Raw genomic sequence first — 115,343 nt, forward strand, 5'->3', positions numbered from 1 at the left:
TGTCATGTATACCTCCGGTTTAGGTTTATAATCTTTTAATTGTTCACCTTTAGTATACATTGTAACCCAATTCGCAACAGTTCGGAATGATGGAACAGCATATCTAACTGCTAAATCACGATATGATAATCCTTTACTAAAATATTCATTTATTACTTGCTCTTTAAATTCTTTTGAATAGTGATTATTCCGTTCTCTTGTTTCAAAAATCGATGGTCCATTTTGTTTATACATACGAACCCACTCTAAGACTTTTTTATTTCCATATTTTGTCATCTTTAGATTTAAAGCAATTTCTTTTGCACTGTACTTGCCACTTATATAATCCTCACATGCTTGAACTTTTTCTTGAAATGAATACTTATTTTTTCTTCCCATAATAAAACCCCCTTAGGTTAAAAGTGCTTTATTTATTTGCACTGTCTACCTAAGGGGGATAATATCATAAAGTAGTGCATAGGTTTATTTTGTTTCTAAAACTTTTCCTTGCCAAGTGTTACGTGCGACCATGGCTTTATCAATATCATTAAGTACAATGGTTTTCTTAAACATCCATTCAGAACCAATTTGTTCGCCACGCATTCCATCTCCGGTTAAACGCTGAATGATAATATGTTTAGGCAGTACCTCTAATTGAGAAATAACTACATCGATATAATCATCCTTATCTAACATTGGAAATGAGTGTTGAAGATATGATTTACCAAGCACCGTATCCTTTAGTATATATAGCATATGAATTTTGATTGCATGAATAGGAAGCTGACCAACTTTATATGCATTTTGAATCATATCTTCTTTGCTTTCTCCAGGTAATGAATTCATTAAATGCACACAAATCTTGAGATTTGTTTTTGATAATCTTTCTACAGTTTCAAGAAAACATTGATAATCGTGTCCACGATTTAATGATTTAGCAATTGCATCATTTGTTGTTTGTAGACCAAGTTCGATCCAAATGTCTTTCTTTCTACTTACAAAATCTAAGTATTCAATCATTTCATCACTTAAACAATCTGCTCTAGTTGCTAAGGAAATCGCGACAATTTCGTCTTTAAATAGAAAAGGCTTTAGCATTTCACTAACTTGTTTCACACTGCCATATGTATTGGTATAAGCTTGAAAATAGGCGATTGCTTTTCCTTGAGGCCATTTGTGTTGCATAATTTTTAAATTACTTACATATTGAACATCTAATGGTTCAAATTTATCTTCGATGGTATCACCACTACCGTAGCTACTACAAAACGTACAACCTCCAACACCACATGTACCATCACGGTTAGGGCATGTGAAGTTTGCATTTAAAGCGACTTTAAATACTTTATTTTTATATTTCGTTTTTAAATAGTGACTCCAAGTATAATATCGCTTGTTATCTTCACTATATGGAAATGGATTATTCATGTTAATTATCTTAACACAAATCTAGTTTTGTGTTAATGTTTATAGCGTATGATAGAAACAAAACAAATCCTAATTGATGGATATCGAATTACATATCAATTGGAACGAAAGAAAATGAAGAATATGGTTATGCGAATTCAAGAAGATGGTTCTTTAAAAGTAAGTGCGAATCCGTATATTCCACAAAATAAAATTGATGCATTCTTACAAGAGAGAGTGTCTTGGATTCTTACAAAACAAGAAAAACAACATGCAATATTTGAACGAATTTTTACTTCAATACAGAAAAACCGTTCGTTATATATCTTTGATGAAGAATATACGATTATTTGTGTGCAATCCAATAAGAAAGGCATTCAATTTCTAGGCAGTGAAGTATACGCATATTACGTGAATGATAAAGCAGAATGTGATACGCTATTGAATAAGTGGATACGTCAAGAGTGTGAAAAGAGATTTATTGAAGTTATTCATGAATTTGATCATATGTTAGATGATTATCGGCTTTCATTTCCAGAACTAAAAGTACGAAAGATGAAATCTAGATGGGGAAGTTGTGCAACTAGATCTAACCAAATCACATTAAATACAAACTTACTACATTTGCCAAAGTCATTTTGTGAATATGTAGTACTACACGAGCTAGCACACTTTGTACAACCAAATCACAGCAAGCATTTCTATCAAATCATAGAAAACTATATGCAAGATTATAAGGCGCGTACAAAGTTGATACAACATTTATAGGAGGTCATATGCAAAAAAATGTAAATTGGATATTATTTCGTTCCTTTGTAATTGCTGGAACATTTACTTTTGCAGGTGGTCTTGCAATGTTACCTTTGCTGCAAAAGGAAATTGTTGATAAACATAAATTAATGAATAAAGATGAGTTTTTAGAAGATGCAATCATGGCACAAACGCTCCCAGGAATCATAGCTTTAAATAGTGCATGTTTCTTTGGAAAAAAAAGTAATGGGATTCCTGGTATGCTTGCTGCTGCTTTAGGTAGTATATTACCTGCGTTTGTTTTTATGTTACTAGCAACAATACTCTATGAATATATACCACAAGAAGGGCCTTTACAAATGGCATTTGTTGGAATTCGTGCATCAGCAGTTGCATTTATTTTTGCGGCTGCAATTTCGATTGGTCAACATAGTTTAGATAAGACGATTAACTGGATTATGATGATCACAAGCTTTCTAGTAATTACGGTTTTTAATTTCCAAGCACCTTACGTTATATTGTTTGCAGGTATATTTGGGATTGTATACTACAGTTATATAAAAAAGGATGGAGGTAAGAGTTCATGTTAATACAAATCTTACTTGCCTTTTTAAAAATCGGATTTTTGGGTTTTGGGGGAGGATATGCCATGTTATCCATGGTACTTGACGAATCCTTAAAACTTGGTTTAACACTTCATCAGTTTGCTGATTTAAATGCACTTGATATGTTGATTCCTGGCCCAATAGCAATTAATGCAGCAACCTATGTTGGATATTTAGTGGATGGATTTGCTGGTGCAACAGTAGCTACTGCAGCAGTTTGTGTGCCTTCATTTGTTTTAGTTCCATTATTTATTAAGTTCAAACGCACCTTTGCCCATAATCCAAAAGTGAATCAGTTTCTTGATATGGTAAAACCAGCAGCAGTTGGTTTAGTTGCAAGTGCAGGTTTTACATTACTACTTGGTGTTGTGTTTGGTGTAGATACTCTTTCACAACTGATCGCGAACCCACATGCACCAGATATATTTGCCTTGTTGGTTGTTGCTGTATGCAGTTATTTGCATATTAAAAAGAATGTAAACCCAATATTACTTACTGTTGTTTCCGGTGTTGTTGGTTTTGCGTTGTATTATGTCATATAAAAAAACGATGATTTAGTTCATCGTTTTTCTTTCAATTATATCTATATCTGTACCAACATCACTTGGTTTATGGGCATCACTTGCAGTAATCATCTTTACTCCATGTTTTTTTAATGTTTCAAGTAACTGTTCATTATCTCCAATATCTTCGTGGTGATAACGATAATGAATTCCGGTATTGTTTTCAGCTTTCATGTGATGTTTGTTTAATGCAATCGCAAGTGCATCATAGATTTCTTGTAAATCATATGTAGGGTAGTGATTAAATAGTTTTAATTGGTCTGGGTGTGCAAGTTGCGTAAATAAATCACTTTCAATAAGTTGCATAACAAGTTGATAGTAACGTTTATAAATATCATTTACTTCATATACATCCCACAATAACTCTTTTGAGAAGTTCATATCATAGAGAACTCCGTCAATAGAATGGATTGCACCAACGACAAAATCAAAATCATATTTTGCGAGTTCTTCTCTTAAGAAATCCTCATACTCTGGAGCATAGCAAACTTCTAAACCGTAACGTACTTCAATCTCCGTTTCTTCTTGTTGGATTTCTTTCATTAAATTAATAAAATCGAATACGCTATCACAGAATTTTGTTTTGCCTTGAAGCCAAGTATCTTGTATTTCATGCACACGTAAATTTTCATAGATCGGTTTGAATTCTACAAAGCGATGGGTGTGATCTAATATTTGAATCGTATCAAACCCTTTTCTTTTTGCTTCATTAATAAATTCGTATACATATGCTTTACTAAGCTCTCCAAATTCCAAATGCATGTGTCCATCAATCATATAAATCCCTCATTTCTTTTGGATATTATAGCATATCCTCACATTTGGAAAAATCGGTTTTATATCTGGTAGGAATGACATTGTCGAATTTCGCATTCTAATTTATAATACAAGTACAAGGTAGAGATACCTAGAAAGATGTCTCCCGAGGAGTGAGGGTGACAAAAATCCCAAATATCGCTCATTAAAGAACTATCCTGAAAAAGAGTTGAACAGGATACAAAAAATGAAAGGCAACTCTAGATAAAAGGATTCTCTTACAATTGAAAAGAGAATCCTTTTTAATTGTCTAAAAGCTAAATATGTAACAAAATGAAAATAAGAAATTACAAAAGTTACATTTCTTACAAAAAAATTACATTTATTTCAATTTTTTGAAAATTTTGTGTTACAATAGGATACAATATTATAAAGGAGATTGAAATTATGAACAGAGTGATTAACTTTAGTGCAGGACCATCACAAATGAGTGATAAGGTTCTAAAGAAAGCAAGCGAACAAATGCTTAACTACAACCAAACAGGACAATCAATTATGGAGATGTCTCATCGTTCGGCTGAGTTTGTAGAGGTTTTCAACTCCTGTAAGTCCAAGCTAATGAAACTGATGAACATTCCTGAGAATTACGAAGTGTTATTCTTACAAGGGGGAGCAAGTACACAGTTTACAATGGTGCCAATGAATCTTTTAGGAAAACATAAAAAGGCAGCATTTATTAATACAGGAGCTTGGTCAAAAAAAGCAATTGGTGAAATGAAGAAATTTGGAGAAGCAGTCGTTGTTGCTAGTAGTGAAGATGACACATTCTCATATATCCCAAAAGACTATGAAGTACCAGAAGATGTGGACTACTTCTATATTTGTGAAAACAATACAATCTATGGAACAAAATATAAAGAACTACCTGATACAAAAGGACTTCCTTTAGTCGCAGATTTATCAAGTTGTATTCTTTCTGAAGCAATTGATGTAAGTAAATATGGAATTATCTTTGCAGGTGCGCAAAAAAATATGGGTATGGCAGGACTGACTGTTGTAATTGTGCGTAAAGACTTAATTAAAGATGATACAACACTACCTTCAATGCTTTCATACAAGGTGCAAGCGGATAACGATTCGATGTTTAATACGCCACCTACATATGCAATTTACATTTTAGGGCTTGTGCTTGAATGGATTGAAGAAGAATTTGGCAGTCTAGAAAACCTTGGTAAATATAACCAAGAAAAAGCACAAATCTTATACGATTATTTAGATCAATCAAAACTATTTAAAGGAACTGTCGCAAAAGAAGACCGTTCATTAATGAATGTGCCATTTGTTACTGGTGATGCAGAATTAGATGCAAAATTTGTAAAAGAAGCGAAAGCTAAAGGAATGGTGAATTTAAAAGGACATAGAAGTGTTGGTGGAATGCGTGCAAGCATTTACAATGCGATGTCTAAAGAAGGTGTAGAAACACTAGTTGCGTTTATGAAAGAATTTGAAGAGGAAAATACAAAATGAATATAAAACTATATAATAAAATCTCACCAAAGGGTTTAGCACTCTTTGATGATGAAACATACCGTTTCGGTGAAGATGTAGTAAATCCGGATGGGATTTTAGTACGTAGTGCTAAATTAAACGATATGGAGTTTAACGATGAACTTCGTGCCATTGTTCGTGCTGGAGCAGGAGTTAACAATTTACCAATCGATCGTTGTAGTGAAGCAGGAATTGTATGTTTTAATACACCTGGAGCAAATGCGAATGCAGTTAAAGAATTGGTATTTGCTGGTATGCTATTATCCGCACGTCCTGTATATAATGCGATGAACTGGGTAAGTACATTAGCAGAAAACGATGATGTATCAACTATTGTCGAAAAAGAAAAAAGTAACTTTGTTGGAAATGAGTTACGTGGTAAAAAGCTAGGAATTATCGGTCTAGGTGCCATTGGTATCAAAGTAGCAAACTTAGCATTGCACTTTGGTATGGAAGTGTATGGATACGATCCATATATTTCAATTGATGCTGCTTGGCAGTTATCACGCAAAGTACATTATGCGAAAACATTAGAAGAACTATATGAGAAATGTGATTACATTTCAGTGCATGTTCCATTAAGCGATAAAACAAAAAACATGATCAATAGTGAAGCGATTGCAAAAATGAAAGATAACGTATGTATTCTTAACTTTGCACGTGGTGGACTCGTTGATGAAAAAGCTGTTGTAGATGCAATTGAAGCAGGGAAAGTAAAAAATTATGTTACCGATTTCCCAAATGGAGATATCTTACATGCGAAAGGTGTAATTTGTATTCCACATTTAGGTGCGTCAACACCAGAATCAGAAGAAAACTGTGCAATTATGGCAGTGGATCAAATTCAAGATTTCTTAGAAAATGGAAACATTTTACATTCGGTGAACTTACCAAATGTACATATGGATCGTAGTGGAGAAGCAAGAATTACAATTTTCCACCGTAATGCACCAAATATGATTGCCCAAATTACGCAAACGATTTCTGATAAAGGAATTAATATTGAAAACTTAATCAATAAAAGTAAAAATGATTATGCGTATACAATGGTCGATGTGAATAGCAAAGATGTTGATGATGTAGTAAAAGAATTATCTTTAATCGATGCAATTTTAAAGGTTGTTGCTCTATAAAAGAATTGTAAAGTTCTTTAGTTGAAGATAGGTAGTAAATCACCTATAATACATTTATGTATATGACCCACTTGGGTTACAGGGAGATACTATGAACACAACATATCTTAAATACGTTATTGAAATTGAGAAACGCCGCTCCATAACGCATGCAGCTGAAAAACTGTTTATGGCGCAACCAAACTTGAGTAAAGTTATTAAGGAATTTGAAGAAACCCTTGGCTTTACCATTTTTGAACGCGGACCAAAAGGAACTGTACCTACACCAGAAGGTGCACAGTTAATTAAGTATGCCAAAGAAGTGTTGGCACAAATTGAAAAAATCGAACAAATTCGTTTGGATGATTTTAAAGATGTGCAACGTTTCAATGTAGCCATACCTAGAGGAAGTTATATTTCTTATGCCGTTGTAAAGTTAATTGAAGAGTTGGATTTAAATAAATCCATTCGTGTCAATATTCAAGAGACAAACTCAATGCAAGCCATTACCAATGTAGCAGAAGGACTATTTAATCTAGGTGTAATTCGTTATGATATGGCACATGAAAACTATTTCCGTGACTATTTAAAGAATAAGAAGGTGATTTTTGAACCAATTTGGGAATTTAAGCACCTTGTGACACTTGCAAAAGATTCTCCACTACATGATAAAGAAGAACTCGAATTATCAGATTTAGATGATTTTGTGGAAATCTCACATGGTGATAACTTCGTCCCTTACTTGAAACAAATGAACAATCAAGAGCATTCATGTAGCAAACAAATCTTTGTTTATGAAAGACAAACACAATTTGCAATTATGTTGCATGTTCCTAAAACTTATATTTGGGGATCTGCAATTCCACAAGAATTATTAGATTTATATAATCTCGAGCAAAAACCTTGTAAGGGAATAAGAAAGAAATATCGCGATGGATTTATATATCGAGAAGGATATAACTTAACGAATTTAGATCAACGCTTTATGGTGAAACTAGAAGAAGTGAAAAATGAAGTTTCACAACGTATAGAAAAATACTAAGGGGTCTATTATGTATAAAATTGTTGAAAAAGAACGATTAAATCCAACGGTTACGAAAATGGTAGTAGAAGCACCAGCAATTGCTAAAAAGGCAAAAGCAGGACAATTTATTATCCTTCGTTCACATGAAATGGGAGAGAGAATTCCCTTAACTGTTGCAGATTATGATCGTGAAAAAGGACTTGTTACGATTATTTACCAATTGGTAGGTCGTAGTACGATGTTACTAGATAATCTAGAAGTGGGAGATGCCATTCTTGACTTTGTAGGACCACTAGGTGTACCAAGTCATGTAGAAGGTATGAAACGTGTCTGTGTAGTTGGTGGAGGAGTTGGTTGTGCAATTGCCTACCCAACAGCCAAAGCTTTATATGAAAATGGTACTGAGGTAACGGTAATCACAGGATTTAGAAATAAAGATTTAGAAATCTTACGTGATGAATTTGAAGCAGTTAGTCATCATATGTATACGATGAGTGATGATGGAACTGTAGGAGAAAAAGGATTAGTCACAAATAAACTACAAGAACTACTTGATGCAGGTGAAGTGTTTGATGAAGTCATCGCAATTGGACCACTAGTTATGATGAAGTTTGTCTGCCAACTCACAAAACAATATGATGTGAAAACAACGGTCAGCATGAATCCAATTATGATTGATGGAACAGGAATGTGTGGATGCTGTAGACTAAGTGTAAACAATGAAATGAAATTTGCTTGTGTAGATGGACCTGATTTTGATGGACATCAAGTCGACTTCGATGAAGCGATCGCAAGATCTAGACAGTATGCAGACTTTGAAGCCAAAGCACGTGAAAAAGACTGTCACTTATTTCACAAGGAGGTGCGCTAGTTATGCCAAACATGAGTCCAAATAAAGTACCAATGCCACATCAAGAGCCAAATGTACGAAATAAAAACGTTGCAGAAGTAGCAACAGGATATACCTTAGAAATGGCACAAGAAGAAGCGGATCGTTGTCTACAATGTAAACACAAACCTTGTGTAAATGGATGTCCAGTAGGTGTGCAAATTCCTGAATTTATCGCCTTAATTAAAGAAGGAGATATCGAAGGAGCCTACGATAAGATTAAAGAAACCAATGCTTTACCAGCAGTATGTGGACGTGTATGTCCACAAGAAGATCAATGTGAAAAGCTATGTGTAAGAGCCATTAAACATGAAGCAGTCGGAATTGGAAGGCTGGAGAGATTTGTCGCTGATTATCATATGGCAAATGGAGAAAATAAGATTCCAAATATTGAGAAAAACGGACATAAAGTAGCTGTAGTAGGAGCTGGACCTGCAGGATTAACTTGTGCAGGAGATTTAGCGAAAAAAGGATATGAAGTTACAGTCTATGAAGCATTACATAAAGCAGGAGGAGTACTTGAATATGGAATTCCAGAATTCAGACTACCAAAAGCGATTGTAAGTAAAGAAGTACAAGCACTCAAAGACTTAGGTGTTCACATGGAAACCAATATGGTTATTGGAAAAGTGTTTGATATTGATGAACTATTTGAAGATGGAAATGAAGCTGTATTCATCGGTAGTGGAGCAGGACTTCCAAACTTTATGAAAATACCTGGAGAAAACTTAAATGGAGTATTCTCTGCAAATGAATTTCTGACACGTTTTAACTTAATGAAAGCTTATGATGTAGAAGCTGATACACCAATTTTCAAAGGTAAGAAAGTAGCAGTTGTCGGTGGAGGAAATGTTGCAATGGATGCTGCCAGATGTGCAAAACGTCTAGGAGCAGAAGTATACATTGTGTACCGTCGAGGAACTGAAGAATTACCAGCAAGAAAAGAAGAAGTGGAACATGCAATGGAAGAAGGAATTATCTTTAAGACATTGAATAATCCAGTCCAAGTACTTGGTGATGACAAAGGAAATGTAAGAGCGATTGAATGTGTACAAATGGAATTAGGAGAACCTGATGAGAGTGGAAGAAGACGACCAGTAGTCAAAGAAGGAAGTAATTTCACACTAGATATCGATTGTATGATTATGTCGATAGGAACAAGTCCCAACCCATTAATTCACAGAACCACAGAAGGATTAGACACCAATAAGTGGGGATGTTTAATCGCAGATCCAAAAACAGGAGCAACAACACGAGAAGGTGTATTTGCTGGAGGAGATGCAGTAACTGGAGCTGCAACGGTAATCCTAGCAATGGGAGCAGGAAAAGAAGCTGCACAAGCGATGGATGAGTACATTCAAAATAAATAATACGAACCATTTTCTTACGTTTATAAATTGATAGAATATGATATACTGAAAAAGTAAATGATATAAGAAATCAAGAAGAGGAATGTAAATGAAAAAGTTAACGTATTTGTTAGTGATAAGTCTACTTATTATAAGTGGATGTCAATCAAAAAAAGAAGAAACAACAACTGTCTGTACAATTGAACAAGAAGAAACAAAAGCAACTTTAACGCTGGAAGCTGATGATGATACAATCACAAAGCTTACACAACATGTTGCTACGGATTTAACAAGCGCATTTGATCAAGGTTTAATTACTGAAGATGATGTAAATAAAAATGCAAAAGAAGTTAAAGAGAAAATGGAAGCTACAAAAGGTGTAACATATACCTATACATTGAAAGATCATGTACTTACAGAAGATAGCGTATTTGACTTAGAAGAAGCATCGGTTGAAGATTTAATCGAAGCAAATTTACTAGAAGTTGAAGGTAGTACCAAAAAAGGCTTAAGTTTAAAGAAAACTGTAGCTAATTATGAAAATCTAGAGTTTACTTGTAAAAGTAAATAATTGTGATAAAATAAGTAACAATATAGCTTAGATTTGGAGTAGTAATCTTAAAGTTTATGATAGAGAGCAAGTGGTTGGTGAAAACTTGTATAAACGCTAAGGTGAACTCGCCAAGGAGCTAATCGTAATACATAAGCGATTCGTGGATCGAGCGATAATCGATAATGAAGGTGCATATAGATTTTTTCTATATGAACTAAGGTGGTACCGCGTTTATAACGTCCTTAGATGAATTTCTAAGGACGTTTTTATTTTAGGTAAAAGGAGAAAAATATGGTATTTGATTACAAAGCAATTGAAACAAAATGGCGTAAGTATTGGAAAGATAACGATACGTTTAAAACAGATGTATGGGATTTTAGTAAACCTAAATTCTATGCATTAGATATGTTTCCATATCCATCAGGACAAGGACTTCATGTTGGTCACCCAGAAGGATATACAGCAACAGATGTAGTAAGTCGATTAAAACGTATGCAAGGATATAATGTATTACACCCAATGGGATTTGATTCATTTGGACTTCCAGCAGAGCAATATGCGATTTCTACAGGAAATCATCCAAATGGATTTACAGAAGCAAACATTAAAATCTTCTCTGAACAATTACAGTTATTAGGTTTCTCATATGATTGGGATAAATCCTTTTCGACAAGTGATCCATCATACTATAAATGGACACAATGGATTTTTGAACAGTTATATAAAGATGGATTGGTAAAATATATCGATATGCCAGTTAACTGGTGTGAAGAATTAGGAACTGTACTTGCAAATGATGAAGTTATTGATGGAAAAAGTGAGCGTGGAGGATATCCAGTCGTTCGTATCAATATGAAACAATGGGCAATTGATATTCCTGCATATGCAGAAAAACTACTTGATGGTTTGGATGATCTTGATTGGCCAAAATCAACAAAAGAAATGCAACGTAACTGGATTGGAAAAAGCGTTGGTGCACATGTTGATTTCAAAGTTGCTGGCTATGATGAAACATTCACCGTGTTTACAACACGTCCAGATACATTATTTGGAGCTACGTATTGTGTATTATCACCTGAACATGTACTTGTTGATATGATTACAAGTGACGCGCAAAAACAGGCAGTGAGTGACTATAAAAAAGTATGTGCAAGTAAGTCGGATTTAGAACGTACAGAGTTAAATAAAGAAAAAACTGGTGTGTTTACTGGAGCATATGCAATAAATCCTGTAAATGGTGCAGAAGTGCCAATTTGGATTGCAGATTACGTGCTTGCAGGATATGGAACTGGTGCAATTATGGCAGTCCCTGCACATGATGAGCGTGACTATGATTTTGCAAAAAAATATGGAATTGATATTATCGCTGTTTTAGAAGGTGGAAATATTGAAGAAGCTGCATATGTAGAAGATGGTTTACATATCAATTCAGGATTCCTTGATGGAATGAATAAAGCAGATGCAATTGCAACAATGATTGCATGGCTTGAAGAACACCATGTAGGAACAAAACATGTGAACTATCGTTTACGTGAATGGATCTTTGCACGTCAACGTTACTGGGGAGAACCAATTCCAGTCATTCATATGGAAGATGGAACTGAACAGTTAGTTGCAGAAAGTGAATTACCACTTGTGTTACCTGAACTTGAAGACTATAGCCCTAGTTCGAGTGGATCTTCGCCATTAGAAAAAGCAACGGATTGGGTTCATGTAGAAGTAGAAGGTAAAAAAGGAAAACGTGAGACAAGTACTATGCCAGGAAGTGCTGGTTCAAGTTGGTATTTCTTACGTTATATTGATCCACATAACGACAAAGCCATAGGAGATCCAGAGTTATTAAAACACTGGATGCCAGTTGATTTATATGTTGGTGGACCAGAACATGCTGTTGGACATTTATTATATGCAAGAATGTGGAACCGTTACTTGTTTGATAAAGGAATTGCACCAACAAGTGAACCGTTTAAGAAACTTGTTCACCAAGGAATGATTCTAGGTGAAAACAATATGAAAATGGGAAAACGTTACCCTGAGTATGTTGTAAACCCAAATGATATCGTTGAAGATTATGGAGCAGATACACTTCGTTTATATGAAATGTTTATGGGTCCATTAGAAGCCGATAAACCTTGGAGTACAAGTGGAGTAGAAGGTGCACATCGTTTCTTAGTACGTGTGTATCGTCTATTTACTGAAGAAGGTAAAATTAGTGATGTAGCAAATCCAAACTTAGATAAGGTATATCACCAAACAGTTAAGAAAGTTACAGATGATTATGAAAGTCTGAACTTCAATACTGCAATCTCGCAAATGATGATATTCGTGAATGCGGTATATAAAGAGAAAAACTTCCCGAAAGCATATGCAGAAGGATTTACAAAAATGCTATATCCAATTGCACCACACTTAGGTGAAGAATTATGGAACGTAATTTTAGGACATAACGATACGATTACATATGAAGCTTGGCCAACATATGATGAAGCGATGTTAGTTGAAGATGAATTAGAAATTATCGTACAAGTAAACGGAAAATTACGTGGTAAGTTTATGATAGCTAATGGTTCAAGTGATGATGAAATTAAAGAAAAAGCATTGGCATTAGAAGCTATCCAAAGTTTTATTGAGGGGAAAGAATTACGTAAAGTAATTGTAATTAAGAATAAATTAGTGAATATTGTTGTGTAATAGGAGGTAAAGTTTATGAACTTTAATAAGTACAAGCGTGGTTATTTCATGCCACCAGAGCCTTGTTTTGACTGGGTAAAAAAAGAATATATCGATACAGCACCAACATGGTGTTCTGTCGATTTACGTGATGGAAATCAAAGTTTGATTATTCCGATGAGTTTAGATGAGAAGTTAAAATTCTTTGATTTACTCGTAAAGGTTGGATTCAAAGAAATTGAAGTTGGGTTTCCAGCAGCTAGTGAAACAGAATATCAATTCTTACGTACACTGATCGAACAAGATTTAATTCCTGATGATGTAACTGTGCAAGTACTTACACAAGCTCGTGAACATATCATCAAAAAGACATTTGATGCGCTTGATGGATGTAAAAAGGCAGTGGTGCATGTTTACAATTCAACAAGTGTTGCGCAACGTGAACAAGTCTTTAGAAAATCAAAGGAAGAAATTCTTACGATTGCCACAAATGGAGCAAAGTTATTAAAAGAATTGGCAAAAGATGCAAAAGGGGATATTCGTTTTGAATATTCACCAGAAAGTTTTACAGGAACGGAAATGGAATATGCACTTGAAGTGTGTAATGCTGTACTTGATATATGGCAACCAACACCAGATAAGAAAGCGATCATCAACTTACCGGTAACTGTAGAAATGAGTATGCCACATGTCTATGCTTCACAAATTGAATATATGCATAAACATTTGAAACACCGTGATGCAGTTGAAATTAGCTTGCATCCACATAACGATCGTGGATGTGGTGTAGCGGATAGTGAACTTGGTTTACTTGCTGGTGCTGACCGTATTGAAGGAACATTATTTGGTAATGGAGAGCGTACAGGAAATGTGGATATTGTGACTCTTGCATTAAATATGTTTACGCATGGTGTAAATCCAAAATTAGACTTCAGCAACATTCAAGAAATTGTACGTGTATATGAAGAAGTAACACGTATGCGTGTTTATGACCGTCAACCATATGCAGGAAAACTTGTATTTGCGGCATTCTCTGGTAGTCACCAAGACGCGATTGCAAAAGGGTTGAAATATCGTGAAGAAATTGGTAGTGATTTATGGAATGTTCCATATTTACCAATTGATCCAAAAGATGTTGGTCGTGAATATGAAAGTGATGTAATTCGAATCAACTCACAATCTGGAAAAGGTGGAATTGGATACTTGATGGAAGAGTATTACGGATTTGATTTACCTAAACGCTTCCGTGAAGGATTTGGCTACTACATCAAAGATATTTCGGATAAGAAACATGCAGAACTAATGCCAAATGAAATTAAAGATATATTCGAAAAGGACTTTGTGAATTTACAAGCTCCATTAGAATTAATCGATTATCACTTTACTAGAAATGGAGATATTTCTGTAGAAGTTGAAGTGAACTTTAAAGGGGAACATAAAATGTGCAAAGGTAATGGTAATGGTCGTTTAGATGCAGTTGCTAATGCCTTTAGAGAACACTTAGGCTTAACTTTTGATGTCATTGATTACAATGAACACTCACTTGGAAAAAGTAGTGCATCAAAGGCTTGTGCCTATGTGGAAATAAATGATTGTGTCAATGTAGATCGTTTTGGTGTAGGAATACACGATGATATTATCGCTGCTAGTATTCAAGCGATGGTTAGTGCCTTAAATCGAGCGATCAATGAAAAAGCAAAAATAGAGGGGGAATAAACAATGGGAATGACAATGTCACAAAAGATCTTAGCAGCACATGCAGGTCTTGATAACGTACAACCAGGACAACTTATTATGGCAAATTTGGATATGGTATTAGGAAATGATATTACAACTCCAGTTGCAATTAATGAGTTTGAAAAACATGATTTTGATAAGGTGTTTCATAAAGATAAGATCTCAATCGTACTCGATCACTTTACACCAAATAAAGATATTAAAGCAGCAACACAAAGTAAACAATGTCGTTGTTTTGCAAAACATCAAGAGATCACAAATTTCTATGATGTAGGGCAAATGGGAGTAGAACACTCATTATTGCCTGAAAAAGGAATTGTGACTTGTGGTGATTTAGTTATCGGTGCTGATTCACACACATGTACATATGGAGCACTTGGTGCATTTTCAACTGGTGTTGGTAGTACAGATATGGCTGCTGGTATGGCAACTGGACGTGCTTGGTTTAAAGTGCCTAGTGCAATTAAATTTAATATTACAGGTAAATTAAACAAAGATATTAGTGGTAAAGATGTTATTCTTCATATTATTTCAAAAATTGGCGTTGATGGTGCCTTATACCGTTCAATGGAATTTGTTGGTGATGGAATTAAAAATTTGAGCATGGATGATCGATTCTGTATTGCGAATATGGCAATTGAAGCTGGAGCAAAAAATGGAATCTTCCCAGTTGATGAACAAACATTAGCTTATGTAGAAGGACGTGGGCAACGTACTCCAACCATCTTTGAAGCAGATGCAGATGCTATCTATGATGAAGTATATGATATTGATTTATCAACAATTGAACATACAGTTGCATTCCCACACTTACCTGAAAATGGGAAAACGCCTAGTGAATGGGGAGATATTGCAATTGATCAAGTATATATTGGTTCATGTACGAATGGACGTTATTCAGATATGGAAGCAGCTGCAACCATTCTAAAAGGACGTCATATTGCCGAGGGAATTCGTTGTATTGTAATTCCTGCAACCCAACAAATCTATAAGGACTGTATTAAAAATGGTCTTGTTGATATCTTTATTGATGCAGGATGTATTTTCTCAACACCTACATGTGGACCATGTTTAGGTGGTCACATGGGAATTCTTGCAGAAGGTGAACGTTGTGTAGGAACAAGTAACCGTAACTTCGTTGGTCGTATGGGACATCCAAAAAGTGAAGTATATTTAGCTTCACCACAAGTTGCAGCAGCAAGCGCAATTGCTGGTAAACTAGCAACACCAGAAAGTGTTAAGGGGGAATAATCATGATCGCAAAAGGAACTGTACATAAGTATGGAGATAACGTTGATACAGATGTTATCATTCCAGCTCGTCATTTGAATACACAAGATGAAAAAGAATTGGCAAGTCACTGTATGGAAGATATCGATGCTGATTTCATCCATAAAGTAAAAGCAGGTGATATCATGGTTGGTGAAGCAAACTTCGGTTGTGGATCCAGTCGTGAACATGCACCAATCGCAATTAAAGCAAGTGGAATCTCATGTGTAATCGCTTCTAGTTTTGCACGTATTTTCTACCGTAATTCAATTAATATTGGATTAGCGATCATTGAATGCCCTGAAGCAGCTAAAGAAATCAAAGATGGAGACATCGTAAATGTTGATTTTGATAAAGGAATTATCGTAAATGAAAGTCAAAACAAAGAATATACATTCCCTCCATTTCCTGAATTTATTCAAAAGATTATTTCAAGTAATGGATATCTAAATGCAATCAAGGAGGGAAAATTCAATGATTAAGAATATTGCAGTAATTAAAGGGGACGGAATTGGTCCAGAAATCGTAGATGAAGCAATCAAAGTTTTAAAAAAAGTAGAAGAAGTATATGAACATACATTTAATTTAAATTATGTAAAAGCTGGTGGGGAAGCAATTGATGCATATGGTGAATGCTTACCAGAAGCAACGGTAGAAGCTTGTTTAGCAAGTGATTCAGTTTTATTAGGTGCAGTTGGTGGTCCAAAATACGATGTACAACCACCAAACAATCGTCCAGAAAAAGCACTTCTAGGAATTCGTAGTCGTTTAGGCTTGTATTCAAACTTGCGACCAGCAAAGTTATTTACTGAATTAAAAGATGCGTCTCCTTTAAAACCAGAAATTGTTGAAGCGGGAATTGATTTTATGGTCGTTCGTGAACTGACTGGTGGAGTGTACTTCGGTGATCATGTTACAACAAGTGAAAATGATGTAGAAGTAGCTTACGATGTGATGAAGTATTCAGCTCCTGAAGTTATTCGTATTGCAAAAGTAGCTTTCGAAACTGCAATGGTACGTAATAAGAAGTTATGTTCTGTAGATAAGGCAAATGTTCTTGATTCATCAAAATTATGGCGTAAATACGTGCTTGAAGTAGCTAAGGACTACCCAGAAGTAGAACTTACACATATGTATGTAGATAATGCTGCGATGCAAATTTGTAAGGATCCAGCACAATTTGATGTAATCTTAACTGAAAATATGTTTGGTGATATCTTAAGTGATGAAGCAAGTATGATTACAGGAACCATTGGAACGATTCCATCAAGTTCATTAGGTGAAGGAACTCGTGGTATGTATGAACCTATTCACGGTTCTGCCCCTGATATTGCAGGTCAAAACAAAGCAAATCCAATTGGAACGATCTTATCTGTTGCTATGATGCTTAAATATTCATTCTTTATGGAAAAAGAAGCACAGGCAATTGAAACTGCAGTTCAAAAAGTGTTAGATGATGGATATCGTACAGGAGATATGATGGACAAACATACAACGCTAGTAGGCTGTAAAGAGATGGGAGATCTTATTGTAGCTGCAATAGCATAGATGTATGGAAAAAGTAAAAAAGGTTGAGCGTAGATTTGCAGAAGGATACTGCTTTAAGAAAATATTCTTTCTGTTTCTTATCGGATGCATTGTCGGAACGTATTATGAAGAAATTCTAATGCTGTTTGAAATGCATAAATGGGTGAATCGCAGTGGTTTGATTTATGGACCATTCAATCCAGTATATGGACTTGGATTTATCTTATTTGTTGTGTTGTTAGGGAAAAACTATAAAACACGCCCCTGGTATGTAAATTATCTACTTAGTTGTTTAGTTGGAGGTATTACAGAGTTTGGATTATCTTGGTTTGAAGAAGTAGCATTTCATGCAGAAAGTTGGGATTATACAGGGTATTTTCTAAATATTGGTGGACGAACAACCATTCCATTTATGTTGGTATGGGGACTTGGGGGTATGTTGATTTTGTATGTCATCTATCCGTGGTTATCTTCTTGGATTGAACGAATTCCAGTTCGTATAGGAAATCGTTTGTATCCGATTATCTTAATTTTTATGATTTTGAATATGTGTATATCTTATAGTGCACTATTTCGTTTAGGAATGCGCAATCAAGGAAAACCACCAATGACAATTGTTGGAGAAATGCTTGATACAGTATATCCAGATGAGTTTTTGCATAAAGCATATCCAAACCTTGTTGTAGAAAAGTAAATATAGTAAAGACATCATGTAGCGTGATGTCTTTTTATATGAGAAATTGTTGATATCAATTGTGAAGCGCAAAAAAAGAAGTATTCATCAATACAAATACTTCTTCTTATAAATCTTTATTTTTTTGCATGTGCTAAGCGATACATTACAATTTGAGGGTTAGCAAATACACGCATATCTACATTGCTTGTACCTAAACCGTTAGAAACATGAATCGTTGTTGTACCACGTGTGTGTTTACCTCTTTCATAAGTTTCTGCCCCTTCAATGCTTTTAAATGCACCAAGAATTGGAATTGAGATTTGACCACCATGTGAGTGTCCTGCAAATGCGATACTTACAACATTATCAGGTAACTGGGTATAAATATCTGGTGCATGTGTAAAGCTAACAACAAAACTATCTGCACTCACATTTGTAAATGCTGCTTGGATATTTGGTGAACCACCAAGTAATGAATCGATACCTACTAGGGTAATGCTACTAGTTGAACCATTATGAATCCGAGTGTTTCGATTTGTCATATCTTCAAAGCCAGCATCAAATAGTAAGTTTTGCACCATCGTTTTGGCATCTGTACGATCTAAAGGCATATCTGCTTCACCAAGTACATAAAACTTTCCAAGTGGTGCATCTAGTGAAGATAACAGTTCTTTTACTTTTGCAGTTTGTTCAGGTTGATCAATAAATGAAGAAGGATCACTAAATAAATCTCCACCAAATAAGATGACATCTGGTGCTGCTTTATTAATCTTGTCTATCATATCTTGTAGACGCTCTTCATCAACAAATTCACCATAATGGATATCACTAATGTAAGCTATATTTATTTCGTCCATATCTTCAGGTATCTTAGTAGATGTAATGCTTTCATGCTGCACTTGATAGTTTTCAGGTGCAAAATACATGGAATAAAATAACACTCCTGCAAAAGCAATTACAATCACTAATAGGACGATTAGTACTTTTAATAAACGTTCTTTCATATGCATTATTTTATCACACCGACACTCGAAGTGGAACTATTTATATTGAGATTGACCTAAGATTTGGTATAATGAGTTAGATGAAACTTAAAAGAGGTGTATTGGTACTCGTTTTATGTGCAATGTTTCTAGTGTGTTTTAGCTTATTGGATGATCATTATGACCCGTTTGCTAGATACAAAAGTTACTTTACAAAAGAAAACGAAGATATCATTCGACAAACAATCACAGATACAAATGATATTGATTATATTGTCCAACAAAAAATAAAACCAGAACAGTATATGGAATTCATTCAAGTTCCAGGATTTACTGTTAAAAATATATTGTGTTATGAAGCCGCTAAAAATGTACAGCCAGCAGATCCAACAGCGATTGTGAATTTTGTGAATACATATCGTCAAGATTATAGCGTACGTGAATTTGAATTATTAGTCACGAACTATAGCTATGAAAGTTTAGCAAGTTATTTTGACAATGGATATTTATATTTCAAAGATAGCAATCTTGTATTAGATGCAGCAGATCCTATGCTTCTGTTGAAAGACAAACATATTGTGATTAACTATGTACCAAAGAATTTAGTTGGTGTTGATTTCTCAATTATTGGTTCAGCAAGTATTGTAGCTGGGGAAGAACAAGTTAAAGTACGTGATGAAGTTATTGAACCCTTACGTGAAATGATGGCTGCATTTGTTAAAGCGGAACCAAGCAATGCAGGAAAACTATTACTTACAAGTGGATATGTATCGTATACAGATCAAATTGAGTTATGGAAAAATGCACAAATCCAATATGGAACAGTTGATTTTAAAAGATATAGTGATTATCCAGGTCAAAGTGAAAGTCAATTAGGATTTACAATTACATTAAAGATTGTTGGAAAAGATAAATTAGAAGATATTGAAAATTCTGAGGAATATAAATGGTTAGTTGAACATGCACACGAGTATGGATTTACTTTCCGTTATCCAAAGGATAAAGAAAGCATGACAGGCAAAACATATCAACCCTTAACATTACGTTATGTTGGAAAAAGCAATGCTGAAGATCTTCATGATGCAAAAAAAGTCTTAGAAGAAATCAAAACAAAAGAGCTTGATTAGTCTTTTGTTTTTTCTTTGCCAAAAATCAAAAGAAAACGAAGTATTATCGGAATTGTTTTTATAACGAGTCGAGCGAGTTTGTGGTATGATTAACAAGTATGGAGCGTGATATATATGAGCTGTGAAATTTTATTAATTGATGGAAATTCAATGTTATTTAGAGCCTACTATGCAACTTTGTATAGTGGAGCAAGAATGAGCACATCTAGTGGGGTCTCAACAAATGCAGTGTATGGTTTTGTAAACATGATCAATAAAGCAATTGCAACAATTGAACCGGACTATGTAATGGTTGCTTGGGATAGTGGGAAACCGACATTTAGACATGAAGCATATGAAGCATATAAAGGTACACGAAAAGAATTGGATCCTGAATTAAAGGTGCAATTTCCAATTGTTCGTGAGTTTTTGGATGCATACGGAATTTTTCGTTATGAAGAAGATGGAATTGAAGCAGACGATATCATTGGTTCACTAGCAAAACATTATAAGGATCATAAAGTTGTAATTCTTACAAGTGATCAAGATTTACTACAATGTATTGATGATACAACATCTGTAATGCTCATGAAAAAAGGAATTACAGAGATGGAAGAAGTTGATACCAAAAAACTAGAAGAACTAAAACAAGTACGTCCAAAGCAAATCATCGATTTAAAAGGATTGATGGGGGATAGTGCAGATAATATTCCTGGAGTAAAAGGGGTTGGAGAAAAAACAGCAACAAAACTATTACTAGAATATGATTCACTTGAAGGTGTATACGATAATATTGATAAGATTAAGGGAAAACTAAAAGAAAAGCTAGAAATGGACAAAGATAATGCTTTTATGTCAAAACAACTAGCTACAATTAAAACAGATTGTACAGTACCTGTTGAACTGGACCAATTGAAGTATGAAGCAAATGTGCCAGCATTAAATGATTTCTACACGAAATATGAAATGCGCTCATTTATGAAAAACATTACAGTGAAACCAACAAAAACAAATATCGAAGTAAAAGAAGTTGAAGCATTACCAAAAGTACTAATAAATGAAAAAGAGATTTACATGGTGTTTGATTATGACAATCAACCATTTTATGATGCACAATTATATGGAGTGCTTGTTGCTAGTGATACAACAGCATATTATCTAGCCAAAGAATATATGTTAATGGATAGTGTACTTGCAACTTTGTTGAATAGTGATATCACTAAAATTACCAACAACGCAAAAGAAGCGTATCATTTACTAGATCATGCAGGTTTATCCTACACAGATTTTAGTTTTGATGTACAAATTGCTGCATTTTTATGCGACAACTATATCAATGATGAAAAGCAGTTAGCTTTTAAATACAATTATCAATTTGAAAAGACAAAAGATGATGTATATGGGAAATCAACATCACCCAAACTTGCAGATCCTGACCAACGTTTAACATATGTTGGAGATCAAATGTATATCATACAAGACTTATATCCAAAACTAACTGAAGAATTAAAAGAAAAAGAGATGGACCGTCTATTTATCGAAATGGAAATGCCATTGACACGTATTTTGTTTAACATGGAAAAGCAAGGTGTGCGCACATCACAAGATGTACTTGAAGAAATTCATGGAAAGACACAAGTGATTTTACAAGCATTAGAAAAAGAAATTCATACACTTGCAGGTGTCGTATTTAATGTAAACTCACCAAAGCAACTTGCAGAGGTCTTATTTGATACCTTAGGTTTAAAAAGTAATAAGAAACGTAGTACAGCGATTGATGTGTTAGAGAAATTACGTCATACACATCCAATTATTGATAAACTAATTGAATATCGCAAATACCAAAAAATTGATTCAACCTATGCAGTAGGTCTACAAAAACACATTCGTAAGGATGGAAAGATTCATACCTTATATCATCAAAGTTTAACGCAAACTGGACGCTTATCTTCAAGTAATCCAAACTTGCAAAACTTAAGTGTACGCGATGAAGAGTCACGTGAAGTACGTCGTGCCTTTATTCCTAGTGAAGGATGTATGTTATATGCAGCAGATTATAGCCAAATTGAACTTCGTGTACTTGCGCATATGGCAAATGAAAAACAAATGATTGATGCCTTTACACATGGTATTGATATTCATACAAAAACAGCGATGTTGATTTTCAATGTTGATAAAGATGAAGTGACTTCAGCAATGCGTCGTCAAGCAAAAACCGTTAACTTTGGAATGGTGTATGGACAAACACAATATGGATTATCAAGTGAATTAAACATTGATATGAATACAGCGAAAGACTTTATGGATGGATATTTCCATTCATATCCGCAAATTAAAGCGTTTATGGATGAGACAATCGATTTTGCTAAAGAACATGGATATGTAAAAACGATGTTTAATCGTCGTAGAATTATTAAAGAAATTAATGATAAAAATTATATGACACGTGAGTTTGGAAAACGTGCTGCTATGAACGCACCAATTCAAGGTAGTGCTGCAGATTTAATTAAACTTGCGATGATTCATGTAACAAAAGCTATGGAAGAAAAACAGTGTAAGAGTAAACTGATCTTACAAATTCATGATGAGTTAGTTTTTGATGTTCCAACAGATGAAATGGACATGATGGAACAACTTGTTAAAGATGCAATGGAACATGTTGCAAAACTACAAGTACCATTAGTTATTGATGCAAACTTTGCAGATAATTATTTAGATAGTAAATAGGAAGACAATATGCCAGAATTACCAGAAGTAGAAACGGTTCTAAGAACTTTAGAACATCAAATCAAAGGAAATGAAATCGTACATATTGAAGTACGTTATGCAAAAATGATCGATGCGATAGATGCACAAGAATTCACAAAGTTACTTGTGCATCAACATTTCATTGATTTTTCGCGTGTTGGAAAATATTTAATCTTTGGTATGAATGATGTAAATTTGGTAGTTCATTTACGGATGGAAGGGAAATTTTATATTTATCAAAAAGATGAAGATCCATACAGTAAACATGCACATATTATTTTCACGCTTGATGATAGTAGAAAACTTGTCTACCATGATGTTCGTAAATTCGGTCGGATGTATGTATACGATAAAGATGTAATTCTTTATGAACAAAAAGCATTCCAGCATGTTGGTTATGATGCATTTGATTCACATGTTGATGCAAATTACTTATACCAACAAGCAAAGAAAAGAAAAACAACATTGAAACAGTTCCTACTGGATCAAAGTGTGATGGCAGGAGTAGGGAATATTTATGCAGATGAAATTGCTTTTCGTTCAAAACTTCATCCAGAAACGAAAATCTATCATCTAACAAAAAAAGATTTCGAAAGGATTTTAGAAAATACACGTATTATTTTACAAGGTGCTATTAAAGCTGGAGGAACGACGATTCGTTCGTATACATCTTCTTTAGGCGTAGATGGAAAATTCCAATTACAATTAAAAGTCCATATGAAAAAAGGGGAAGCTTGCCCAATTTGTGGAAATCCAATTGATAAAATTGTAGTTGGTGGTAGGGGGACGTATGTATGTCGTACGTGTCAAAAACGCAAATGAGAAAAGTTGTGATTAGTGGAACCATCGGTTCAGGAAAAACGTATATTTCCAATATATTGAAAGAGCGAGGTGTGCCTGTGCTGTGTCTAGATGAAGTGGCCGCACATATTCGTGATACACAAGCAAAAGCAGATATCATTGAAGCCTTTGGACAAGACATTCTAACAAATGATGAAATTGATCGAAAAAAATTAGGAAACATTGTGTTTGCTAGTAAACAAGCAAAAAGACAATTGGAAAGTTTCATTCATCCAAAAGTATTAGTTGAAATGCAAGCATTCTTTAAAAAACATACACAAGCACCTATTTGTGTAGTTGAAGTAGCAAATGTCCATGAATTTGGTTGGGAAGTCTATTTTGATGAAGTGTGGATTGTGACTTGTGATGATGCAGTTGCTATTGAACGATTGATGAAACAAAGAGGATATTCTAAAGAATATGCAAATACAGTATTGAATGCACAAAAGAAATTTATGCCCACTGCTCAACAAGTAAGTGCATATATATACAACAATCCAGGTGATGATGTAGTTTCTCAATTGGATACATTATTAGAAAGTAGAGGTAGTTATGACATTACGTGAAGATAGTAAATTGCAAATCGAAATCCATGGCAAAATCGAACGACATGATTACCATGTTTTAACTATGCTTTATTATCCTTTAATTCATGAAAGCGCGTATTTGTTGTATGAAATGATGGCAGCTTTAGCTGATGAAAAGATGAGTTTTGATAATCATTTAATCTTAGTTAAAGTAAGTGGTTTACGCATTGAAGTGATTGAGCGTGAACGTAAAGTACTTGAGAAATATCAATTACTAAAAACGTACTATTCGCAAAAACTAGATCGATACATCTATGAACTATATCCACCAAAAAAACCAACAGAGTTTTTAGAGCATGAAGTATTTGGACGTATGTATCTAGACTTACTTGGAGAACAAGTCTTTCGCTTTCAAAAACAAGCCTTCTTACAAGAAAGCTTACGTAAGCAGGAATATGAAGATATCTCTGAATGTATTAGTGATGTGATTCGAGAAGGTTGGAATGAACACTTTGAAAACACTTTTAGCCAAATGCAAGAAGAAATTCAAGAGCAACGGGATGGTAGTGAAATTATCTTCAACTATGATGCATTCTTGTTGAATTTTAAAAATGTATGGCCGCCAAAAAAGCGTTCTGCTAAACTATTAAAGGAAATTGGACGTGTTGCTACACTATATGGAATTCATCCGCAAACGATGCGTGGAATCGTCTCACGTTCACTTGATAAAGATGGGAATCTAGATGTAGATGCGATGCGTAAGCGTGCAGCAAACAGTAAAGCAAAATACGAAACAGATGAGGTAAACATCTACAAGTGGCCGCCTGTTCGATTCCTACAAAATAAACAAAAGGGTGTTGAGGTAAGTCGTTATGATCGTGAAACGATTCGTATTTTATTAGAAGAGTATAAATTACATCCAGAGGTTGTTAATGTGCTTATCGATTATGTGTTGCAAAAAGCAAATCAGAGATTCCCACGGAATTTCGTAGAGAGTGTTGCTGGTTCTTGGTTACGTAGTAATATTGAAACCTACGAACAAGCAGTTGCATATATGCATAATCCAACAAAAACAACTAAAGATGAAAAAGTATTAATCTCATATGATGAGGAAGATACAATGAGTGAAGATGAACGTCAACGCTTGATTGAAGAAATACGACAAAGGAGGTTAGCAAATGGAGAAAGTTAGTTTTCAATTAAAAGAAGATGAACTACAACGCAAAGAACGTGAGTTTCTAGCACAAAGTTTAATTAAAGATGAACGAATTCAACGCTTTCTTGCAACATATAAAGTCGACTATGAGTTTGTTTTACAAAATGCATATACACTAAAAGATTATGTTGCTCGACTTGACCAATGTCGTGATTGTGTAGGCTTAAGTCACTGTAAACAGCCAAATACAGGCTATTTGCTTGAAGTAAGTGCAAATGATGGTATATTAGACTATGAGTATGTAGCATGTCGTTATGAAAGCAAAATTGAACGTCAAACTGCACACCAAAACAAGTTAATTTACAATGATATGTCAATTGAACAAATGGGATATCGTTTTACCAATATCGATATTGCAAACGAAAGTGGACCATATTTAGCAGTTGCTAATTATGTCGAACGTCGAAGCACGATCAGTGATCCACAAGGATTTTATCTAAGTGGTTTACCAGGTGTTGGAAAAACCTATTTGATGTGTTGTTTTATCAATGAAATGGCAACTAGAGGAAAGCGCTGTGCATTTGTGCATGTGCCAACACTGATTGCGAATTTAAAAACATTGATGAATACACCGCATGGATATGGACATGTGATTGAGAAATTAAAAAAAGTAGAGGTCTTAGCACTTGATGATATTGCTGGAGAAAGTGCATCATCTTGGTCGCGAGACGATATCCTGTTGCCAATATTAAATGAGCGAATGGAAGCACATCGCTTAACGATATTCACAAGTAATTGTGCGATGGATAAACTCGAAGAATTCTATAGTTTAGGTAAGAAATCAGTCAATAATGAGCTCGGTGCTTTGCGAATTAGTGAGCGAATTAAGATGTTGGCTGAGGAAAAAGTCGTGAAAGGTAAAAATCGCCGATAGATACACTAGATATTATTGAAGATAAGTGGTATATTAGTAGTGATTTTTAATCAGTGGGGAGTGCAATTATGGTAAAAAGAATTGGCGTACTCACATCTGGTGGTGATGCACCAGGAATGAATGCTGCGATTCGTGCAGTCACAAGAGTTGCAACGAATATCGGTATTGAAGTCTACGGAATTTATGATGGATACCGCGGAATGGTGGAAGGAAAAATCCAACCTCTTACTCGCCGTGATGTATCTGACATACTTGACCGTGGAGGAACAATGCTGGGGTCTGCAAGACTTCCTGAGTTCAAAAGCCTCGAAGTGAGAGAAAAAGCTGTCGAGCAGCTTAAAAAATTCGGAATTGAAGCAGTAGTTGTCATCGGTGGGGATGGTAGTTACAGAGGAGCTTTAGCCTTGACCGAAATGGGTATTAACTGTATCGGTCTACCTGGGACAATCGACAATGATATTTCCAGTACGGATGAAACCATTGGGTTTAATACCGCACTAACGACCATTGTTGATGCCGTCGATAAGTTACGTGACACATCAAGTTCACACCATCGTTGTTCTGTTGTCGAAGTTATGGGAAACCGTTGTGGTGACCTTGCATTATTTGCAGGGATTTCTACAGGTGCGGAAATTGTCATAACTAGTGAAACAGGATTTGACGAAGGTGAAGTGTTAGACCGCTTGCGTGAATTTGATGTTGTGAAGAAGAAAAACCATGCATTGGTAATTATCTCTGAGAAAATTACAGATGTAGAAGTTTTTGCGCGTAAGGTCTCACAACATACCGGATTTTCTGGTAGGGCAACTATTCTTGGGCACGTTCAACGTGGAGGATCTCCTGTACCTGCTGATCGTATTTTAGCATCTCGCATGGGTGAGAAAGCTGTCGATCTACTGATGCAAGGTATTGGTGGTCAGTGCGTTGGGACGCAATCAGGTAATATTGTTGGTGTACCGATTGAAGAAGCACTTAACATGCCAGCAAAATCAAGAAAAGAATTACAAAATTTATTCGATCGTTTAGTATAAGGTGAGGTAAGAAAAAAATGAAAAAGACGAAAATTATTTGTACGATTGGACCGGCTACAGAAAGTCCAGAAATGCTTAAAAAACTAGTAGAGACAGGAATGAACATTTCACGTTTAAACTTCTCTCATGGTGATTATGAAGAACACGGAAACAGAATTAAAAACATCCGTAAAGTAAACGAAGAATTAGATTCAAATATCGGAATCTTATTGGATACAAAAGGACCAGAAATTCGTTTAGGAGATTTCAAAAATGGTCAAGAAAGCTACAAAGCAGGAGATATCGTAACACTTGTTCGTGAACCGATTTTAGGAACACACGACCGTGTACATGTACAATGTCCAGAAGTATTTGATGATGTTCAAGAAGGTGGAACATTCTTAATCGATGATGGAAAAGTACGTTTAACAATTCTTGAGAAAAAAGATGGAGAATTGGTTTGTCGTGTAGAAAACCCTGGAGTACTTAAAAGCAAAAAAGGATGTAACGTTCCAAATGTTAAATTAAGTATGCCATTCGTATCTGAAAAAGATGCTAACGACATTCGTTTCGGATGTAAAAATAAAGTGGATTACATTGCTGCATCATTTACACGTCGTAAAGATGACATCATGGACATCCGTAAAATCTTAAAAGAAGAAGGTCAAGAAGATATTCAAATTATCGCTAAGATTGAAAACCAAGAAGGATATGACAACTTGGATGAAATCTTACAAGTTGCTGATGGAATCATGGTTGCTCGTGGTGACCTTGGAGTCGATGTAAGCTTTGAGAAAGTTCCTATTTACCAAAAAGAAATGATTAAAAGAGCAAACGCATACGGAAAACCAGTTGTTACTGCAACACACATGTTAGAATCAATGCAACAAAATCCACGTCCAACACGTGCTGAAGCAAGTGATGTTGCCAACGCTGTATTGGATGGAACTGATGCAATTATGCTTTCAGGAGAAAGTGCTGTTGGTATGTACCCAATTGAAGCTGTACAAACAATGGTTACAATTTCTGAAGGTATGGAAGCAATTTTACCTTACCGTGAAAAATTACGTACTTCAATTAGTACTTCTAAACGTACAAAATCAGATGCTATTGGTATTGCCGTAGCAGATACAGTACTTGCAATGGATATTGCAGCAATCGTATGTTTCACATCAAGTGGAACAAGCGCTAGACGTATTTCTAAATTCCGTCCAGATTGCCCAATTTTAGCTGCAACATTCGACGAAAGAACTCGTCATGCATTAACAATCAACTGGGGTGTAAACGCTATGGTTGTTGACAAAGTAAATAACTTAGATAACGAATCAGAATTAGCAAGTGATGTTGCTAAAGAATTCGGATGCAAAAAAGGTGATACAATCATCGTTGTTGCTGGATATCCACATGGATCAGGAGCAACAAACTCAATGCGTATTATCGAAGTTGAATAATTCATTTTAACTGAATGAGGACTCTATGATGGGTTCTCATTTTTTTTTACACTCTTTGTGTGCGTCATACTTGATAGTATATATATAAAGTGTTTTAATTAAGATAACATATAGGAGGAACGGAAATATGAAAATAGCAGAAATGTCTGATCTTAAAAAGTTGAAAGGAACCAAAACGGAAGAAAACTTACAAACAGCGTTTGCAGGGGAATCTAAAGCATCAATTAAATATACATTCTATGCTTCAAAAGCAAAGAGTGATGGATATGTGCAAATTCAAAACATCTTTAATGAAACTGCGCACAATGAACATGAACATGCGAAAGTTTGGTTTAAAATGTTACATGATGGTGCTGTAAAAGATACAGCATGGAACTTGAAAGATGCTGCCGCTGGTGAAAACTACGAGTGGACAGACATGTATAAAGGATTTGCCGAAACAGCTGATGCGGAAGGATTGCACCAAATCGCTGAACGATTTAGAAGTGTTGGTGACATTGAAAAACGTCACGAAGAACGTTACTTAGAGTTACTTAAAAATGTAGAAGAAAACACAGTATTCAGTAAATCTGAAGAAAAAGTTTGGATTTGTACAAACTGTGGACATATTACAGTTGGAAAAGAAGCTCCAGAAATTTGCCCAACATGTGATCATCCACGTGCTCACTACGAAATTTTTGAAGAAGAATTCTAAGCTAGTACAAAAATAAAGCGACGCGATGTCGCTTTTTTTAAATATGGTTCAATTATGGTTGTATAAAAACTGGGAAGGGGTATAATATACTTTATGAAACATAAATTATATAAGATTGTGACTATGTCTGGACTATCTCCAACAAAGAAAATTGCAATTAGTTTCTTTGCGGTTATTTTCATAGGCGCATGTTTATTAACACTGCCAATTGCAAATCAACCAGGTACGAGTATTACTTTCATAGATGCACTTTTTACCGCAACAAGTGCAGTTTGTGTAACTGGTTTAGTTGTCTATTTTCCAGCCGTACAGTTAACACTATTTGGACAAGTTGTACTTATGCTACTCATTCAAATTGGTGGTTTAGGATTAATGACATTAGTTGCAACTATTCATTTAGGCTTGAAGAATCGCTTGTCTGTACAAAATAAAATTGCAATGAGAGAAGCACTTGGGCAAAAACAAGTCGTAGACTACAAAGCATATCTATTTCGTATAGTGAAATATACATTTAGTTTTGAACTTGTTGGTGCTTTATTACTTGCATTTGTGTTTGTTCCTGAACAAGGAATAGCGCGTGGTTTATTTTGGTCTATATTCACAGCTATCTCAGCTTTCTGTAATGCAGGATTTGATCTTGTAGGAACTGTCAATTTAGCACCCTATGTAAGTCAGCCATTAGTCAATCTTGTTGTTATGGGACTTATTATTAGTGGGGGACTTGGTTTTATCGTGTACTTTGATGTTCGTGATAAAATGTATTTGCTCACAAAACAACATATTCCATTTAAACAATTCATTAAGCGTTTAAATCTACAAACAAAACTTGTCTTTATTATGACAATTATCTTAATTTTTGTGCCTGCACTATTTATTTTTATTAATGAATACAACAATCCAAATACACTAGGAGCACTTAGTCTTGATGGAAAGATATTTGCTTCGTTATTTAACTCAGTGACATTACGTACGGCAGGTTTTTCAACCATTGATTATACTAAAATATATGAACCAACTGCATTTATGATGATTGTGACAATGTTTATTGGTGGATCTCCTGGAGGTACTGCTGGTGGTATTAAAACAACAACATTTGCAGTTATTGCGATCTTTGTTATTCATAGTTTAAGAGGACATACAAAAACAAGTGTCTTCCACCGAACACTTTCCTTACAAACGGTTGCTAGTGCACTAAATGTATTCACCCTTAATTTCTTATTCCTTTTCACTGGGATAATGATATTATCATCAGCAACTGATTTTAGTTTACTAGCCATTATGTTTGAAGCTGTATCTGCAATGGCAACTGTGGGATTGAGTTTGGGAATTACAGCAAGTTTACCAATTTTAGGAAAACTAATAATTATTACCTTGATGTATGTAGGTAGAATTGGAATTATCACATTCTTATCTTCTATTATTAGAGAAGATAAACATAAAGATATCGAATACGCAGAAGGGCGTTTGATGATCGGATAGGAGCTATATGGAAAAGAAAATTAAACAAGTAGCAGTATTAGGACTTGGTGTCTTTGGATCGACTGTCGCAAAAACGTTAAGTAATCACGGAATTGAAGTTATTGCAATTGATCGTGATATAGAAGCAATTGAACGACTTGAAGACATTGTCTCAGTAGCAATTCGTGAAGATATTACAGACTTAGATGCACTTACAGTTGCAGGGGTAGCGGATTGCGATGTAGCAGTAATTGCTGTTGGTACACAACTAGAAGTAAGTGTTATGAGCTTATTAAACTGTTTAGAACTTGGTGTGCCTCAGGTAATTGCAAAAGCAAAAAATAAACGCTTTGAAATGGTGTTACGTAAAGTAGGTGCTCATAAAGTTATTCGTCCAGAAAAGGCGATGGGTACACTTACTGCAAACTTACTTATCAATAATGATATCGTCAATCAAATAAGTCTTGATGAAGAATATTCAATCGTTGAAATCAAAGTACCAAATCACTGGATTGGTAAGTCACTAGTTGATTTGGATTTACGCAACAAACTAGGTGTTAATGTACTAGGAATTCGTAAATTTCATGAAAAACTAAACATTACACCTAATCCTTCCTATATCTTTGAAGCTGATGATCGACTTGTCATTATTGCACATATTAATGTGATTCAAGATTTAGATTTAATTTAAGAAGTCATTTGACTTCTTTTATTGTACAAAAAAAGCAACCTCTCGATTGCCTAGAAATGCATTTCTGTTTGTTCAACTTGAACTTCATTAACGCCTTCAACTTCGTCTTTTAGCATTGCTTCAATACCAAATGTAATTGTATCATCAAGGGCTAAACAGTCCATACAAGCACCTGACATTTTGACATATACTACGCCGTCTTCAAATTTCGAAAATTCAACGTCTCCACCATCTCTTTGGATGTAAGGACGCATTTTATTGATAACAGCAATAATCTCTTCTTCTTTTTTAGTTGCCATACTATACACCTCTTTATCTACTGAGATGTATTATAGCATGTTTTATAAAAAATAATAGAGGTTTGCTTTCTATTCCTTATTTTTTGTGAGTTGTTTGTGATATAATGTTTCTCATAGGAGGTAACGCTATTGTATCAAGTAGGAGATGTAGTTGAAGGGGTAATCACAGGAATTCAACCATATGGGGCATTTGTAAGAATTGATGACAATCACAATGGTCTACTTCATATATCTGAAGTTTCAGACGATTATATTCACGATATTCGTCAGTATTTACAAATGGAAGAAACACTACAGGTGAAGATTCTTGACTTAGGAGAGGATGATCACCATTTTAAACTATCTTTAAAAGCTTTGCGCAAAGAAGGAGGACGGTATCGTCGTTCGAATGTGCAAAAACTTTTACCGGAACATAAATTAGGTTTTCGTACATTGGAAGAAAAACTTCCTATTTGGATCAAAGAAACGTTACAGGAGGAAAATGATGATTAAATTAAACACAGACCACGCGTTTTTAAATGAAGATATTGCTTCATACCAAGGACAAGTGAATGAACTTCATGATGCAATCATGAACAAAACAGCAAAAGGAAATGACTTTTTAGGATGGGTTGATTGGTGCAACAACTATGATAAAGACGAATTTGCTCGCATCAGAAAAGATGCAGCATATGTTCGCGAAAACTGTGAAGTTTTCTTAGTTTGTGGTATTGGTGGTTCATACTTAGGAGCACGTGCTGCAATTGAAATGATTAACGGGTTATATGGTAAAGATAAATACAAACCTGAAATTATTTTCTGTGGAAATACATTCTCAAGTACATATACAAAACAAGTGTTAGACTATATTGCTGATAAAGAAGTTATGATTAACGTTATTTCTAAATCAGGAACAACAACTGAAACATCATTAGCGTTCCGTTTATTTAAACAATTTATCGAAAAGAAATACGGAAAAGATGAAGCTAAAAAACGTATTATTGCGACAACAGATGGTACAAAAGGTACACTATTTGATTTAGCAACAAAAGAAGGTTACACGAAATACGTAATTCCTAATGATATCGGAGGACGTTTCTCAGTAATTACACCTGTTGGATTATTACCAATTGCTGTTGCTGGAATTGATATCGATGCATTAATGCAAGGGGTAACTGATGCATTTAATGACTTTGATACAGCGGATTTATCAAAGAATCCTGCATATGCATATGCAGTAGCTCGTCGTATTCTACAAAACCAAGGTAAGAATGTCGAAATGTTTATTACTTACGACTTACAAACAACAATGTTGGCTGAATGGTGGAAACAACTGTTTGGTGAATCAGAAGGTAAGAACGGAAAAGGTATTTTCCCAGCTGCTGGAACATTCTCAACGGATTTACACTCAATGGGTCAATTTGTTCAAGATGGATTAAAGATTGTATTTGAAACATTAGTGTTATTTAAAAATCCAACGGAAGATGTTATTTTCCCTGAAGATGCAGATAACTTAGATAACATGAACTATCTTGCTGGAAAATCTCTTGATTGGGTAAATAAAATGGCAATGCAAGGTACACTTGAAGCACACGAAGTTGAAGGAAATGTTCCTAACTTATTAATCGAAGTTGAAGATATGAGTTCACACTCATTTGGATACCTTGTATATTTCTTCTTTAGAGCAGTTGCAATGTCTGTGTTGATGTTAGATGAAAACCCATTTGATCAACCAGGAGTTGAAGTTTATAAGAAAAACATGTTTAGACTATTAGGAAAAAAATAGTGCAAGAAAAACTGTTTCAACTTGTATGTCCTACATGTAAACAGGAATTTTACATAAAGCGTGATACGATCATCAATCATGAAATCGATGAAAATCTTGTACCTTTAGTAACCAGTCGAAGCTTATTTGTCCATACATGTGAAAATTGTAAAACAACCTTTCCATTAGATTATCCAGTACTGTATTATTTTCCTAAACAACGGATGTATATTGGATATCAATTAAAGGGTGAGGGAAGTATTACTTCAACATACATTGAAGCAACTACAATGGATATGTTTGTTGAATATGTACATATACTACAAGATGGAATTGATTTAGAAGCAATATTACCATTAAAAGATGGAGTGCTTAAAGGCTATACATATGATGGTAAAGATGATCATCAACTGTTCTTTCGTAAAGATGAACAACTTATATGTTTGAAAAGGCGGGATTAATTTCTCGCTTTTTTAGTGCAAACACTTGAAATAGTTGAAAAACAGTATATAATGAACATATGAACAAACGTTCATATGAGGTGAGAGATGGAAAATAAAAAAGCAAACGAATGTCAACATACACAATTTCAAAGAGTCGATGAACTAGATGCTGTAGAAGCAGAAGAACTTGCCATCTTTTTTAAGATGTACGCAGATACAACAAGACTAAAGATTCTACATGTTTTATTCAAAGGTGAGATGTGTGTGCAATGTATTGCTGATGAACTAGAAATGTCGCAAAGTGCAATATCACATCAACTTGCAATTTTAAAAAGAAATCGAATCATTAAATCGCGTAGGGATAAGAAAAATATGTTTTATTCATTAGATGATCGACACATTGAACTTATCTTTAATGCAGCATATGAACATATAAAGGAGTAGAATTATGAAACATTTACATGTACATCATCATGATCACAAGCCAGATGGATCTTGTTGCAATCATGATACAAGCATTACCAAAGAATCACACGAAACACATGAACATGAACACCATCATGAAGCATCGTGTCAGTGTGCAACATCTTTTTCAGGTGAGGAAGATGATATCGGCGATATAGATGCCAAGTATAAATTTAAACTTACGGGTCTAGATTGCGGAAACTGTGCACAAAAAGTTGAAGATCGTTTAAATAAAGCAGACTTTATTGAACATGCAAAAATCAACTTCACGCATGGATTAGCCTATATTGAACCAAAAGGTAAGTTAAGTCAAAACGATGTCCTTACACGTAGTAATGTGCTGATTGATCAAGTAGAACCAGGGGCTAAATTACTTGGTGAAGAAGAACAAGCACCTGAACAGTCCAATCGAGAACGAAACGAATTGATTTTAAGTATTATCTTATTCTTTGTTGGAGTCATTATCGAGAAAACTACAAATATACATCCATTCTTTATTTACGTGATTCCATATATCTTTGCTGGATATCATGTAATTTATAAAAGTTTTAAGAATATTCAACATGGAGAAATCTTTGATGAACACTTCTTAATGACAATTGCAACATTAGGAGCATTTGTAGTTTCTGCTTATGAAGAAGCAGTTGCAGTTATGGTCTTCTATAATATCGGGGAGTATTTCCAAGATTTAGCAGTCGACCGAACAAGAAAGTCAATTACAGGATTGATGGATTTACAAGCAGAGTACGCAAATCTTGTACAACCAGATAAATCCTACAAACAAGTGGATCCTAAAACATTAAAAATTAATGATGTAATTGCAATTAAAGCAGGAGAAAAAGTACCTGTTGATGCAATTGTGATCGATGGTAGCTCATCACTTGATTTAAGTGCATTAAATGGGGAAGTAAAACTCAAAGATGTACATCAAAATGATGAAGTGCTAGCTGGATCACTGAATACATCAGGACTAATTACATGTAAAGTAACACGCGTTTATAAAGATTCTACAGTGTCTAAAATTCTAGACCTTGTAGAACATGCAAGTAATAAAAAAGCACCAACAGAAACCTTTATTACAAAGTTTGCAAAGGTGTATACACCAATCGTTGTTGGGTTGGCTTTACTATTAGTTATTATCCCAACGATCTTTGTTGGTGATTTCTATACATGGTTATATCGTGCATGTACATTTTTAGTTATATCGTGTCCGTGTGCACTTGTTGTTTCTGTACCATTAGGATTCTATGCTGGTATTGGTAGTGCAAGTCGCATTGGTGCCTTAGTTAAAGGTGGTAACTATTTAGAATTACTTGAACATGTTGATACCATTGTAATGGATAAAACAGGAACTATTACAAAAGGGGAGTTTGCTGTTGAAAGTATAACTGGAGCTAAGCAAACACTAGAACTTGCTGCTTATGCAGAAAGTTATTCAAATCACCCAATTGCAAAAAGCATCGCTTCTGCATATACAGGTACGATTGATGCAACACGACTTAGTAGTTATCAAGAGATTGCAGGATATGGTATTGTAGTTTCGCTTGATGATAAGCCACTACTTGTTGGTAATCAAAAGCTGATGGATAAAGAGCAAATTAGCTATACTGCTAACCAAAGTCTAGGAACCGTGCTCTATGTCGCTTATAACGGTCAATACGTAGGTTCTGTCGTAATTGGTGACCAAGTGAAAGAGTCAAGTAAACAAGCAATTGCAGATATGCATACTCTAGGAGTAACAAATACTGTAATGTTAACTGGTGACCAAAAAGAAATCGCGAATGCGATTGGTAAAGAAGTTGGTATTGAAAATATACATGCTGAACTATTACCACAAGATAAGGTTCGTATTCTTGAGTCTTACTTAGATAAAGAAAACCATGCAGTTGCCTTTGTTGGTGATGGAATTAATGATGCACCAGCTTTAATGAGAGCTGATGTTGGTATCTCAATGGGTGGTGTAGGTAGTGATGTAGCAATTGAGGCAAGTGATATTGTCTTAATGAGTGATGATTTACTACTCATCCCAAAAACGATGAAAATTGCTAGAAAAACAAAACAAATTGTAATTCAAAATGTTGTGATGGCATTAGGAATTAAAACCATCGTATTAATCTTATCTGCATTTGGTATTACCAATATGTGGGCTGGAGTATTTGCAGATGTTGGGGTAACCTTACTTGCTGTATTAAATGCAATGCGTATGCTTTACTACTATAAAAAAGTATAAAAAAGAAAACCAATTGGATGTCATTGTCCAATTGGTTTTTGATTATTATTGTCCAGTTGATGGTGTTGAAGGATCCGTACTTGGATCACTTGTTCCTGGATCGCTCGGAGTTTCTCCATCAGAAGGAGGATTTTGTGTATCTCCTGGATTGCTACCAGGAGTATCACTACCACCAGTACTTCCAGATCCAGTTCCTGTATCACCACCACTTGATCCGTTATCTGTATCATTATCAACAGGTGTTTCAGGTACTGTAGGTTCTTCTACAGGTGGGACATATGCAGGTTCATCATAATCTGTCTCATAATCACCGCCACCTTTCTCACTAGAGAAATCATCACCAACAAACATTCCTGTTGCTGGGCGTTGGTACGGAGGTAACTGTCCATATAAATCTTCCAAATCAAAGCTGAAATCTTTGAAGTTTGTCGGATTAATAATCATTTGGTAACGATAATATAACATCTCCATATCTGTTAAAGATAAGATGTAAACTGATAATGGCATGCTACCACCAGCGTATGGGATAGGGATTTGGTCAAATCCACCATTATCTAAAGAGGTACTACCAAATGTCCATGGTTCTAAGTGCTCAATTTCATAATTCACAAAGTCTGATAGTTGTTCATAACTCATATCTGTTTCAATGTATTTCGTTGCGGTTTCCATTAGGGAAGGAACAGCAGTAACACCTTGAGCAGTCGTTAATTTACTAATCATCGCCTTAATAATATCTTGTTGTGCTCTTGTACGTCCAACATCACCTTCTGGTTGATCGTGACGGTTACGTGCATATGCTAAGGCTTGTTCACCATTAAGTGTTTGTAGTCCTTTCTTTAGGACAATCAAATCACCATCTTCAAAACTACGTTGACTATTTTGTTCAGTGAAGTCCATAGCAACATCAACTTCAACTCCACCCATAGCATCTACAATTTCAACTACTGATGTGAAGTTAACTTGTACATAGAAATCAATTTCAAAACCACTAATTGCTGCAATCGAATCCATAATATTTTCAACACCATGGTTTCCTAGGTGTGTTAATTTATCATTAATTCCACCTAAAGCTAGGTTCGGGATATATGAATCACGAGGGAAACTTACCATTTCCATGTGGTTTGTAATTGGATTCACAATAAGAATCATGTTTACATCACTACGTTGACTTGCTTCACCGGTATCTGATGTATCAATACCACTTAATAAAATTGTGAATGGTTCTTTCGTTAAATCTTTTCCAGAGTTTTTTGATGCAGTTTGTTGCACCGTGCGTTGGAATGTTGCGATTTCTTTTGTATTTGAAGTAAATCCTTCAATATGGTCTTCTACCGTACTAATGCTTGATTTGGTAATGATTAAGGCATCAATTTCATCATTTAATAACGAGTTACCTAAATCTGTATAGTTGCTTTGATCTGTGTAAGTAACATTTGCTACTGAAGCATTGATTTCTTTTTTTGCATATTTTGCATTGTCTTCATCTGTTGAGTTTTGAAAACCAACAGTTGTATCTTCAAGATCTTTTAATTCATTTATATCACTGTCAGCTTTTGCAAGTACGGATATCGTAATGTATTTATCTTTTGAAGGATCTGTAATTGAGCGAATTGTATGATTTCCTTTATATGCATATAAGGAAACAAATCCATAGATGATCGTAATCAAAATAACAATAACACGTCGTATCCATGTTCCTTTAATTTGAAACCGTTTGAATGTTAATGCAAGTAAAATCAGAAACACAATTGCTGTAATTGCGATTACCGCAATACGGTATTTCATTGGTAAAACACGTACTTGGTAAGCAAAGTATCCAGCACAAACAAGTGCAATACCTAGTAAAATTATAAGTAGAAAGTCAAACTTACGCGACTGTATAAATTTTTTCATAAATAACCTCTTTTTCAACTAATTATAGTATAGAAAGGCAGGTAGTGTAAAGTGAAATTGTGGTGAAGAAATGTATCGTTAGCAAGAGGTTTCATGATTTGTATAAAAAAAGGATGGAAACCCATCCCGTTTTTACTGAATTATGGTGCTAGTACAATATCATTACTTTCTTCATACGTACTATATCCGTTATACATATCATCTAAATCAAAATGAAATTCACTCAAACGATTTCTTTCTTTCATAAGGTGATACATAGCATTTACTTTTTCAATATCTGATTTTGATAAATAATAGATACTTGAATATACACTTGGCATAGATGCAGTTGGTTCAGAACCTTGCATTCCTTTATCTAAACTTAATGATTTAAATTCCCATGAAGGCATATTATCAACTTGTTGTTTCACAAAACTTGTTAATTGGCTCTCAGAGAAGTTCATAATGACATAGTTACTCATTAATTTCATCACGTCATCTACTTTGGTAATTCCATCAGGTGATAATACACGTTTAACCAATCCCTTCATAACTTCAATTTGTGCTTGATTACGTCCAAGGTCTTGGTTTTCGTATGAATGACGGTGTCTTGCATAGGCAAGTGCTTGTTTTCCGTTTAGTGTTTGTTGTCCAGCATCTAGGTAAATAAGATCCTCTTCAGCAAAACTACGATATTCATCTTGTTCCACGATTGGTTGTAATACATTTACTGGAATTCCATCAAGTGTATCAACAATTTCAATAAGTGATGAAAATGAAATTTTCACATAGAAATCAATTTTAATATCAAATGCTTTTTCAATTGCAACTTTTGTGTTTTCCACTCCATCATTACCTGTATGTGTAAGTTTATCACTAACATTACCATATGCAGGATTTGGGATAAACGAATCACGTGGAATCGAGATTGTTTGAATAATATGATTTACTGGATCAATAATCAGAATCATATTGGTATCACTTAGTGAGTGACTTGTTGGTGCTTCAATTTGATCACTTGCACTAACTAAAACAGTAAATACTTCTTTTGTGATATCAATATCGTTACCCTTAATATTATTTTTAATTGTAAATGAATACGTATCAACGACATTACTAATCTCATATAAGTTTCTATAATCTTCAGGAAGATTGGTTTTTTGACTTTGATCCACTACGATTGCATCAACATATTCCTGTGTATAATCACTATACATCGTCATATAGTTATCGTAATTTAATGATCCATAATCACTAAGTTTACTTGATAATGTTTCTTTTGCTTTATCTGTAGCTTCAGCTGAGCCATTTGTAGGAAATCCAATGACATAGCCATCTAAATCTTCAAGTGTTTGTAAGTTATTTGTACTTTCTTTTAAGGTAAGTACATCATAATGAATCGTTGTTTCTGAATTATCCATAGAACTTGCAAATGCTTCATATCCACTTGTAATATCTTTTGTATAAAAATTAGCGAGACCAAGTAAAATCACCATCAACAATAAAAAGACACGACGGATATTTTCAATCATCTTACCTTTAATTTTAAAAAGCAAAAGGATAACTACAAATACAAATGCAAATAATCCTATCGCATATAAGTAATACTTATCACTATATTTATGAATAAATAGCACGAGTAAAATACTTAAGATAGGGAATAATATTATATTTACAAGGTCAAGAATTCGACCATAACGTATGTTTCTTGTTTTCTTATTTTTTTTCACAGGCACACCTCGTAACGATTATATATCATATTGAATAAAAAATCTTGTAGTTTTAACAAAAATGATGTGTGATTTTGTAGTATAATGTTTGCAGCGAGGTAAAAACTTTGAATATATTAGATGGATTAAATGCAAAACAAAAGGAAGCAGTAACCACAATTGATTCACATTTGCGAATCGTTGCTGGAGCGGGAAGTGGTAAGACACGTGTAATTACAACACGTATTGCCTATTTAATTATGGAGAAGCATGTAGCACCATATCGCATACTTGCAATTACCTTTACAAACAAAGCTGCAAATGAGATGAAAGAACGTGTAGAAGGAATTCTAGGCGTGAAAAACAGTGGTGTTTTATTATCCACCATTCATAGTTTATGTGTACGGATTTTACGTGAAGAAATCCGTTATTTTGACTATCCGAGAAATTTTGTCATCTTAGATAGTGATGATCAAAAGTCAATTTTACGTGATATTTATAAAAAACATGAAATTGAATTAAAAAGTGCACCTTATGCACAAACGTTGTCATATATCAGTAATAATAAAACAAGTTTTGTGAGTGCTGGTAAAGCATATGATATGGCAAATTATGAACACGAAAAACGTTTAGCCACAATTTATGTAGACTACGAAAAGAAACTACAAGATATGCAAGCACTAGATTTTGATGATTTATTACTTTTCGTATATCGATTGTTTAAGGAAAATGTCGAAGTGCGTGAAAAATGGCAAGGACGCTATGATTACATTCATGTAGATGAGTTTCAAGATGTGGATATGATTCAATATGGAATTGTACGTTATTTATGTGGTCCAGCATGCATTCTTTGTGTGGTAGGAGATCCTGACCAAACCATTTATACATGGCGTGGAGCGAAAGTAGATATCATTATGAATTTTGAAAAGGACTTTAAAGGGTGTAAAAGTATCGTATTAAACGAAAACTATCGTTCAACAAAGACCATTCTAAAAGCTGCAAACAGTTTAATTCGCCACAATGAATATCGAATTGATAAAGATTTATACACAGAAAATGAAGAAGACTTCAAAATCAGTTTCTATGAATCGCAAGATGAGCAACATGAAGGATTATGGATTGCAAAAAAGATTATCTCTTTACACCAAGAGAGTGTTCCATATCATCAGATGGCGATTTTATATCGTAGTAACTATTTATCTAGAAACTTGGAAAAAGTGTTGCTTGATGGAAATATTCCGTATCGAATTTATGGTTCCGTGAAGTTCTTTGAACGTGCAGAAATTAAAGATGCACTAAGTTATTTGCGTTTAATGATCACCGATAACAAAAGCATGGGTGAACTAGCAATTAAACGTATTTTAAATGTGCCAAAACGTGGTGCAGGTCCTAAGACAATGGAAACGATGGATGTATTAGCAGAAGCACATAACTTTGATTATTTTGAGACAATTCGATTGCATCCAATCGCAAAAGGAAAGACCCAACAAAACATCGATGCATTTGTTGATCTGATTTTAAAGTATCGTAAAGAAAGTGAAACGATGGCGATTTCTATCATTATTCGAAAACTGCTTAAAGAAAGTGGATATTTTAAAATGTTGGAAGATGCAAATGAAACGGATCGTTTAGATAACATCAATGAGTTAATTCACGATATTGAAACATATGAAGAAAACAATCCTGAAGGAACCTTAGATGACTACTTACAAATGATTGCATTATATACAGATACGCAAGAAGAAGGTGCTGGTGATGCAGTTCAATTGATGAGTGTGCATAGTGCGAAAGGTTTGGAATTTGATAATGTCTTTGTTTATTCCGTAGCAGAAGGTATTTTCCCAAATGAGCGTAGTGTAAATGAAGGTGGTAAACACGCACTTGAAGAAGAACGTCGTTTAGCATATGTTGCTTTTACACGTGCACGCAAACGCTTATTCCTTACAACTTCTGTGGGTTTAAGCTATGTTACTGGTCGTATGAAAACAACAAGTCGCTTTGTTAAAGAACTTGGAGATGATGTATTAAATAAAGAAGGTGAAATCTTCCAAGGATATAAAGCGAAAAAAGATGATGGAATTACACGTACTTCATCTTCAAGTATTCCAAAGAGTACAAGAAAAGGAAGCTTGCGCAAAGGTGATTTAATTACGCATGATGCCTTTGGAGATGGTGTTGTTATTAAAATCAGTGATGGTGTTGCACAAATTGCTTTTGACAAGAAATTTGGAATTAAAAAACTAGCTGCAAATCATCATATGTTGCATAAAAAATAGGAGTACAAACAATGAATCAAAGAATAAAAGAATTACGTGATCTTCTCCATACATATGGATATGAATATTACGTACTTGATAAACCAAGCGTCAGTGATCAAGAATATGATCGCTTGATGCAAGAACTACAAGATTTAGAAAAAGAGCATCCAGAAGATTATGATGCAAATTCGCCAACACAACGTGTAGGTGGGAAAATCCTAGAAGGATTTGGTAAAGTTCGTCACGTTCGTCAAATGTACTCTTTGGGTAATGGGTATAACTATGAAGACTTACAAAGTTTTGTAAAACGTGTTGATGCTAGTGTAGGTGATACCGATTTTGTCTTGGAGTTAAAAATTGATGGTCTTGCTATGTCTTTACATTACGATAATGGAATCTTTGTTCAAGCAGTAACCAGAGGAGACGGTGTTGTCGGTGAAGATGTAACAGAAAACATTCGTATGATTGGTTCTATACCCATGCAAATTCCATACAAAGACACATTGGAAATTCGTGGAGAAATCTACATGCCAAAAGCAAGTTTTGAACAAGTAAATGCAAAACGTGCAAAGCAAAACGAAGAACTATTTGCAAACCCGCGTAATGCAGCAGCAGGTACAATTCGCCAACTGGATACAAATGTTGTATACCAGCGAAAGCTTGATGGATTTTGGTACCAACTTGCTGTAGATGTCGAAGGAGTCAATTCACAAAGTGATGCACTTGAATTTCTTGCGCACAACGGTTTTAAAATCAATCCAGAATATCGCATTTGTAAGAACATGGATGAAATTTGGTCATTTATTGAAACAAATAGTGAAAAAAGAGCAACACTTCCTTATGAAATTGATGGAATTGTTATCAAGGTGAATTCCTTAGCGAAACAAAACCAATTAGGTTACACAGTAAAAACACCAAAATGGGCAATTGCATATAAATTTCCTGCAGAAGAAGTTGTTACAAAACTAACAGATATTACCTTAACTGTCGGACGTACAGGAAAAGTCACACCAAATGCTGTACTAGAAGTTGTACGTGTTGCTGGGACGAAAGTACAAGCTGCACAGTTACATAATGAGGATTATATCGCACATAAAGATATACGAATTGGTGACATGGTTGTTGTACGTAAAGCAGGAGATATCATTCCTGAAGTTGTACGTTCTTTACCAGAAAGACGTGATGGTTCCCAAGGAGTATATACATTTCCAACAACGTGTCCAGTATGTCATACACATCTAGTGCGCTATGATGGAGAAGCAGATCACTACTGTATTAATGTAGATTGTCCTGCGCGAGTTTTAGAGAGCATGGTGCATTTTGCAAGTAGAGATGCAATGAATATTGATACCCTTGGCGATAAAAGAATTGCTTTATTCCATGAAAATCATTTACTTGATACAATCGAAGATATTTATACATTACATGAGCATCGCGATACACTCATTCAAATGGAAGGATTCAAAGAAACATCCATTGATAAATTACTTGATGCAATTGAAACAAGTAAAAGTAAACCGCTTGATGATTTACTATACGGTTTAGGAATCAAACATATCGGAAAAAAAGCAGCACATGTACTTGCACAACACTTTAAAGATATGGACCAATTAATGGCTGCCACATACGATCAGTTAATCGCAGTTAATGATATTGGAAACATTTCAGCTGAGAGTGTGATTGACTTCTTTAAAGAGGATAGCAATCAACGCTTAATTGAGCGTCTAAAAAGTTTTGGACTCCGCATGAATAGTGATACAATAGATAACATCGAAACGATGTTTAGTGATAAAACCGTGGTTTTAACAGGTAGTTTGACTGGTTTAACCCGCAATGAAGCAAAAGCATTATTAGAAAAATATGGTGCAAATGTTTCTGGTAGTGTCTCAAAGAAAACCGACTTGGTTATCTATGGAGAAGAAGCGGGTAGTAAACTAAGCAAAGCACAACAACTTGGTGTAGAAACTATGGATGAAGCAACATTCTTAGCGGAGGTCTCAAAATATGAAGAAAACTAAAACAGGAATGCTGGTTGTATTATTGTGTATGGTAATGGGACTTGTTAGTTGCTCAAGCGAGGAAAATGCTGGTGATAAAGCCATAGTTACCGAACCCATCGTCGCTGGAGACTATAAAATACTAAAAACGAAAGCCAGTAATGATACAAGAAAAACACATGTTGATTTTAACCGTGGTTGGTATGATGCTGAAGCAGTTGGAAATGGACTAACGAAGTACTCTAAAGAGCATTTTTCACCGGAGTCATATTATATGATGGAAGGCCAAATAATTTCCCGCGATGACTTACAAGCAGGTATTGTAATGGGAGATAAAGAGGGCTTATTAGGTCGTAAAAGTGATGAAAACACATATGGTTTAAATCCTGCTAAAGGTACAACTATGCCAATCAATGCTGCAGGAACTACTATCACTGTAGGTGAAAAAACAACACCAATTGCAGACATTTTTGAATTGGATTTTGTGCAAGATGCAAGTGAAAATCCAAAGATAAAAGGAATCAGTTTGGCAATTGTTTTAAATCCAAGCACATATGATAATGAAGAAAACGAAATAACAATTGATGATGAAATGTTATACAAGATCGGTGAGGAAGCAAGTATTACATTACTTGATTATCTACATAAAGATCCAGCCATTGGAAACAGTACACCGATTTGTATGACGCTATTTAAAGCACAATCAACTGATGATTCATTACCTGGTGTATTTATGGCAAAAGGATATGGGAAAGAAAGTATCAGTTTTAGTCGCATCAAAGAACAGTGGGTATTATTTCCAAGTACAGATGTAGAAAAACTAGACCCTGTATTAAGTAGTCAATTTAATAGTGTAAAAGAAGGAATCTTTATGATCGTTCCAAATGATATTGGAGTTATCGGAAAAGGAAAGTTTGATGATGACCGTTTGACGAAATTGCAAATAACGGTACAAACGCAAGCAAAAACCTATACAGAATTGATGGCAATTTTACAAACAACCAATGAGCTATTACAAAACTTTGATAGCGACAGTTATGAAATTACTGTGCGTTTTGTAAATAACACAAATGATTTCTTTGCAATGATTAAACGTGAGCAAGGATCAAAAGATACAGAAGTAATTTATTATTAGAAGGAGCATTATGGAAAAAGATAAGGCATATTTTCGTAAGTTGGCAAATCAAATTATGATTGATTTGAGTGATGATGAAATCGAAGTCCTACAAAAGGAATTTGAAGTGACTCTTCGCAAGATGGACTTACTTGATAAAATCAATACAGACGACGTAAAAGAAATGGTATATCCATTTGAACTAGAAACGCATTTTTTACGTAAAGATGAAGTAGAGAATGTTATTTCACAACAAGAAGCATTAGAAAATGCTCCAGAAGTAAAAGATGGTCAAATTTTAGTACCAAAGGTGGTGAAATAATGCGAATTCAAGACTTTAAAAATAAAGATATACATGAACTTGTTGATTTACAAGCAAGACTTGTAAGTGCAAACGAGAAATTAAATGCAGTTGTTTCTTTTTGTGATGTAGATGCACAAATTAAAGACTACAAGATGAAAGAAGATGCACCATTATTTGGAACACCTGTTGTCTTAAAAGATAACATTTCAACGAAAGGTGTAAGAACGACAGCTTCAAGTCGTATATTAGATAACTATGTACCATTCTATGATGCAACAGTAGTTAAAAAGTTGCGTGATGCAGGTGCTATTTTCACTTGTAAAAGCGCTATGGATGAACTTGGAATGGGTGGAACAGGATTAAATGCCTACACTGGAAAAGTAAACAACCCATATGATTTAGAACGAATCACTGGAGGAAGTAGTAGTGGTTCTGCTGCACTTGTTGCTGCTGGATTATCACCGCTAGCTATTGGTACAGATACAGGTGATAGTGTTAGAAAACCTGCTGCATACTGTGGAATTGTTGGAGTAAAACCAACTTATGGAAGAATTTCACGTTATGGTGTCATTCCATATGCTTCAAGTTTGGACCATGTTGGATACTTTACAACAAACATTGAAGATGCTGCACTTGCTTTAGAAGTAATGGCAGGTCGCGATGACCAAGATATGACTTCATCATATAAAGAAGTTGAAGCATATGCGAGTTTATTAAATGGTGATTTAAAAGGAAAGAAAATTGGAATTATCACAAATGTAATTGATGCAATTGTTGATCCTAGATTCCGTCCTTCTTTTGATGCATTCACTAAAAAGCTTGAAGAAAAAGGAGCAATATTAGAGATGGTTACAATTGACCAAGATCTAATGAACGCTTTATTACCAACATATTTCATTATTTCAAATGCAGAAGCTACAGCCAATCACTCAAATTTGGATGGAATTCGTTTTGGAATGCGTGAACCTGGTGAAGATCTAAATGAAATCATGATCAATTCAAGAACAAAAGGATTTAGTAGTGATGTACGTAATCGTTTTGTTATTGGATCATATAGTTTATTTGTTGAAAACCAAGATAAAATCTTTAGAAAAGCACAAAAAGTACGTCGTGTTATTGTTGAAGCAGTTGATGAAGCATTAAAAAACTACGATGTATTATTAGCACCAGCTGCAGGTACACTTGCACCTAAGCCAGATGACTCGTATGGAGAGGATTTAAACAATACATTTATGGTTGCAGAAAATCATATGTTATTAGGAAACTTTAGTGGATATCCTTCAATTACTGTACCTTATGATATGGTTGATGGAATGCCCGTTGCAATAAACTTATTAGCACGCGCTTTTGATGAACAAACAATGTTTAATGTTGCTAAAGGAATTGAAGATGTAACAGGATTAGCTGGTATAACAAAGGAGGATTTCTAAGATGAATTTTGAAGTCATTATTGGGATTGAAATCCACTGTGAATTAAAAACAAACACAAAAATGTTCTCAAGTGCACCACTTAGTTTTGCAGCTACACCAAATACGTGTACAAATGAAATTGACTTAGGAATGCCAGGAACTCTACCATGTGTGAATAAAGAAGCTGTACGAAGTGCTGTAAAAGCATGTTTAGCAACAAACTGTGAAGTAGACCGTTTGATTCGCTTTGACCGTAAAAACTACTATTATTCAGATTTACCAAAAGGTTTCCAAATTACACAACAGTTTTATCCAATTGGAAGCAATGGTAGTGTAACAATTCCAACCGAAGAAGGTGAGAAAGTAGTTCGCTTAAATCGTATCCATATGGAAGAAGATACAGCAAAACAATTCCATACAGATGAAGGAACGATGATTGATTTTAACCGTGCAGGAACACCACTTATTGAAATTGTTAGTGAACCAGACATGCGTAATGGAAAAGAGGCTGCAGCTTATGTAGAAGAAATTCGTAAGACATTATACTACCTAGGTGTAAGTGATGTGCGTATGGAAGAAGGTTCTTTACGTTGTGATGTAAACATCTCATTACGTCCATATGGAAGTGATGTTTTGGGGGCAAAAGCAGAAATCAAAAACTTGAACTCTATTGCCAATGTACAAAGAGCTATTGAATATGAAATGAAACGTCAAAATGAAATACTTTTAGCTGGTGGTACTGTAAGCCAAGCAACCTTACGTTTTGATGAAGCAACTCGTCAAACTGTAGAAATGCGTAAAAAAGAAGGTGCTGTAGACTACAAATACTTCCCAGAACCAAATATCTTTCCAATTCGTATTGACGATGAGATGATGCAAGACATTATCGATAACATGCCTGAATTACCTAAAGAAAGATATGAAACGTATATTTCAACTTATGAATTAAGCGATTATGATGCAAACACATTAGTAGCAAACAAAGAATTATCTGATTTCTTTAATGAAACCGTAGCACACACCAAAGAATATAAACTGGTTGCTAACTGGTTACTAGGTGATGTAAGTGCATATTTAAATAAAAATGGATTACAAATTCAAGAAAGTAAACTAGCACCAATTGAACTTGCAAGTATGATCAACATGGTTGCAAACAAAGAAATCTCTAGTAAACAAGCCAAAGAAGTATTCGAAGGTATTGTTGAAGGAAAGACGGCAAAAGCTGTTGTCAAAGAAAAGGGAATGGAACAATTAAGTGATCCAAATGCAATCTTAGCACTTATTAATCAAGCACTTGATGCAAACCCACAATCTATAGAAGATTTCAAAAACGGTAAAGACCGTGCAGTTGGTTTCTTAGTAGGACAAGTTATGAAACTATCGAAAGGACAAGCAAACCCAGGACTTACAAACAAGTTGCTTGTTGAAGAATTAAACAAAAGATAGTAAAATAGGTTAGACAAGGAGAGTTTCATGGCTATACTCAAAAAAACAAACAAAAACAAGAAGAATAAACGTAGACCAAACTGGTTGCTTCGTTTCACAATTGTGATAGTTGCAGTACCATGTTTGATCCTTGCTTTCGTATTACTTACATCTATGGGTTCTTCAAGCCAACCAGTAGTCGGAGATCGTTTCAAAGGACAACTGGATCCAAAAATTGAAGAGTCAAAGTTAAAAGATATTGAAGGTTTGTTAGGATATGCTGAAGCAGAAGATGTTGAAGTAAATTTGAAAAGTGCAACTTTACGAATTACAATCAACACAAAAGATGAAACAACAAATGAACAAATTGCTGCCATCGTAAATGATGCATATGCAAAAGTGGATTCTATATTGCCGATTGCTACGTATTTCACTAACAAGGAAAATACAAAAATGTATGATTTAGAAATTCAGGTTTATAACTATCTACCAGATGAAGCAAGACCAACAAACATCCATTATGTACTTGTAAAAAATGCAAGTGCAGAATCACAACATACGGATATTGTATCTAATGCTAAAAACCAAGAAGTTGCTGATAAACTTAAATCATATCCCAAAAAAGGAGAAGAAATCGGGCAGTAATGCTCGATTTTTTTGGAGGTTTCAATGAAAAAACGTGAACTACTGCAAGGAACAGTTAGCGATTATACATACGATGGAATGGGTGTAGTTAAAGTAGATAACTTCACCTATTTTGTGCGTGGTGTCCTATTACATGAAGAAATTGAATTCTTAGTGCTAAAACGCAATAAAAAACTTGGATACGGAAAAGTGGAACGAATTCTAAAAGAAAGTGTACATCGCATTACACCTTCATGTCCATATTATCCAAAATGTGGTGGTTGCCATATTATGCATATGGACTATGAAGCACAATTAGATTTTAAACATCGTATTGTAAAACAAAATATCCAAAATATTGGAAAATTAGATATTGAAGTGCGTAAACCTTTAACTAGTAATACATCTCATTATCGAAACAAAGCACAGTTTCCAGTACAAGGACACCCATTTGCAATGGGGTTTTATCGTCAACGTTCGAATGATTTAGTTGATATTGATACATGCCTTGTACAAAGTGAACTGATTGATACAATCTATGCTGAACTACGTGCAATTAAAAATACATCATTTGTAGATGATGTACGTCATGTATTAATTAAACACGCATTTGTAAGTGGGGAAGTCATGGTTGCTTTTATCATGCGTAAGGATCATAAAGAGGAAATTGCTGCATTTATAAAACCATTACTAGATAGATATCCAATCGTTTCTTTACTACAAAACATTAATACAAGAAATGACAACGTGATTTTAGGTGATCATATTGATGTGATTGATGGAAAAGCGTATATTGTCGAGGAACTTGATGGATTAAAATTCCAAGTTTCATTACATTCATTCTTCCAAATCAATCCTAAGCAAACCATCCATTTATATAATGAAGCAATTAAAGCAGCTAATATAACAAACGAAGATAAAGTGATTGACTTATACTGTGGTGTTGGAAGTATTACATTATTTCTTGCTCGACAAGCAAAACATGTAACTGGTGTAGAAATTGTTGCTCCTGCAATTGAAAACGCAAAAATCAACCAACAATTAAATCAGATGGATAATGTTACGTTCATTTGTAGTGATGCAGGCACATACGCTGATAAAGTCGCTTCTAGTAAGAACTATCCGGATGTAGTTTTTGTAGATCCACCACGTAAAGGACTGGATACTTTAACAATTGAGAGTACAGTGAAAATGCAACCAAGAACAATTGCATATATTTCATGTAATCCAGCAACACTAGCAAGAGATATCGCGATATACAAAGAGCATGGTTACACATGTGAATATGTACAACCTGTCGACATGTTTCCAAACACGTATCATATCGAATGTGTCATCTTAATGACAATAACAGATGGCTGCTAAATAAAAATTCTGGTAGGATGCAACTGATTGAGAAAACTACTTCCGGGCAGCAGAAGTATAGGATGCATAAATAGCTTAGATTGGAGAAAGGAAAATACAATGAAAAAAAATCTTACGCCTGAGTTGCAATCGCTTAAAGAAGAATTTGATTTTCTTAATAAGAAGATTGGTGAATTAAAGTGGAAAGAAGCAACTATATTTTATGGGAAAATAGGTATTTCGCAAAACGAATTAGATTTATTGGAAGATAGGATTAATATATATACAGATAGTATGAACTTACTATTAGAAACGATTAGAAATCAAGTAAAGCAAGCGAATAACACTAAGGAATAATGATTAACTTTGTAAGGAGGGGGTTGTATGAAACTAAAATCTGCTAGTATAAAAAACTTTAGAATGTTGAAAAATTTAGATATCGATTTTGAAGATGTCTTGTCATTAATAATAGGAAAAAATAACGTTGGAAAAACTTCGTTTTTATCTATTCTTCAGAAATTTCTTGCTGAAAGTAAACCAGAATTTACATTTGAGGATTTTAATGTTGAAATACAGAACGAAATTTTGTCATATGAACATACCAATAAAACACTGGAAGAATATGAAGAGCCCGCTTTATCGCTTAAGTTATGCATATCATATAAGGATACTGATAACCTAGGAAAGGCCTCCTTGCTGTTGCTTGACTTAGATAGTGAAATGCATAATCTTGTTGTGATGTTCGAATATGTTTTAGTATATGAAAAATACTTAAAACTTATTAAAGATTATGCGGAATTTAAAGCTAGTGGTGTTAATAGGACATTTGACTATTATATCAAGAGACATATAAACAAATACTTTTCTACTCGCATTAGAGCATTAGAGTATGGAAACGAAGGAAATTTCAAATTGATTAATAACGACATTGTTAATTCAATTATTTCAATGCAAATAATTGGAGCTAAACGGGATGTCGATAATGAGCAGGGTCGAAGCAAATCACTCTCGCTTTTGGCTAGTAAGTATTATAATTCAAGCATTACTTCCGAGGTAGAATTCCCAGAATTGCAAAAGAAACTCAGTGATACTGACGAAAGCCTTACTAAAATATATCAAGACCTTTTTAAACCTATTGTAGATGAAATAGCTGAAATGTCATATAACCCACAAGAGGCAAAACTTTCAATTATTTCTACGTTGAGCGAAAAAAAGATATTTCAAGATAATACTACAGTTAAATACAATCACGAAAATTCACTTTTGCCAGAAGACTACAATGGATTAGGTTACTTGAATCTATTTGCAATTATATTTAATATTCGGATAAAACTCGACTTATTATCAAAGAAGAATAATAATGAAGAGACTCCAACACCACTGAATCTACTTTTTATTGAGGAGCCAGAGGCTCATACTCATCCACAGATGCAATATGTGTTCATTAAAAATGTAAAAAGAATTCTAGAACAACATTGCAAAGCTGCAGGAGACAGTTTTTCTTTACAAACCATTATAAGCACACATTCCTCACACATTGTATCGCAATGTGATTTTGAGGATATCAAATATTTTTATCGAGAATCATCGGTCAGTGTGAAGTCAAGGAGTTTAAAAACACTACACAAAAAAATGGTTACTTCCCAAAATGAACCTAGCAAAAAAGAACAAGAACGGTTATATCGATTTGTAAAACAATATGTAACTTTAAATCGAGCTGAACTTTTTTTTGCAGACAAAGCGGTTCTAATAGAGGGAGATACAGAAAGAATGCTTTTTTCCGCGATGATGAAAAAAACTGATGATGCTGAGATACGTAATTATAATTTAGCAAGAGGAAAGGCAGAGAGTGAAAATGATAGAGAAGAGTTATTGCGTTTAGAAACCAACAAAAAAGAACCCTTACTATCACAAAATATTTCGGTTATTGAAGTTGGTGCATATTCACACATTTTTGCTACATTTTTAGGTTTTCTGAAAATAAAAACATTAATCGTAACAGATCTTGATTGTGCAAAGCAATCTGATAATGGGAGATTTGTAAAATGTTGCTATAGTGAAGGTACTACAACAACAAATGCTTCAATTAAATTCTTTACAGAAAAGACAGGCCTCGCAGAAATCGTAAAATTAGTTGATAATCCAATCATTTTTAATTATGATGATAAGAAATCAAAATGGATTTATAATCCGAATGGAAGTTTAAGATTAATATTTCAAAAAGACCAACACGGATATCAAGCTCGAAGTTTCGAAGATGCATTTATCTGTAGAAATTTACAATTTATTGTAGATAACAAAGACAAATTTATTGGGTTAAAGAATCGTTCAAAATTAACATCTACAAATAATGATTTTTACTCACTGGCAGAAGAATGCATTGATAGCAAAACCTCTTTTGCTCTAGATATACTTTTACATGGGGGCGAAGAGAACGAAAACTGGGAAACACCTATGTATATTGAGGAGGGATTAAAATGGCTGGCACAGTGATGGAACAAATCTCTTCGTGTTTGGATAATAAAACTAATTTTTTATTAAGCGGAGGTGCAGGGAGCGGAAAAACATACACTTTGATCCAGACATTACATCATGTTTTTAAAAACAATCCTAAAGCTAATGTTGAGTGCATAACTTACACAAATGTAGCAGCAAACGAGATAAAAGAGCGTTCACCATATTCAAAGCTTCGAGTATCAACGATTCATGACTTTCTATGGAATGAAATAAAAGATTATCAGAAAAACATAAAGAACAGTGTAGTTGCGTTGATAGCACAAGAAAAGGAATGCAAAGGTAGCGGGCTTACATATTCTGGGAACAGTATAATCACTGATCAAAGTTTCACATATATAGAATACCAAAACTATCGTGATTTAGAACAAGGGATTATTTCACACGATGATTTGTTAAAAATAGCGGAGTATATGTTTGGAAAACATCATCTTCTTTCTAAAATTTTATGCGATAAATATGATTATATTTTTGTGGATGAGTATCAAGATACCCAATCCATGGTTATCAAAATTTTTTTAGACCATATTAGAGAAGCTGCAAAGAATCGGTTATGCGTTGGGTTTTTCGGAGATAAAATGCAATCAATTTATGAAACAGGAATCGGCAATATAGATGCACATATTGCCGCCGGTGATGTATATGAAGTGGTAAAAGAGGATAATTATCGATGCGCAGTTAGTGTGATAGAATTGCTAAATCGTATTCGAAGAGATATTCAACAGAAACCAGCAAAAAAAACAGCACAGGGAGCAATTGCAAATAAACAAGGAAGTGCAAAATTTCTCTACTCAAATGATGACTTTGACTTATTACCATTTAAAGAAAGTGATTTCGCAAAAGGATGGGATTTTGATAATTCTCAAAGCACTAAAGTCTTGTTTTTGACACATAAATTAAGTGCTATGAGGCTTGGTTTTGTAGAATTGTTATCAGCATATAAAAATAATGATCGGATTATAGGTAATGAGCCGGATCGATTAGCTCGACATTTATTAAGAATTGGGAGTATACTTTATTACTATTCAGAAAAGAACTTTGCATATGTTATTGCGGAGATTCAGAGAAAAATAAATAATAATAACGACAAGAAAGAGATAAGCAAATCGTTGTCCGATATATGTGCTAGTGAAATGAGTATTGGGGATTTGATTGAAAGGTTTGATAGAGAACGTCTAGTTAAAAAAGATAATAGGTTAGATGATTTTTTAGAAAACCATTCCGAAGTCTATGATAAAATAAAAGTTCTCCCAAAATCACAGGTAATAGCATATTTTAAGTATTACAATGATTTCTCCCCTTATTCGACTCAGCATGGAATCAAAGGAGCTGAATTTGATAATGTGTTAGTGGTTATGGATAACGGAAGATGGAATAATTACAACTTCAAATATTTTTTTGAGGATACCACAGGCAAAGAATCTATAATTAAAAGAACAGAAAGAATCTTTTATGTGTGTTGCTCAAGAGCAATGGATAATCTTGTTGTATATTATCCCAAACCAACGCCTAAGATTCTAGCGAAAGCCAAGATTTTATTTGGGAAAGAAAATGTCCATCAGATAAATTGAACAGACGAAAAAATCACATCTTTTCCTTCGGTTCAATTATAAGGTGTGATTTAGTGAAATTAACTTATCGCATATCGAGTGTGTGGTGTTCCTGCAATGGACAAACTCATAGAAATCTTTGGTTTTAAGCATTTTTAAACACATTCGAACAAATCTAGACCAAAGGAGGGTTAAAAATGTTGGATAACAGTATTTATAATCTACTTATTAAAGAGTTACGACAAGCTATAAAAGACGGCGATATTGAAAAAGTTAAAACAAAGGCATTACGTGCACACGAGCTTGTTCACGATAAGCAATTAACGCATAATTCTATTGACACTTTTCAAAATGAGGCCTTAGCTGGATTAAATGAGAAGAGTTTTCGATACACTACAAGTAAAAAGTATCAAGGATATCGTACTATTGCGTTCTTTATTTTCCATATGACACGAATTGAAGATATTTGTGCAAATACATTAATTGCTAATGACACACAAGTGATCTTTCAAGACAATTGGATTGAGAAAATGAATGTTAATAGAGTTGATACTGGTAATTCTATGTCTCAAACGGAAATGGTCGAGTTTTCCTCTTCAATTAATCAAAAGACTTTATTCGACTACCGCTTAGCAGTAGCAAAAAAGACAAGAAATATCATTCAAAAACTCACAAGTAGTGATTTGAAAGTTAAGCCAACACAAGATCAATTAGACTTTATTTTAACTTCAAAGTCTGTATTAAACCATGAAGATTCTATTTGGTTGATTGATTTTTGGGGCAAGAAAAATGTAGGTGGTTTACTACTAATGCCAATTACAAGACATCAAAAAGTACATTTAAATGACTGTTATTCTATTATAAAAAGCACAAAATGAAATCAAGTATTATTTTACAACTCAAAAGACCAGTTCGTTGGTCTTTTATACTTTAGAAAGTATCCTTCTTTACCGTTAACTACAATGCTATAATTTAGTAAATTAGACATAATAATGAATATGAAAACTTAAGAGGAGGGAAACAAGTGAAAAGAATTATAGTTGGTTTTTGTCTATGTGTTCTATTGATAGTGACTGCATGTGATAATAAAACAGCTGAAATGAAAGGGAAGTATATTTCATTTACAGCATCAATACAAAAAGATGAAAACACAATAGAGACAAGTATTTATTCTTTTGATATGAGTAGTGAGAAAGCTGAGAAGATTTATACATATGAAAATCGAGCACAATACCCAATTGGAGTATATGATAGAAAAGATAATAAAGTGTATTACTCACAAAACTTAGTAGAGCAGGATGTTCTTTATTCGCGTGAAGATGGCATAATGGTTTACGATGTAGAAATGAAGGATGTATCAGTTTTTGATGATCGATTTTTAACTGTTAATTACATTTTTCCTATTGATGATTATATATTCGTTGGTGGTGAACTAATTGAAGAAATCAAAGAATTCAATCGCGGAATAAAGCCATATTTAGTAGATAAGCAATCAAAGGATATTCAAAACTATGACTGGAATGATGAATTACATATTGATAATCTAGGCTTCAATTCAGCAACTAAAACAATATATGCTGCTGTTGTTCCATTTTATCAATTGTATGAACAAGAAACGCCTGAATCAACGATGTATCTGTTTGCTTCTAATTTTAAAATAAAACCAATAAAAGAAATTGGCAGAAAAGTAGTGGGTTCAATCATACCAAGTGATGATACGTATTTGTATCGCACTGAAGATAATCGACACTTCAAAGATGAAAGTGATGAAGCGATTTATGATGCTACTGCACCTTTGGAAGAATATGAGCATTTGATGGGAAGATCTGTTTATTATGATAGTCATAATAAAGTAGTTTATTATATTGATGGAAATGCGCTACGTAAATTCGATCTAAAAGATCATGAAGACTATCTTTTGTATAGTGTTGATGAAGGCCCTTCACACATCAACAACGCAATATTACTGTCAGACTGAAAGCATTAAATGGGAATTTGAATGTATCCTTTCAAATATAGTTTACTTTCTTATAAATAGACTGTAAGGTTAATACAAACGAGTTGTGATAAACTTAAAAAGCACCTTAGGGTGCGGTGTACGTTACAATCTCATACAATGATGAATAATGTAGTCGAAAGGCTAGGGAAAGAGGAATGTATGGCAAAAGCAGAATGGTATATTGGAAAAGAAGGAAAAGCAGAACACTTAGTATATTTAAATAAAGAAGGTAAAGAATTAAACAAATTACTTGATGGAGAAAAAACGATGATTATTCGTGGTGCTGCCGGTAGAAAGTCGCCATTGGGTGGACGTGCGAAAGTTGATGATACATTATATTTTGTGGAAACTGGTGGAGATATGTCAGTTACACACAAGGCAAGAATATCAAAAGTCATTGAATCAGAGAAAATGACAAAAGAAGAATCCATTGATTTCGTAAGAAAATATGAAAAAGAATTGAATTTATCAAAGAAGCAGTATGAACGTTGGGCAGGTAAAAAGTATCTTGCGGTTTATGAAGTATCTGATATAGAACCAATTGAACCATTTACTTACAATCGTGAGAAAAACATGGATGATTGGATTATCACAGAGGACATCAATACGATTAAACTATAATGTTTGATTCTTCCAATAGCAGGATAAATTGGATTGGTTGATTGGCATTATGAAATATGAAGTTTGAATACCAGTAGTAGAAGTCACAAAATGATATAAAGGAGACATGTATGATGACATATGAAAAAGCAATACAAGATTTAAATGAAAAATTTGGAAATAAGGATAATTTGTTGTCATTATCAACCATTGCTTTAGATGAAGTAAATGGTATGGTTCGTCCAGATGCACGAATTGTTGATGCATATTATGAAGATGAGGCATTTTATGTAGTTACACATGAAGTGACAGGGAAGATGCAACAGGTTGCAAAGAATCCAAATGTTGCAATTTGTATTATTGTCGAAAACTTTACAGCAAATGGAGTTGCTGAAAACCTTGGTTGGGTTTGCGACAAGAAGAATGAAGATATTATTAAGAAACTGAGAACGATATTTGCTGAGTGGTACTATGTTGCAAATAATGAAGAAGATAAGGGTACATGCATTTTACGTATTCAGCTAAAACACGGATTATGGAATGATCCTCATGCTGGTACACGAACATCAATTGATTTTGAAAAGAAATTGGTAGGATAGAAGTACATGATATATGCATTACTTGGTGCATTGCTATTTAGTTTTGTAGCAATTCTAACACTACTAGTTACCTTTGGCTTTCCACTTGGTGAATATACGCTTGGAGGTGCACATAAAGTGCTTCCTAAACATATGAGAATTGCCACAGGTATTTCTTTTATCATACAAATATTTGCAATATTGATAATTCTATATGTTGGAAATATGATTACACTACCACTTTCATATACTGCAGCAATATGGATCTGTTTGTTTTTTGCGATATATCTTGTAATTAATACAGCGATGAATTTCTTTTCAAACAGCAAAAAGGAAAAATATGTAATGACTCCGTTATCACTAATTTGTGCCATTTGTTATTTACTTACATTTTTGTATCATTAGAAAATATTATGTGAAGCATAATAATTTTATTGAAGTATGAAAAACAACTGACTATAATTTGATTACATGTAGGAGAAATACTATGTTTAAAATTGGTGAATTTTCAAAATTAACTCAAGTGTCAGTTCGTATGCTTCGTTATTACGATGAAAATGGGTTACTCAAACCAGCAACTGTTGATGCAGATACTGGATATCGAATGTATGCAGTAGACCAAATTCCTAGACTTAATAAAATCATCTATCTACGTGATAGTGGTTTTAGTGTTGCTGAAATTCTTGAAGCATTGGAGTATTCGGATACGCAAAAGACATTGGCTCAGTTGGATCAAAAATTAAATGTTATAAAGCAGAATATTGAAGATGAAAAAGAAAAACTTAATAAAATCAGAATTGCTAAACAGCAATTAAGTGATGGTAAACAAACCATACACTACAACACATCGATCAAATCAATCCCTGGTTATCAAGTTATATCGCTTAGAAGAATTTTGCCAGATTATTATCATGAAGGGGAGCTATGGAAGGAACTATCAACCTATTTGAAGCAATATCAAATTCGCACAAATGAAGAAACGTTTTCCATCTATCACGATATGGATTATCGCGAACAAGATGTAGATGTTGAGTTATGTGTGCAAGTTGATAAAGAATATGATGATATATTTCCTTGCGTGTATCGTTATGTTGAACCTGTAGAGTTTATGGCTTGTACGATGGTCTATGGTGAATTTAGTAACATTGCTAAAGCATATCAAACCTTTGCAAGTTGGCTTGAAAAAAATGATCAATATACGATGGCAGGATCAAGTCGACAAATCGTTCATCGAGGTCCCTGGAATGAAGAAAATCCAGATGCATATCTTACGGAAATTCAAATTCCATTGATTAGAAATAAATGAAGTTAAATTATGCTTGACTCTCACATGATGTGAGGGTTTAGAGTGTGTATACAGATAGATACACGGAGGTAATTTATGACAACATTTAATGTAAAATCAATTGGAAAAATCTGTAACTCAAATGAAGGTGTATATATAGCACTTGATAAAGCGTATATACCAGCACTTCAAGCATTAGAAGGATTTAGCCACATCAATGTTCTTTGGTGGGCTAGCGATTTTGATGAACCAACATATCGTGAAGCATTAGAAACAAAGCAACCCTATAAGAATGCACCAGAAGTGATGGGTATTTTTGCGACACGTTCACCAGTTCGTCCAAACCCGATTGCAGTGACGGTTGTAGATGTATTGCATATTGATATGGAAAAAGGAATGATTCATATTCCATACATCGATGCACATGATCAAACACCACTTCTTGATATAAAACCATATACACCAAGTATTGATCGGATAGAAACTCCATCCGTACCAAAATGGTGTAGTCATTGGCCAAAAAATGTAGAAAGTTCAGGTGCATTCGATTGGGAAAACGAACTTATTTATTAATAAAGATATGAATAGATTTAAAAAGGTAGTTTGCTGAATCTTTCAACTACAAAATAACTATGCTGGCGCAGCGCGTCAGCTCTTTTCTTATTCATGTTTTGTGATATGATACATATCATAGTAAAGGAGTTTTATATGTGTATAGAGTGCTTTAGTGAACATGCAAGAATCACACCCTTACGACAAGCAAGAGCTTGTCTTGAACAACATACACAATACATCTGTGGTACATGTGGAAGATGTATTTGCATTGAACATGATCCAAACCGTGGACTTCAACGTTGGAATTTCCCATTTACTTCTGTAGAAATAGCTTTATTGTATTTACGAACTGCTATCTACTCAACAAAAAGTAGTTGTGGAATCTATAAAGTTGTTGCTGCTAATGGTCGTGTATCTTATAAGATATTCAAAGATACACATGATGCACAAATCTACGCTGATAAACATAAAGATAAAACTTGTGATATCCATAACCCTGTAATAGAAAAGGAATATCAACAATTTGAAGGTACACAAGTTCGCAGACTAACGACTTTAGAGATAGAACAATACGTAAAAGAACAAAAGAGTATATAGGAGGGCATATGGGATTACTTAAGACGATTTTACAAAGAAGAAGTACAAGAATATATACAAACGAAAACGTTCCACAAGAAAGCTTAGAAAGCATTTTACAAGCAGGACTACTCGCACCAACAAGTATGAATCGTAAACCTTGTTCGTTTTACATAATTCAAGATACAAACTTGTTGCAGGCATTATCAAAAACTAAAAAACTTGGTGCTACGATGCTAGCAACTTGCAATTGTGCAATTGTTGTGGTTGCAGATAGCAAAAAAGCTGATACATGGATTGAAGATAGTTCTATAGCTTTATCCTATATGTCACTAATGGCTACTGAACTTGGTATTGGTAATTGTTGGTGCCAAATTCATTTACGAAAATCTGAGCAGGAAGAAGATGCTGAAACATTGGTATGTAAACTTCTTGAACTACCCAGCTCATCAAGAATTGTTGGGATCTTAGCTTTAGGTTTTGCAAAGGAAAAGCCAAAAGCTCATAAAGTAACTGAAATCGATTGGAATAACGTACACTATCGAAAATAAGAAAAAGGTAATAGATTATGAAATATGCATTTTTAATGGTTGGACAGTCCAACATGGCTGGTCGTGGATATGCTCATGAAGTAGCACCCATTATTAACGAAAATATACTTATGTTGAGAAACGGACGCTGGCAAATGATGGAAGACCCGATCAACTTTGATCGTAGTGTTGCTGGCGTTGGACTTGCATCATCATTTGCTAGTGCATGGTGTAAGGATCATCCAAATGATCAAATTGGTTTAATTCCATGTGCTGAAGGTGGAACTTGTATTGATGAATGGGCAATTGATGGACCATTGTTTCAACATGCAATTAATGAAGCAAAGTTTGCACTAAAGGATAGTATACTTGTTGGTATCTTATGGCATCAAGGTGAAAACGATAGTTTTGAAGGTCGTTATATAACATACCAAGATAAATTAAAGATTATTATGGATACATTTCGTTTAGAACTTGATTGTCCAAACATACCAATTATCGTTGGTGGATTACCAGATTTTCTTGGTCGCTATGGCTTTGGAAAAGGATGTAAAGAATACAAAGAAATCAATCAAGCACTAAAAGACTATGTAGATAGTGAGTCAAATGCATATTTTGTTGATGCAGCTGATTTACAAAGCAATCCAGATGGAATTCATATCAATGCTCTAAGCCAACGTAAATTTGGGTTACGTTACTATGATGCATTTATAAATGCGCATAATGTTTTACAGCCACTAGCGAATGAAGAACTTCGTTTACGTGAACTAGAGGCCAAAGAAAATACAAAAAGTGAAAAAATCTTCTGTCTAAGTAAACATTTGGTTTTAGGTGATATCACCTATGAAGAATTTGTACAACAACTGACTACAATTCAGTAGTTATAAATATTCTTTTCATCTTATCATTTCAATGGCATAATAAGTACATACATAGGGGGTAGTTCATATGAAATATGAAGGAGTATGTCTTTCGGTAAAAGACATAAATAAATCACGCACATTTTATGAAGAAGTCTTTGGCTTAGAAGTACAGCAAGATTATGGAATTAATATTACATTTGGTGGTGTTTCTTTACAACAAGAATTCGATTGGTTAATTGGAATGCCAAAAGATCAAATCAAGGTCAAATCAAATAATATGGAATTGTACTTTGAAGAAGAAGACTTAGATGGATTTATCAATAAATTACAAACAAGAAATGATGTTGAATATATTGGAAGTTGTCCAATGGAAGCGCGTTGGGGGCAACGCTATGTTCGCTTTTATGACTTAGATGGTCATATTATCGAAGTTGGTGAAAAGATGAAAATCACGATTCAACGTTTTCTTGATTCAGGAATGAGTATGGAAGAAACCTCTGTACGAATGGATGTCTCAATACCAGACTTAATTACGTTATTGGAAAGCTAAAACGATGATGAAAGTTGTTACTATTTGTGGAAGTATGAAATTTGCTTCACAAATGAAAGATATAGCTGCCAATCTTGAATTACAACATAAGTATGTAGTCTTTCAATGTGTGTATGTTGATTCAAGCACAAAACTAAGTGAAAATGAAATACTTATACTAAACAATATACATAAACGAAAAATCGAAATTTGTGATGCGATTTACGTTGTGAATATCCAAGGTTATATCGGTCACACAACAAAAGAAGAAATTGCGTATGCAAAGCAAATAGGAAAAGAAGTTTTGTATCACGAGCAATTATAAGCAATAGAAAAGGTGCAATTATATACTGCACCTTTATTTCATAAGGAGACAAGGATGAAACGATATGTAGCATTATTAAGAGGAATTAATGTAGGTGGGAGAAATAAGATTTCGATGAAAGATTTGACACAGTATATGCAAGAATTAGGATTTATAGATGTATGTACATATCTAAATAGTGGAAATGTTATATTTTCAACTGAAGAAACTGATCATCTTGCTATGCAAGAAGCCATTTCAATAAGTATCAAAGATCATTTAGCATTAGAGATACCTGTACTTGTGATTGCACTTGAAGATCTTGAGAATAAACTTCAACACGCGCCAGAATGGTGGGGAAATGATGATAAAAGTATATATGATAATCTCATTTGCTTATTCCCTGATATTTCATATGATTTCTTTTATCAAAAAGTCGGAGACCCAAACGATGCAATTGAAAAAGTGGAGCACTATGATCAAGTAGTCTTTTGGTCATTTTCTAGAAAAGATTACAACAAAAGTACCTGGTGGAAAAAGACCGCATCAAGTGAAATAGCAAGTAAAATTACCATACGTACAGCGAATACCATACGTAATATCTTAAAGAAGTAAGGTAAATGCTAGAATCGTCCAATCGATAAATACATGGACAGTTTTGTTAGAATGTGGTATTATCCACTAGCTTAGAAAAAATATAAACACAAAAATCAAACCATTGGTGGATGTGAGAAAGAATAGGTAAGCCATGACGTTTGATGAATTAGGGATTTGTACGCCTATAGTTAATGTACTAAAAAAACAAGGATATAAAACACCAACAAAAATACAACAAGAAACAATACCAAGTGCATTGCAAGGTAGAGATATTCTTGGTTTAGCACAAACGGGAAGTGGAAAGACTGCTGCTTTTGCCATACCAACATTGCAACAACTTGCACATAAGAAAGTAAAGACACATAGAATTCAATCATTAATTCTTACACCAACAAGAGAACTTGCATTACAAATTTATGAAAGTTTTCAAATCTATGGAAAGCAGTTACCACTAAAAAGTGCAGTCATTTTTGGTGGTGTAAATCAAAATAAACAAGTAAAACAATTACAGGCAGGTGTGGATATACTAATTGCAACTCCAGGTCGTTTACTTGATTTAATGAACCAACGATTCGTCGATATCTCACAAATTGAAATTTTTATCTTAGATGAAGCAGATCGTATGCTGGATATGGGATTTATTCGTGATATTCATAAGATTATTAAATACATTCCAAAAGATATTCAAACCCTTCTATTTTCAGCTACCATGCCAAAAGAAATTGAAGGAATTGTAGATACCTTATTGCATGAACCAAAGAAAGTCGTAGTAACACCTGTATCATCTACAGTTGATAGTATTGAACAATATGTCTATTATGTTGACAGAAATCATAAAATTGATTTATTGAAAGAATTTATGAATCAACATAAACATGAACAAGTGTTAATCTTTACACGAACAAAACGAGGTTCGGATAAACTGATGCGTGATCTAGCAAAACGCGATATTAGCGCAAAAGCCATTCATGGCAATAAGTCGCAAAATGCACGACAAATTGCATTAACATTGTTTAAAAATCATGAAATTGATGCATTGATCGCGACAGATATTGCATCACGTGGTATTGATATACAAAATTTAAAATATGTCATCAATTATGATCTACCTGAACAAGCAGAAAGTTATGTTCACCGTATTGGGCGAACAGGTCGAGCAGGGAAGAGTGGTTTAGCTATTTCATATTGTTCGTACCAAGAAATCCCATTACTTAAGGATATTGAGAAATTGATAAAGAAACGAATTCAAGTTCTTGAAAATATTGAATATCCAATGATTGATAAAACGGAGAAAAAGAAAAAAGAACCACAAAAGAAAAATGTTGTTAAAGAGCGTCGTGAAGATATTATTAAGAAACAAAAACGCAAGAAACACAAACGTGTGGATCCTAAAAACTATCGAAATAAAGATAAAAAACAAGAAAAACCAAAGCGAAATGTAAAGAATAAAACAAAAAAGCAAAAATAGTCCATTTCGACAAAACGATTTCGTTCATGTATAATCTTGGATATAGTGAGGTAAATGGATGGAACCAATCGTATGTAAAACAAGAGCAGAGTTTCACTTGTGGCTACAAGAGAATGCAGCAACAAGTGAAGGTGTATATCTACTCTTTTCGAAAACGAAAGATATCCAAACACTAAGTGCAAATGAAGCGCTTGAAGAAGCACTATGCTATGGTTGGATTGATGGAGTTATGAAGAAAATTGATCAAAATAGCTACATAAAGTACTTTTCACAACGTAGAAAAAATAGCAAATGGTCACTTCGAAACAAGAAACTCGTTGAAGATTTACTTGCTCGTAATTTAGTTACTGAACTAGGTCTTGCCAAAATAGAAGAGGCAAAGCAAAATGGTATGTGGGAAGCAGCAAAAAAACCAAGTGATGTGGATGATGATGCAATTTGTGAAGTAGAAAACCTACTTAAAACAAACGAACTTGCACATAACAATTTTATGAATATGTCACCATCTGTAAAGAAGACATATACACGTGCATATTTTGCCGCCAAAACAGATGATGGTAAAAGAAAAAGACTTCAATGGATGATTGAACGTTTAGAAAAAAACTTAAAACCGATGTAATTTACGAAGAGCATGCAAATTAATGTATGCTTTTTATTTACACTTTCTAAATCAAAATAGATACATCCTCTTTGTGAATTTATTATGAACTTTTATGTATTTCAATGTTCAAGTGATATGAAGTTTGCTACAATGAAAAAAGAAAAGAACAATAACGTATTACATAACAATTAAATTCCGTGACAAGTGGGGAAATCTTACCCAAGATGAGGAGTCTATGAAACCAGTCGAAGATAATTTACAAGCTTACTTAAAGTGTACGAGTTTTATTGATTACAAGCATCCAAATATTATGAAATTGGTCCAGCAATTGGATCAAGAAAGTAGTACAACACTTGATTACATCAAGCGATGTTTTGAGTTCGTCCGTGATGAAATTGCACATTCATGGGATGTACAAGACAAGCGAATTACGATAAAGGCAAGTGATGTTTTACTTGAAGGTGTTGGTGTTTGCTTATCTAAATCAAACCTATTAGCTGCATTACTACGCGCAAAACGCATTCCTTGTGGAATTTGTTACCAACGCTTAACCATTCAAGATACACCTGAAAAGGGATATTGTATTCATGCACTTAATGCATTTTATTATGAGAATCGTTGGATCCGCATGGATGCACGAGGTAATAATGAATCAATTCATGCAGCACTAAATCTTGAAGAAGAAGTATTAGCATTTCAAGTTCGTGATGCTTATGGGGAAGTAGACTATCAAGAAGTATATGCTGAGCCCTTACCACGTGTTATGAATCCACTAGCAAATGCGCGGAATATGATCGATTTCTATAAATTTCACATGCTACAAGACCTATAGACAAGCATAAATTTTTGCTTGTTTTTCTTTTGAAAAATTGATGAAAATAAATATAAGAAATAGTGAAACTTTCAGTTTTTCTGGCTATTAACTGTAAGCGTTTTCAAGTATAATTTACTTATGAACGCTAGAGGGGGATACCATGAAAGAGATACTAAAACAGAAAAAGATAGAATACTTAATCCATTTTACAAATGCTGAAAATCTATATAATATTTTTCGTTATGGTTTGATACCACGGACAGAATTGATTGAGCGTGGCATTGACTCTACATTTAATTTACGTAGTCGCAAATATCACGATGCGGTAGCATTAACGATAGAATTTCCAGATTATACACAATTTAATGCAATTCGTTTTCGTCAACACAATCTGCCTTGGATTATCTTAAAAATTGATGCGCAGATGATTAACTATGATGCATGTACGTATTCACCGTTGAAGGGAAGTGAACTGCGTCATGGAAAAGTAGGTTTTTTATCTTTGTTTGATGAAGTCGGTGACCAAAAAAGTAGGAAAGAAATGGAACTTGATGATAAGTATCCAACAACAGTGCAATCTAAAATACTTTGTTATGAAACCATTCCAGTAGAGGCGATTAAAGAAGTTCATTTTCCTGATGCAGCTAACTATTGGATTTACAAAGGTACGATTCCTAAAAAATGTGAAACGAAAATATGTATTGATCGTACCTACTTTAAAACACGACATGATTTTGAATACTGGAAGGTCAATAACTACAAACCTTTACCACAATAAGAAAAAAAACCTACAGTCCTAGGTTTCTTTTTTCATCAAGTTCTTCTTTGTTGTAATCTTTGTACCAACCCGTTTTTTTGATTTCTTCAATTCCGCCTCTTTCTTCAATTAAATCAGCAATTGAAATATCATTTAAGAACATTTTTAATTCAGCTCCTACACGATACCATACTTCACGATATACAAATCTTGATAGGGTATCTGGATTATCACGACGAGGGGCAAGTCCATCAATTGGCTCCATTGCCATAATGACACTATATATTGTAATATCCTCAGGTCGAAGTGCTAATTTATATCCTCCTCTGTGTCCACGAACGCTTGTAATATAATTTGCTTTCTTTAATTCAATAAATATAGTTTCGATATACTTAGGAGAAAGTTGTAAGTGGCGACTAGCATTTTTTACAGTGATCAATCCTTGATCCTCAAAAATCGCGCAACCCACCAATACGCGTACTGCATATCTAGATTTGGTAGTTAGTTTCATGAGAAACACCCTCCCTATACGAATCAACTAAACTCTTAATCGTGATATTTTCAAGAGAGCGATAGAGTTGATCTTGTGTTTTTTTCCATAAATTGCTTGTCATACACTGATCTTCTTGTGCACAATATCCAGTCACACAGTGCACTATTTCAAGGTTCTGTTCAACAGCTAAAACAATATCTTTACATGAAATTTCACTAGTAGGACGTGCTAACATATATCCACCCGTTTTCCCACGTTTACTAATAAGTATATTTGCACTCTTCAGATCACGGAAGATGTGTTCAAGAAATTTTGCTGAACAATTTCGTTTATTTGCAATGTCGGCAATCGACATACTTTTTTCTTCATTTGCCAAGTAGACCAGGCATTCTACGGCATATACTCCTCTTTTGCTTATCTTCATATGTGAATTATATCATAGATATTTTTTAAATTCTATAATTCCTACCATTTTTATGGGAGATGTGTCATTTTCGTTGACTTTATGTAGTTATAAAGTTATAATCCTATTATAAAAGTAGGAATTAAAAATATCCAATAAGGAGGAGTATTATGAAGAATTTACACAATAATATCCTTGAGTTAATCGGAAATACACCTTTAGTGAAAATCAATCGATTAAACGAGGATGGACAAACAGATATATATGCAAAAATTGAATATTTCAATCCCGGAGGAAGTGTAAAAGATCGTATTGCATACAATATGATACAAGATGCACTTGATAGCGGGAAAATCACAAAGGATTCTGTTTTAGTGGAACCAACAAGTGGTAATACAGGAATTGGATTATCGATGGTAGCTGCTGCCTTAGGTATGAAGATTATTATTGTTATGCCTGAAAGTATGAGTGTGGAACGCCGTAAGATCATTCAAGGATACGGTGCACAACTCGTTCTAACAAGTGCTGCTGGTGGAATGCGTGAATCTATTGAAATCGCAAAGAAATTAGTCAGTGAAAATGATAACTATTATTTACTGCAACAATTTGAAAACCCTGCAAACCCAGATGCACATTATAAAAAAACTGCTGAAGAAATCTGGAATGACACAGATGGGGAAGTTGCAGTTGTTGTATCTGCTGTGGGTACTGGTGGTACCATTTCTGGAGTAGGAATGAATCTAAAAGAAAAAAATCCAGCAATTCGTATGATTGCTGTCGAAGCGGCTGCTTCACCTGTATTATCTGGTGGAAAACCTGGACCACATAAAATCCAAGGAATTAGTGCCGGTTTTATTCCAGATGTGTATGCTTCACGCATTGTTGATGAAATCATGCAAGTAACTGATGAAGAAGCACTTCAAACAGCTCGTAATATGATGCAAAAAGAAGGAATGCCAGTGGGAATTAGTTCTGGAGCAGCAATGAGTGCAGCTTTAAAACTAGCAAAAATGGATAAGTATAAAGACAAAATGATTGTTGTTATCCAAGCAGATAATGCAGAGCGTTATCTATCAACTGCACTATTTGAATAAGTCGATATAAGATGCAATGAATTTTGCATCTTTTTTTATTTTACTTTGACTATGAAAACAAAATAAGGTTAAATAGTACTATGCGATAGAGGAGAATACATGAACACAATACTATTTGATTTAGATGGAACATTACTTTCCATGGACCTTGATGAATTCATCAAGCAATATTTTGGACAAATTAAACGCAAATTTGCTGATTCAACATATGATGCAGATTTACTTATAAAAGCAATTTGGGCAGGAACTGAAGCGATGACAACAAATGATGGAAGCCAAACCAATGCAGAAATCTTTTGGCAAACCTTTGAACAAGTAAGTTCAATCCCTGCAAGTGAAATCGAATCAACATTTGAAGATTTCTATACAACGGACTTTCAAAATATCGAATCTGTGGTAACACAAAATGCCGATATAGTTGAAGCTATTGAAGTTTTAAAACAAAAAGGGTATAAAATGATTGCGGCAACCAATCCATTATTCCCAAAAATTGCAAGTGAATCTAGACTGCGTTGGTCTGGAGTTGATGCGGATGCATTCTTAGAAGTTACGACATTTGAAGATTACCATTACTGTAAGCCAAATCCAGCGTACTTTACAGAAGTATTAGAAAAGCATCAAATTGATAAAGCAGATGTGATGATGGTTGGAAATGATGCCCAAGAAGATGGGGCAATCTTAAAACTAGATATTCCACTTTACTTAATTAATGACCATTTAATTGACCGTAAGAATGAGGCAAAACTTGCACAGTGGAATACAGATGCAAAAGGATTCTTAGCATTTGTTAGAGAATTAGAAGACGCAAAATAAAAAGATGATCGCTCATCTTTTTTTCTTTTTCTCTTTTTTCGTAAGCGGTAGATTTGCATCTTTCAAAGTTTGAATAATACTTTCTAATGCTTTTAAGCGATGTTCTTCTATCATTGGTTTCAAACTTGGATATGACTCTTTAAAGTGTTCAAGACGCTTACTATAACGATTACTTGCTTTAATTGTCTTATCCGAGATTTGTTCGCGTACATTTTGAATATTTTCATTGACTTGTTTTGCTAGTAACTCTGCATCACTACCAATTTTATCCTTAAGTTCATCAACACGTTGTAGTGCTTTATTAATATCAAGTGCATGTACAATCGAGAATGTCGTATCGGTAATAAAGATACCAATGAGTAAACCAGTCAGCACGTATTTTGTGACATCCGGTAGACTTTTGATCAATTCAACGACTTCAGGGTGTATTCCATAAACTAATACAAGTGCCATAATTCCAAACATAATCGAGTTTTTTAAACAAATTCGTCCATTCAGATTGAATTTATATGTTGAATAGTCCCACCAGCGAAGATGGAAGATTTTTTCCATTCCATAACTTGTTACATATTCAAGTGTACTAGTAACAACTACACCTAAAATAAAAATAAGTGGTGGGTAATACGTATATGGATCCAATACATATAGTACAGCAAGTGCACCAAACCCATAGATTGGACATATCGTTCCATATAAGAACCCACGCTTTACAAAATGTCGTTTGCCAACACTGACATAGATTGTTTCGCAAACCCATCCTAGGAAGGCGTAAACAAAGAATGCTATGATGGCATCGAACAGATTCATTTTGATTCCTCCATGTTAAGTTTTGCATTACTTAACATTAGTTTAATACGGTTTTCCTGGTTAATGCTACTTGCACCAGGGTCATAATCAATTGCCACAATATTTGAATACGGATAGTTATCTTTGATTTTACGCATCATTCCTTTAGCGACAATATGATTTGGTAAACAACCAAACGGTTGGCAACAAACAATATTATTCACATCAGATTCAATAAGTTCTAACATTTCACTTGTCAGTAACCATCCTTCTCCCATTTTTACACCTTTTGAGATGTAATCTGAGGCAATATTACTGATTTGACTAAAGTCTGACATTGGTCGAAAAACTCCATGTTTCTTTATTGCTTTAATCATCTTACGTTGCGAGTGAATGATATACTTAATCACAATTCGCGCAAAGTTACGATTCATTTTATTGATTCCATATAAACTGTAATCCAAAATCATATTCTCACAACAGTAGGCAATAAAATCCATCAATCCAGTCACAACAGGTTCAGCTCCTTCATTTAATAAGAATTCTTCTAAACTGTTATTTCCAAGAGGGGAATACTTCATATAGATTTCACCAACGATTCCAACTTTAACTTTTTGCTCATTACTTCTAGCAATCGATGCATAATCATCTAATATTTCTTTATAATTTGCTTTAATATGTAAGAATTTTGTTGAATGAAGACTGTCTGCAACTTTCTTTGTCCATTTCTTATCCATGGCATCAGTTGCACCTGCTTCAAGTTCATATGGCTTACTTTGATTGGAGATCCACATTAGTAAATCACCATAAATAATTCCATAAATCGCTTTTATTAAGAAGCGATAAGTGAATGTAAATCCACTATTTTTTTCTAATCCATAGAAGTTTACTGAAATTACTGGGATATGTGCCATTCCATTATTTCTAAGTGCTTTTCTTAATAAATGAATGTAGTTACTTGCACGACATCCACCACCAGTTTGGGTAATAATCAAGGCAACTTTATCAAGATCATATGCACCACTTTTTAAAGCATCAATCATTTGTCCAACAACAAGTAGGGCAGGATAACATGTATCATTGTGTACGTTTTTTACCCCTTCATTCACTATATTTTGATGCTTTGTTTTAAGCAGTTCTACTTTATATCCTTCAGAAATCAATAATTCTTCAAGGATTTGAAAATGCATATGTAACATATTTGGAATAAGGATGGTATGCGTTTTCTTCATTTCTTTGGTAAATTCAACGCGTTCTATTTTACTCATTTGCTTCCTCCCGGTCTTCCATTGCTGCTAGTAATGAACGAATTCGTATTTTCACAGCTCCTAAATTATCAATTTCATCAATTTTAAGTTGTGTATACATTTTATTGTTTTCATGTAAGATGTCGTGAATTTCATCCGATGTAATGGAATCAAGTCCACAACCAAAACTTACAAGTTGTACAAGTTCACAATTTTCAATATTGGCAATATAGTTTGCTGCTTGATATAAACGAGCGTGATATGTCCATTGGTTTAATACTTGGAATTTTTCAAACTCAACTGTACGTGCCACACTGTCTTCAGAAATAACCGCACAACCTAGTGAGGTAATCAAACGATCAATTCCGTGGTTAATTTCAGGATCGATATGGTATGGACGTCCTGCTAAACAGATGATTTTTAAATCTTCTTTTTGTGCATACTCTAATGCTTCACGTGCATAGCTTTCAATTTCATTTGTATGGTTTTCGTATTCCGCATAAGCTAGATTACTCGCTTCAACGATTTCTTTTTTAGATATACTGTATCCTTGTTCTTTTAGATAACGACGGATTTTCTTCATAAAATCCTTCTTATCATTAACAGAAATATATGGATACATAAATGGAATTTTCACATCCATATTTGCTTGAATGACTTCAGGATAGTATGCAACAACAGGGCAGTTAAAGCAGTTATCACTAATACCTTCATCAAAGTTATAAGTCATAGCAGGGTAGAATATTGCATCCAAATCCTTTTCTAATAAATTCACAATATGACCATGTACTAATTTTGCTGGATAACATGCTGTATCTGAAGGAATTGTATGTTGTCCTTTATTGTAAATCGCTTTACTAGAACGATCACTCACAATAACTTCAAAATCTAAAGCGGTAAAGAATGTGTGCCAGAATGGTAAGTTTTCATACATATTAAGTACCATTGGTAAACCAAGTCTTCCACGTTTACCTGGTTTTGATTGTTCCTTATACGATTCTAATTTCGCCATTTTTAAAGCATAAACATTTGGAATATCAAAGTTTGCTTCACCTTTAATTGGACGTTCACATTTATTACCAGCGATCAGACGCTTTCCATCACCGAACGTATTAATTGTTAAGGAACAGTTATTTCCACAAAGACGACAGTTTACTACTTTTGAAGTATGGGTAAAGTTTTCGACTTCTTCTTTACTGAGAATTGTACTTGTTCCATTTGATTTTTCTTGTGCGATTAGCGCAATTCCAAAAGCACCCATAAGTCCAGATATTTGTGGACGAACAACAGGTTTATCTAATTCTTTTTCAAAACTGCGTAATACAGTGTCATTTAAGAATGTTCCACCTTGTACAACGATGTTTTGTCCTAGATCTTCTGGATCTGCAATACGAATCACTTTATATAGTGCATTTTTCACAACCGAGATAGCTAGTCCTGCACTGATATCTTCAACAGTTGCACCATTCTTTTGTGCTTGTTTCACTGATGAATTCATAAAGACTGTACAACGACTACCTAAATCCACTGGATGTTGACCCATTAACCCCATTTGTGAAAACTGAATAATGTCATATCCTAAAGAGTTGGCAAAAGTTTCAATGAAACTACCACATCCAGAACTACATGCTTCATTTAGAATAATTTCATCAATGCGGTTATCTTTGATTTTAAAACATTTCATATCTTGACCACCAATATCGATAATGAAATCAACATTTGGTTCAAAATGTTTAGCGGCAGTATAGTGAGAAATAGTTTCTACTTCACCTTGGTCCATATGGAAAGCTTGACGAATCAATTCTTCTCCATATCCAGTAACACCACTTCCAGCAATTTGAATCTCTGGATTGATTGAATAAATTTTAGTGAGTTGTTCTTGCACAACATCAACTGGATTTCCTTGGTTTGACGTATAATTTTGATACAAAATTTCGTGATTTTCATTCAGTAAAACAATTTTAGTTGTTGTACTTCCTGCATCAACTCCCAAGTATGCTTTACCTTTATAGCTAGCAAGATCTACTTCTTGCACTTTTGCTTTTGCATGACGTTCTTTAAACTCTAAATATTCGTCATCATTATTAAATAGGGGAGGTAGACCTTCATGTGAGACCTTCACATTTGCAGCACGTTTTAATGCATCCATTAATTGTGCATATGTATAATCTTGAGTTTCACTTTCTGCACTAATTGCAGCCCCTAAAGCAACAAAGTATGGTCCCATTTCTGGAAGTGTTGCCTGACTTTCATCAATTTTCAAAGTTTCAATAAAGCGATCACGTAAACCTTTATTAAAGGATAAAGGACCACCTAAGAATAGAATATTTCCATCAATGGTTCTTCCTTGAGCAAGACCGGTAATGGTCTGATCAACTACAGCTTGGAAAATACTAGCAGCTAGATTTTCCTTTTGAGCACCTTGGTTCAATAATGGTTGAATATCCGTTTTCGCAAAGACTCCACAGCGTGAAGCAATTGGATATAATTTTGTATAGTTTTGTGAGAGGGCATCAAGTTCTGCTAAATCTACATTAAGTAGAGTTGCCATTTGATCGATAAATGCTCCAGTACCACCGGCACATGTTGAATTCATTCGTTCCTCTAAAGCTCCACGTAAAAAAATAATTTTTGCATCCTCACCACCAAGTTCAATTACAACATCACTGTCATTGTGATATTTTCTAACTGCTTTGGTTGTCGCAAAAACTTCTTGTACGAATGGTAAATTAGCATTGTTTGCAATTCCTAAACCAGCACTACCAGTTAAAGAAATCTTGAATTTGTGATCCTTAATAATCGGTTTTAATTCTTCAATCTTTTCTAGTGCCATTTCACGAACTCTTGATTTGTGACGTTCGTAACTTTTATATACTACTTCATTTGTATCATTCAAAACGACTGCTTTGATCGTTGTTGAACCGATATCTAAGCCTATTTTATAAGTCATATTTATCGTTTCCTCATTTTCCATATGTGTCATTCTAACACAAAGGTTTGCCAACATTCAATCATTTGCAACCCTTTGTTTACGTATTAAAAATGTAAAATGCTATATTTTATAAGAAGTTTAGAAAATAAAGCGGTTTCATTGGACTTTCATGGGTATTCTAATGTGTTTAGATGCATTTTATGATATACTTGATTAAGGAAATTTACATACCAAAAAGAATAAAAGAAAGAGGATTATAATATATGGATACAGTAAAAATATTTGCGTTAGGAGGTCTTGACGAAAACGGTAAAAATATGACCGTAGTTGAGATTAACGACGTAATCTTTATCGTTGAGGCAGGAATCATGATTCCAGATAGCGCCTTACTAGGAGTGGAATATGTCATTCCTGATTTTAACTATTTAATTGAAAACCAAGAGCGAATTGCAGGGATTTTCATTACGCATGCACACGATGATGTAATGCGTGCATTACCATTCTTGCTTAAGCAAATCAACATTCCAGTTTATACAGGGAAGTTTACATCGCTTTTTGTGCATGACTTATTACGCGAAGCGGGAATTAATGAGTACATTCTTCATGTAGTGGATCGTTCATCGACATTTAAAATTGAAGGTGTGCCAGTTCGCACCTTTGCGATGACACATGCATCACCAGACAACTTTGGAATTGCTTTTATGACAAGCCAAGGTGCTGTTGTATTCTCAGGAGAGTTCATTGTTGATTACAATAGTTTAAGTGATGAATACCGCATGGATGTGAATGTACTTAGTGAAATTGGAAATAAAGGTGTTCTAGCATTATTAAGTGAATCTGTTAGTGCAGCAAATGAAGGACATACAGCACCACATCACCAAATCAAAGAGAAGTTAGAACCAATCTTTGAAGAAAGTGGTAAGAATCGTTTAATTGTTGCTTGTTACCGTCAAAGTCTATACCGCATTATGGAAATATTAGACATGGCGATTAAATACAAAAAGAAAGTCTTTATTCGTGATAAAGAAATGATTAAAACGTTAAAATATCTTGATGAACTTGGTTACTATAAATTACCAAAGAACATGATCATTCCACGTGATCAATTTAAAAATGATATGAAAAATGTTGTGATTTTAGTTACAGGTCGTGGAAAACGTTTGTTCCTTAAGATTTCAACAATTGCGACTAATGAAGATAAATATGTAGAAATGCAAAAGAATGACACAATTGTTATTACAAGTCCTGTGGTTAATGGGACAGAGCATGAAGCAGTAAATATGGAAAATGAAATCTATAAAGAAGGTGGACGCATTTACTCTTTTAAAGCAAAAGATGCTGCAAGTATGCACCCTTCAAAAGAAGATTTAAAAATGGCATTATTTCTATTTAAACCAAAATACTACATTCCAGTAAAAGGTGAATATCGTCATTTGATTGCGAATGCAAATTTAGCAAGTTCAATGGGATATGATGATGACAAAATCATCCTATTAGACAATGGACAAGTGGCAACATTCCAAAACAAGAAGTTAATTGCTACAGATGAAGTAATCAAACTTGAAGATCAACTCATTGATGGAGATGAAAATTGGGATGTAACTGGGGTTGTTTTAAAAGATCGTGAATGGTTGTCAACAGATGGTGTGATGATTATTGGAGTTACACTTGATAATCGCACAAAGAAAATCATCAGTGGAATTGATGTACAAACAAGAGGCCTTGTATATTTAAAAGATGCAGATTACTTAATTAAAGAAGTAATGAACATTATGAAGAAAACAATCGAAAAAGCAGTAAAAGATCGCCGTTACGATAACTTAGAATGTCGTGCAGAAGCAAAGGATAAAATCAGTAAGTATTTGGTTAAAGAAACAGGGAAACGACCAATGGTTTTACCCGTGATTTTAGAAACAACAAACGTATAATAATAGGTGGGCAGAATATGGCGAAAAAGAAAACAACAAAAAGAACAAATAAAAAGAAGGACCGCGCTTTAGAAAGTGAGGTTCTTCTCTATGTCTACTGTTTGCTTTTTATCACAGTAGCACTTATTGGGTTATTAAGTGTTGGACTTGTTGGGGAAATGTTAAACCATGGAATGCGCTTCATTTTTGGAGAAAGTACACCAGCAGTATTTGCATTATGTATTATACTTTGTGTTTATTACATGTTTAAGAAGACCTTACGAGGACTCAACACAAAACTTGTCATTATGACAATTATTGGATTTTTAATGATACAAACCTTTTTAACAACCTTTATGGATGTTAACTTCAAAGGGCAAGCCTTTTTAAATTACTATCTTGAGAATACAAGTAATATTCTAAGTGGTGCATTTCATGCAGGTGGAGGAATCATCGGAGCACTTCTTTACAGTCTATCGACGATCTTATTTGATAAAAGTGGAACGTATATCTTACTTGCAGGACTTACACTGATTTATATTGTTGTAGCTTTACGTAAAGAAGATCGTGAACGTATTAAAGCGATGTTTACACGTATGGGTGAAAAACATGAAGTGCGTAAAGAAAATCGCAAGATCAAACGCGTCGCTGATAAAGAAGCAAAGATTTTAGATTATGAAGAAGTGGAAGAGGAACCAACAGAGGATTTTGCAGATTTACTATATCAAGATACACAACCAACCAATGTTGGAATATTAGCTGATGACTATGATGAAGTAGATGTGCTATCACCTGTAGAACCAACACCAGAAGTAGTAGAGCAAACACCAACAAGTGAACGCACAGTTTCTACAGACTACTCAAGATATAAACTTCCAAGTTTAAACTTACTTGCCATTCCTGAACGAAAAGGGAAAAACAGCAGTAATGTAAATGCAGCAAATGAAGCAGGAAAACGTCTTGTGTACATTTTGAAGCAATTCGATGTAAATACACAACTTGTGGCAACACATATCGGACCAAGTGTCACAAAGTTTGAATTAAAAGTTGAAGAGGGTGTGCGCGTTAATAAAATCAGCAATCTTCAACAAGATATAAAAATGGGATTAGCAGCAAAAGATATTCGTATTGAAGCACCAATTCCAGGAAAAAGCACTGTCGGTATTGAAATCCCTAACCAAGAGAAAACCTTAGTAAATATTCGTGATTTATTACGCACCATTCCACAAAGTAGTGCAAATAAGAAATTACTGTTTGCTTTGGGTAAAGATTTAATGGGGAATAATGTTTATGGCGAACTAAATAAAATGCCTCACTTGCTAATTGCAGGAGCAACCGGAAGTGGGAAAAGTGTTTGTGTAAACAGTATTATTACTTCATTACTGATGCGCACAAAACCAGATGAAGTTAAAATGTTGCTTATTGATCCAAAGAAAGTGGAATTTACGATGTATGCAAATATCCCGCATTTACTTGGACCGGTAATTACCGATGGAGATAGTGCAAATCGAGCACTTAAAGTGGTCGTGAATATCATGGAAGAACGCTATAATTACTTCTCACAAGCTGGTGTTCGTAACATTGCTGGATATAATGAGTTTGTCAAAAAGACAGGGGCAAAAGCATTACCGTGGATTGTCGTTATTATTGATGAGCTTGCAGATTTAATGTTAGTTGCTGCTAAAGAAGTGGAGGCAAGTATTCAACGTATTACCCAACTTGCTAGAGCTGCAGGAATTCACTTGATTGTTGCAACGCAAAGACCAAGTGTTGATGTTATTACTGGAGTAATTAAGGCGAATATTCCTAGTCGTATTGCTTTTGCTGTAAGCTCGGCAATTGATTCACGTACAATTTTGGACCAACAAGGGGCTGAAAAGTTACTTGGACTTGGTGATATGTTATATATTCCACAAGGTGAAAACTCACCAATTCGTGTGCAAGGATGTTTTGTTTCAGATGATGAAGTCGAAGCGATTGCAGCAGCTAGTTCAAAACAGGCTGGACCTAATTATGAAGATGCATTCTTACGCTTAGAAGAACATGATGGGCAAGTAAACAGTACAATTAGTAGTGATCCGCTATTTGATGAAGTATATCAATTTGTCGTAGAATCACAAAAAGCCAGTACATCATTTATCCAAAGAAAATTCTCAATTGGATATTCACGTGCTGCACGTCTTATCGATTTACTAGAAGATCAAGGAGTTATTGGACCAGCAAATGGTTCCAAACCACGTGAAGTCTATCGTAAACCTGCACAAGACGAATAAGGAGAAAACAATGAATTTAAAAGTTATTAAAGAAACAAAATTCAAAAATATTGTAATCAGTGTACGTTTTCGTTCACCATTACATAAAGATAGTGTTGCACCAAGAATGGTAATATCAGACTATTTAACCAATGTCTGTAAGCAATATCCTACCAAAGCAAGTATTGTAGATAAACTAAATGCAATGTATGGTGCAAGTATTTCAAGTAATTATATGACTTATGGAGATAGCCAAGTTGTTGAACTACGTGCACGTATTATTGATCCATCCTATATCGACTATAAAGAAAATCTAATCATGGAAGCAATTGCTGTCATGAAAGCATTTTTATATGAACCATTAGTTGATGAAAATGGAAAGTTATATAAAAACTACGTAGATGAAAGTATTCGTATGACGCTAAGTAAAACAACTCGTATGTATGATGAAACAAGCCAGTACGCTTCAAGTAAAGCGTTACATGAAGCAGGAGCAGGGTATGCACTTGCAAATCAAGTCTTATTTTTTGAAGATGAAGTAAAAAACATTACACCTGATAGTTTACTTGCAGCTATGCAATCCATGATACAAGATGATGTTATGGAAGTACTAGTTATCGGTAATGTAGATGATTCTACAATCGAGCTAATCAAGAATGCATTCATCAGTGATGCGAAAATCATACCTGCTGTATCTTATAAAGTGGATGCAAAACGTAAGGATAACTATATCGAAGAATATCGTGATATGAGTCAAGCGTATATCTCAATGGTCTATCAAACCAACATCAACAATCTTGATGCATCTTATTGGAAATTAGCAGTTGCAAATGCAATCTTCGGTCAAACACCATCTTCACTGTTGTTTCGTGAAGTGCGTGAAAAACACTCACTTGCATATTCCATCCACTCTGGATTACATCCATATGATGGAGTATTAAGTGTCAATGTTGGGGTGAATGAAGAAAATGTTGATAAGACTATCGCGTTGATAAAAGAACAATTGGAACGCGTAAAACAAGGTGATTTTGACCATAGCATTATTCAAGTGGTTAAAGATATGCTTGCCAATTCATTTATGACACAAATGGATGATCTACATGGTATTTTGAACTTTGGTTATCGCAATATGATTTTGGCAACAGATGTAAGTGTTGAACAAATCATCAAACAAATTTATGAAGTAACACTAGAAGACATCAAAGAAGTAATGTCTCAAATTGAGTTACTTACTACATTTGTCTTACGTAAAGGAGATGAAAATTAATGGAAACAATTACAAATCATCACTTTAAGGAAAGCTATATTAGTGAAACTTTACCGAATGGTTTACATGTCATTCTATGGCAAAAACCTGGATTTAAGAAAAGCAATTTCGTGTTTGCAACACCATTTGGTGGACGTGATCATGACCAAAAAGATGAACATGGTAACGTTCATACATACCCAGAAGGAGTTGCACACTTCTTAGAACATAAGATGTTTGAAAAAGAAGGCAAGGATGTCATGGAAGAGTTTTCTAGTTTAGGAGCTAATGTGAATGCATTTACTTCTTATAACGAAACTGCATATTACTTTTCAACAACCAATAACCCAATCAAACCACTGAATTTACTACTTGATTTTGTTCAAGAGCTAACAATTACCAAAGAGTCTGTCGAAAAAGAGAAGGGGATTATCATTCAAGAACTTGAAATGTATAATCAAATGCCTGATGCTCGTCTATTCAGTGAGTTATTTGCATCCGTTTTTGATATTCACCCAATGAAACATGATATTGGTGGTACTGCAGATAGTGTAAATGCAATCACACTTGAAACACTATATGAATGTTACCAACTAAATTATCATCCAAGCCGTATGATTTTAGTTGGAGTTAGTGGACACGATCCAAAAGAATTAATGGAAACCATCAAAGAAAATCAAGCCAATAAATCCTTTGAACTTCCATATCAAGCAAGTCGTATTTATGTGGATGAACCAATAAAAGTTAAAACACCACATGCACAAATTCAAATGGATATCACTACACCAAAAACAGCATTAACTTTTAAGATGCCTGGAATTACTGATGCAAAACAAGCAGAACTATATGAATGGGCAATTACCTTTGCTTTAGATGTTGCATTTTCACCGTTAGCAAGTAAATATCAAGAATGGATGGACCAAGAAATTATTAATGATTCCTTCTCATATGACGTAGAATTCACAAAAGATTATGGACTTATCGCATTTAGCACAGAAACCAATAAGATTGAAGAATTCTATGCAACCATTAAACATGAACTACAAAGTATTTGTGACTTTGATGAAAAAGAACTCGAAAATATGAAGCGTCGTGTATATGGAAGTAATGTAACATCGCTTAATAGTTTTGATTCCATTAGTATTGGATTTGTTCGTACATACTTTGCAGGATTGGATTTCTTTGAAAGTCTAGAAATTGTGAATAAAGTAAATAAGGATGTCATTAAAGAGGCAAGTGCTCTAATTGATATCAATAATACATGTGAAGTTGAAATACTTCCAAAAGATGGCAAATAGTCATCTTTTTTATTTTCTGTCATCGTTTGTGCTATTATACATATAGAAAGAGGTACTATGAAAACACTCTATATAAAACAAAAAGTATTCTCGATAGGAGAAAAATTTACCGTTTTCGATGCAAATGAAACACCCATATATTGGGTTGAAGGAAGCTTCATGGAAATACCTAAACATTTTACAATTTATGATGCAAATGGTGAGTTTGCAACAATAACTAAGAAGATATTCAGTTTCTTACCACGGTTTTATGTTCATATTGAAGGTCATGATGTCGCTACCATTTACCGTGACTTATCTTTCTTTCATGCAAAATATCATATTGAAGCTGACGGAATTGAAGTACGTGGTGATATATGGGATATGAATTTTACAATCACATTACAAAACCGGCAGATTGCTTCGATTCATAAAGAATGGTTTGCTTGGGGTGATTCTTATGTAATTCAAATTGAAGATGATACCTATGAAAAACTAATTGTTGCACTTGTCATTGCCATTGATCGTGTGAAGTTAGATAGTAATAATTAATTCAATAAACTCTATGATAACCATCATTGATATTCTGTGATGGTTTTTTTATCTTCTTTAGGATACTTTCTTTTTCTTGCCTATATATACGTGACAAGAAAGAAAAGAGGTGTTATATTGAATCATTTTGTAATTGTAGGTCGAATGGTAGAAAAACCAGAACTTCGTTTAACTAGCTCAAACATTAAATTTGCAACTGCTAGTGTAAAAGTAAAACGAAATTTTAAAAATGCGGATAATGTATATGACTATGATGTATTTCAGGTAACGCTTTGGCGTGGTATTGCTGAAGATGTAATTGATGTTTGTGAGCCTGGAGCACTTGTTGGTGTTCGCGGACGAGTACAAACAAGTTTTTATACAAGCGAAGAAAATAAGACCTACACAAATTATGAATTCGTTGCTGAGAAAGTAAGTTTCTTAGAGCACGAAGAAAACTAGAAAAAAATAACGTCACTACATATACGTAGGGCGTTATTTTAAAAAAAAGAGCAGTACAGAATCTGTCTTGCTCTTTGGATGGTATTATAATTGACGGTTGTAGAACTCTACAATTAATAGTTCGTTAATTTCTGAGTTTAATTCATTTCTTTCAGGTGTACGAACATAAGTACCTTTTTTCGCGTTTTTGTCAACGTCTACGAATGCAGGTGCCTTGTATACTGCTTCTAATGAATCGTTGATTAGTTGTAAGTTTCTAGATTTTTCTTTTACTTCAACTACTTGTCCAGGTTTTACTTGGTATGATGGAATATCAACTTTTTTACCATCTACTAAGAAGTGTCCGTGGTTTACTAATTGACGAGCTGCTCTACGAGTAGGTGCAAATCCCATACGGTAAACTACGTTATCAAGTCTAGCTTCTAATAAGAATAAGAAGTTTTCACCTGTAACACCTTTCATTTTAATCGCACGTTTGTACGTGTTGAAGAATTGACGTTCGTTCATTTGGTACATGTAACGTAAACGTTGTTTTTCACGTAACTGTAAACCGTAGTTAGTTAACTTAATTCTTTTTGTAGGACCGTGTTGTCCTGGTGCGTATTGACGTTGTTTTCCTTTAGAAAATTCTTTTCCACTTTCTAAAATTGAGAAACTAAGACGTCTTGCTGTTTTAAAAACAGGTTTTGTAATTCTAGCCATTAATGTTTCCTCCTATATTGCTTTACAAATGCAAAACAATAACAGTACAAATTATTCTATAAGAGTGTTTGGAGTTATGTAGTTTCGTTCAAGTAAGGCAGCCGAATTACTCCTATCTCGCAAATGCGATCCAAACGCTGATTTATAAAACTTTGCATGCTGCTATTAATGATGCCTGTTTACTTTATCAAATCAGTAGGTTAATGTCAATATATTCTTTACTTATCGATTATTTTAATGTTTTTTCTTCCGCTAATTATGATACAATAATCGCAGAGGTGTTGATATGGAAAATTTCATTAATTTTTTTAAACAGAATGTTTCAATTATGGGGATATTAATTGTAGGTATTATCCTAATTGCATTCATTATTATAATATTAATCGTTCGTTCAATTCGATTAAAACGTGCAAAAAAGGATTTTGATGCACTAGAATTACGTTTTACTGAACTTAAAGGAATTCCTTTATCATTCAAACTAAATAAAGCTGTATCATTAAGTAAGGTAAATACAAACTTAAAAGATGATGTGGTTTCATTTCAAGAAGAATATGAAAAAACACAAGAAGGTCTAAAAGAATATAGTGTATTACTTGCTGAAACTGATGATTTTATCTTCTCAAAGAAAATCAAGAAGGCAAATCAATGTATCAATCAACTAGAACCAGTAGTTGCAAACACAAGTCGTATTGTTTCAGCACTTGATGCAAAACTAGAAAAGGTTTTGGAACAAGAAAACACACAACGTGAAAGCATTAATACATTAAAAGAACGCTTCCGTGTTCTAAAAAGGGAATTGATGGAACACCGTAGTGACTACCATACAAGTGTTGAAAATCTAGATTCTTCGATTAAAAATATCGAAGAGATGTTCTCCATTTTTGAAGAATGGATGTTTGCAAGTGAGTTTGATAAAGCTGCAGATAAGCAAATGGAAATTCAAGTGGAAATTGAAAACTTGGAACATGCATTACATGCACTTCCTGATTATTACCAACAATTGAAAGGTACACTTACTGCTGCAACTGATGAACTTACCTATTTATACAGTTCAAGTAAAGCCAAAGGTGTATACTTAGACCACTTAGATATTGATAAACGTTTAGAAGTCATTCGCGAACTATTAAGTGAAAGTCTAGCAAAACTAAGCGATGTTGATTTACCAACCATTGAAAAAGATATTGATGATCTAGAAGTCCGTATTGTTTCAGTGAAAGAAGATATTGATAAAGAAAATGATGCATATGTTCAACTACATGAAAAGGTAACTCCACTATTTGAACGTGTAAAAGATTTAAATAAACGTTATGAAATTATTCGTGAACTATATGACCGTGTAAATGTGCGCTTTGGTTTTGATAATTGGACAGCACGTTTAGAAAAAGATGAAGTGATGCTTGATGAGTTAAATGAACAACGTTTCCGTTTAGAGAAAGTAATTAGCGAAAACACGGTTCCATTTTCAACGCTATTCCTATCATACGAAGAATTGGATACAATGGTTCAAAAGTTGGAAATTGAATGTAAAGAAATGCAACAACGTTTAGAATCTGCATGCAGTGATGAAGAACGTGCGAAAGAACAAATGATCAAATTACAATTAATCGTAAATGAAATTCGCATCAAAATCGAAAAAAATCATTTGCCAAATGTAAGTGAAAAATACGATGATGACTTAATCATGGCAAACAAGCACATTGAAGATATTAAAGCGATTTTACTTATTACACCATTAAATGTAGAAGCTTTAAATGCAAAGATTGAAGAAAGTATTGATTATATCTATACATTATACAACTCAGTGAATAACTTAGTTGGTATGGCAATTATGGTTGAAAATGCAATTCTATTTGGTAATAAATACCGTAGTGAATATGCAGAAGTAGACAATGAATTAACAAGAGCAGAATTATGTTTCAATAATGGACAATATACAAAATCACTAAAGATTGCAATGAACATTATTGAAAAGTTACACCCAGGTGTTTATGAAAACCTGGTAAAGAAAGGCGTCGATATCAATGAAGCCATCCAAATCTAGTATCTATTTAGATTACGCTTCAACAACACCAATCAGAAAAGAGGTTTTGGATACATATCAAGTATGTGTCCAAAACTACTTTTATAATTCCGAGAGTGTATATACGCCAGCTTTACAAGTACACGATTATGTAGAAGCAAGTCGCAAGAAAATTGCCGAGATGTTACAAGTTCATAGTGATGAAGTCTTCTTTATGTCAGGAGCTAGCGAAGCAAATTCACTTGCAATTACTGGATACGCATTAAAGAACCAACACAAGGGAAGACACTTGATAACAACAAAGATTGAACATTCATCCATCTTGCATGCTTTTGAGCAACTAGAGGCCTTATTTGGCTTTGAGGTAACGTATTTAGATGTAAATAAAGAAGGACTTGTAAGTCTAGAACAAGTGCAACAAGCCATTCGTAAAGATACGATATTACTTTCCATTATGGCAATTAATAATGAAGTAGGAAGTATCCAACCAATTGAGAAGATTGCTGATTATATAAAAAGTCAGACACGTATTTGTATGATGAGTGATGGAGTACAACTAATCGGAAAGCATGATCTTTCGTTGCAAAATATGGATCTGTTTACTTTTACAACCCACAAAATTTATGGGGTAAAAGGATGTGGAATTTTAATTAAGAAGAGAAATATTGAGTTAGTTCCAATCGTTCATGGTGGAGCACAAGAGCAAGGATTGCGTGGTGGTACAATTGATGCGCCAAGTTGTATTGTTGCGGCTAAAACTTTACGTTTAATTCAATTGGAACAACAAAAAAGCTATCAACATGTAGTACAATTGCGTGATACGATATTTGATGCATTAACACAAATGGAACAAGTGCATCTAAATTCTACGCGTGCTTGTTCACCATATATTATTAATTTCTCTGTACATACGATGAATTCAGAAATCTTGATGAATGCATTAAATGAAAGAGGAATCTATATTTCAAGTCAAAGTGCTTGTTCCACACGCACAAAGAGTCCATCACATACACTATTAGCGATGGGTTATGATGAAAAACATGCACTTAGTGCCGTAAGAATCTCTTTATCGCACTTGACAACAAAAGAAGAAGTGTCTATCTTATTAGAGAATCTAAAGGAGATTTTATATGCATACAGCACCTAATGAATACAACCATATCCTCATTCGTTTTGGGGAATTATCAACAAAAGGTAAAAATAAAAAAGACTTTATTCGTCAATTAATGATGAATGTAAAAAAATCACTACGCGAGTTTGAACACTTAGAATATGAAAAAGGTCATGATCGCATGTATATCTTACTGAATGGGGAAGACTATAAAGCCGTTAGCAAGCGTCTACAGTGCGTATTTGGGATTTCTAGTTTCTCGTTAGCTAAGAAAGTGCCTAGTGAACTGGATGCCATTATTGAAGCAGCATATGCTGTAGCCTTACAAGCAAGTAGTGATATTCATACATTTAAAATGGATACACGTAGACATCACAAGCCATTTTTATATTCAAGTGATGAAATTAATCGTGCTTGTGCTACAAAGATCCTACAAAACACAGAATTAAAAGTAAACGTTAAAAAACCAGATTTACGTATTCAAGTTGAAGTGCGTGAATTTTATACCTATGTAATGAGTGATAAAATCAAAGGTGCTGGTGGGTATCCAGTAGGAAGTAGCGGAAAAGCATTGGTTATGTTATCAGGTGGTATTGATTCACCTGTAGCTTGTTATGAAATGATGAAACGTGGAGTTGCAATTGAATGTATTCACTATGCATCACCACCATACACAAGTCTGCAAGCCTTAAATAAAGTAAAAGCACTAGCTAGTAAGCTTGCACTATATCAAGGACATATTCGCTTACATGTAGTCCCATTTACACAAATGCAATTAGCAATATACAAAAACTGCTATGAAAGTTATGCAATCACAGTGATGCGTCGTATGATGTACCGTATGGCCCAACAAATCGCAGAAAAGCAAAATTGTTTAGCGATTGTAAACGGTGAAAGTTTAGGTCAAGTAGCTAGTCAAACACTAGAATCAATGAATGTTATTGGTAAAGTTGTAGATATTCCTGTACTTCGCCCAATTGTTTGTCACGATAAATTGGAAATTATCGATATTGCACAAAAAATTGATACATATGATATTTCAATTCAACCATTTGAGGACTGTTGTACAATCTTTACACCAAAGAAACCAACAACAAAACCAAATCTTGCAAAAGTTGAAAAAATGGAAGCACATTTTGATTGGCAAAGCGAACTGGATACAGCTGTAGCAACAACTGAATCAGAAAACATTTATTACAATCAAGTATTCCAAGATGAAGAGGATTTATTTTAATGTTAGTTTGTCCTGTTTGTCAAAAAGACTTACACAAACAAGAGCATCGATATACTTGTAAGAATCATCATATGTATGATATTGCAAAAGAAGGATATGTAAACCTCTATTTAAAAAGCGCAAAAACTTCTGGTGATGAACTGGCAATGGTCCAAGCCAGAAGGCTTTTTTTAAGTAAGGGATACTATACTATCCTCCAACAAAAATTAATCGATATCATTAAAGATTTACATCCAAATATGATTGTTGATGCTGGTTGTGGAGAAGGGTATTATACAAATGCCATTGCACAAGTTTTACCAGATACAACCATATATGGAGTGGATCTTAGCAAACGTGCACTTAAGTATGCTGCAAAACGTACCAAACATGTAAAGTATGTCTTAAGTAGTATCTTTCATATGCCTATAAAAGCACATCAAGCAGATATCTTACTCAATGTATTTGCACCATTTGCATATGAAGAATACACACGAATGATTCATGATAAAGGGTATATTATATGTGTAGAACCTGGAGCCAATCATTTAATGCAATTAAAACAAGTGTTGTATGAAACACCATACCAGAATGAAGAAACAATACACAAACAACTATCGATTGTGGATCGTATCTATGTAAAAGATCAAATTACTTGTCCAAACCACGATCTACAAGCACTGTTCATGATGACGCCGTATTACCATAAAACAAGTAAAGAGGCTAGTTTACGATTAGAATCAATCAAAGTTCTCGATATCGACATTGAATTTGTAATTACGATTTATCAAAAATAACTAATGAGACATAATTTTATGTCTTTTTATTTTGTGGACTCTATAGTTACTAGAGGGTTTATAATAGAAGTAAACAAACGAAATAAAGGAGAGTCTTTATAATGGAAAATTTACAGTTAGTTATTTGCGATATTGATAATACACTTGTCTCGCCACTAACCCATGAAATGCAAGAGTATACCAAAGAAGTAATTCGCAAATTGCATGCACATGGTGTACATTTTGGTCTTGCATCTGGTCGCCCCTTAGATGAAATCGAAGCACAAGTAAAACGTTGGGGATTGGAAAAAGAAACAACGATGCTTTTAGGTTTAAATGGTTGTCAGCTATGGGATGGAAATAATCATAGTTATCATTCCTATTACTTACTAGAAACTGCATGGATCAAAGAAATCTTAGAATTGATGGAACCTTTTGATTTAAATCCATACATGTATTTAGATGGTGGTCGTTTTCTAGCAACAAGAATGGATGAAATGGTACAGTATTCTGCAGATAAAGTAGGGAAGACCATTGTTTTAGTTGATGATAAAAGTGAATTTTATAAAGAGAAAAATGCAAAGATTATGTTTCGCATTGATGAAGACAAAATGCCTGAGATTGAAGCATATGTAAAACAACATGAATCAAGTAACTATAAAGCATTCAAAACACAGACAACAATGTTAGAATTTGCAAATAGCAACGTCTCTAAAGCATTTGCGATGAAAGAATACTGTAAACGTAATCACATCGATGTCGCAAACGTGATGGCTTTTGGTGATATGTCAAACGATAATGACATGCTTGAAGCAAGTGGACTTGGCGTGTGTTTGTTAAATGGTAGCAAGGACACCAAAGCAATTGCTGATGTTATCACTGAAAAAACATGTGATGAAGAAGGCTTTGCACATTTTATAGAAACACATGTATTTACACCAAAAGGATGGTAAATTTGTAATCGCTTTCATTTAATCTGTGAGAATGATTGACATGCTTACTTGGCTTTGTTATGATGAATTTACATAAGAACAGGATAGTGATTGCATAAGCAAGCTAAACCTATACTTCGACAGTTTTTGTCTACGTATAGGTTTTTTTATGTTCTTATTTCAAGATACGGTAAAAACAAGCACAGAAAGGAAGGTGAAAAACAGCTTGTAAATATACATAAATCAAGTAGCAATATGCATTTAGGGGAATCATATTGTGAAAGGATTTACATTTCGCAGGGAGAATCTAACACATAAAAAAAGAGGGAACAAAATGAAAAGATTAAAGAAAATAGTACTTAGTTTATTTGTAACAATCAGCATGTTTTCACTTGTTGTACCATCAACATTACGACAAGTACGTGCTTTAGATTACGATAAGAAAATTACAATCATTCACACAAATGATGTACATAGTTATGTTGATGTAGAACCATACGTAAAAGGTTATGCTAACAAATTAGAAACAGCAGGTGAAGCATATACAATTGTTTCTGCTGGAGATGCATTTGCTGGAACTTCATTTGCTTCTATGTCACGTGGATTAGATGTTGCCACAGTGATGAATGCAGTTGGTTACGATATGATGACATTAGGTAATCATGAATATGCGATGAAATTTGATATGCTTAGCGATATTGTCGATGCAGCAAATTTCCCAATTTTAGGTGCAAATGCTGAACCAGATTTATTAGCAGCAATTCCTGATGTAGAAGAATATGTAATTAAAGACTATAATGGAACTAAAATTGCATACTTAGGATTAACAACTGCATATAATCCTGAAGGATTTGGAGCACGTACAGTCGCAAAAGCGGAAGAATTAAAAGCAAAAGCAGCTGCCGAAGGTGCAACAATCTTTATTGGTGTAACGCATTTAGGAGTAAAAGATCCAAATCCAGAACTGACAAGTAAATACTTAGCAGAAAAGTGCGACTGGTTTACAGCGATTGTTGATGCACACTGTCATACAGTTCATGATGGTGGTTTAATACATAATGGTGTATTGATTGCTGAAACTGGGGAATACGGAAATAACTTTGGAGTGATGGAGTTATACATTAAAGACAATAAAGTTGTTGATGTTACTTCAACGATTATTCCAGTAAGTGAAGCAGAATCACGTGGTATTACACCAGATGCACAAATCCAACAAATTATTGATGATGTTCGCGCAAAAAATGAAACGATTTTAAAAGAAGTTATGTTTACTACACCAGTAGATCTAACTGGAAATCGTCAAGTAATTAGAAAACAAGAAACAAACTTAGGAAATATTGTATCTGATGCATATTTAGCAACTGCAAAAGGGAATGCAGATGTTTCATTTGCACCAGGAGTTACCATTCGTCAAGACTTACCAAAAGGTGATGTAACATATGATGAATTACTAAACACACTTGGTTCAGAACAACGCTTGTTGTCATTTGAATTAAGTGGTAAAGAAATCTATGCTGCAATGGAAAATGCACTTGCTACATATCCGGAGGAAAACAACAATTTCCAACACTTTGCTGGAATGAAAGTGTACTTTGATCCTACAAGACCTGTAGGTGAACGTATTGAAAAAATCGTTTTAGATGATGGACGCACAGTAGAAGCAGATGTTGTGTATCGTGCGATCACTCGTGAAGACATGCTTGCTTGGTTTTTAAGTGATGAACGACTTGCCAATTTCGAATATATTGCGCATGGTTCTGTTTATCCTGATTTCATTACCTATGCAAAAGCAAATGCACATACCTTTAAAGCAGAAATTGAAGGACGATTAGTAGATACAACACAAGTTGTTGATCATGAAGTAGAACTTCAAGTGTATGCATCAAACTTTGATATTCGCTATGATAAACTTTCAACTTTAGATCTAAAACAAATTCAAAGTCTTGTAAATCTAACAGTTACAATTGACGGAGAAGTTGTTGATGCGTATACAGTAGATATTGATGAAACTAGTTTAAAAGCAATCAAAAATGCAAAAAATGAAAATAAAACATATCCACTTTTCCTAACGGTTTCATACACAGATGCACAAAATGAACTATATACACAAACCGTTCAAATTGATGTACAAGTAAAAGCAGTTGATCAAGCACAGCCAAGTACAACATTAAATGCAGGTGGATCTGTTAATACATATGATCCAACAAGTATTGTACTTCTATATGGATTACTTGCATGCAGTGCCTTAGGAATTATGTATACAAGAAAACGTAAAGCATAAAACAATAAAGATGTTTCCAATTGGGAGCATCTTTTTTAGTCATTTATGTATGCATCGATAAAATATGCGTTATACTTAAGAGATAGTGAGGTGTTATATGCCAAAAACAGAAATTGAAACATATATTGAAAATGCTCCAAATGAAAGACAAGAACGTCTATGGAATCTTTATCACTTAATCAAAAAAATTATGCCTGAAGCAGAAGAACGGATTCGATATGGAATGCCTACATTTTACTGGCATACAAATGTCGTACATTTTGCACTTATGAAACATCATATAGGTCTATATCCTAGCCCTTCTGGTGTACTATATTTTCAGAAATTAGAACCAGGCTTTAAAACTGCAAAAGGAACCATCCAACTTCCTTTTACTAAAGAGATGCCCTATGATTCTATTGAAAAGATGTTAGAAAACCGTATGGATGAACTCAAAAGAAAATATTCTCAATAGCATGATAATTTGATATAATAAGAGGTGGCAAAAAAGAAAGGTATGATACAATGTTTGATTCATTAACCAAACGACTCAATCGAGCGTTTAAAAATATTAGTGGTAAGGGTAAACTTACTGAAAAGAACATGGATGAAATGCTTAAAGAAGTGCGCATGTCACTACTTGAAGCTGATGTTAACTACCGTGTAGTAAAAGATTTTATTGAAACAATTAAAGAGCAAGCGCTCGGACAAAAAGTTTATGATGCTCTAGATCCAGCACAAATGGTTCTAAAAATCGTGCGTGATGAACTAACCAATTTATTAGGTTCAACAACTGCTGAAATCAACTATAAAGAAGATGGAATTACAACGATTATGATGGTTGGTTTACAAGGGACTGGGAAAACAACTGCATCTGCGAAAATAGCAAACTTGATGAGTAAAAAACAAGATCGTAAAGTATTGCTTGCTGCATGTGATGTGATTCGTCCTGCTGCAATTGAACAGCTACAAACACTTGGAAAACAAATTGATGTTGAAGTGTATACTGAAGGTGTCCAAGTTGATGCATTAACAACTGCGAAAAATGCTTTAGCATATGCAAAGGCAAATGGATATGATACTGTACTTTTTGATACTGCTGGTCGTCTTCATGTAGATGAAGAATTGATGAAAGAACTTGAGAAAATCAAAAAAGCAGTAAAACCAAGTGATATCCTATTAACTGTAGATGCGATGACTGGACAAGATATTGTCAATGTCGCAGAAAGTTTTAATGAGAAGTTAGATGTTACTGGTTTAGTTCTTACAAAACTTGATGGAGATGCACGTGGTGGGGGAATCCTATCGGTTCGTGCAATTACACATGTACCGGTTAAGTTTGTTGGTACAGGAGAGAAGATCGAAGACTTAGATGTGTTCCACCCAGACCGTATGGCAGAACGTATCCTAGGAATGGGAGATTTATTAACTCTACTTGAACAAGCTGAAGAAAAAATGGATCTTGATGCAGCTGAAGAAAGTTCACGTCGTATGATGGAAGGTAAATTTGACCTTAATGATATGTTGGTACAACTTGAACAAATCAACAAGATGGGATCGCTTAGCAAAATCATGAAATTAGTACCAGGTATGGGACAAATGATGGAAAGCATAGACGATATGAAAGCTGATGATCAAATGAAACATACCAAAGCGATGATTCAATCCATGACGAAATTTGAAAGAGAAAATCCAGACCAAATTCGTTCTTCTAGAAAAAGAAGAATTGCTAATGGTAGTGGACATAGTGTTGGTGATGTAAATAAACTTCTGACACAATTTGAAAAATCGAAGAAAATGATGACGATGATGGCTCGTATGTCTCAACAAGGACAAGCACCTGATATGGCAGCTATGCAAAACATGGCACAAGGTGGTATGCCTGCAATGAACCAAATGCCAGGTAAGAAGAAATTTGTATCGAAACTAAAAAAACGTCGTTAATCTTTTAAAAAAACGAAAAAAAGTTTACAATAGACAAGAAAAAGGAGAACTTATGTTACAATCAAACGAATTAAAACCAGGAATTACATTCCAACAAGATGGAAATATTTATGTTGTACTTGACTACTCACACAACAAAACGGCTCGTAGTGCAACAACAATCAAAGCGAAAGTGCGTAACTTACGTACAGGAGCAATTACTGAGTTATCATTTAACTCATCAGATAAAGTAGAACCAGCGCACATCGATAAAAGAGAAATGCAATACTTATACGATGATGGTGAAAACTTAATTCTTATGGATAACGAAAGTTATGAACAAGTAGAACTTCCTAAAAGCAATGTAGAATGGGAAATGAACTTCTTAAAAGAAAATGACAATGTTGTTATCACTATGTTTGAAAACGAAATTCTTGGAGTTGTATTACCGGATAAAGTCGCTCTAAAAATCGTTGAAAGTGAACCAGCAGTAAAAGGAGATACAGCAACAAACGCACAAAAAAATGCTGTTCTTGAAACTGGGTATGGCATCCGTGTTCCATTATTTATTGATCAAGATGAAATTATTCTTGTATCTACATCTGATGGAAAATATGCAGGGCGTGCATAAATCATAATAAAATGCTCCGAAAGGGGCTTTTTTATTGAATATCGGTATGCATGCAATTTGGAATTTGTTATAATAGACAAGTATGGAGGATTTGAAAATGAGTGAAAATTCAAGAGTAAAAAAATACGAGGCACTTCGTCAAACCTTAAATCAAAACCAAGATGATGAACAAGCTGTGCAACAAGCATTACAACAGTTAAATAAACAAGTTGAGGAAAATAAAGCACCCTCACATCAAAAACGTTCGATAAATTATACAAACTCAGAAACAACTGGAGAGTTTAAAAACGAATACTTGGATGACTTCTTACAAGAAGTACGTGATTATAATATGAAAAAAGGTGTTCGTGAAAGTGAAGATACAAGACTTGATATCTTACAACAATTATCAAGTAAGCAACGTCAAAAACGTGCATCATATATGGATAATGAAGCTCAAAAAACTGAGGTTCATGAAGCAAGTGGAGTGATTGAAAATGCTAGTGTGTATACAACTAACGAAATTCCAAACATCCAAGCGATGGATAAAGAAGATCGTATGTCAATGACACAAGAAATTGCACGACAAGTGCAAGATTTAATTCACCAGGAAGAAGTACAACCACTTGAAGATGTACGTGAAGAAATCGTACAACCTGAAGTAGCAGTAGAAAGTGAACAAACAATTGTTTTACCAACTGCTAAAGATGTAACAACAAACATGTCTATGCCTAGTGATTCTAGCCAAGATGATGAAGATACAACAAATTATGATGAATTACTTGATCAAACATTGCAACTGAAAACAAAACTTCACGAGCAAGAAGAAGAGATTCATACCTTAAATGATGGAGTAGATAAAAATAACCGTCTTTTAAATATCATAATTGCAGTCTTAATCGTATTGCTACTAGCAGTAGTTGTTACTGTTGTATACTGGATTATGAACATTAAAATGTAAGAGAGGAGTTTTTGTATGATTAACATTGCGATTGATGGACCAAGCGCGGCTGGTAAAAGTACAATCGCGAAACTGTTAGCAAAACAGTTAGGTTATGTACATATTGACACAGGGGCGATGTATCGTTGCTGTGCTTACCAAAGTCTAAAAAATAACATTGAACTAAATGATTTAACCGCATTAGATGAGATGTTGCAACACATGGAGATTTCATTTGATAAAGCAGGAAACGTATTTATCAATGGAGAAGATGTTTCTAAAAACATTCGTACCAATGAAATTAGTATGCGTACAAGTAGTATTGCTAAAATCTTACTCGTTCGTGAGAAGATGGTCGCAAAACAAAGAGAAATGGCCAAAGCTAAAGGATTTATTCTAGATGGCCGTGATATAGGAACTGTCGTATTGCCTGATGCAGAAGTAAAAATATTCATGGTTGCTTCTGTTGAAGCAAGAGCAAAACGCCGTTTTGAAGAATATAAAATGCAAGGAGTCGATGTTGATTACGATCAAATTGCCAAAGATATTGAGCAACGCGACTACCAAGATATGAATCGAGAGACATCACCGCTAAAAAAAGCAGATGATGCCATAGAAATTGATACATCTTTATTGAATATTGAACAAGTAGTTAATAAAGTATTATCGATTATACAAAAGAAAGAGAAACAAAATGATTAGTGGGATTACAGCAATCGTTGGTCGCCCAAATGTCGGAAAATCTACTATATTTAATCGAATGATTGGAGAACGTAAATCCATTGTTGAAGATACACCTGGTGTTACTAGAGACCGTGTGTATGCAAAAGCAGAATGGTTAACCAAAGAATTTCGAATTATTGATACTGGTGGAATTCAACTGGACAACCAACCATTTAAAGAAGAAATACAAATGCAAGTGGATATCGCTTTAGAAGAAGCTGATTCTATTGTATTTGTCGTGAGTGGAATTGATGGCGTAACAAAAGATGATGAATATATCGCTTCTTTATTACGTAAAACAAAAAAGCCAGTGATTTTGGCAGTAAATAAAATCGATGACACCCAATTACAAGCAAATATCTATGAATTTTATTCACTAGGAATTGGAGAACCAATTGCTGTCAGTGGAGTTCACGGTATTGGAATTGGTGATGTATTAGATAGCATCATTAATTCATTTGAAAATGTACAACGTAAAGATTATGATGAAATGACAAAGTTTTGTATCATTGGACGTCCTAACGTTGGAAAATCAAGTTTGGTAAATGCGATCTTAAACCAAGAACGCGTTATTGTTTCAAACATTGAAGGAACTACCCGAGATGCAGTAGATACACCATTCAAAGTAAATGGAAAAGATTATGTCGTTATCGATACTGCAGGTATTCGTAAACGTGGAAAGATTTACGAAAATATCGAAAAGTATTCCATCTTACGTGCGATGGCAGCCATTGAACGTAGTGATGTTGTCCTTGTTGTGCTAGATGGTGAAAGTGGAATCCGTGAACAGGATAAACACGTCGCTGGATATGCACATGAAGCAGGGAAGGGTGTTATCATTGTTTACAACAAATGGGACACTGTCGATAAAGATGAAAAAACAATGAATCAAGTCACTGAATTGATTCGTGAAGAATTTAAATATTTAGATTATGCACCAATTGCCTTTGTAAGTGCATTAAATCGTAGTCGTATTCAAACATTAATTCCATTAATTGATGAAGTACATGATTATTCAACACTTCGTCTACCAACAAATGTTGTTAATGAAGTTATTTTGGATGCACAATTAGTTACACCACCACCTACACATAATGGCGTACGTTTACGTATTTATTATGCAAGTCAGGTAAGTGTAAGTCCACCAACCTTTGTATTATTTGTAAATAACCCGGAATTATTACATTTTTCATACAAAAGATTCTTGGAGAACCGTTTACGGGATGCGTTTAACTTTACAGGTACAACCATCCACATTAATGCTCGTGCAAGATAGAATCTTAAGAGCTTGTAAATCATTCATGGAGGAATAATGAAAGTAACAATTATTGGAAGTGGTTCATGGGGAACTGGATTAGCACAAGTGCTAGCAGACAACAATGTAGATGTCACAATATGGGGAATCGACGAAAGTCAAATTGATGATATAGCAAACAATCATCTTAACTCAACATTTTTTCCTGGGGTCAAATTAAACCCAGCAATTAAAGCGACAACAGATCTAACTACAGTTACAGGAAGTGATATTGTTTTACTTAGTGTGCCAACAATCGCAATTCAAAGTGTTTGTGAACAAGTTGCACCATACTTAGATAAGAAAATAATCTTTGTGAATACTTCAAAAGGATTCCATCCTGATACAAATGCACGTATGAGTGATGTGATTCGTGCAAGTGTACCAGCTGATAAATTAAGCAGTGTTGTATCCCTAATCGGACCAAGTCATGCAGAGGAAGTAGTTGAACGTTTACTAACAACAATCACTGCAGTCTCACAAAATGAAGAAGATGCGAAAACGATACAACGTGTATTCTCAAATGACTATTTCCGTGTGTATACAGGAAATGATGAAATTGGTGCAGAATTAGGTGTTGCCTTGAAAAATGCAATTGCTGTTGCAAGTGGAATCTTAGCTGGAATAGGTTATGGAGATAACACACGTGCAGCACTAATCACGCGTGGTATTGCTGAAGTTATGCGCTTTGGTAGTGCATATGGTGGTAAGAAAGAAACCTTTATGGGACTTACTGGAATTGGTGACTTAATTGTTACTGCAACTAGCAGACACTCTCGTAACTTCCAAGCAGGATATGAAATTGGTAAAGCCAATGATGCACAAATCTACTGGAATACAAACAAGAAAACCGTAGAGGGTGTTCGTACAGCAAAAGTTGTACATGAACTTGCTAAAGCAAAGAATATCGATATGCCAATCATTGAAGAAGTCTATAAAGTACTATATGAAGGTAAAGAGCCAAAACAAAGTGCAAAAGACTTAATGTTACGTGAACTTAAATCAGAATAACGTTATGGAAAATCAATTTATTCGTAGCGAAATGCTACTAACAGAAAACGGAATCAAAACCCTACAAAACAGCCACGTGGCTGTTTTTGGCGTTGGTGGAGTAGGGGGACATTGTATTGAGACATTAGTTCGCTCTGGTGTGAAAGAAGTTAGTATTATCGATAACGATACTGTGTCGTTAAGTAATCTTAACCGTCAAATTGTCGCTTTACACTCTACCATTGGTCAAAGCAAAGTAGAAGTAATGAAAAAACGTTTACTTGATATCAATCCTAATGCCATAATTCATACATATGAAACGTTTGTATTAAAAGATACAATTGATGAAATCGATTTAGTTGGAGTGGATTACATTATTGACTGTATTGATACGATGGTAGCTAAGATTTTACTTATCGAAAAAGCAAAAGAAATGCAAATACCAATTATTTGTTCCATGGGAACTGGAAATAAGCTAGATCCTACGAAACTACAAATTGGTGATATTTCAAAGACGAGTTATGATCCTGTAGCTAAGGTATTACGTAGAGAATTAAAAGCTAGACATATCAAAAAAGTTGAGGTTCTTTGGTCTACAGAACAACCAATAAAACCAATGATTCCTTGGGAAGTTAACCCAAATATCATCAAGCGAAACGTACCTGGAAGCGTGGCATTTATGCCAAATATCGCTGGAATTATGCTCGCAGGGCACGTAATCTTGCAAATTATTGATAAAAAGTAGTATTTATCGCATTTTTTAGCACTTTCGTAATGTGTTTTCCTTGTTATATTTTTTTAGATAGACTATAATTAACCTAGATGTTCGGAGGTATAAGATATGGAAACATTAAACAAGAAAGCATTAGCTGAAACGTTAGCAGAAACTATTGGAATTACAAAGAAAGACGCTACTACAGCAGTTGAAACAGTATTCGCAGAAGTTACTAAAACTCTTGCAGATGGTGGTAAAGTTGATATTTCAGGATTTGGAAAATTTGAAGTAGTTGAAAGAGCTGCACGTCAAGGTGTAAACCCTGCAACTGGTGAAAAATTAACAATCGCTGCATCAAAAGCACCTAAATTCAAAGCTTCTAAAGCATTAAAAGAAGCAGTTAAGTAATTTAGATCAAAAAGGAGCCACTGTGCTTCTTTTTTTCAATTTGGAGGATGATTATGAACAATACATTGAATTTCTTTTGTAATGCACTAAGCATTGCCACTATACTATTGATGGTGATGAATCTGCTTAGAGCAAAAACACTTTTAGGTTTAGCATCTGCACTTATGATTATGATTGTTTCTGGAGCAAGTGGAATTATCTACGGTTATTTAGCTGATTTAACACAAATGAATGCAATAACAACTGTGCCAGCTATTTTCATTAATCTATGTCTATTTGTTGCATATATCATTATCTATTTGCAACAAAAAAATAAAGCACAAAATATAAAATAAGGGGATACTAACAATGGCAAGACCAAAAACAAAAAAAGAATTGCTTGATCAAGCAACTACAGAATTTCATAAACTAGGAGAGATTATCAATACTATGACTCCTACACAACAAGAAGCAAACTTCACATATGATATAACTGGTAAGAAAGAAGCACACTGGGCACGTGATAAGAATTTACGCGATGTTCTTATCCATGTATATGAGTGGCAACAACTTCTCTTACACTGGTTAAAACGAAACATGGATGATGGTGAAAATACACCGTTTTTACCAGCACCATACAAATGGAATAACTATGCAGATATGAATGTCGAGTTTTGGAAAAAACACCAACAAACAAGCTTAAATGACGCCAAAAGTATGTTATTATCTTCACACAAGGCTGTAATTGATGTCATTGAATCACTATCTGAAGAAGTACTATTCACCAAAGCGATATATCCATGGGTTGGATCAACAAATATCGCAAGTTATTGCATATCAGCAACATGTGCACATTACACTTGGGCAATTAAAAAACTAAAACTTGCCTTGAAAGGATAATTATGGTGTACAACATCACATTTCCATATACATTTAAAACAATTATAAAGGAAGCTACAATAGGAAAGGGAGGCGCATATATTGAAGTTCCTTTTGATATAAAAAAAGAATTTCAAAAAGGACGCTTACCAGTACATGCAACCTTTGATGGAATTCCATATAATGGAAGTATCGTCAACATGGGATTAAAAAAGAAAATGGTGATATTTGTTACATCTTAGGAATTACAAAAGCGATTCGAAATCAAATAGGCAAATCGATTGGTGATCAAGTAGAAATTACTTTACAGCATCGATAGACGACTTAGGGGGATTTATGCTTAAGAGTAAAAAACTACTTATTTCATACATTGTCATTGTAATTATATTTTCTGTTACATTCGCAATTGGGGTATTTGATAATCCTAACTTCAATTTGCATGACTTTTGTATGAATTTAGCTTCAGAGTTCTTGGGATTACTTCTAACAATTACAGTTATTGAAATCTATATTAATGCCAGAAAAAAACATAGAGAAGCAAACAAGACAGAAAAATCTAAATAATAGAAATAAAGAAACCCTCACTACATTTATTATAAGTAGTGGGGGTTTACTTACCTTCATAACACATATTATGAATACTTTACTTCGCATAATGTGTATTATGTAATGTTTAGATGTATGTATTATAGGGTTATTGTACAGTTTCTGGTTTCCAGTATCGAATTCCATCGTTTGTACGTTTTAAGAAACCATATTCAATCATGTACCTACGTATCGTAACAAAATCATCGTAAATTATTTTTAGTATTTCATTAACTTCCATTTCTGTATATTCTTTATTCTCATCAAATTGTTTAGCTATCATACGTAATACGGCTAGTTTTGCTTTTTGCTTTGCTGGTAGCATTTTTAGTTGCAATGGACTTGTACTACTAAAATATCGATCAATGAACTCTTGTTCTTCTTTTAGCGTCATTAGGTATCGATCATCGACCATTGTCGCGCTTTGATGTATAGGAATGTACGCTTCAAAGGAACTCGATTGCTCTGAGAGCTCGTACATTGCAAGAAATACCTTAGCTTGCTTTGCTTTTTCTTTTAATTGATAACGCTGTTGTCGAACCGTAGATAATGATGTATGTGTAATCTTAGCAATCTCTTTATCACTTTTATTATCCGCAAAATATGAAAGCATCCGTTTTTGTACATCACTTAACATCGTTTGTTTTTTATCGAGTGCAAATAATTCCTTTAATGTACCGCCATGAACCTCACAAATATGGTGCTTCATAGCTGCATGTGCATCTAATAATTCATCTTTACATGTATAAATGTGTCCAGTTTCATATTTTTGATCACAAAAAATACATACATAAACATCATCATGTACTGTATAACCACATTTTAATTCATCTAAATGTAATTCTTCAATTTTCTTCATATATATCACATCCTTTACATAAACATTATCATAATTTGTTTATCAAAACAATAACTAATATAAATTACGTTTATGAACATAAAAAGAAGATACAGTTATATGCAGTTAACTATTTCTTCTTTTTGTTCATAGCTTGTAAATATTCATGTTTTAAACGATCACTTTGAATGTGTGTATATATTTGTGTTGTCGATATATCACTATGACCAAGTAGTTCCTGGACACTACGTAAATCTGCACCACCATTTAGTAAGTGTGTTGCAAAACTATGTCGAAACGAGTGCGCAGAAATTGTATCATTCATCTCTAACTCCATAAGTTTCTTTTTGATCATCGAATGAACATATTGTCTTGTTAGTCGGTTCCCTCTTTGGTTAACAAACACATAATGAAGCTTCTTTGTATTCCAAAAAGCTCTTGGACCATCAAAATACAACTGTAAGCAATCAATTGCATGTTGATTGATTGGAATTAAGCGTTCCTTATTTCCCTTCCCTACGGCTTTAATTATGCCTTGTTGCAGGTGTAATTGATTCATTTGCAAGTTACAAACCTCGCTTACGCGTAGTCCACAACCATACATGACTTCAATAATCGCATGTTGATATAAATCGACATCTTTTTTATCATTAAATGCACCTATAAACATTTCTAAGTCATTCTCATTTAAAAATGAAGGTAGTTTATTTCCTTTTTTACTTAGTTTTACATGCATTGCTGGGTTTGCAATACTTGGAAAATTATATGTGACATAGTAATGAAAGTTACGAATTGATACAATCATCCGGTTTATGGAATTCATCTTTTTTGATAACGCTTGATTTTGAATAAACGCTTCAATATTTTTGTACTCAATCGTTTCTACATCTTCTATATTATGCTCGTGCATAAATGACTCATATTGTACAAGATCATTTTTATAGTTATCAATTGTTGTTAGTGCCTTTTGATCAATAACACTAATATAGTGAATATAGTTTTCAATTGCTTCATGTAGTTTCATATACGTATTATATCAAATAACAAAAAAAGTAGATATAAATACCTACTTAGATAAATAAGCAATTAATGGAGCTAAATACTCCTTCTGTATATTATTTGCTTTTTGTTGATTAACTGACATGATTGTTTGTTCCAATGTAGAATATGTATTTGGATCTTTTTTCTTTAAAGACTTTCTTAACATCTTAATCAGTGTTCGATCACGAAATGACATCTTATTTTCATCAAAGACTCCATGTGCATAAAATAATGGTAGGTCTTTTAATTCATGCTTTAAATTGTGTTCTCGTATCGTATCAAGTACATGTTCTTCATATGGAGTTGCTCCAACTGCTAAAATCACTATTTTTTTACCATGTAATGCCTTTGCATGCTTTTTTAGAAACGATAAGCCAGCAATTGATGATGCATACACACCACCACAAAGTATGATTGTGTTATATGTTTCTATTTCATGTATATTTGCTTTACTTATTTCTACTAAATCAAAACTAGTCATTTCTGCTAACCAAGTTGCATACTGCTTTGTGGCACCATATTTTGACTTGTATAGTACAATCCCTTTACTCATAATATTCCTCCAATTTTCCTAGTTCAATTATCGCAAAGATAACTACACAGTACAACTCAAATACATATACTTTGCTGATTATTGTATAACAAAAAGTGTTTCTTACAATTTTGTAAAAAACACTTACTTATGATCCTTTTTATCTAATAAACTTGAAGCATATACCAATTTGCTTCCTAGTATATCTTTATTCAGTTCATCAATGATATCTAGTTTTTTGTACTTGCTTTCATAGTTGAATAAACTTAATTGATCAACTCTTTCATTATCTGACTTTAAACTTCCTAACCCAATTCCTAAATGTCGAATTGGAATGTCCTCATAATTTTCATCGAACAAAGATAAAGCAACTTCAAGTATCTTATCTGCATCTTGGATATATTCTTCTACTGTAATTGATCGAACTACATTACGAAAATCAAAATAGCGAATTGATACAGATATCAGCTTTCCTGACATCGCTTTTTGTTTTGCACGATTTGAAAGTGAAGCAGCTAGTTTACGCAAGATACCAACTAGTTCGTTATATTCTTCAACATCGCTAACAAATGTTGTTGATTGAGAAATTGATTGTACCGTGTTGGAGAATTCAATTCGATCACTACTTATCCCTTTGGCTTTTTGAATCATTTGGAGTGTATGTTTACCTAGTATAGGACGAACAATTGCATAATTTTCATCCTTAACTAAATCTCCAATCGTTTCAATTACATGTTGAATCAATATCGGTGCTGTTTTCTTTCCAATCCCCATCATATCGCCAATTGGAAGAGGCCATAATTTCTTATCCAATTCTTGTTTGCGAATCACATAGATTCCAAGTGGTTTATAACGATCACTTGCCATCTTTGCTAGAAATTTCGTTGGACCAATACCAATCGAACATTTTAATTTTAACTCATCTTTTAAACGTTGTTGAATTTCCCAAGCTAAATCAAGGGGACGTTCATAGTTTTTTATTACTTCACTCATATCTGCATAACATTCATCAATACTTGCGATTTCAACAAACGGTGTATAGGTTTTTATAAAAGCGAAAAACTTTTTTGATAGTTCTTTATAGTAATCATGATCTCCTTGTACCACAATCAGATCTGGACATAAACGTAAAGCTTCATGTAAAGGCATCGCAGAATGGACACCATATGCACGTGCTTCATAGCTTGCTGTACATACAACACTACGCTTACTTAACCCACCAACAACGATGGGTTGTCCTGCTAAAGAACTGTTGCGAATTACTTCAGCATTGGCAAAATACGCATTTAAATCAATGTGAAAGATAACCTTAGCCATGAGATTCCTCGCATGAATCAAGTAGTTCTTTCGCGGCATCAAGAGCTTTATCCGATAGTGAATTTGTTGAGATCATTGCAAGTTCTCGAATTCGTTCATCATAAGATAGTGATACAATCGAAGTACTTGTATGATTATTTACTTCTTCTTTTTTCACTAAATAATGTGCATCTGCATGTGCAGCTACTGGAGCTAAATGCGTAATCGAGAATACTTGTGTTACTTTTGCAAGTTCTTTCATCTTTTGTCCAATTGCATATGCTACTTTACCAGATACTCCTGTATCAATTTCATCAAAGATAATTGTTTCAATATGCTGTAGTTTTGTGAAGATAACTTTCAATCCCAACATTAAACGTGAAAGTTCTCCACCGGAAATTACTTTCGTCAGTGGACGTAAGCTTTCTCCTTTATTCATCGAGATGTAGAATTCCACCCCATCAATTCCATGTACACTATCTTGTTTTGTAAATGTAATTTCAAATTTTGCATTTGGTAAATATAAATCTTCTAACTGTACTTGAATTTCTTTTTCTAATTCTTTTGCACGTTGTTTACGCTTTTCACTTAATTTACTAGCATGCTTATAAAACTCTTGATATAGTTGCTCAATTTCTTGTTGTTTTAATGCGATTGCTGCATCACGATCACTAAATAGTTCTATTTTTGTTTCTAGTTCTTCTTTTTTATGAAGCACATCTTTAAATGTATGTCCGTGTTTACGCACAATCTTTTGTATTTGAAATAAACGCTCTTGAACTTGATTAAGTTTTTCTTCATCATACTCAAGTGAACTTGCATAAGCATGTAGAGCATCTTTTTGCTCATCAATTAAATAGTATGCATTTAACATTTCTTCTTTGATTTTTACTAACGCATCTTGATCAAGCTCGTCTAACGCTTTTGTAGCTTCATAAACATTTTCATAACTCGATGTATCAATTGCTTGCATTGCTTCGTTTAACGCCTTAGAAACGCGCTCAAAAGCCATCATATCCTTTTGATAGCTTTCTAGTTCTTCAATTTCATTTTCCGATGCATCAAGTGCATTAATTTCATCTAATTGGAACGTAAAGAAATCAAGATCCTCTTGATTAAATTCTTTTTCCAATAGTGTATCCAATTCTTGTTGTTTCTGTTTATAGTCTTTGTATGCAGTACGTACGCTACTTGTTAAATCATCGTCTTGGACAAAATTATCAAGCAAACCAAGATGAGATTTTGGATTGAGTAAGTACTGTGAATCGTGTTGCGAGTGAATATCGATAACGTCACTCATTAGATCGCGCAAGAAAGCAGCAGTAACATTACGTGAATTTACCTTTGTTGTACTTTTTCCTTCTTGTGTAAATGTTTTTGAAATAATAAAACTGTGATCTTCAACTTCAATTTCTGCTTCAGCTAATTTCTGTAGTGATGGATGGTTTTTATGTACTTCCACACACATCTCAAGCACTGCTTTTTTTGCACCTTTTTGAATAAAACTTGGTGATACTTTTGCACCACACAATATAGAAATGGCATCAATAAAAAGCGATTTACCAGCACCCGTTTCTCCACTGAACGCAGAGAATCCATTTTGAAAATCCAAAGTTAGTTCATCAATTAACACGAAATTTTTGACATATAAACTTAGAATCATCTTATTCTCCCTTCAATACATCCTGAATGTGTATCGATTTTGATACACTATGATATTTCATATAGAAAATATATTCTTGATTACCTGAACGACCTTGTATTGCGGCTTTATCGATTGCTTTGATTCCAAATCCAAGAGATTGAAAGTAATCCATATAGTCTTGCAATAGTCGTTTATGTACATTTTTATCTTTTACGACACCTTGTTTATTCACAAAGTTCTTCCCTACTTCAAATTGTGGTTTTACTAATACAAGCAATTCTGTTTTATCATTGCAATATGCAGCAACAACATCAAAGATTTTCTTCAGTGATATAAAAGATACATCAATACATATAAAATCAATAACTTGTTCGATTTTCGCTGGGTCTAGTGTGCGAATATCACAATTCTCAAAATTACTTACTTTTGGGTTATCTTTTAAAGATTGTACAAGTTGATCAACGCCAACATCTACAGCATATACGTGACGTGCACCTTGCTGCAAACAAACATCAGTAAATCCACCAGTGGATGCACCAATATCAAGCACAACTTTATCTGAAAGTTGCACCTGGTATTTCTCAATTGCATAGAACAATTTCAAACCACCGCGACTTGCAAACTCATGTTCAGGTTTATGCACAACTATACAATCTGTATCATTGATTGTATATGCAGGTTTGCGAATGATTTTTTTATTCACTTCCACATATCCCTCTTTGATTAAATCTTGTGCTGCAGCACGTGATTTCACATCTTTATATGTTGCAAGATATTGATCTAATCGCATGTAAGCACCTTTTTTAGTTCCATAAAGCAACTGTCAAGATCAATATGTTCAACTTGGCGTAATACTTGCGTATTTCCGTGACAAACAAAATGATCATCAATTCCTAAACGAACAATATTTGCATCGATATTATGATCATTTGCATATTCTAAAACAGCACTAGATAAACCACCAGCTTTCATATCTGTTTCGTAAATGACAACCGGTTTACTACTTGTTAGTATTTGCTGTAACATCGCTGTATCAAGCGGTTTAAAGAAACGCGCATTTATAATAGCAACATTCAGTTTTTCTAATTTCGCCTTTTGAATACAATTATCTACATCTGGTCCATACGTAAGAATAAATGCATCGACCGCATCACTTGCTTGCCATTTACTCCAAGAACCAATTTCAATCGCTGTAAATGGATCTTGGTTATCTGCAACACTTCCTCTTGGAATTCGAATTAGCCATGGTTTTTGATGTAGAAAGGCACTATATAATAAATCATGTGCTTCTTTTGCATCTTTTGGTTGTGATAAGACGAGGTTTGGTACATTTCTAAACATTGCAATATCAAATAGACCATGATGTGTTTCTCCATCTTCACCAACTAAACCAGCACGGTCTACAGAAACTACAACTGGTAAATTCATACGCGCAATATCATGATTCATTTGATCATATGCTCGTTGTAAAAACGATGAATAAATGGAAATAAATGGTCGCTTCCCTGCTGCTGCTAAAGCAGCTGCAAATGTCACTGCATGTTCTTCAGCAATACCACAATCAAAGAAACGTTCTGGATATGTTTCATAAAATCCTTGTAGTTTTGAACCTGCCATCATTGCTGGTGTCAAAGCTACAATATCTTCATTTTCTTTAGCTAAGCGAAGTAGACCATCAGACATGATGGAACTCCAATCTTTATGATCAATGGGTTTTGTACTTAGCATTTTCCCACTTGCTACATCAAATTTGCCAACCCCATGCCAAGCACCAGTATCATCTAATTGTGCAGGTAAGTATCCTTTTCCTTTTTGCGTAATTACATGTACAACAATCGGACCATCATGTTTTTTTACGACTTCAAAAACACGAATCAATTCGTGTAGATTATGACCATCAATTGGTCCAATATAATCAAGACCAAAATCATCGAAAAAGGAAGCATCAACAACTGTATGTTTAATGTTATTTTTTAAATCGCGCAATCCTTCTAATACATTTTGACCTGCGCTATTACTACTTAAAAATTCCTGTAATCCATGTTTGAATCCAGTATATCGTTTACTTGAACGAAGTTTTGTGAAGGTTTGTGACATTGCTCCAACATTTTTAGAAATGGACATCTCATTATCATTAAACACAATCACCATTTTGCGTTTCTCACTACCAATTTCATTAAGTGCTTCAAATGACATTCCACTAGCTAAACTACCATCACCAACAACTGGTAATACTTGATAGTCTTCTTTATTCAAATCACGTGCAACTGCAAAACCAAGCGCAGCACTTAGCGCAGTGGAAGAGTGACCTGCTTCCCATGAGTCATGTTCACTTTCTTTACGTTTTTGAAATCCAGAAATCCCTTGATATTGACGTAGTTTCGAAAACTCTTTTGCACGTCCAGTAAGTATTTTATGAATATACGACTGATGTCCTACATCATAAATAAACTTATCACTTGGTGATTGAAACACATAATGCATGGCTAATGTTAATTCAACAATTCCTAAATTACTAGATAAATGACCACCTGTTTGTGCTATCGATTCAACTAAAAAACTACGAATATCCTTCGCAAGTTTTTCTAATTCGGGTATGGATAACACTTTAATATCTGATGGTTGTTTTATATCTAGTACATTCATAGTAACTCCTATTTTTGACGATTTCTTAGTTGATCAATCAACTCTGTCATCGAACGTTTATCAATGATTAAAGTATCAAGTAGATTCTCTATATCATTTAACAAAGTTTCGACAATTTCCTTACTTTTTTCTAATCCAAGTAAAGACACATATGTTGTTTTTTGATTTCTTTCATCACTTTTTGCATCTTTACCTAACATTTCAGATGATGCAGTTACATCTAAAATATCATCTTGAATTTGGAAAGCTAAACCAAGTTTATATCCAATTTGCTCCCAACATTCTTTATCACTACTGTATTTGTCTGCAATGATACTACCAATAATAAGTGGTAGTGTAATCAGTTTTGCAGTTTTATAATTATTGATTTCTTTTAATTCATCTAGTTCAATTGCTTTATTTTCATTTTGAATATCAAGTTGTTGTCCATAGATCATTCCTTTGATACCAGCTGCATTAACAAATTGTTCAATCACTAAACCTGTATCAATGCCTCTTTCACAACTTTTTGCAGCATAACGAAACGCTTCTGTTAATAATGTATCTCCAGCAAGAATTGCAATGTCTTCTCCATATTTAATGTGACAAGTTGGTTTGCCTCGACGCATGGTATCATTATCCATGCTTGGTAGATCATCGTGAATTAATGAATATGTGTGAATCATTTCGATTGCGATAGCTGCATCAATCCCTTTATTTAAAGGAATGTGATATGCATCCAAAGTTGCAAACAATATGTTACTACGTACATGCTTACCACCATTTAATAACGAATAATACGCTGCTTCTTTTACCACACCGTCTGGTGCATACGCTAAGGCATCTTGTAAGTATGGTTCAATATCAAACTTACTCATGTGTTGCCTCACTTTCATTTACTTCTTCTGCAATTAGTTGTGAAACTTGTTCTTCAAATCCTTGTAGTTGCTCATCGCAACTTTTTACAATTAGCAGTGCTTCTTTTAATAAATCGATAGCATCTTCTAGTTCCACTTCATTGCGTTCTAGTTGGCTTACTACTGTATCCAAACGATTCATTCTCTCTCTAAATGTCATTTTACTTTCCATCTGTTTCTCCCTCGACTTTCGCTTTGATTTCTCCATCTTGTAATCGTATATGAATGTCTTGTCCAACATGTACATCATTTACACTTTTAATTACATGGTCATCTTGATCAAAAGTTACCGCGTAACCGCGGTTTAATATTTTAAGTGGACTATATGCATCTAGTAATGCAACTTTCTTTTCATAGTCCTGTCTTTGTTTTTGACTATACTGTTTTACACTTGTATATAATCTTTCTTTTGCTCTAATTAATGCACTTGCATTTCTTTCATAATATACCTTACTTTTACTTAATCGTTGTACAATCAGTTGTAAATGTAATGCATCATCTTTAGTCAATGCATCTTTATTTGATAACAATGGCTTTTCTTGATAATAAAGCAGTTCACTACGACTATCTAGTAGTAGTTGCTCTACTTTGCGGATCGCACGTGCCTTTATTTCTTGTAAACGCATTTCTACTTCATGAATGTCAGGCGTTACAATTTCTGCAGCAGCACTTGGTGTAGGTGCACGTAAATCACTTACATAATCAACCAGTGTTGTATCCGTCTCATGTCCCACCCCTGTGACAATCGGCGTTTGCATTGCATGTATTTGACGAGCTAGCATTTCATCATTGAAACACCACAAGTCTTCAATGGATCCACCACCACGTACAAGTAATATAACTTCATGATGATTTTGATCTGCAATTCTCAAATTTTGAATAATATTGCTTGCTGCTTGTTCACCTTGGACCAAACTAGGATATAATTTCACTTTTGCAGCTGGCCATCTTCGTTCGATAATACTGAACACATCTTGAATTGCAGCTCCGGTTTTTGCACTTATAATTGCAATATCCATTGGATAGGTTGGTATTTGTTTTTTATGTTCAACAGCAAACAAACCTTCTTTATGAAGTTGTGCTTTTAACTGTTCAAGACGTAAATACAAATCCCCTTCTCCATCGCTTTGCATATTGGTAACATACAGTTGTACACTACCGCGGGCTTCATACATACTTACACTACACAAAACAATCACTTGCATTCCTTCACGAACTTGGAATTTTACATTTCTGGTGTGACTTGCAAACATCACACAACTCATGGAAACATTTTGGTCCTTTAAAGAAAAATACATATGACCACTACGATGATGTGTAAAGTTCGATATTTCACCCTTAACATATAAAGAGCGCAATTTTGGATCCCCATCAATTGCGCGTTTTACATATGCAGCGAGTTTTCGTAACTCTACAACTTGACTCATAGGCGATCCAATACTCCATTGATTAGTTTATAAGCATCATCATCACAGTATTTTTTTGCTAATTCGATGGCTTCATCAATAATAATTTGACGCTGCGCAGTTTCAAAATCTAGCTCTGTAGCAGCAATAAGTAATATTGCTTGCTCAATATAACCTAAGCGATCAAAGTTCCAACTACCATTTAAGACCTTGTTAATACGTTCTTTATATACAGGTAGATTCTTTGTAGCATCAATTGTAATTGTATACAAAAACGGTGGGATTTCATTCCCAATTTTATCATTATCTACAAGTACCCGCTTGATGTCTTTTTGTAATAAAAAACTTTGATATAGACTAGTCATTGCGACTTCTCTGGTTTCGTGACGATTCATAAAATACTCCTTATTTTCATCTCTTATTCTAACACAAAATGCTAGTGAATTATATCACAGTGGCCAAAAAAAAAGAATAGGTAACCCATTCTTTGTTTCGCGTTTTTTGGAATTGACTTTCTTGTATGTTCACAACACTGTATATGCTTATAACCAACCAAAATGTTTACATGCATGTAAGATTCCATCTTCATCACAATTGGTCGTCACATATGTAGCAATATCCTTCAGTTCATCAACTGCATTTCCCATCGCAATCCCGGTTGCTGCTTGACTAACCATTGAAATATCATTATGTCCATCTCCGAAACAAACCACATCTTCAAGTGGTGCATCTAAGTATTTCATCATCTTTTGAATTCCACCATATTTATCATCTGGTTCAACAATCATAAATGGTGAATAATAACCAACAAGAATTATATCTTTGAATGTATGTAAATGCTCATATTTACGATATGATTCATCCACAATCATACGTGTTATCTTTTCATATGAATTTGGATCAAAATATGGATCAATTGTTACTTTCCCCCAAAAGTTAAATGAATCAATCGTTTGCTTTAAAGCTAAACTGTTTGTCACAAATTGATCATCCCCATCTTTTGATACCGCAATTGGGATTTGATATTCCTTACAGGTGTTTAGTAATGCTTGCACTTCTTCTTGATTCATTCCTTCATGAAATATCATCTCATCATCAACCTGGGCACAATATCCACCATTACTAACAATGTGATGAATTCCAAGTTGTTTGGCCATTTCTTTTGCATGATAGTGTGGTCGTCCTGTCGCTAGCGATAGAAAATGTCCTCGTTCTTTTAATGCTTGGATCGTATCTAATGTAAGCTTAGGAATCTCATTTCCATGCTTCACCCCTGTTGTTAGTGTACCATCCAAGTCAAAAAACATATATTTTTTCTTCATTCGATTTCCTCCACATTTCATTATACAGCAATAATGAAATGGAAACCAAAGTCTTTCCATAAAAAAAGAATAGTCGAAACTACTCTTTAAAATCAAACCCGATTACTCGAATATCAATTTCTTCTGGTTCAATATCACACATGTGTTTGATGTTTTCATAAATCTTACGTTGTAAGTTACTTGCAACATCAGGTACATTTGAATTGTATTTTACCTTTACGTTTACGATGATATGTAAACGATCGTTTACAACTTTAGATTGAATTGCATTTTTAAATGCTTTCTTATCAGCAATTTCAACTGCTTGATCTTCATCTATACAAACAGCTGCAATACTAGAAAATACTTCTGTACTTAAAGCAACCAATCCTTTTTCTTTTGTGTTCATTGCAATATATTCTTGAGCCATACTTATTTTCACCTCTCTGATTTATTATAGCACAACAAAGACTAAAATAGTTGAGCAACACTGTCAGATAATTCTTTTTGGTAATTCTCTTTATTCACTTCAAAATCAATGTAATTAATAATTCGTTTATCTACACTGTTTAAGAAGTTATTATAGGTTTCTTGAATTTTCTTGATTCTTTCGTTGTGTACGATTTGAATCGTTTCTACTTGAATGAGTGCTTGTGCTAACATTAACTCTAAATCTCGAATAACTAAAGTTGCATCACTTTGACTACAACTTTTAAACCGCTTTTCATAACAATCATTTTCAATAATAGAATCATGGAATACTTTCACAAACAATGCAAAGTCTTGATCATTATTTCCTGGTTCTACTGCAAATAGTATTTTAAAGAATACATACCACTCAAAGTCCTTATTCATCACTTCAATAAAGAAGTTTGAAATTGCTTTACTAAATGCATCTTTCGCACGTTTTGGCGGATGTACAACAAGCGCATTTTCAAAATCCATGTCATCATCTTGAATTCGTTTAAAAATTCCTAGTAACGATAATATTTGATCTTTATTGCTGTAATCCATTAAGTCTTTTTCAAATATATAATGTCCAAGAATTGCACTGGTGCCTCGTATATCCACACCAAAACCAATCGAAGTTTGTAGTTTTTGTAAACACAAATCATTGATTGCTTTACTTATTAACTCTTCGAATGAAAATCTGGAGTTAAAACTGCTCGTTATTTGATTTTCACCATCAAACGAATCATAAATGATTTGCAATTGTCGATCGATAATCACTAAATTCGCTTTAATTGAACTCAACATATCTTTAATCATTCCATCCGCTACACGAAAGGTATGATTTTTATAGACAAGTTTATGTTCAATATCTGACCAAAACGAGTTAACTAGACTTTTGATTTGCAGTTCAAAACGTACTTTATGGGTTCCATTTAAGAAATATCCATCAATTCGATAAATCGTATATCCGTTCTTTTGTGTCTGTGGTTGAAAACTTCCCATATCAAGTGCTAAATTTTTATGATGATAATTAATATAATATCCATCTTCCAATTGCACATTGAAAAATTCTTTCAATTGTTTATATGCTTTAAATTCATCTTCAATAAAACGCACATCAATTTTCAAACCAATTAAATCATGCATATTATCGACAATTGCTCTTGGTGAATCAAATGTCAAATAGTAACGATTACGGATAATCTTTTCACGTAAAGACATCTCTGTTTTAATTCGCGTCGTAATTCCAGTATGAATTTCTGAATCCAACATATTTAAAAGTGTGTATTTAATTTCTCTAGTGATAATCAAATACTCTTCTTGGTTTTCCTGAAATAAATTAATGCTTCTGTCAATAATATCAAACATTTCTAATTTCATAGGTATAATCTCTAACGGATTGAACATCGTTATCTAACTGTTCAATCAACTCCTCCTTACTGTTAAACTTCTTTTCATATCGCAAATACTTTGAAAACTCAACAACAAGTCGTTTTCCATAGATATCTTGATCAAAATCAAGTATATGTGCTTCTAGCGATAAAAAATCACGTCGGTTGATTGTCGGATTATGTCCAATGTTAATCATTGCTCGATACGTTTTCCCTTCATAAATCACACGTCCGATGTATACCCCAACCCGAGGTAATACAATAAATGGGTTGTACTCTATATTTGCTGTAGGATATCCTAGTTTTGTACTTCCAACTTTATTCCCATGAATAACAAAACCATCAATTGCATAGTAACGATTCATACATGAACTCACATATTCCACTTCACCTTTTTCTAGTGCTTCAATAATTGTTGTTGAAGAAATTTTTTGTCCGTATAACTCAACTAATGGAATGATTTTTGTTGGCATTTGTTTTTCAAGCATTAAGACATCCCCTTTGTTTTGCTTACCAAAGCGAAAATCTTCACCAGCAACAATTGTATCAATGCATAATGATTTTAGTAATTCGATAAAATCAGTAGCACTTACATTTGCCATCGCTTGATCAAAATGTAGTAAATAACACTGTTGAATTCCATAAGAACCGATTGCTTGTAAACGTTGTTCAATATCCATAATTGTTTTAATATCACGTTCTGGATATAAAACTTGCAGTGGTTCTCTTGAAAGTGTAATACATGCAGGTGTTAATCCTTTTTGCTTTGCTAGCTCAACGGTTTGTTTGATTAAGTGTTGATGTCCTACATGTACCCCATCAAAGAAACCAATACAAGCAACTGTCTTATTCATTACTTGATAGTGCTTGTTTGCATATATATCAAATATTTTCATTACCAAAGTCCTCTTTCACTACCATATAAACCGTTATCTAATCGTTTGTAAATCGCTATACAATTACCATCATGCGTAATGCATACACGCTTTTCAATCGTATCTAGTTTGATTTTTTTACCATGATAG

At 34.1% G+C, this 115,343-nt stretch carries 116 protein-coding genes and 1 other annotated feature (1 of these 117 running past the window's edge); of the genes, 86 read left to right on the top strand and 30 right to left on the bottom strand.

Annotated features, from left to right (window positions below; translation table 11 throughout):
• Both M2098_RS02240 and M2098_RS02245 read right to left on the bottom strand, forming a co-directional pair.
• Positions 1-378, bottom strand: a 378-nt coding sequence (locus M2098_RS02240; protein ID WP_280681603.1) for a transposase, incomplete at its 3' end; no start/stop codon positions are given.
• An 84-nt stretch (positions 379-462) separates the two neighbouring features.
• Positions 463-1,407: a TIGR01212 family radical SAM protein gene (locus M2098_RS02245; RefSeq protein WP_348521551.1), complete on the bottom strand. Its 945-nt coding sequence runs from the start codon at positions 1,405-1,407 to the stop codon at positions 463-465.
• 48 nt (positions 1,408-1,455) lie between these two features.
• Between M2098_RS02245 and M2098_RS02250 the strand changes: the two genes are divergently transcribed.
• The 3 genes from M2098_RS02250 to M2098_RS02260 are packed head-to-tail and all read left to right on the top strand — an operon-like array spanning position 1,456 to position 3,283.
• Complete coding sequence (locus M2098_RS02250; RefSeq protein WP_280681602.1) at positions 1,456-2,154, top strand: SprT family zinc-dependent metalloprotease; 699 nt, start codon at positions 1,456-1,458, stop codon at positions 2,152-2,154.
• An 8-nt stretch (positions 2,155-2,162) separates the two neighbouring features.
• The gene (locus M2098_RS02255; RefSeq protein WP_280681600.1) at positions 2,163-2,726 is read left to right on the top strand and encodes a chromate transporter; all 564 of its coding nucleotides are present in this window, start codon (positions 2,163-2,165) and stop codon (positions 2,724-2,726) included.
• Complete coding sequence (locus M2098_RS02260; protein WP_280681598.1) at positions 2,720-3,283, top strand: chromate transporter; 564 nt, start codon at positions 2,720-2,722, stop codon at positions 3,281-3,283. Before M2098_RS02255 ends, M2098_RS02260 begins: the two co-directional genes overlap by 7 nt.
• A gap of 12 nt (positions 3,284-3,295) precedes the next feature.
• Here the strand turns inward: M2098_RS02260 and M2098_RS02265 are convergent, their stop codons facing one another.
• Positions 3,296-4,081 carry a histidinol-phosphatase HisJ family protein gene (locus tag M2098_RS02265; RefSeq protein WP_280681596.1) on the bottom strand — a complete coding sequence of 262 codons (786 nt, stop codon included), beginning with the start codon at positions 4,079-4,081 and terminating at the stop codon, positions 3,296-3,298.
• 426 nt (positions 4,082-4,507) lie between these two features.
• On the opposite strand from M2098_RS02265, the gene serC reads away from it, so the two are divergent.
• The 12 genes from serC (at position 4,508) to M2098_RS02325 (ending at position 18,432) form a co-directional block, all read left to right on the top strand.
• Positions 4,508-5,587: a 3-phosphoserine/phosphohydroxythreonine transaminase gene (gene serC, locus M2098_RS02270; protein WP_280681594.1), complete on the top strand. Its 1,080-nt coding sequence runs from the start codon at positions 4,508-4,510 to the stop codon at positions 5,585-5,587.
• A complete protein-coding gene (locus tag M2098_RS02275; RefSeq protein WP_134168808.1) occupies positions 5,584-6,741 on the top strand; it encodes a 3-phosphoglycerate dehydrogenase family protein in 1,158 nt (385 codons plus the stop codon). Before serC ends, M2098_RS02275 begins: the two co-directional genes overlap by 4 nt.
• Before the next feature lie 91 nt (positions 6,742-6,832).
• A complete protein-coding gene (locus M2098_RS02280) occupies positions 6,833-7,762 on the top strand; it encodes a LysR family transcriptional regulator (RefSeq protein ID WP_280681591.1) in 930 nt (309 codons plus the stop codon).
• 10 nt (positions 7,763-7,772) lie between these two features.
• Positions 7,773-8,615 carry a sulfide/dihydroorotate dehydrogenase-like FAD/NAD-binding protein gene (locus M2098_RS02285; protein ID WP_280681589.1) on the top strand — a complete coding sequence of 281 codons (843 nt, stop codon included), beginning with the start codon at positions 7,773-7,775 and terminating at the stop codon, positions 8,613-8,615.
• A 2-nt stretch (positions 8,616-8,617) separates the two neighbouring features.
• A complete protein-coding gene (gltA, locus tag M2098_RS02290) occupies positions 8,618-10,003 on the top strand; it encodes an NADPH-dependent glutamate synthase (protein ID WP_280681587.1) in 1,386 nt (461 codons plus the stop codon).
• An 88-nt stretch (positions 10,004-10,091) separates the two neighbouring features.
• Positions 10,092-10,553, top strand: a complete 462-nt coding sequence (locus tag M2098_RS02295) for a DUF1307 domain-containing protein (RefSeq protein WP_280681586.1) — start codon at positions 10,092-10,094, stop codon at positions 10,551-10,553.
• A 19-nt stretch (positions 10,554-10,572) separates the two neighbouring features.
• Positions 10,573-10,782: a binding site (T-box leader), on the top strand.
• A 44-nt stretch (positions 10,783-10,826) separates the two neighbouring features.
• A complete protein-coding gene (gene leuS, locus M2098_RS02300) occupies positions 10,827-13,226 on the top strand; it encodes a leucine--tRNA ligase (protein WP_134168800.1) in 2,400 nt (799 codons plus the stop codon).
• Positions 13,227-13,241: 15 nt separating this feature from the next.
• Entirely contained in the window at positions 13,242-14,921 is a 1,680-nt protein-coding gene (locus tag M2098_RS02305) for a 2-isopropylmalate synthase (RefSeq protein ID WP_280681584.1), read from the top strand.
• 3 nt (positions 14,922-14,924) lie between these two features.
• The gene (gene leuC / locus M2098_RS02310; RefSeq protein ID WP_134168796.1) at positions 14,925-16,193 is read left to right on the top strand and encodes a 3-isopropylmalate dehydratase large subunit; all 1,269 of its coding nucleotides are present in this window, start codon (positions 14,925-14,927) and stop codon (positions 16,191-16,193) included.
• A gap of 2 nt (positions 16,194-16,195) precedes the next feature.
• On the top strand, positions 16,196-16,693 hold the full coding sequence (leuD, locus tag M2098_RS02315; protein ID WP_134168794.1) for a 3-isopropylmalate dehydratase small subunit: 498 nt from the start codon (positions 16,196-16,198) through the stop codon (positions 16,691-16,693).
• Positions 16,686-17,759: a 3-isopropylmalate dehydrogenase gene (leuB, locus tag M2098_RS02320; RefSeq protein WP_134168792.1), complete on the top strand. Its 1,074-nt coding sequence runs from the start codon at positions 16,686-16,688 to the stop codon at positions 17,757-17,759. Before leuD ends, leuB begins: the two co-directional genes overlap by 8 nt.
• A gap of 4 nt (positions 17,760-17,763) precedes the next feature.
• On the top strand, positions 17,764-18,432 hold the full coding sequence (locus M2098_RS02325; protein ID WP_134168790.1) for a putative ABC transporter permease: 669 nt from the start codon (positions 17,764-17,766) through the stop codon (positions 18,430-18,432).
• A 116-nt stretch (positions 18,433-18,548) separates the two neighbouring features.
• Here M2098_RS02325 and M2098_RS02330 read toward each other — a convergent pair whose 3' ends face one another.
• Positions 18,549-19,418, bottom strand: coding sequence for a metallophosphoesterase (locus tag M2098_RS02330; protein ID WP_280681578.1), 870 nt, complete (start codon positions 19,416-19,418; stop codon positions 18,549-18,551).
• An 80-nt stretch (positions 19,419-19,498) separates the two neighbouring features.
• Between M2098_RS02330 and M2098_RS02335 the strand changes: the two genes are divergently transcribed.
• The 11 genes from M2098_RS02335 to M2098_RS02385 all read left to right on the top strand — a co-directional run bounded on the left by M2098_RS02335 (position 19,499) and on the right by M2098_RS02385 (position 32,012).
• Positions 19,499-20,524 carry a M15 family metallopeptidase gene (locus M2098_RS02335; protein ID WP_280681576.1) on the top strand — a complete coding sequence of 342 codons (1,026 nt, stop codon included), beginning with the start codon at positions 19,499-19,501 and terminating at the stop codon, positions 20,522-20,524.
• 114 nt (positions 20,525-20,638) lie between these two features.
• Positions 20,639-23,230 carry a DNA polymerase I gene (polA, locus tag M2098_RS02340; RefSeq protein WP_280681573.1) on the top strand — a complete coding sequence of 864 codons (2,592 nt, stop codon included), beginning with the start codon at positions 20,639-20,641 and terminating at the stop codon, positions 23,228-23,230.
• Between the two features lie 9 nt (positions 23,231-23,239).
• The gene (mutM, locus tag M2098_RS02345; protein WP_280681571.1) at positions 23,240-24,073 is read left to right on the top strand and encodes a DNA-formamidopyrimidine glycosylase; all 834 of its coding nucleotides are present in this window, start codon (positions 23,240-23,242) and stop codon (positions 24,071-24,073) included.
• Positions 24,046-24,657 carry a dephospho-CoA kinase gene (gene coaE / locus M2098_RS02350; protein WP_280681569.1) on the top strand — a complete coding sequence of 204 codons (612 nt, stop codon included), beginning with the start codon at positions 24,046-24,048 and terminating at the stop codon, positions 24,655-24,657. The genes mutM and coaE overlap by 28 nt, the downstream gene beginning before the upstream one ends.
• A complete protein-coding gene (locus M2098_RS02355; RefSeq protein WP_280681567.1) occupies positions 24,644-25,810 on the top strand; it encodes a DnaD domain protein in 1,167 nt (388 codons plus the stop codon). Before coaE ends, M2098_RS02355 begins: the two co-directional genes overlap by 14 nt.
• Positions 25,797-26,708 carry an AFG1/ZapE family ATPase gene (gene zapE / locus M2098_RS02360; RefSeq protein WP_134168776.1) on the top strand — a complete coding sequence of 304 codons (912 nt, stop codon included), beginning with the start codon at positions 25,797-25,799 and terminating at the stop codon, positions 26,706-26,708. The genes M2098_RS02355 and zapE overlap by 14 nt, the downstream gene beginning before the upstream one ends.
• Positions 26,709-26,776: 68 nt before the next feature.
• A complete protein-coding gene (gene pfkA, locus M2098_RS02365) occupies positions 26,777-27,739 on the top strand; it encodes a 6-phosphofructokinase (protein ID WP_134168774.1) in 963 nt (320 codons plus the stop codon).
• Positions 27,740-27,756: 17 nt separating this feature from the next.
• Positions 27,757-29,169 carry a pyruvate kinase gene (gene pyk / locus M2098_RS02370; RefSeq protein WP_280681564.1) on the top strand — a complete coding sequence of 471 codons (1,413 nt, stop codon included), beginning with the start codon at positions 27,757-27,759 and terminating at the stop codon, positions 29,167-29,169.
• Positions 29,170-29,296: 127 nt separating this feature from the next.
• Positions 29,297-29,863 (top strand): rubrerythrin, encoded by a 567-nt coding sequence (rbr, locus tag M2098_RS02375; protein WP_243833732.1) that lies wholly within the window; start codon positions 29,297-29,299, stop codon positions 29,861-29,863.
• Positions 29,864-29,956: 93 nt separating this feature from the next.
• Positions 29,957-31,342 carry a TrkH family potassium uptake protein gene (locus M2098_RS02380; RefSeq protein ID WP_280681562.1) on the top strand — a complete coding sequence of 462 codons (1,386 nt, stop codon included), beginning with the start codon at positions 29,957-29,959 and terminating at the stop codon, positions 31,340-31,342.
• A gap of 7 nt (positions 31,343-31,349) precedes the next feature.
• Positions 31,350-32,012, top strand: coding sequence for a TrkA family potassium uptake protein (locus tag M2098_RS02385; RefSeq protein ID WP_280681560.1), 663 nt, complete (start codon positions 31,350-31,352; stop codon positions 32,010-32,012).
• Between the two features lie 50 nt (positions 32,013-32,062).
• Here M2098_RS02385 and M2098_RS02390 read toward each other — a convergent pair whose 3' ends face one another.
• A complete protein-coding gene (locus M2098_RS02390) occupies positions 32,063-32,311 on the bottom strand; it encodes a NifU family protein (RefSeq protein WP_134168766.1) in 249 nt (82 codons plus the stop codon).
• Between the two features lie 129 nt (positions 32,312-32,440).
• On the opposite strand from M2098_RS02390, the gene M2098_RS02395 reads away from it, so the two are divergent.
• From M2098_RS02395 to M2098_RS02415, 5 genes are all read left to right on the top strand, one after another.
• Positions 32,441-32,803: a CvfD/Ygs/GSP13 family RNA-binding post-transcriptional regulator gene (locus tag M2098_RS02395; protein ID WP_280681557.1), complete on the top strand. Its 363-nt coding sequence runs from the start codon at positions 32,441-32,443 to the stop codon at positions 32,801-32,803.
• The gene (locus M2098_RS02400) at positions 32,796-34,076 is read left to right on the top strand and encodes a glucose-6-phosphate isomerase (protein ID WP_280681555.1); all 1,281 of its coding nucleotides are present in this window, start codon (positions 32,796-32,798) and stop codon (positions 34,074-34,076) included. Before M2098_RS02395 ends, M2098_RS02400 begins: the two co-directional genes overlap by 8 nt.
• Positions 34,076-34,516: a CpXC domain-containing protein gene (locus M2098_RS02405; RefSeq protein WP_280681553.1), complete on the top strand. Its 441-nt coding sequence runs from the start codon at positions 34,076-34,078 to the stop codon at positions 34,514-34,516. The genes M2098_RS02400 and M2098_RS02405 overlap by 1 nt, the downstream gene beginning before the upstream one ends.
• 87 nt (positions 34,517-34,603) lie before the next feature.
• Positions 34,604-34,942, top strand: coding sequence for a metalloregulator ArsR/SmtB family transcription factor (locus tag M2098_RS02410; protein WP_280681551.1), 339 nt, complete (start codon positions 34,604-34,606; stop codon positions 34,940-34,942).
• Positions 34,943-34,946: 4 nt separating this feature from the next.
• Positions 34,947-37,193 (top strand): heavy metal translocating P-type ATPase, encoded by a 2,247-nt coding sequence (locus M2098_RS02415; protein WP_280681549.1) that lies wholly within the window; start codon positions 34,947-34,949, stop codon positions 37,191-37,193.
• 45 nt (positions 37,194-37,238) lie between these two features.
• On the opposite strand, the gene M2098_RS02420 is transcribed toward M2098_RS02415, so the two are convergent.
• Together M2098_RS02420 and M2098_RS02425 are read right to left on the bottom strand one after the other, a co-directional pair.
• On the bottom strand, positions 37,239-39,086 hold the full coding sequence (locus M2098_RS02420; protein ID WP_280681547.1) for an LCP family protein: 1,848 nt from the start codon (positions 39,084-39,086) through the stop codon (positions 37,239-37,241).
• 140 nt (positions 39,087-39,226) lie between these two features.
• Entirely contained in the window at positions 39,227-40,795 is a 1,569-nt protein-coding gene (locus M2098_RS02425; protein ID WP_280681545.1) for an LCP family protein, read from the bottom strand.
• Positions 40,796-40,902: 107 nt separating this feature from the next.
• Between M2098_RS02425 and M2098_RS02430 the strand changes: the two genes are divergently transcribed.
• From M2098_RS02430 to M2098_RS02500, 15 genes are all read left to right on the top strand, one after another.
• Positions 40,903-43,050, top strand: coding sequence for a UvrD-helicase domain-containing protein (locus tag M2098_RS02430; protein ID WP_280681543.1), 2,148 nt, complete (start codon positions 40,903-40,905; stop codon positions 43,048-43,050).
• Between the two features lie 11 nt (positions 43,051-43,061).
• Positions 43,062-45,050, top strand: coding sequence for an NAD-dependent DNA ligase LigA (gene ligA, locus M2098_RS02435; protein WP_280681541.1), 1,989 nt, complete (start codon positions 43,062-43,064; stop codon positions 45,048-45,050).
• Entirely contained in the window at positions 45,037-46,164 is a 1,128-nt protein-coding gene (locus M2098_RS02440) for a CamS family sex pheromone protein (RefSeq protein ID WP_280681539.1), read from the top strand. The genes ligA and M2098_RS02440 overlap by 14 nt, the downstream gene beginning before the upstream one ends.
• A gap of 10 nt (positions 46,165-46,174) precedes the next feature.
• Positions 46,175-46,465, top strand: a complete 291-nt coding sequence (gatC, locus tag M2098_RS02445) for an Asp-tRNA(Asn)/Glu-tRNA(Gln) amidotransferase subunit GatC (RefSeq protein WP_280681536.1) — start codon at positions 46,175-46,177, stop codon at positions 46,463-46,465.
• Positions 46,465-47,877 (top strand): amidase family protein, encoded by a 1,413-nt coding sequence (locus M2098_RS02450; RefSeq protein ID WP_280681535.1) that lies wholly within the window; start codon positions 46,465-46,467, stop codon positions 47,875-47,877. The genes gatC and M2098_RS02450 overlap by 1 nt, the downstream gene beginning before the upstream one ends.
• 1 nt (position 47,878) lies before the next feature.
• Positions 47,879-49,303: an Asp-tRNA(Asn)/Glu-tRNA(Gln) amidotransferase subunit GatB gene (gene gatB, locus M2098_RS02455; protein ID WP_280681533.1), complete on the top strand. Its 1,425-nt coding sequence runs from the start codon at positions 47,879-47,881 to the stop codon at positions 49,301-49,303.
• A 27-nt stretch (positions 49,304-49,330) separates the two neighbouring features.
• Positions 49,331-49,927 carry a hypothetical protein gene (locus M2098_RS02460; protein ID WP_134168737.1) on the top strand — a complete coding sequence of 199 codons (597 nt, stop codon included), beginning with the start codon at positions 49,331-49,333 and terminating at the stop codon, positions 49,925-49,927.
• Positions 49,928-49,951: 24 nt separating this feature from the next.
• Positions 49,952-51,271, top strand: coding sequence for a 23S rRNA (uracil(1939)-C(5))-methyltransferase RlmD (rlmD, locus tag M2098_RS02465; RefSeq protein WP_280681529.1), 1,320 nt, complete (start codon positions 49,952-49,954; stop codon positions 51,269-51,271).
• Between the two features lie 27 nt (positions 51,272-51,298).
• A complete protein-coding gene (locus tag M2098_RS02470) occupies positions 51,299-51,607 on the top strand; it encodes a hypothetical protein (RefSeq protein ID WP_280681528.1) in 309 nt (102 codons plus the stop codon).
• Positions 51,608-51,634: 27 nt separating this feature from the next.
• A complete protein-coding gene (locus tag M2098_RS02475) occupies positions 51,635-53,743 on the top strand; it encodes an ATP-dependent endonuclease (RefSeq protein ID WP_280681527.1) in 2,109 nt (702 codons plus the stop codon).
• Positions 53,728-55,335 (top strand): ATP-dependent helicase, encoded by a 1,608-nt coding sequence (locus tag M2098_RS02480; RefSeq protein ID WP_280681525.1) that lies wholly within the window; start codon positions 53,728-53,730, stop codon positions 55,333-55,335. Before M2098_RS02475 ends, M2098_RS02480 begins: the two co-directional genes overlap by 16 nt.
• A 176-nt stretch (positions 55,336-55,511) precedes the next feature.
• Positions 55,512-56,192 carry a hypothetical protein gene (locus M2098_RS02485; protein ID WP_280681524.1) on the top strand — a complete coding sequence of 227 codons (681 nt, stop codon included), beginning with the start codon at positions 55,512-55,514 and terminating at the stop codon, positions 56,190-56,192.
• Between the two features lie 146 nt (positions 56,193-56,338).
• Positions 56,339-57,292, top strand: a complete 954-nt coding sequence (locus M2098_RS02490) for a hypothetical protein (protein WP_280681523.1) — start codon at positions 56,339-56,341, stop codon at positions 57,290-57,292.
• 180 nt (positions 57,293-57,472) lie between these two features.
• Positions 57,473-57,934, top strand: coding sequence for a hypothetical protein (locus tag M2098_RS02495; RefSeq protein ID WP_280681522.1), 462 nt, complete (start codon positions 57,473-57,475; stop codon positions 57,932-57,934).
• Between the two features lie 110 nt (positions 57,935-58,044).
• Positions 58,045-58,512 (top strand): pyridoxamine 5'-phosphate oxidase family protein, encoded by a 468-nt coding sequence (locus M2098_RS02500; RefSeq protein ID WP_280681520.1) that lies wholly within the window; start codon positions 58,045-58,047, stop codon positions 58,510-58,512.
• On the opposite strand, the gene M2098_RS02505 is transcribed toward M2098_RS02500, so the two are convergent.
• Complete coding sequence (locus tag M2098_RS02505) at positions 58,461-58,865, bottom strand: hypothetical protein (RefSeq protein ID WP_280681518.1); 405 nt, start codon at positions 58,863-58,865, stop codon at positions 58,461-58,463. The two genes, M2098_RS02500 and M2098_RS02505, sit on opposite strands and share 52 nt — an antisense overlap.
• 113 nt (positions 58,866-58,978) lie before the next feature.
• On the opposite strand from M2098_RS02505, the gene M2098_RS02510 reads away from it, so the two are divergent.
• The 12 genes from M2098_RS02510 to M2098_RS02565 all read left to right on the top strand — a co-directional run bounded on the left by M2098_RS02510 (position 58,979) and on the right by M2098_RS02565 (position 67,391).
• Positions 58,979-59,797: a MerR family transcriptional regulator gene (locus tag M2098_RS02510; RefSeq protein WP_280681517.1), complete on the top strand. Its 819-nt coding sequence runs from the start codon at positions 58,979-58,981 to the stop codon at positions 59,795-59,797.
• A 75-nt stretch (positions 59,798-59,872) separates the two neighbouring features.
• On the top strand, positions 59,873-60,349 hold the full coding sequence (locus tag M2098_RS02515) for an SAM-dependent methyltransferase (RefSeq protein WP_280681515.1): 477 nt from the start codon (positions 59,873-59,875) through the stop codon (positions 60,347-60,349).
• Between the two features lie 135 nt (positions 60,350-60,484).
• On the top strand, positions 60,485-60,928 hold the full coding sequence (locus M2098_RS02520) for a hypothetical protein (RefSeq protein WP_280681513.1): 444 nt from the start codon (positions 60,485-60,487) through the stop codon (positions 60,926-60,928).
• Positions 60,929-60,936: 8 nt separating this feature from the next.
• Positions 60,937-61,458, top strand: coding sequence for a nitroreductase family protein (locus tag M2098_RS02525; RefSeq protein ID WP_280681511.1), 522 nt, complete (start codon positions 60,937-60,939; stop codon positions 61,456-61,458).
• A gap of 17 nt (positions 61,459-61,475) precedes the next feature.
• Positions 61,476-62,318, top strand: a complete 843-nt coding sequence (locus M2098_RS02530) for a sialate O-acetylesterase (protein WP_280681508.1) — start codon at positions 61,476-61,478, stop codon at positions 62,316-62,318.
• Between the two features lie 67 nt (positions 62,319-62,385).
• Positions 62,386-62,850 (top strand): VOC family protein, encoded by a 465-nt coding sequence (locus M2098_RS02535; RefSeq protein ID WP_280681506.1) that lies wholly within the window; start codon positions 62,386-62,388, stop codon positions 62,848-62,850.
• A 4-nt stretch (positions 62,851-62,854) separates the two neighbouring features.
• The gene (locus tag M2098_RS02540) at positions 62,855-63,154 is read left to right on the top strand and encodes a hypothetical protein (protein ID WP_280681505.1); all 300 of its coding nucleotides are present in this window, start codon (positions 62,855-62,857) and stop codon (positions 63,152-63,154) included.
• 54 nt (positions 63,155-63,208) lie between these two features.
• On the top strand, positions 63,209-63,748 hold the full coding sequence (locus tag M2098_RS02545) for a DUF1697 domain-containing protein (protein WP_280681503.1): 540 nt from the start codon (positions 63,209-63,211) through the stop codon (positions 63,746-63,748).
• A 133-nt stretch (positions 63,749-63,881) separates the two neighbouring features.
• A complete protein-coding gene (locus M2098_RS02550) occupies positions 63,882-65,198 on the top strand; it encodes a DEAD/DEAH box helicase (protein WP_280681501.1) in 1,317 nt (438 codons plus the stop codon).
• A 58-nt stretch (positions 65,199-65,256) separates the two neighbouring features.
• Complete coding sequence (locus M2098_RS02555) at positions 65,257-65,817, top strand: YdeI/OmpD-associated family protein (RefSeq protein ID WP_280681499.1); 561 nt, start codon at positions 65,257-65,259, stop codon at positions 65,815-65,817.
• Positions 65,818-66,034: 217 nt separating this feature from the next.
• Positions 66,035-66,631, top strand: coding sequence for a transglutaminase family protein (locus M2098_RS02560; protein ID WP_280681498.1), 597 nt, complete (start codon positions 66,035-66,037; stop codon positions 66,629-66,631).
• Positions 66,632-66,773: 142 nt separating this feature from the next.
• Positions 66,774-67,391, top strand: coding sequence for a DarT ssDNA thymidine ADP-ribosyltransferase family protein (locus M2098_RS02565; protein ID WP_280681496.1), 618 nt, complete (start codon positions 66,774-66,776; stop codon positions 67,389-67,391).
• A gap of 10 nt (positions 67,392-67,401) precedes the next feature.
• On the opposite strand, the gene M2098_RS02570 is transcribed toward M2098_RS02565, so the two are convergent.
• On the bottom strand, positions 67,402-67,881 hold the full coding sequence (locus M2098_RS02570) for an Rrf2 family transcriptional regulator (protein WP_280681494.1): 480 nt from the start codon (positions 67,879-67,881) through the stop codon (positions 67,402-67,404).
• Positions 67,859-68,287 carry an Rrf2 family transcriptional regulator gene (locus tag M2098_RS02575; protein ID WP_280681492.1) on the bottom strand — a complete coding sequence of 143 codons (429 nt, stop codon included), beginning with the start codon at positions 68,285-68,287 and terminating at the stop codon, positions 67,859-67,861. Before M2098_RS02575 ends, M2098_RS02570 begins: the two co-directional genes overlap by 23 nt.
• 149 nt (positions 68,288-68,436) lie before the next feature.
• Here M2098_RS02575 and cysK point away from each other — a divergent pair, with 149 nt between their 5' ends.
• The gene (cysK, locus tag M2098_RS02580) at positions 68,437-69,360 is read left to right on the top strand and encodes a cysteine synthase A (protein ID WP_280681490.1); all 924 of its coding nucleotides are present in this window, start codon (positions 68,437-68,439) and stop codon (positions 69,358-69,360) included.
• 99 nt (positions 69,361-69,459) lie between these two features.
• On the top strand, positions 69,460-70,173 hold the full coding sequence (locus M2098_RS02585) for an HAD family hydrolase (protein ID WP_280681489.1): 714 nt from the start codon (positions 69,460-69,462) through the stop codon (positions 70,171-70,173).
• A 12-nt stretch (positions 70,174-70,185) separates the two neighbouring features.
• Here M2098_RS02585 and M2098_RS02590 read toward each other — a convergent pair whose 3' ends face one another.
• The 3 genes from M2098_RS02590 to M2098_RS02600 are packed head-to-tail and all read right to left on the bottom strand — an operon-like array spanning position 70,186 to position 75,156.
• Positions 70,186-70,980, bottom strand: a complete 795-nt coding sequence (locus M2098_RS02590; protein WP_134171246.1) for a hypothetical protein — start codon at positions 70,978-70,980, stop codon at positions 70,186-70,188.
• Positions 70,977-72,227 (bottom strand): 2-hydroxyacyl-CoA dehydratase, encoded by a 1,251-nt coding sequence (locus M2098_RS02595; protein WP_280681487.1) that lies wholly within the window; start codon positions 72,225-72,227, stop codon positions 70,977-70,979. Before M2098_RS02595 ends, M2098_RS02590 begins: the two co-directional genes overlap by 4 nt.
• Positions 72,220-75,156, bottom strand: a complete 2,937-nt coding sequence (locus M2098_RS02600) for an acyl-CoA dehydratase activase-related protein (protein ID WP_280681486.1) — start codon at positions 75,154-75,156, stop codon at positions 72,220-72,222. The genes M2098_RS02595 and M2098_RS02600 overlap by 8 nt, the downstream gene beginning before the upstream one ends.
• Positions 75,157-75,401: 245 nt before the next feature.
• Here M2098_RS02600 and M2098_RS02605 point away from each other — a divergent pair, with 245 nt between their 5' ends.
• The 6 genes from M2098_RS02605 to M2098_RS02630 all read left to right on the top strand — a co-directional run bounded on the left by M2098_RS02605 (position 75,402) and on the right by M2098_RS02630 (position 82,813).
• Positions 75,402-77,066, top strand: a complete 1,665-nt coding sequence (locus M2098_RS02605; RefSeq protein ID WP_280681485.1) for a ribonuclease J — start codon at positions 75,402-75,404, stop codon at positions 77,064-77,066.
• Between the two features lie 17 nt (positions 77,067-77,083).
• Positions 77,084-79,318 carry a DNA translocase FtsK gene (locus M2098_RS02610; RefSeq protein ID WP_280681484.1) on the top strand — a complete coding sequence of 745 codons (2,235 nt, stop codon included), beginning with the start codon at positions 77,084-77,086 and terminating at the stop codon, positions 79,316-79,318.
• A gap of 10 nt (positions 79,319-79,328) precedes the next feature.
• Positions 79,329-80,564, top strand: coding sequence for an insulinase family protein (locus M2098_RS02615; RefSeq protein WP_280681482.1), 1,236 nt, complete (start codon positions 79,329-79,331; stop codon positions 80,562-80,564).
• On the top strand, positions 80,564-81,841 hold the full coding sequence (locus tag M2098_RS02620) for a pitrilysin family protein (RefSeq protein ID WP_280681480.1): 1,278 nt from the start codon (positions 80,564-80,566) through the stop codon (positions 81,839-81,841). The genes M2098_RS02615 and M2098_RS02620 overlap by 1 nt, the downstream gene beginning before the upstream one ends.
• Before the next feature lie 57 nt (positions 81,842-81,898).
• Positions 81,899-82,372 carry an LURP-one-related family protein gene (locus tag M2098_RS02625; RefSeq protein WP_280681479.1) on the top strand — a complete coding sequence of 158 codons (474 nt, stop codon included), beginning with the start codon at positions 81,899-81,901 and terminating at the stop codon, positions 82,370-82,372.
• Between the two features lie 117 nt (positions 82,373-82,489).
• A complete protein-coding gene (locus M2098_RS02630) occupies positions 82,490-82,813 on the top strand; it encodes a single-stranded DNA-binding protein (RefSeq protein WP_280681477.1) in 324 nt (107 codons plus the stop codon).
• 84 nt (positions 82,814-82,897) lie between these two features.
• On the opposite strand, the gene rpsD is transcribed toward M2098_RS02630, so the two are convergent.
• Positions 82,898-83,515, bottom strand: coding sequence for a 30S ribosomal protein S4 (gene rpsD, locus M2098_RS02635; RefSeq protein WP_134170339.1), 618 nt, complete (start codon positions 83,513-83,515; stop codon positions 82,898-82,900).
• A 328-nt stretch (positions 83,516-83,843) separates the two neighbouring features.
• Between rpsD and M2098_RS02640 the strand changes: the two genes are divergently transcribed.
• From M2098_RS02640 to M2098_RS02735, 20 genes are all read left to right on the top strand, one after another.
• Complete coding sequence (locus tag M2098_RS02640; RefSeq protein WP_280681474.1) at positions 83,844-85,556, top strand: septation ring formation regulator EzrA; 1,713 nt, start codon at positions 83,844-83,846, stop codon at positions 85,554-85,556.
• Positions 85,537-86,682 (top strand): cysteine desulfurase family protein, encoded by a 1,146-nt coding sequence (locus tag M2098_RS02645; protein ID WP_280681473.1) that lies wholly within the window; start codon positions 85,537-85,539, stop codon positions 86,680-86,682. Before M2098_RS02640 ends, M2098_RS02645 begins: the two co-directional genes overlap by 20 nt.
• Positions 86,666-87,880: a tRNA uracil 4-sulfurtransferase ThiI gene (gene thiI, locus M2098_RS02650; protein ID WP_280681472.1), complete on the top strand. Its 1,215-nt coding sequence runs from the start codon at positions 86,666-86,668 to the stop codon at positions 87,878-87,880. The genes M2098_RS02645 and thiI overlap by 17 nt, the downstream gene beginning before the upstream one ends.
• Positions 87,880-88,656: a putative RNA methyltransferase gene (locus tag M2098_RS02655; protein WP_280681471.1), complete on the top strand. Its 777-nt coding sequence runs from the start codon at positions 87,880-87,882 to the stop codon at positions 88,654-88,656. Before thiI ends, M2098_RS02655 begins: the two co-directional genes overlap by 1 nt.
• A 101-nt stretch (positions 88,657-88,757) precedes the next feature.
• Positions 88,758-89,588, top strand: coding sequence for an HAD family hydrolase (locus M2098_RS02660; RefSeq protein ID WP_280681470.1), 831 nt, complete (start codon positions 88,758-88,760; stop codon positions 89,586-89,588).
• Between the two features lie 313 nt (positions 89,589-89,901).
• A complete protein-coding gene (locus tag M2098_RS02665) occupies positions 89,902-91,848 on the top strand; it encodes a 5'-nucleotidase C-terminal domain-containing protein (RefSeq protein ID WP_280681468.1) in 1,947 nt (648 codons plus the stop codon).
• 97 nt (positions 91,849-91,945) lie between these two features.
• Positions 91,946-92,302 (top strand): DUF1801 domain-containing protein, encoded by a 357-nt coding sequence (locus M2098_RS02670; RefSeq protein WP_280681466.1) that lies wholly within the window; start codon positions 91,946-91,948, stop codon positions 92,300-92,302.
• Positions 92,303-92,352: 50 nt separating this feature from the next.
• Positions 92,353-93,771, top strand: coding sequence for a signal recognition particle protein (gene ffh, locus M2098_RS02675; RefSeq protein ID WP_134170323.1), 1,419 nt, complete (start codon positions 92,353-92,355; stop codon positions 93,769-93,771).
• Between the two features lie 52 nt (positions 93,772-93,823).
• Positions 93,824-94,381 (top strand): elongation factor P, encoded by a 558-nt coding sequence (gene efp, locus M2098_RS02680; RefSeq protein ID WP_280681463.1) that lies wholly within the window; start codon positions 93,824-93,826, stop codon positions 94,379-94,381.
• Positions 94,382-94,478: 97 nt separating this feature from the next.
• A complete protein-coding gene (locus tag M2098_RS02685; protein WP_280681462.1) occupies positions 94,479-95,321 on the top strand; it encodes a hypothetical protein in 843 nt (280 codons plus the stop codon).
• A 15-nt stretch (positions 95,322-95,336) separates the two neighbouring features.
• A complete protein-coding gene (gene cmk, locus M2098_RS02690) occupies positions 95,337-96,002 on the top strand; it encodes a (d)CMP kinase (RefSeq protein WP_280681461.1) in 666 nt (221 codons plus the stop codon).
• Entirely contained in the window at positions 95,995-97,299 is a 1,305-nt protein-coding gene (der, locus tag M2098_RS02695) for a ribosome biogenesis GTPase Der (protein ID WP_280681460.1), read from the top strand. The genes cmk and der overlap by 8 nt, the downstream gene beginning before the upstream one ends.
• A 36-nt stretch (positions 97,300-97,335) precedes the next feature.
• Positions 97,336-98,328 carry an NAD(P)H-dependent glycerol-3-phosphate dehydrogenase gene (locus M2098_RS02700; protein WP_280681459.1) on the top strand — a complete coding sequence of 331 codons (993 nt, stop codon included), beginning with the start codon at positions 97,336-97,338 and terminating at the stop codon, positions 98,326-98,328.
• 4 nt (positions 98,329-98,332) lie between these two features.
• Complete coding sequence (locus M2098_RS02705; protein ID WP_280681457.1) at positions 98,333-99,052, top strand: tRNA threonylcarbamoyladenosine dehydratase; 720 nt, start codon at positions 98,333-98,335, stop codon at positions 99,050-99,052.
• Between the two features lie 96 nt (positions 99,053-99,148).
• On the top strand, positions 99,149-99,430 hold the full coding sequence (locus tag M2098_RS02710) for an HU family DNA-binding protein (protein WP_134170309.1): 282 nt from the start codon (positions 99,149-99,151) through the stop codon (positions 99,428-99,430).
• A gap of 53 nt (positions 99,431-99,483) precedes the next feature.
• Positions 99,484-99,765, top strand: coding sequence for a hypothetical protein (locus M2098_RS02715; protein ID WP_280681456.1), 282 nt, complete (start codon positions 99,484-99,486; stop codon positions 99,763-99,765).
• 13 nt (positions 99,766-99,778) lie between these two features.
• Positions 99,779-100,309: a ClbS/DfsB family four-helix bundle protein gene (locus M2098_RS02720; RefSeq protein WP_280681455.1), complete on the top strand. Its 531-nt coding sequence runs from the start codon at positions 99,779-99,781 to the stop codon at positions 100,307-100,309.
• A gap of 2 nt (positions 100,310-100,311) precedes the next feature.
• On the top strand, positions 100,312-100,530 hold the full coding sequence (locus M2098_RS02725) for a DUF1905 domain-containing protein (protein ID WP_280681454.1): 219 nt from the start codon (positions 100,312-100,314) through the stop codon (positions 100,528-100,530).
• A gap of 14 nt (positions 100,531-100,544) precedes the next feature.
• On the top strand, positions 100,545-100,607 hold the full coding sequence (locus M2098_RS02730; protein WP_280712689.1) for a hypothetical protein: 63 nt from the start codon (positions 100,545-100,547) through the stop codon (positions 100,605-100,607).
• 17 nt (positions 100,608-100,624) lie between these two features.
• Positions 100,625-100,852 (top strand): hypothetical protein, encoded by a 228-nt coding sequence (locus tag M2098_RS02735; protein WP_280681453.1) that lies wholly within the window; start codon positions 100,625-100,627, stop codon positions 100,850-100,852.
• A 130-nt stretch (positions 100,853-100,982) separates the two neighbouring features.
• Here M2098_RS02735 and M2098_RS02740 read toward each other — a convergent pair whose 3' ends face one another.
• The 16 genes from M2098_RS02740 to truB all read right to left on the bottom strand — a co-directional run.
• Positions 100,983-101,732 (bottom strand): DUF2087 domain-containing protein, encoded by a 750-nt coding sequence (locus tag M2098_RS02740; RefSeq protein ID WP_280681451.1) that lies wholly within the window; start codon positions 101,730-101,732, stop codon positions 100,983-100,985.
• A gap of 109 nt (positions 101,733-101,841) precedes the next feature.
• On the bottom strand, positions 101,842-102,735 hold the full coding sequence (locus M2098_RS02745) for a tyrosine recombinase (RefSeq protein ID WP_280681449.1): 894 nt from the start codon (positions 102,733-102,735) through the stop codon (positions 101,842-101,844).
• 42 nt (positions 102,736-102,777) lie between these two features.
• A complete protein-coding gene (locus M2098_RS02750; protein ID WP_280681447.1) occupies positions 102,778-103,305 on the bottom strand; it encodes a flavodoxin domain-containing protein in 528 nt (175 codons plus the stop codon).
• Positions 103,306-103,428: 123 nt separating this feature from the next.
• Complete coding sequence (gene dinB, locus M2098_RS02755) at positions 103,429-104,601, bottom strand: DNA polymerase IV (RefSeq protein WP_280681445.1); 1,173 nt, start codon at positions 104,599-104,601, stop codon at positions 103,429-103,431.
• Positions 104,594-106,243, bottom strand: a complete 1,650-nt coding sequence (recN, locus tag M2098_RS02760; RefSeq protein WP_280681443.1) for a DNA repair protein RecN — start codon at positions 106,241-106,243, stop codon at positions 104,594-104,596. The genes dinB and recN overlap by 8 nt, the downstream gene beginning before the upstream one ends.
• Before the next feature lies 1 nt (position 106,244).
• Positions 106,245-107,015 carry a TlyA family RNA methyltransferase gene (locus tag M2098_RS02765; RefSeq protein WP_280681441.1) on the bottom strand — a complete coding sequence of 257 codons (771 nt, stop codon included), beginning with the start codon at positions 107,013-107,015 and terminating at the stop codon, positions 106,245-106,247.
• A complete protein-coding gene (dxs, locus tag M2098_RS02770; protein ID WP_280681439.1) occupies positions 107,006-108,871 on the bottom strand; it encodes a 1-deoxy-D-xylulose-5-phosphate synthase in 1,866 nt (621 codons plus the stop codon). Before dxs ends, M2098_RS02765 begins: the two co-directional genes overlap by 10 nt.
• A gap of 8 nt (positions 108,872-108,879) precedes the next feature.
• Positions 108,880-109,728, bottom strand: coding sequence for a polyprenyl synthetase family protein (locus M2098_RS02775; RefSeq protein ID WP_280681438.1), 849 nt, complete (start codon positions 109,726-109,728; stop codon positions 108,880-108,882).
• The gene (gene xseB / locus M2098_RS02780) at positions 109,721-109,939 is read right to left on the bottom strand and encodes an exodeoxyribonuclease VII small subunit (RefSeq protein ID WP_280681436.1); all 219 of its coding nucleotides are present in this window, start codon (positions 109,937-109,939) and stop codon (positions 109,721-109,723) included. Before xseB ends, M2098_RS02775 begins: the two co-directional genes overlap by 8 nt.
• Positions 109,929-111,194 carry an exodeoxyribonuclease VII large subunit gene (xseA, locus tag M2098_RS02785; protein WP_280681434.1) on the bottom strand — a complete coding sequence of 422 codons (1,266 nt, stop codon included), beginning with the start codon at positions 111,192-111,194 and terminating at the stop codon, positions 109,929-109,931. Before xseA ends, xseB begins: the two co-directional genes overlap by 11 nt.
• Positions 111,191-111,568, bottom strand: a complete 378-nt coding sequence (gene nusB / locus M2098_RS02790; RefSeq protein ID WP_134170279.1) for a transcription antitermination factor NusB — start codon at positions 111,566-111,568, stop codon at positions 111,191-111,193. Before nusB ends, xseA begins: the two co-directional genes overlap by 4 nt.
• Before the next feature lie 147 nt (positions 111,569-111,715).
• Positions 111,716-112,495, bottom strand: a complete 780-nt coding sequence (locus tag M2098_RS02795; protein WP_280681430.1) for an HAD family hydrolase — start codon at positions 112,493-112,495, stop codon at positions 111,716-111,718.
• A 79-nt stretch (positions 112,496-112,574) separates the two neighbouring features.
• Complete coding sequence (locus M2098_RS02800; RefSeq protein WP_280681428.1) at positions 112,575-112,904, bottom strand: Asp23/Gls24 family envelope stress response protein; 330 nt, start codon at positions 112,902-112,904, stop codon at positions 112,575-112,577.
• Between the two features lie 41 nt (positions 112,905-112,945).
• Positions 112,946-114,307, bottom strand: coding sequence for a RelA/spoT family protein (locus M2098_RS02805; protein ID WP_280681426.1), 1,362 nt, complete (start codon positions 114,305-114,307; stop codon positions 112,946-112,948).
• Complete coding sequence (locus tag M2098_RS02810) at positions 114,288-115,214, bottom strand: bifunctional riboflavin kinase/FAD synthetase (RefSeq protein ID WP_280681424.1); 927 nt, start codon at positions 115,212-115,214, stop codon at positions 114,288-114,290. The genes M2098_RS02805 and M2098_RS02810 overlap by 20 nt, the downstream gene beginning before the upstream one ends.
• Positions 115,214-115,343: the 3' portion of a tRNA pseudouridine(55) synthase TruB gene (gene truB / locus M2098_RS02815; RefSeq protein ID WP_280681422.1), read on the bottom strand. It continues 701 nt past the right edge of the window; the window shows 130 of its 831 coding nt (coding positions 702-831); the start codon falls outside the window, past its right edge — the gene reads right to left on this strand; the stop codon is at positions 115,214-115,216. Before truB ends, M2098_RS02810 begins: the two co-directional genes overlap by 1 nt.

This window comes from Breznakia sp. PFB1-19, assembly GCF_029893935.1.
In the GTDB taxonomy this organism is placed as follows: Bacteria; Bacillota_I; Bacilli_A; order Erysipelotrichales; family Erysipelotrichaceae; genus Breznakia; species Breznakia blatticola.

Excerpts from the sequence above, each read along its gene's own strand:
- M2098_RS02245 (WP_348521551.1), bottom strand. The coding sequence starts at position 1,407 with ATGAATAATCCATTTCCATATAGTGAAGATAACAAGCGATATTATACT.
- M2098_RS02250 (WP_280681602.1), top strand. The coding sequence starts at position 1,456 with ATGATAGAAACAAAACAAATCCTAATTGATGGATATCGAATTACATAT.
- M2098_RS02255 (WP_280681600.1), top strand. The coding sequence starts at position 2,163 with ATGCAAAAAAATGTAAATTGGATATTATTTCGTTCCTTTGTAATTGCT.
- M2098_RS02260 (WP_280681598.1), top strand. The coding sequence starts at position 2,720 with ATGTTAATACAAATCTTACTTGCCTTTTTAAAAATCGGATTTTTGGGT.
- M2098_RS02265 (WP_280681596.1), bottom strand. The coding sequence starts at position 4,081 with ATGATTGATGGACACATGCATTTGGAATTTGGAGAGCTTAGTAAAGCA.
- serC (WP_280681594.1), top strand. The coding sequence starts at position 4,508 with ATGAACAGAGTGATTAACTTTAGTGCAGGACCATCACAAATGAGTGAT.
- M2098_RS02275 (WP_134168808.1), top strand. The coding sequence starts at position 5,584 with ATGAATATAAAACTATATAATAAAATCTCACCAAAGGGTTTAGCACTC.
- M2098_RS02280 (WP_280681591.1), top strand. The coding sequence starts at position 6,833 with ATGAACACAACATATCTTAAATACGTTATTGAAATTGAGAAACGCCGC.
- M2098_RS02285 (WP_280681589.1), top strand. The coding sequence starts at position 7,773 with ATGTATAAAATTGTTGAAAAAGAACGATTAAATCCAACGGTTACGAAA.
- gltA (WP_280681587.1), top strand. The coding sequence starts at position 8,618 with ATGCCAAACATGAGTCCAAATAAAGTACCAATGCCACATCAAGAGCCA.
- M2098_RS02295 (WP_280681586.1), top strand. The coding sequence starts at position 10,092 with ATGAAAAAGTTAACGTATTTGTTAGTGATAAGTCTACTTATTATAAGT.
- leuS (WP_134168800.1), top strand. The coding sequence starts at position 10,827 with ATGGTATTTGATTACAAAGCAATTGAAACAAAATGGCGTAAGTATTGG.
- M2098_RS02305 (WP_280681584.1), top strand. The coding sequence starts at position 13,242 with ATGAACTTTAATAAGTACAAGCGTGGTTATTTCATGCCACCAGAGCCT.
- leuC (WP_134168796.1), top strand. The coding sequence starts at position 14,925 with ATGGGAATGACAATGTCACAAAAGATCTTAGCAGCACATGCAGGTCTT.
- leuD (WP_134168794.1), top strand. The coding sequence starts at position 16,196 with ATGATCGCAAAAGGAACTGTACATAAGTATGGAGATAACGTTGATACA.
- leuB (WP_134168792.1), top strand. The coding sequence starts at position 16,686 with ATGATTAAGAATATTGCAGTAATTAAAGGGGACGGAATTGGTCCAGAA.
- M2098_RS02325 (WP_134168790.1), top strand. The coding sequence starts at position 17,764 with ATGGAAAAAGTAAAAAAGGTTGAGCGTAGATTTGCAGAAGGATACTGC.
- M2098_RS02330 (WP_280681578.1), bottom strand. The coding sequence starts at position 19,418 with ATGAAAGAACGTTTATTAAAAGTACTAATCGTCCTATTAGTGATTGTA.
- M2098_RS02335 (WP_280681576.1), top strand. The coding sequence starts at position 19,499 with ATGAAACTTAAAAGAGGTGTATTGGTACTCGTTTTATGTGCAATGTTT.
- polA (WP_280681573.1), top strand. The coding sequence starts at position 20,639 with ATGAGCTGTGAAATTTTATTAATTGATGGAAATTCAATGTTATTTAGA.
- mutM (WP_280681571.1), top strand. The coding sequence starts at position 23,240 with ATGCCAGAATTACCAGAAGTAGAAACGGTTCTAAGAACTTTAGAACAT.
- coaE (WP_280681569.1), top strand. The coding sequence starts at position 24,046 with ATGTCGTACGTGTCAAAAACGCAAATGAGAAAAGTTGTGATTAGTGGA.
- M2098_RS02355 (WP_280681567.1), top strand. The coding sequence starts at position 24,644 with ATGACATTACGTGAAGATAGTAAATTGCAAATCGAAATCCATGGCAAA.
- zapE (WP_134168776.1), top strand. The coding sequence starts at position 25,797 with ATGGAGAAAGTTAGTTTTCAATTAAAAGAAGATGAACTACAACGCAAA.
- pfkA (WP_134168774.1), top strand. The coding sequence starts at position 26,777 with ATGGTAAAAAGAATTGGCGTACTCACATCTGGTGGTGATGCACCAGGA.
- pyk (WP_280681564.1), top strand. The coding sequence starts at position 27,757 with ATGAAAAAGACGAAAATTATTTGTACGATTGGACCGGCTACAGAAAGT.
- rbr (WP_243833732.1), top strand. The coding sequence starts at position 29,297 with ATGAAAATAGCAGAAATGTCTGATCTTAAAAAGTTGAAAGGAACCAAA.
- M2098_RS02380 (WP_280681562.1), top strand. The coding sequence starts at position 29,957 with ATGAAACATAAATTATATAAGATTGTGACTATGTCTGGACTATCTCCA.
- M2098_RS02385 (WP_280681560.1), top strand. The coding sequence starts at position 31,350 with ATGGAAAAGAAAATTAAACAAGTAGCAGTATTAGGACTTGGTGTCTTT.
- M2098_RS02390 (WP_134168766.1), bottom strand. The coding sequence starts at position 32,311 with ATGGCAACTAAAAAAGAAGAAGAGATTATTGCTGTTATCAATAAAATG.
- M2098_RS02400 (WP_280681555.1), top strand. The coding sequence starts at position 32,796 with ATGATTAAATTAAACACAGACCACGCGTTTTTAAATGAAGATATTGCT.
- M2098_RS02410 (WP_280681551.1), top strand. The coding sequence starts at position 34,604 with ATGGAAAATAAAAAAGCAAACGAATGTCAACATACACAATTTCAAAGA.
- M2098_RS02415 (WP_280681549.1), top strand. The coding sequence starts at position 34,947 with ATGAAACATTTACATGTACATCATCATGATCACAAGCCAGATGGATCT.
- M2098_RS02420 (WP_280681547.1), bottom strand. The coding sequence starts at position 39,086 with ATGAAAAAATTTATACAGTCGCGTAAGTTTGACTTTCTACTTATAATT.
- ligA (WP_280681541.1), top strand. The coding sequence starts at position 43,062 with ATGAATCAAAGAATAAAAGAATTACGTGATCTTCTCCATACATATGGA.
- M2098_RS02440 (WP_280681539.1), top strand. The coding sequence starts at position 45,037 with ATGAAGAAAACTAAAACAGGAATGCTGGTTGTATTATTGTGTATGGTA.
- gatC (WP_280681536.1), top strand. The coding sequence starts at position 46,175 with ATGGAAAAAGATAAGGCATATTTTCGTAAGTTGGCAAATCAAATTATG.
- M2098_RS02450 (WP_280681535.1), top strand. The coding sequence starts at position 46,465 with ATGCGAATTCAAGACTTTAAAAATAAAGATATACATGAACTTGTTGAT.
- gatB (WP_280681533.1), top strand. The coding sequence starts at position 47,879 with ATGAATTTTGAAGTCATTATTGGGATTGAAATCCACTGTGAATTAAAA.
- M2098_RS02460 (WP_134168737.1), top strand. The coding sequence starts at position 49,331 with ATGGCTATACTCAAAAAAACAAACAAAAACAAGAAGAATAAACGTAGA.
- rlmD (WP_280681529.1), top strand. The coding sequence starts at position 49,952 with ATGAAAAAACGTGAACTACTGCAAGGAACAGTTAGCGATTATACATAC.
- M2098_RS02475 (WP_280681527.1), top strand. The coding sequence starts at position 51,635 with ATGAAACTAAAATCTGCTAGTATAAAAAACTTTAGAATGTTGAAAAAT.
- M2098_RS02480 (WP_280681525.1), top strand. The coding sequence starts at position 53,728 with ATGGCTGGCACAGTGATGGAACAAATCTCTTCGTGTTTGGATAATAAA.
- M2098_RS02485 (WP_280681524.1), top strand. The coding sequence starts at position 55,512 with ATGTTGGATAACAGTATTTATAATCTACTTATTAAAGAGTTACGACAA.
- M2098_RS02495 (WP_280681522.1), top strand. The coding sequence starts at position 57,473 with ATGGCAAAAGCAGAATGGTATATTGGAAAAGAAGGAAAAGCAGAACAC.
- M2098_RS02500 (WP_280681520.1), top strand. The coding sequence starts at position 58,045 with ATGATGACATATGAAAAAGCAATACAAGATTTAAATGAAAAATTTGGA.
- M2098_RS02505 (WP_280681518.1), bottom strand. The coding sequence starts at position 58,865 with ATGGCACAAATTAGTGATAACGGAGTCATTACATATTTTTCCTTTTTG.
- M2098_RS02510 (WP_280681517.1), top strand. The coding sequence starts at position 58,979 with ATGTTTAAAATTGGTGAATTTTCAAAATTAACTCAAGTGTCAGTTCGT.
- M2098_RS02515 (WP_280681515.1), top strand. The coding sequence starts at position 59,873 with ATGACAACATTTAATGTAAAATCAATTGGAAAAATCTGTAACTCAAAT.
- M2098_RS02520 (WP_280681513.1), top strand. The coding sequence starts at position 60,485 with ATGTGTATAGAGTGCTTTAGTGAACATGCAAGAATCACACCCTTACGA.
- M2098_RS02525 (WP_280681511.1), top strand. The coding sequence starts at position 60,937 with ATGGGATTACTTAAGACGATTTTACAAAGAAGAAGTACAAGAATATAT.
- M2098_RS02530 (WP_280681508.1), top strand. The coding sequence starts at position 61,476 with ATGAAATATGCATTTTTAATGGTTGGACAGTCCAACATGGCTGGTCGT.
- M2098_RS02535 (WP_280681506.1), top strand. The coding sequence starts at position 62,386 with ATGAAATATGAAGGAGTATGTCTTTCGGTAAAAGACATAAATAAATCA.
- M2098_RS02540 (WP_280681505.1), top strand. The coding sequence starts at position 62,855 with ATGATGAAAGTTGTTACTATTTGTGGAAGTATGAAATTTGCTTCACAA.
- M2098_RS02545 (WP_280681503.1), top strand. The coding sequence starts at position 63,209 with ATGAAACGATATGTAGCATTATTAAGAGGAATTAATGTAGGTGGGAGA.
- M2098_RS02550 (WP_280681501.1), top strand. The coding sequence starts at position 63,882 with ATGACGTTTGATGAATTAGGGATTTGTACGCCTATAGTTAATGTACTA.
- M2098_RS02555 (WP_280681499.1), top strand. The coding sequence starts at position 65,257 with ATGGAACCAATCGTATGTAAAACAAGAGCAGAGTTTCACTTGTGGCTA.
- M2098_RS02560 (WP_280681498.1), top strand. The coding sequence starts at position 66,035 with ATGAAACCAGTCGAAGATAATTTACAAGCTTACTTAAAGTGTACGAGT.
- M2098_RS02565 (WP_280681496.1), top strand. The coding sequence starts at position 66,774 with ATGAAAGAGATACTAAAACAGAAAAAGATAGAATACTTAATCCATTTT.
- M2098_RS02570 (WP_280681494.1), bottom strand. The coding sequence starts at position 67,881 with ATGAAACTAACTACCAAATCTAGATATGCAGTACGCGTATTGGTGGGT.
- M2098_RS02575 (WP_280681492.1), bottom strand. The coding sequence starts at position 68,287 with ATGAAGATAAGCAAAAGAGGAGTATATGCCGTAGAATGCCTGGTCTAC.
- cysK (WP_280681490.1), top strand. The coding sequence starts at position 68,437 with ATGAAGAATTTACACAATAATATCCTTGAGTTAATCGGAAATACACCT.
- M2098_RS02585 (WP_280681489.1), top strand. The coding sequence starts at position 69,460 with ATGAACACAATACTATTTGATTTAGATGGAACATTACTTTCCATGGAC.
- M2098_RS02590 (WP_134171246.1), bottom strand. The coding sequence starts at position 70,980 with ATGAATCTGTTCGATGCCATCATAGCATTCTTTGTTTACGCCTTCCTA.
- M2098_RS02595 (WP_280681487.1), bottom strand. The coding sequence starts at position 72,227 with ATGAGTAAAATAGAACGCGTTGAATTTACCAAAGAAATGAAGAAAACG.
- M2098_RS02600 (WP_280681486.1), bottom strand. The coding sequence starts at position 75,156 with ATGACTTATAAAATAGGCTTAGATATCGGTTCAACAACGATCAAAGCA.
- M2098_RS02605 (WP_280681485.1), top strand. The coding sequence starts at position 75,402 with ATGGATACAGTAAAAATATTTGCGTTAGGAGGTCTTGACGAAAACGGT.
- M2098_RS02610 (WP_280681484.1), top strand. The coding sequence starts at position 77,084 with ATGGCGAAAAAGAAAACAACAAAAAGAACAAATAAAAAGAAGGACCGC.
- M2098_RS02615 (WP_280681482.1), top strand. The coding sequence starts at position 79,329 with ATGAATTTAAAAGTTATTAAAGAAACAAAATTCAAAAATATTGTAATC.
- M2098_RS02620 (WP_280681480.1), top strand. The coding sequence starts at position 80,564 with ATGGAAACAATTACAAATCATCACTTTAAGGAAAGCTATATTAGTGAA.
- M2098_RS02625 (WP_280681479.1), top strand. The coding sequence starts at position 81,899 with ATGAAAACACTCTATATAAAACAAAAAGTATTCTCGATAGGAGAAAAA.
- rpsD (WP_134170339.1), bottom strand. The coding sequence starts at position 83,515 with ATGGCTAGAATTACAAAACCTGTTTTTAAAACAGCAAGACGTCTTAGT.
- M2098_RS02640 (WP_280681474.1), top strand. The coding sequence starts at position 83,844 with ATGGGGATATTAATTGTAGGTATTATCCTAATTGCATTCATTATTATA.
- M2098_RS02645 (WP_280681473.1), top strand. The coding sequence starts at position 85,537 with ATGAAGCCATCCAAATCTAGTATCTATTTAGATTACGCTTCAACAACA.
- thiI (WP_280681472.1), top strand. The coding sequence starts at position 86,666 with ATGCATACAGCACCTAATGAATACAACCATATCCTCATTCGTTTTGGG.
- M2098_RS02655 (WP_280681471.1), top strand. The coding sequence starts at position 87,880 with ATGTTAGTTTGTCCTGTTTGTCAAAAAGACTTACACAAACAAGAGCAT.
- M2098_RS02660 (WP_280681470.1), top strand. The coding sequence starts at position 88,758 with ATGGAAAATTTACAGTTAGTTATTTGCGATATTGATAATACACTTGTC.
- M2098_RS02665 (WP_280681468.1), top strand. The coding sequence starts at position 89,902 with ATGAAAAGATTAAAGAAAATAGTACTTAGTTTATTTGTAACAATCAGC.
- M2098_RS02670 (WP_280681466.1), top strand. The coding sequence starts at position 91,946 with ATGCCAAAAACAGAAATTGAAACATATATTGAAAATGCTCCAAATGAA.
- ffh (WP_134170323.1), top strand. The coding sequence starts at position 92,353 with ATGTTTGATTCATTAACCAAACGACTCAATCGAGCGTTTAAAAATATT.
- efp (WP_280681463.1), top strand. The coding sequence starts at position 93,824 with ATGTTACAATCAAACGAATTAAAACCAGGAATTACATTCCAACAAGAT.
- M2098_RS02685 (WP_280681462.1), top strand. The coding sequence starts at position 94,479 with ATGAGTGAAAATTCAAGAGTAAAAAAATACGAGGCACTTCGTCAAACC.
- cmk (WP_280681461.1), top strand. The coding sequence starts at position 95,337 with ATGATTAACATTGCGATTGATGGACCAAGCGCGGCTGGTAAAAGTACA.
- der (WP_280681460.1), top strand. The coding sequence starts at position 95,995 with ATGATTAGTGGGATTACAGCAATCGTTGGTCGCCCAAATGTCGGAAAA.
- M2098_RS02700 (WP_280681459.1), top strand. The coding sequence starts at position 97,336 with ATGAAAGTAACAATTATTGGAAGTGGTTCATGGGGAACTGGATTAGCA.
- M2098_RS02705 (WP_280681457.1), top strand. The coding sequence starts at position 98,333 with ATGGAAAATCAATTTATTCGTAGCGAAATGCTACTAACAGAAAACGGA.
- M2098_RS02710 (WP_134170309.1), top strand. The coding sequence starts at position 99,149 with ATGGAAACATTAAACAAGAAAGCATTAGCTGAAACGTTAGCAGAAACT.
- M2098_RS02715 (WP_280681456.1), top strand. The coding sequence starts at position 99,484 with ATGAACAATACATTGAATTTCTTTTGTAATGCACTAAGCATTGCCACT.
- M2098_RS02720 (WP_280681455.1), top strand. The coding sequence starts at position 99,779 with ATGGCAAGACCAAAAACAAAAAAAGAATTGCTTGATCAAGCAACTACA.
- M2098_RS02725 (WP_280681454.1), top strand. The coding sequence starts at position 100,312 with ATGGTGTACAACATCACATTTCCATATACATTTAAAACAATTATAAAG.
- M2098_RS02735 (WP_280681453.1), top strand. The coding sequence starts at position 100,625 with ATGCTTAAGAGTAAAAAACTACTTATTTCATACATTGTCATTGTAATT.
- M2098_RS02740 (WP_280681451.1), bottom strand. The coding sequence starts at position 101,732 with ATGAAGAAAATTGAAGAATTACATTTAGATGAATTAAAATGTGGTTAT.
- M2098_RS02745 (WP_280681449.1), bottom strand. The coding sequence starts at position 102,735 with ATGAAACTACATGAAGCAATTGAAAACTATATTCACTATATTAGTGTT.
- M2098_RS02750 (WP_280681447.1), bottom strand. The coding sequence starts at position 103,305 with ATGAGTAAAGGGATTGTACTATACAAGTCAAAATATGGTGCCACAAAG.
- dinB (WP_280681445.1), bottom strand. The coding sequence starts at position 104,601 with ATGGCTAAGGTTATCTTTCACATTGATTTAAATGCGTATTTTGCCAAT.
- recN (WP_280681443.1), bottom strand. The coding sequence starts at position 106,243 with ATGATTCTAAGTTTATATGTCAAAAATTTCGTGTTAATTGATGAACTA.
- M2098_RS02765 (WP_280681441.1), bottom strand. The coding sequence starts at position 107,015 with ATGCGATTAGATCAATATCTTGCAACATATAAAGATGTGAAATCACGT.
- dxs (WP_280681439.1), bottom strand. The coding sequence starts at position 108,871 with ATGAATGTACTAGATATAAAACAACCATCAGATATTAAAGTGTTATCC.
- M2098_RS02775 (WP_280681438.1), bottom strand. The coding sequence starts at position 109,728 with ATGAGTAAGTTTGATATTGAACCATACTTACAAGATGCCTTAGCGTAT.
- xseB (WP_280681436.1), bottom strand. The coding sequence starts at position 109,939 with ATGGAAAGTAAAATGACATTTAGAGAGAGAATGAATCGTTTGGATACA.
- xseA (WP_280681434.1), bottom strand. The coding sequence starts at position 111,194 with ATGAGTCAAGTTGTAGAGTTACGAAAACTCGCTGCATATGTAAAACGC.
- nusB (WP_134170279.1), bottom strand. The coding sequence starts at position 111,568 with ATGAATCGTCACGAAACCAGAGAAGTCGCAATGACTAGTCTATATCAA.
- M2098_RS02795 (WP_280681430.1), bottom strand. The coding sequence starts at position 112,495 with ATGAAGAAAAAATATATGTTTTTTGACTTGGATGGTACACTAACAACA.
- M2098_RS02800 (WP_280681428.1), bottom strand. The coding sequence starts at position 112,904 with ATGGCTCAAGAATATATTGCAATGAACACAAAAGAAAAAGGATTGGTT.
- M2098_RS02805 (WP_280681426.1), bottom strand. The coding sequence starts at position 114,307 with ATGAAATTAGAAATGTTTGATATTATTGACAGAAGCATTAATTTATTT.
- M2098_RS02810 (WP_280681424.1), bottom strand. The coding sequence starts at position 115,214 with ATGAAAATATTTGATATATATGCAAACAAGCACTATCAAGTAATGAAT.